Source organism: Micromonospora sp. NPDC049257 (assembly GCF_040678915.1).
Lineage (GTDB): Bacteria > Actinomycetota > Actinomycetes > Mycobacteriales > Micromonosporaceae > Micromonospora > Micromonospora antibiotica.
Map to the genome: position 1 here is coordinate 739,662 of NZ_JBFAQU010000001.1, position 113,412 is coordinate 853,073.

The window sequence follows — 113,412 nt, forward strand, 5'->3', positions numbered from 1 at the left end:
GACCCTGCGGCGGGCGAGCTGCGGGCGGTGCTCGCCGACCTGTCCCGCAGCCGGGCCCGGCAGAGCTTCACCGCCACCGAGACCGCGACCAGCATCTACGCCCTCAAGGACGTCCTGGTCGAGCTGGCCGAGACCGCCGGCGTGGAGTTGTCGCTGCGGGACGTCGTCGACTTCACCGGCCTGGTCGACCGGATGGGGCTGCTCACCTTCGAGACCTACGTGCAGACCCGCGAGGGGCTGATCGCCGACCAGGCCGAGCAGCTGCTCGAACTCTCCACCCCGGTGGTGAAGATCTGGGACGGTGTGGTCGCCGTGCCGCTGGTCGGCACCCTCGATTCGGCCCGCGCCCAGGTGGTGATGGAACGGCTGCTCCAGACCCTGGTCGACACCGGCTCGCCGTACGCCATCATCGACATCACCGGCGTGCCGGCGGTCGACACCCAGGTCGCCCAGCACATCCTCAAGACGGTGGTGGCCGCCCGGCTGATGGGCGCCGACTGCATCATCTCCGGCATCCGCCCGCAGATCGCGCAGACCATCGTCGCGCTCGGCATCGAGTTCGGCGACATCGCCACCAAGGCGAGCCTGGCCGACGCGCTGCGGCACGTGCTGCGGCTCACCGGGGTGGAGACGTCCCGCCGTCACCCGCGTCGGGAGGCGTGATGGAACGGGTGCCGATCCTCAAGATCGGCGACATCCTGCTGGTCTCCATCCAGATCGACATGTCCGACCAGACGGCGGTCACCCTCCAGGAGGACCTGGCCGAGCGGATCGTCGCGACCGGCTGCCACGGCGTCATCATCGACATCACCGCGCTGGACATCGTCGACTCCTTCGTCGGCCGGATGCTCTCCACCATCGCCTCGATCTCCAAGGTGCTCGACGCCGAGACGGTGGTCGTCGGGATGCGTCCCGCGGTCGCCATCACCCTGGTCGAGCTGGGCCTGTCGCTCAACGGCATCCGCACCGCGCTGAACGTGGAGCGGGGCATGGAGCTGATCGCGGCGACCCGCGACGACGACCTCGGGTACGACGACGACCCCGAGGACGTGGAGTCCGGGACGGCGGCGACATCGTCATGACCGCGGGAGTCGACCTGGGCCCGAAGACCCAGGCGATCGGCAGTGACGAGGACGTCGTCCGGGTCCGTCAGCTGGTGCGTACCGTGGCGGTGGCGGTCAAGCTCTCCCTCGTCGACCAGACGAAGCTGGTGACCGCCGCGAGTGAGCTGGCCCGCAACACCCTCATCTACGGCGGTGGCGGCACCGCCGAGGTGACGGTCGTCGAGGACGGCCGGCGGCGCGGCGTGCGGATCGTCTTCGCCGACTCCGGGCCGGGCATCGCCGACCTGGGTCTCGCCCTCACCGACGGCTACACCACCGGCGGTGGCCTGGGCCTCGGCCTCAGCGGCTCCCGTCGACTGGTCGACGACTTCGACATCCAGACCGCCCCCGGTGAGGGCACCCGGATCACCGTCACCAAGTGGTCCCGATGATCCACGACGTGGTGCCGGACGCGGGCCACTGGTACCGGGTGGAGAGCGGCAGCGCCGCCAGCACCGTGCGACGCGCGGCGGAGCGTCTCGGCGGGCAGCTCGGCCTCGGTGAGAACCGGGTCGCCGAACTGGCCATCGTCGCCGCCGAGCTGACCAGCAACCTGGTGAAACACGCCCAGGAGGGTGTCCTGCTGCTGCGCCCGGTGCGCACCGGCGACGCCGCCGGGGTGGAGCTGATCGCGGTCGACTCCGGCCCCGGGATGGCCGACCTGACCGTCTCCTCCCGCGACGGCCATTCCACCACCGGCACCCTGGGCATCGGCCTCGGTGCCATCACCCGCCAGGCCAGCTGGTACGACGCCTGGTCCCGGCCGGGTCGCGGCACCGTCTTCGCGGTGCAGGTGTGGGCGAAGGAGGTGCGGGCCACGCCGGCCTGGGCGGCGGGGCTGACCCGGCCGATCACCGGCGAGCAGGTCAGCGGCGACAGCCATGCGATGCGTACCGAACAGGGGCGGCACCAGGTGCTGGTCTGCGACGGGCTGGGCCACGGGCCGTTGGCCAACGTCGCCGCCGAGGCGGCCGTCTCCGCCTTCCGGGTCGCGCCGGCCGGTCCGCCCGCCACCGTGGTGACGCACCTGCACCGTGCGATGTCGCACACCCGGGGGGCCGCGTTGGCGGTGGCGGAGCTGGACCCGGCGGCGGGTCTGCTGCGCTACGCCGGGCTGGGCAACATCGCCGGGACGGTGCTGGCCCCGGACGGCACCCGCCGGGGGCTGGTGTCGCTGCCCGGCATCGCCGGCCACCAACGCCCGACGGTACGTGAGTACGACTACCCGTTCCCGGCCGGCGCGACCCTGGTGATGCAGAGCGACGGGGTGGTGGACCGGTGGCGGTCCGAGGACTATCCGGGGCTGACCGGGCGGGCGTCGGTGGTCGTCGCGGCGACCCTGCTGCGCGACGCCGGAATCCGCCGGGACGACGCCTGCGTGCTGGTCGCGAGAACTCCGTCGTGACCGCCCGCGAGCCACTCCTGCGGATGGCGTTGCGGGTGGAACAGGACATCTTCGGGGTACGCCAGCGGGGCCGGGAGGTTGCGGCGGCGATCGGGCTGGAGCACCAGGACCAGGTGCGGTTCGCCACCGCGCTCAGCGAGGTGGCCCGGGACCTGCTGCGTACCGTGGACGGCGCGGACGTCAGCTTCGCCCTCGTCACGGAGTCGGACGGGCGGCGGTTCCTCAGCGTCGACCTCGCCCCGTTGCGTCCGCTGCCGGGCAACCGGTACGAGCCGCAGTCCGGCGCGGTGGCGCGATTGGTGGACACCCTGGGGCTGGCGGAGGCGGCGGGATATACCGTCGTGAGGATGTCCCGACGTGTCCCGGCCGCCGCTGCTGCGCTGACCCCGCCGCGCCTGGCAGAGCTGCGCGCCGAGCTGGGCACCAGCGCCCCGGCCAGCGCCCTGGACGAGTTGGCCACCCAGAACGGGCAGCTCATCGCCGCTCTCGACGAGGTACGCAGCCAGCGCGACGAGCTGGCCGTGCTGAACGCCGAGCTGGAGGAGACCAACCGGGGGGTGATGGCGCTCTACGGTCAGCTCTCCGAGGAGTTGGAGGAGACCAACCGGGGGGTGGTGGCCCTCTACGCGGAGCTGGACGAGAAGTCGGCACAGTTGCGTGCGGCGAGCGAGTCGAAGAGCCGTTTCCTGGCCAACGTCAGCCACGAGCTGCGGGCCCCGGTGACCGCGATCATCGGGCTGGGGCGGCTGCTGACCGACTCCGCGTCGGACCCGCTCACCGCCGAGCAGGCCCAGCAGGTCGAGCTGATCCGGTCCTCGGCAGCCGACCTGCTCTCCCTGGTCAACGACCTGCTTGACCTGGCCAAGGCGGAGGCTGGCCGGATCGAGCCGGAGTGGGTGCAGGTCGACCTGCGGGCGGTCTTCGGGCAGCTGCGGGGGACACTGCGGGCGCTCACCCTGCGTTCCGAGGTGGAGCTGGTGGTGGAGGAGCCGCCCCCGGGCACCGAGCTCCGCTCGGACGAGGTGCTGCTGGCCCAGGTGCTGCGCAACCTGCTGCACAATGCGGTGAAGTTCACCGACCGGGGTGAGGTGCGGATGTGCGCCGAGCGGGTCGACGACCGGGTGCGGATCCGCGTCTCGGACACCGGGCCGGGCATCCCCGCCGAGCTGCACGAACGGATCTTCGAGGAGTTCTACCAGGTGCCGGGGACCAGCCGGCGCAGCGGCACCGGTCTCGGTCTGCCGTACGCGCGGCGGCTGGTGACGCTGCTTGGCGGCACCCTGGCGCTGACCAGCGAGCCGGGTCGGGGCAGCAGCTTCACGGTGGACCTGCCCGTGGCGGGGGTGTGAGGTGGCCGGCGTCCCGGCGACGATCCTGGTGGTCGACGACAGCCCCACCAAGCGCTACCTGCTGGTGAGCTGGCTGACCCGGGCCGGTTTCACGGTCTGGGAGGCGGAGAACGGCACCGAGGCGCTGGCCCGGGTCGGGGTGGACCCGATCGACCTGGTGGTGCTCGACGTCCGGCTGCCGGACCTGAGCGGCTTCGAGGTCTGCGAACGGATCAAGGCGGACCACCCGGCCATTCCGGTGATCCACGTGTCCGCGCACGCCGTCGACGTGGTGGACCGTACCCAGGGACTGACCCGGGGTGCGGACGCCTACCTGGCCGAGCCGATCGAGCCGGAGGAGTTGGTGGCCACCGCGCACGCGGTGCTGCGCTACTACCAGGCGCGGACGCGGGCCGAGCTGCTCGCCGAGCGGCTCACCGGGTTGGCCGACACCACCGTGGCGGTGCACGCCGCGTCCACCTTCACCCGCCTGTTGCAGGAGGCGGCGGCCGGTGCGGCGCAGATCTTCCGCAGCCCGGCGGCGGTGGTCGCGGAGACCTTCGACGGGGACTGCCTGGCCGGGGTCGCCGCCGGTCCGGGCGCGACGGCGGAGGTCGTACCGTGGGTGGTCGACGACACCGGCGTGCCGACCGGGGCGACCGTCCGGGTGGACGCCCCCGACGGGTGGGGGTTGGTGCGCTGGCCGGCGGGCGACACGGTGACCGTGGCCGCCGCCAAGCTGCGGGAGGACCGCGCCCCGCTCTACGTGGTGGTGCCCACCGCCACCCAGACCGCCCGGACGCCGGTGCTGGTGCAGCTCGCCCAGGCGGTCGCCTCGGCGGTGGAGGCGCAGCGCTCCTTTGACGAGGAGCACCGGATCGCGGTGACCCTCCAGCGGAGCCTGCTGCCCCGACGGCTGCCCGACGTGGCCGGCCTCGACCTGGCGGTGCGTTACGAGCCGGCCAGCGCGCAGACCGAGGTGGGCGGGGACTTCTACGAGCTGGTGATGCTCGACGGGCACCTGTTGGTGGCGATCGGCGACGTCGCCGGCCACTCGCTGCACGCGGCGACGGTGATGGCCGAGCTGCGGCACGCGATGCGGGCGTACGCGGTGGAGGGGCACCAGCCCGGGGTGATCCTGGAACGGCTCAACGTGCTGATGCGTACGCTGCTGCGCAACGAACTGGCGACCCTGTGCATCCTGCTGCTGCACCCGTCGACGGGCCGGATCAGACTGGCCAGCGCCGGGCACCTGCCGGCACTGGTGACGGTGGACGGCCGGGTGGAGTTCGTGCAGCAGTCGGCCCCGCTGCTGGGGGTGCGCGCGGACCGGCCGGAGGATCTGGAGTTCACCCTGCCGGCGGGCGCGACGCTGGTGCTCTACACCGACGGGCTGATCGAACGGCGGGACACCACCATCGACGACGGTCTGGCCGCGTTGGCCGCCTGCGCGACGGTGGTCGACGACGACCTGGACGGCTTCTGCCAGCGGCTGCTGGTCGAGCTGGCCCCGCCGGAGATCCACGACGACGTCGCGGTGGTGGCGGTCCGCCGCCGCTGAGTGGTTCCGACTGCTTTCCCCGACTCCCGATCCGGCCCCCGGGCGGTCGTCCGCCGGCTCGACCGAGCCACCGAGGTCCCCCCAATCCCAACCGCTGTCGTGGTTACTGAGGGTGCTCGGCAGCGGGCCGACTCCTGACGTCACTCACCGTAGCTAAGGGCCAACCTCGAATTACTCCCCTCTCCATCCTTTGCTCTGCTGCCTTATCCGCGACAGCGCGCTGAGCTGCAACTTTGAAAATCGCCATAGGTGGGTCGCTCTTCCAGCCTGAAACGGTGAGTAGCTGTCGCCTCGATGGCAGCAGAGCAAAGGATGCGGAGTGGGGAGATGGGGGGGTGGCGGCTGATGTTACTCATCGTTATCGCCAGGGGGTGGGGCTGCTTGGTGCTGGGATCGCCAAAAGTGGGGACCAGGATCGTGGAGAGTTCCTGCGGCCATGGCGACGAGAACGCTTCACACGGTGAGCTGACCACCGGTGTGGTCCCGGACTGGTCCGGGCGGTGGGGTCGTCGGTCGACCACCGGGCGGGCTGAGCGACCCGGCGGGCGGGCTGAGCGACCCACCGGGCGGGCTGAGCGACCCGGCGGCCGGGCCGGCGGCGAAGCGGTCGCCTGCTCTCCGCGCCCGTCGGGCCGACGCCGTCCGGTGCGGGTCGCTGGCTCGGACGTGGGTGGGGATCAGTGCAGGGAGCGGGCGTAGCCGGTGGGGGTGTGACCGGTGACCGCGGCGAAGTCGCGGGCCAGGTGGGCCTGGTCGCTGTAGCCGAGGTCGGCGGCGAGGGCGGCCCAGTCGGGCAGCCCGGTGACGACCTGTTCGATCGCCTCCAGCAGGCGGTAGCGACGGATCACCCACTTGGGGCCGACGCCGACGTGGTCCAGGAAGAGCCGCTGTAACCGCCGGACGGAGAGATCGTGCCGGCGGGCCAGGTCGTCCACCCGCAGCACGCTCCGGTCGGTGCGGATCGACTCGGCGAGGGCGATCGCCTCGGCCGCCGCCGGGTCGGGCTGTGGCGCCCAGGCGAGCAGGAAGGCGTCCAACGCCCGCCGGCGCTCGTCGTCCGTACCCCCGCAGCGGGGTGACGCGACGGCGGACCCGGCGGCGCGGGGCGTGGTCGGGCCAGCGGGGTGGGTGGCGGCGGCACCGGGGGTGGTCGACCCGGCGGCGCGGGCGGCGATCGGGTCGGTGCGGAGCGGGACGTCCCGGTCGGTGAGTTCGGCGACCGGGCGACGCCAGAACGGGCGGAAGCCGCCGGGGCGGAACTGGATGCCGCTGACCGTTCCGGTGCCGGTCAGGGTGACCGTGAACAGCCGCCGACCGACCCCGGCCACCTCGGCGGTCTCCGGGCCGCCGGCATCCTGCCGGAAGACGACGTTGACCGCCGGGTGCGGCACCACCTGCTGGGTGAACGGCGCGGTCAGCGCCCAGTCGGCCAGCCAGTAGTGCTCCACCCACGGTCGCAGCGCGGGGGCCGGCAGGTGCCGCCGGAACCGCAGCTCCCGGCGCAGCCGGGCCGGATCGAGGATGCCCCGGTCATCCGCGCGTGGCTGTCGCATTCGTTCAAGACCACCTTCATACGCTGGCCGTATGCCAACGAAGACTAGTGAGCTGCTGGCCGCCGCCGCCCCGGGGACCGTGGAGTTGGTCCGGGCGATCGGCGACGACCAACTCGACCTGCCGACCCCGTGCGCGGAGTACGACGTCCGCGGACTGATCAACCACGTGTACGACGTGGCGGTCAACTTCCAACGCCTCGCCGCCGGGCAGGAGACGGACTGGTCGGTCAAGACCGATCACGTGGCCGAGCCGGGCTGGCGGGACCGGTTCGCCACTGAGGTGAAGCAGCTCGTCGTGGCCTGGGACGACCCGGCCAGCGAGGAGGGCGTCGCGCCGGCGATGGGGCTGCCCCGGTCGACGATCGGCCTGATGGGGGTGGTGGACCTGGTGGTGCACGGCTGGGACCTGGCGCGGGCCACCGGCCAGCCGTACCAGCCGGCGCGGGAGAGCATCGCGGCGCTGCACGGCTTCATGGACGAGATGGGCCCGATGGGCCGGCAGATGGGCGCCTTCGGCGCGGAGGTGCCGGTCGGGGCGGACGGGACCGAACTGGACCGGCTGCTCGGCCGTACCGGTCGCGATCCGGCCTGGAGGGCTGCTTGACATCGACTATTCACTGGATGAATAGTTGGCCGGGTGTCCACGTCGCACGTGCTGCTCGGGTTGCTGGCCGCCGGCAACCGGCACGGCTACGAGCTGAAGCGCGCCCACGACACCCGGCTGCCCCGGGCCAAGCCGCTCGCCTTCGGCCAGGTCTACGCCACCCTGGGGCGCCTGCAACGGGACGGCCTGGTGGTCACCGCCGGTCAGGAACGCGAGGCCGGCCCCGACCGGACCGCCTACGCGCTCACCGACCAGGGCCGGGCCGCGCTCGCCGGCTGGCTCGCCGCCGTCGAGCCACCCATGCCGTACGTGACCAGCGCGCTGTTCACCAAGGTCGCGGTGGCGTTGCTGGTCGCCGACCTCAACGCGGCCCGGTCATACCTGATCGCCCAGGCGCGGGCGCACACCGACCGGCTGCGCGAACTCACCGCCGTCAAGACGGCACCCTCGACCACCCTCGATGACGTCGTCGCCGTCGACTACGCCGTCGCTCACCTCGACGCCGACCTGAGGTGGCTGCGCACCACCCTGGCCCGCGTCGCCGACTGGCACCGGGAGGTACACCCGTGAGCCGACTCCAGGCCCGCGACGTGGTCCGGTCGTACGGCCCGACACCGGCCCTGCGCGGCGTCAGCCTCGACGTCGCCGACGGCGAGATCGTCGCCGTGACCGGACCCAGCGGCTGCGGCAAGTCCACCCTGCTGCACTGCCTCGCCGGCATCCTGCGCCCCGACGAGGGGGCGGTGCGCTGGAACGGCGAGCGGATCGACACCTGGCCCGAGGCGGCGCGGTCCCGGCTGCGCCGTACCGAGTTCGGGGTGTTGTTCCAGTTCGGTCAGCTCGTCCCCGAGTTGACCGCGGCGGAGAACGTCGCCCTGCCCCTGCTCCTCGCCGGCACGGGGCGGCGAGAAGCAGGGCGGGCGGCGGGCGAATGGCTGGACCGCTTCGGCGTCGGGCACCTCGCCGACGTGCGCCCCGGCGCGATGTCCGGCGGGCAGCAGCAGCGCTGCGCCACCGCCCGCGCCCTGGTCACCGGGCCCCGGGTGATCTTCGCCGACGAGCCGACCGGTGCCCTCGACACGCTCAGCGGCGAGGAGGTCCTCACCCAGCTCGTCCAGCTCGCCCGGGAGCAGGGCACCACCATCGTCCTGGTCACCCACGAACCCCGGATCGCCGCGTACGCCGACCGCGAGGTGATGCTCCGCGACGGCGTGGTCGACCCGACGGGCCTCGGCCTGGACGAAACCCTCGTCCCGCTCCCGGCGGCCGGCCCCGGCGCGGACCCCCGGTGAGGCCGGGCGTCGCGCTGCGGCTCGCCCTGGCCGGCAACCGCACCGACACCGCCCGGGTCGTGCTCACCGCGCTCAGCGCCGCCCTGGCCAGCCTCGCCGGGCTGGCCGCCCTCACCGTGCTGGCCATCCCGACCCCACCCGGCGGACGGGGCAGCAACAACTCCGAGCAGTACACCAACGCGCTGCTGCGCGAGCCGGGCCTGCGCGGCGGGACGGCGGTCGCGTTGCTGCTGCTCGCCGTGCCGGTGCTCGCCCTGGCCGGGCAGTGCGTGCGGCTCGGCGCCCCGGCCCGGGACCGGCGACTCGCCGCGTTCCGGCTGGCCGGGGCCACCCCCGGGCAGGTGACCGGGCTGGTCGCGGTGGAGGCCGGGCTGGCCAGCCTGCTCGGCACCCTGGTCGGGCTGGGGACGTACCTGGTGGGCCGGGTGCTGCTGCACCGGCCCGACGCCCGGGGGCTGCTGCCGCTGCCCACCGACGTGCTGCCGTCGCCGCCGGTGATCGCGGCGGTGGTGCTCGGCCTGCCGGTGCTGGCCGGGCTGGTCGGTGTCGTCCTGCTGCGCCGGGTCACCGCGACCCCGCTCGGCGTGGTCCGGCGGACCCGCCGGGAACGTGCCCCGAGGCCGTGGGCCGGGCTGCTGATCGTGGCCGGGCCGGCCACGTTCGGCCTGCTCGCCCCGATCAACAGGTGGTACGCCGACCGTGCTCAGGACCCACCGGCGCTGCTGGAGCCGGCGCTGATGGCCGGCGGTGCGCTGGCCGCGCTGGTCGGGGTGGTGGTCGGCACCGGCTGGCTGTCGTACACGGCCGGGCGGCTGCTGCACCGGTGGGGTCGCGGGGCGGCCGTGCTGCTGGCCGCCCGTCGGTTGACCGCCGACCCGTGGGCCGGCAGCCGGACCCTGGCCGCCCTGCTGGCGGCGGTGATCGTGGGGGCGGGTGCGGCCGGGCTCCGGGCCTCGATGATCGCCGACATGGCGGCGAACCGGGCCACCGGCCAGGGCCTGGCCGGCAGTGACGACTTCTACCTGAACACGATGGACCTGGTCGACCGGGCCGCCCAGCTGGCCGTGGCGCTGGCCGCCGGTGGCCTGGTCGTCGCCCTGGTCGAGGGGATCGTCGCCCGCCGCCGGACGTACGCGGCGCTGGTCGCCTCCGGGGTCCCCCGCAGCGTCATCGGCCGGTCCGTCGGGTGGCAGGCGCTGGCCCCGGCGGTGCCGGCCATCGTAGTGGCGCTCGCCGGCGGCCTGCTGCTCATCTGGGGCGTCGCGGGCCGCCCACGCACCTACGGGGCGCACTCCTTCCAGGTGTGCACGGGCGACGCCGTGCGGTGCGCCGACCCGTCGGCCCTGCGCACCGTGTGGGTGCCCGAGGTCGTGGTGACACCCGAGCTGCCGTGGGCGCAACTCGCCTGGGTCGGCGCGGGTGCCCTGGTCGCCGTGCTGGTCACGGTCGGTGTCGGTCTGCTCTTCCTGCGGATGAGCACCGCCGTCGAGGAACTCCGCACCGGCTGACCGCGATCAGCCGGTGCGCAGCGGCAACCGCCCGCCGGTCCCGGGCCGACCCGCCGAGCGTTGCCGGCCCGCCGGTCCCGGCCGGCCCGGGGACCCGCCCCGGCCCGGCGGGGACCGGTGGCGGCGGTCAGGCGCGGCCCAGCCGGTCGAGGATCCAGGCGTTGATGAACGCCTCCTCGCGCCAGGCGTCGTACCGGCCGCTGGGGCCGCCGTGGCCGGCACCCATCTCCGTCTTGAGCAGGTAGTCGCCCTGCGGGGCCACCGCCCGCAGCCGGGCGATCCACTTGGCCGGCTCGTGGTAGAGCACCCGGGTGTCGTTGAGGCTGGTCACCGCCAGGATCGCCGGGTAGTCGGCGGCGGTGACGTTCTCGTACGGTGTGTACGACTTCATGTACGCGTACACCTCCGGGTCGGCGAGCGGGTTGCCCCACTCCTCCCACTCGGTGACGGTCAACGGCAGCGACGGGTCGAGGATCGAGGTGAGCGCGTCCACGAAGGGCACCTGCGCCACGATCCCGGTGAACGCGTCCGGGGCGATGTTGGCGACCGCGCCCATCAGCAGGCCACCGGCCGAGGCGCCCCGGGCGACCAGCCGGTCGGCCGCCGTCCAGCCGGCCTTGACCAGGTGCCGGGCGCAGGCCACGAAGTCGGTGAAGGTGTTCTTCTTGGCCAGCATTTTGCCCTCGTCGTACCACCGGCGGCCCAGTTCACCGCCGCCCCGGATGTGCGCCACGGCGAAGACGACGCCCCGGTCGAGCAGGCTGAGCCGGGCGACCGAGAACCACGGGTCCATGCTGGCCTCGTACGAGCCGTACCCGTAGATCACGGCGGGGGCGGAGCCGTCGCGTGGGGTGTCCCGGTGGCAGACCAGCGAGATGGGCACCCGGGTGCCGTCGTCGGCGAGCGCCCACTCGCGGTGCTGCTCGTAGTCGGCCGGGTCGTACGCGCGCCCGTCCGGCCCGGGGAGCACCGGCTTGCGGCGACGCAGCGTCAGTTCCCGGGTGACCAGGTCGTAGTCGTAGACCGAGTCGGGGGTGACCAGCGAGGTGTAGCGGAACCGCAGCTGCCGGGTGCGGTATTCCGGGTTGGCGTCCAGCCCGACGCTGTGGATCGGCTCGGGGAACTCGATGTCGTGGCCGTCGCCGCCGCCGACGGGGAGCACCCGCAGTCCGGTCAGCCCGTTGCTGCGCAGCGAGACGACCAGGTGGTCGGCGAACGCGTCGACCGACTCCAGCCGGGTGCCGGGGCTGTGCGGGATCAGCGGCACCCAGTCGCCGGGGGCGTCCGCCGAGGTGTACGCGAGCGCGAAGTCCTCCGCGCCGTCGTTGTGCAGGATCAGGAACCGGTGGCCGTGGTGCTCGACGCTGTATTCGACGCCCTGCCGGCGCGGGGCGATCACCGCTGGCTCGCCGGTCGGGTTGTCGGCCGGGATGACCCGCACCTCGCTGGTGACCTTGCTGGTGCTGTCGATCAGCACGAACCGCTCGGATCGGGTCAGCTCGACGCCCACCCAGAACCGCTCGTCCTCCTCCAGATGCACCACCACGTCCTCGCCCGACGGGGTGCCGACGGTGTGCCGCCACACCCGGTTGGGTCGCCACGCCTCGTCGACGGTGATGTAGAACAGCACGGTCGCGTCGGCCGACCAGGCGGTGCCGTAGAAGGTGTCGGGCACCTCGTCGCCGAGCAGTTCGCCGGTGCTCAGGTCCTTGATCCGCAGGGTGAAGCGTTCGTCGCCGGAGAAGTCCGTCGAGTAGGCCAGCCACCGCCCGTCGGGGCTGACGTCGAACGCGCCGAGGGAGAAGAAGTCGTGCCCTTCGGCGAGCTGGTTGCCGTCGAGCAGTACCTCTTCGCCGTCGAGCGGGGCGCCGTCCGCGCTGACCGGCGGGTCGGTCTCGTCGTCGCGGACCGCGCGGCGGCAGTGCACGCCGTACTGCTGGCCCTCGATCGTGCGGGTGTAGTACCAGTGGCCGCCCTTGCGGGTGGGCACCGACAGGTCGGTCTCCTGGGTGCGCTGCTTCGTCTCGGCGAACAGCGTGCCGCGTAACGCTTCCAGGTGCGCGGTGCGCTGCTCGGTGTAGGCGTTCTCGGCGGTCAGGTGGGCGATGGTCGCCGGGTCGTCCTTGGCGGCCAGCCAGGCGTACTCGTCGACGACGGTGTCGCCGTGGTGGGTGCGCTCCGCGCGGACCTGTCGGGCGACGGGCGGGGTGGTCTCGGTGGTCACGCCGCCACGTTACCGGCCCGTCGCGCTGCGCGGCGCGGTCGAACCACCACCCACCTCTTTAGAACATGTGTACGATGGCTGTCATGTCGACGCCAGCGGGTTCGAGCGGTGCAGCGGAGATCACCCGCCGGTTGGCCGGGATCTGCGGTCCGTCCTTCGCCCGGTTCGCGGGCGCGGCCGACGAGGTCGCCGGCCGGCTCGCCCGGTGGGTGGCCGTCCCGGGTGGGCCCCGGGCGGCGGCCGAGGTGCTGCGGCTCGCCGCCCGGCACGACCTTTCGGTGGTGCCCCGGGGCGCGGGCACGAAGATCGACTGGGGTGCCGCGCCGGCCCGGGTCGACATCATGCTCGACACCGGCCGGCTCGCCGGGGTCGGCCACCAGCCGGCGGCCTCCCCGGTGGTCGAGGTGGGTGCCGGCACCCCGCTGCGGGCGGTGCAGGCCACCCTGGAACGTGCCGGCCGTCGGCTGGCCCTCGACCCGCCGTCCCCCGGTGCCACCCTCGGTGGGGTGCTCGCCGCCGACGAGTCCGGTCCGCTGCGGCACCGGCACGGCACCCCCTGCGCGCAGCTCGTCGGCCTGCGGTGGTTGGACGCCGACGGTGAGCTGGTCAGTGCCGGCCGCAGCGCTGCGGAGCTGTCCGGGGTGAGCGCACCCGTCGGTCTCGACCTGGGCCGGTTGCTCTGTGGTTCGCAGGGCGGGCTGGGCGTGCTCGTCTCGGCGACGCTGCACGCGCAGGCGCTGCCGGCGAGCCAGGTCTGGGTGTCCCGACCGGTGTGGAGCCCGCTGGAGGTGCACGACCTGGTGCGGGCGGTGTTCGCCGCCGACCTCGACCCGGCGGCCGTCGAGCTGGACCTGCCGGCCACCGGGTCCCCGCCGCGTCGGGCGGTCGCCCCGGCGTCGGGCGCGACGTCGGGGCCGCCCGGTCGACCGATGTCCGCCGCCGAGGCGGCGGCCCGGGCCAACCATCCCGCGATGTCCGGCCGGCGGGCCGATCCGCCGCCCGCCCGGGGTAGCGCCGGTGAGCTGGCGATCCTGCTGGAGGGTGACCGGTCCGAGGTGGCCGAGCGGGCCGACCGCCTGTTGGCCGTGCTCGGTGGCGCGGCGAGCGTCGCCCCGTTCGCCCCGGCCTGGTGGGGGCGCTACCCGTTCGGCCCGGGCGACACCGCGTTGCGGGTCGAGGCCCCGGCCAAGGATCTGCACGCCGCCGTCTACGCGTTGCGCGACGCCGCCGGCACACCCCTGTCGGTACGCGGCTGCGCCGGTGCGGGTGTGGTGCACGCCGCGCTGCCCGGATCGTTCCCCGTCGACCGGGTGGCCGGCATCCTGGCCGCCGTCCGGGGGGTGTTGCTCGCCCGCCGGGGCCGGTGCGTGGTGGTCGCCGCTCCCGCTGCGGTCCGCCGTGAGGTCGACGTGTGGGGTGAGGCGGCGGTGATCCCCCGGCTGCGGGAGGCGAAGGAGCACCTCGACCCGCACCGCCGGCTCGCCCCCGGCCGCCTCCCCGGCGGCCTCTGACCAGCCCCGGCGGCCTCCCCCGGTGGCCTCTGACCAACCCCGGCGGCCCCTGACCAACTCCGGCGGCCCCTGACCAACCCCGGTGGCCCCTGACCAACCCCGGTGGCCTCTGGGTGTCGAGGTGATCGGGAGTGGATCAGGAGAGGGCGTCGTTGCGCAGCACCAGGATGGCGATGTCGTCGCGGGGTGACTCGACCGAAAAGTTGATCGCGGTGGCCCGCAGTCGCGCCGCGACCACGTCGGCGGAGTAGCCGGCCAGCGGCGCGGCGGCCTCCCGCAGCCGCTCGGTGCCGAAGAGTTCCCGGCCGCGTCGCCGCTCGGTCACGCCGTCGGTATAGAAGATCAGCGCATCGCCCGGCGCGAGCAGGATCTCTTCCGCCGGTGAGGTGATCAAGTCGAGCAGGCCGAGCGCGGTTCCACCGGTCCCGACGAAGTTCGCCCCGCCGGGACCGTGCAACAGCACCGGTCGGTCGTGCCCGGCCAGGTGCAGCGAGACGTCGAGCCCGTCGCCGTCGTCCGGCCCGACCGCCGCCAGGGCCAGCGTGCAGTAGCGTCCCCCGCCGCGCTCGACAAGCGTGTCGTTGAGCCGGGCCAGCACCTCGGGCAGCGGCTTGCCGTCCCCGACGAGCACCCGGATCACGTCCCGGACCAGCCCGGTCACCGCCGCCGCCTGCACCCCCTTGCCGGACACGTCGCCGACCACCACCAGCCAGCGCCCGTCCGGCAGCGGCACCACGTCGTAGAAGTCGCCGCCGACCTCGGCCTCGTCCCCGGTCGGGACGTACTCGGCGGCGAAGCCGACGCCCTCGACGACCGGGAGCACCGGCGGCAGCAGCGACTGTTGGAGGGTCTGCGCCACCCGACGCCGTTCGGCGTGGATCCGGGCGTTCTCGATGGCGAGGCCGGCCCGCCGGGCCACGTCCTCCAGCACCGCCACCTCGTCGGCGTCGTGCCGGTGGCGCTGGTGCCGGCCCACGGCCAGGGTGCCGAGCTTCTGGCTGCGGACGACCAGCGGCACGGCGAAGCCCTCCATCGGCCCGCCGAGCGGCACCTGGGACCCGGTGCGCGACGCCTCGCGCAGCCGGGCCTGGACCGAGTCCGGCCCGGACTCCTCCAGCACCTTGTGCAGTTGGGGCAGGACCGACTCGTCGGCGTGGCTGCACGCGGCCAGCTTGAGCCGGCCCCACTCGTCGGTGGTGTGCACCGCGCACCACTGGCCGAGCCGGGGCACCACCAGTTGCGGGATCAGCGCCATGGTCAGGTCCACGTCGAGCGACTGGGCGAGCAGTTCGCTGGCCTCGGCCAGGAAGGTCAGCCAGGCCGAGCGGCGGACGTCGGCGCGGCGCAGCCGGTCGTTCTCCAGATGCAGCGAGAGCCGTTCGGCGGCGAGTACGGCCAACGGCCGGGCGTACGCCGACGGTGCCGCGTCCAGCTCCAACTCCCCACCGTACGGTCGGTGCACCGCCAGCGGGACCCGGAGCAGCTCGTTGCCGGCGCGCGGCTGGCGGCCGTACCGGGCCAGCACCTGCGGGCCCTCTCCCTCGCCCCGGTCGAGCCGGATCACCCCGCCGGCCGCGCCCACCATCTCGGCGACGCGGGTGAGCAGGTCGGTGGCGAACTCGGGCAGCGGTTCGTCGGCGTACGGGTCGGGCCTGGTCTGGGTCAGTTCGCTCATCGCTGCGGCGCTCGGTGCGGTGGTCGCCAGGTCGCTCTCGGCCTGCCCGGGTGGCGGGTACGGGGACAGCGGCCCGCCGCCGTGGTCGCCGTGGCGGTCCAGCCGGAACCACACCCCCTTGCCGGTGGGCAGGTAGGTGGTGCCCCAGCGGCTGGCGAAGTGGTCGACGAGCAGCAGCCCGCGCCCCCGGGCGGAGACCTCGCCGATCTCGTCGGTGTCGTTGCGGCTGCCGACGATCAGCTCGTCGACCGGCCCTGCGGCGAAGTCGGAGACGGTGACGGTCAGGCCGATCCGGTCGGCGACGACCTCGATGTCCAGTTCGGTGCGGGCGTGCTCGACGGCGTTGGTGGACAGTTCGGTGGTGAGCAGCAGTGCCTCGTTGAGCAGCTCGTCGAGGTCCGCCTCGGCGAGCACGGAGCGGACGACGGCGCGGGCGGCGGCCGGGGTGCGCCGGTCGGCGGGCAGTCGGACGCGCCGGACGTGCTCGTCCCGTCCCGCGTCTGTCCCGGCCCCCGGCTCCGTTGACACCCCCGTATCCTCTACCGCGACCGCCCGGGTGCCAAGCCGCACCACGCACCGTCACACCCGTCGCACCGATCGGCAGGTCGACGTCACCCCCGTCGTCGGGTGCGGGTCGGCGACCAACGGCTACGTGTCGACCTGGGGTGGTGGGGTCGGGCCGGGTGCCGGGACCGCGTCCCGCCTGCGGTGTCGCTGTCGGGGCGGTGGTGGCACCGGCAGGGACATGTCGGGCACGTCGTGTCCGCTGCCCGGGTCCGGACGCGGGCACAATGAGGGAAAGTCGGCGTGTCGGCACGCCGGGGACCCTCCGAGCTGAGCGAGGAAAGATGACCGCGAAACAGTCGGTGACGGCGGACGTGTCCGCTTCCGAGCATGACGCGCTCCTCGGTGAGCTGTCGGAGGCGCTGCGGCGGGTCGGCCGGGGTGACTTCAAGGTACGGCTGCCCCGGCGCGCGGGTGCGGCTGGTGAGGTGGCGGACGCCTTCAACGAGGTGGTGTCGCTCCAGGAACGGCAGCACCTGGACCTGCGCCGGATCAGTCGGGTGGTGGGCCGGGACGGCCGGCTGACCGAGCGCCTCGACGAGGAGGGCCTGGACGGCTCCTGGGCGGAGGGCCAGCGGGCGGTCAACTCGCTGATCGACGACCTGGGTCGACCGACCACCGAGATCGCCCGGGTGATCATGGCGGTGGCCGACGGTGACCTCTCCCAGCACATGGAGTTGGAGATCGACGGTCGCCCGCTGCGCGGTGAGTACCTGCGGATCGGCCGGACGGTCAACACGATGGTCGGGCAGCTCTCGTCGTTCTCCAACGAGGTGACCCGGGTGGCCCGGGAGGTGGGCACCGAGGGCAAGTTGGGTGGTCAGGCGGACGTACGGGGTGTCGCCGGCACCTGGAAGGACCTCACCGACTCGGTGAACACCATGGCGTCGAACCTGACCGGCCAGGTGCGGTCGATCTCGCAGGTGGCGACGGCGGTGGCCCGGGGTGACCTGTCGCAGAAGATCACGGTCGGGGCGCGCGGCGAGGTCGCCGAGCTGGCCGACACGATGAACTCGCTGACCGACACGCTGCGCCTGTTCGCCGAGCAGGTGACCCGGGTGGCGCGGGAGGTGGGCACCGAGGGCAAGCTCGGTGGGCAGGCCGACGTGCCGAACGTCGCGGGCACCTGGAAGGACCTCACCGACAGCGTCAACTCGATGGCGTCGAACCTGACCTCTCAGGTGCGTAACATCGCGCAGGTCTCGACGGCGGTGGCCCGGGGTGACCTGAGCCAGAAGATCACCGTGGCGGCGCAGGGCGAGATCCTGGAGCTGAAGGACACCGTGAACACGATGGTGGACCAGCTCAGCTCGTTTGCCGACGAGGTGACCCGGGTGGCCCGGGAGGTGGGCATCGAGGGCAAGCTCGGCGGTCAGGCCCAGGTACGCGGGGTCTCCGGCACCTGGCGGGACCTGACGGAGAACGTCAACCAGCTCGCCGGCAACCTGACCAGCCAGGTCCGCAACATCTCCCAGGTCTCCACGGCGGTGGCGAAGGGTGACCTGTCGCAGAAGATCACGGTGGACGCGCAGGGCGAGATCCTGGAGCTGAAGAACACCGTCAACACGATGGTCGACCAGTTGTCGTCGTTCGCCGACGAGGTGACCCGGGTGGCCCGCGAGGTGGGCACCGAGGGCAAGCTGGGCGGTCAGGCGCAGGTGAAGGGTGTCTCGGGCACCTGGCGGGATCTCACCGACAACGTGAACTCGATGGCGTCCAACCTGACGTCCCAGGTGCGCAACATCGCCTCGGTGACGACGGCGGTGGCCAAGGGCGACCTGTCGCAGAAGATCACCGTGGATGCCCGGGGTGAGATCCTGGAGCTGAAGTCCACGGTCAACACGATGGTGGATCAGCTGTCGTCGTTCGCCGACGAGGTGACCCGGGTGGCCCGGGAGGTGGGCACCGAGGGCAAGCTCGGCGGTCAGGCCCAGGTACGCGGGGTCGCCGGCACCTGGCGGGATCTCACCGACAACGTGAACTCGATGGCGTCGAACCTGACCAGTCAGGTGCGTAACATCGCGCAGGTCTCCACGGCGGTGGCGAAGGGTGACCTGTCGCAGAAGATCACGGTGGACGCGCAGGGCGAGATCCTGGAGCTGAAGAACACGGTCAACACGATGGTGGACCAGCTCAGCTCGTTTGCCGACGAGGTGACCCGGGTGGCCCGGGAGGTCGGCACCGAGGGCAAGCTGGGCGGTCAGGCGCAGGTGAAGGGTGTCTCGGGCACCTGGCGCGATCTCACCGACAACGTGAACTCGATGGCGTCCAACCTGACGTCCCAGGTGCGCAACATCGCCTCGGTGACCACGGCGGTGGCCAAGGGCGACCTCGGTCAGAAGATCACGGTGGACGCGCAGGGCGAGATCCTGGAGCTGAAGAACACGGTCAACACGATGGTGGACCAGCTCAGCTCGTTCGCCGACGAGGTGACCCGGGTGGGTCGCGAGGTCGGCATCGAGGGCAAGCTCGGCGGTCAGGCCCAGGTCAAGGGCGTGAGCGGCACCTGGCGGGACCTCACCGAGAACGTGAACCAGCTCGCCTCGACCCTGACCACCCAGCTCCGGGCGATCTCCCAGGTCTCCACCTCGGTGACCCGGGGCGACCTCACCCAGCGGATCGCGGTCAAGGCGCAGGGCGAGGTCGCCGAGCTGAAGGACAACATCAACCAGATGATCGTCACCCTGCGGGAGACGACCAAGAAGAACGCCGAGCAGGGCTGGCTCGACTCCAACCTGGCCCGCATCGGTGGCCTGCTCCAGGGCCAGCGGGACCTGGGCGAGGTCTGCCGCATGATCATGATGGAGGTGACCCCGCTGGTCGACGCGCAGCTCGGCGCGTTCTTCCTGGCGGACACCTCCGACGGGGTGATGCGGCTGCGGCTGACCGCGTCGTACGGGTATGTGGCGCGGGGGCACGACGTCACGTTCGGGCCCGGTGAGGGGCTGGTCGGTCAGGCGGCGCTCTCCCGCCGGACGATCCGGCTCAACGCGCTGCCCGACGGGCGGATCACCCTGCGGTCGGGGCTGGCCGAGACGCTCCCGTCCGACCTGGTGGTGCTGCCGATCCTGTTCGAGGGGGAGCTGCTCGGGGTGATCGAGTTCGCCAGCGTGGCCCGCTTCTCGGAGCTGCACCTGGCGTTCCTGGAGCGGCTGGTGCTCACCATCGGTGTCGCGGTCAACACCATCCAGGCCAACCGGCGTACGGAGGAGTTGCTGGCCCAGTCGCAGCGGCTGGCGTTGGAGTTGCAGGACCAGTCGGCGGAGTTGCAGCGCACCAACGCCGAGTTGGAGGACAAGGCGAAGCTGCTCAGTGAGCAGAAGGGCAACATCGAGACCAAGAACCGGGAGATCGAACTGGCCCGGCTCGGCCTGGAGGAGAAGGCGCAGCAGCTCACCCGGGCGTCGGCGTACAAGTCGGAGTTCCTGGCGAACATGAGCCACGAGCTGCGTACCCCGCTGAACTCGCTGCTGCTGCTGGCCCGGTTGCTGGTGGAGAACTCGGAGCGCAACCTCACCCCGAAGCAGATCGAGTTCGCCCGGACGATCCACGGCTCGGGCTCGGACCTGCTGCGCCTGATCGACGACATCCTGGACCTGTCCAAGATCGAGGCGGGTCGGATGGACGTCGAGCCGACGGAGATCCGGTTCGCCGAGATCCGCAACTACGTGGAGCAGGCGTTCGCCCCGCAGGCGGAGGACAAGAACCTCGACTTCCAGGTGCGGGTGGCCAAGGAACTGCCGCCGGCCCTGGTGACCGACGCCCAACGGTTGCAGCAGATCCTGCGCAACATGCTCTCCAACGCGGTGAAGTTCACCGACAACGGCGCGGTCACCCTGCGGATCGCCCCGGCGGCGGAGAACGCGGTCTTCGACGTGCCGGCGTTGACCAACGCCCGCCAGGTGATCGCCTTCACCGTGATCGACACCGGCATCGGCATCTCCGACGACAAGCTGAGCATCATCTTCGAGGCGTTCCAGCAGGCCGACGGCACCACCAGCCGGCGGTACGGCGGCACCGGGCTGGGCCTGTCGATCAGTCGGGACCTGGCTCGGCTGATCGGCGGCACGATCACCGTGACCTCCGCGCCGGGGCAGGGTTCGACGTTCACCCTCTTCGTACCGGATGTGCTGGCGCCGGACGCGGTGGTGGCGCCGCAGTCACCGTCGCCGGAGCGCGCGGGCCTGCCGGCGTCGCTGCTGATGCCGCCGGTGGAGTTGCTGGCCGCGCCGGAGGCCCCGGCCACCCGGCAGTTGGACGGCGCCACGGTACTGATCGTCGACGACGACGTACGCAACGTGTTCGCGTTGACCAGCGCGTTGGAACTGCACGGGATGACCGTGCTGTACTCGGACAACGGCGCGGACGGGGTTCGCGTGCTGGCCGAGCATCCGGAGGTGGACATCGTGCTGATGGACGCCATGATGCCCGACCAGGACGGTTACGAGACGACCCGGCAGATCCGCCGGAACCACCGCTTCGCGGACCTGCCGATCGTCTTCCTCACCGCGAAGGCGATGCCCGGTGACCGGGAGTCGGCGCTGGCGGCCGGGGGTAGCGACTACATCACCAAGCCGGTGGACCTGGACGGGCTGATCGAGCGGATGGCGTCCTGGATCAGTGGCAGCCGAGACAAGGAGAATTCGTGACCCAGACTGCCAAGGCGCTGCTGGTCGACGACCGTCGGGAGAACCTGATGGCCCTGGAGGCGATCCTCCAGGGGCTCCCGGTGCAGTCGGTGGCCGTGGAGAGCGGTGAGGCGGCGCTGAAGCAACTGCTGGTGGACGACTTCGCGGTCATCCTGCTGGACGCCCAGATGCCCGACATGGACGGCTTCGAGACGGCCAGTCACATCAAGCGCCGGGAGCGGACCCGGCACGTGCCGATCATCTTCCTCACCGCCGCTGACAAGGACGCCCAGTTGGCGCTGCGCGGCTATGCGGTCGGGGCGGTGGACTACCTGACCAAGCCGTTCGACCCGTGGGTGTTGCGGGCGAAGGTGTCGGTGTTCGTGGAGCTGTGGGTGAAGACCCGGCAGTTGGCGGCGCAGTCCGACGTGGTGCGTGAGCGTGACGCCCAGTGGCGGGTGCTCACCGACGCGGTGGACGCGGCGGCCACCCTGCTGCGGGTCGAGGACGACCCGGAGGCCCGGCAGCGTGCCCTGGACATTCTGGAGCAGGCCCGCTGGGGCAACACCGCCTGACCGGCGGCGTGCACCGGGCGTGACCAGGCGGGTGCCGGCCCGGCCGGGGGGCGGGCGTGCGGTCGGGTGGCGGCGTGCTCAGTGGGCGGGTGTGCCGCTGGCGGCGCGGCGGGCCCGCCAGCGCTCGCCGAGCGAGTCGAGTTCCTCCTGGATGAAATAGAAGAAGTCCCGCATCTCGGCCACCCGTTCGCCGCCCGGGGTGGCGGTGCCGCCCAGTGCGGTGACGCCCGCGTCGGCGATGTCGATGAAGTTCTTGTAGAGGCCGGTCTTGGTGATGGTGCCCTCGTACCAGGGGTTGTCGGGCAGCCGGTAGTGGTCCCGGCGCGAGCGCGGGACCGGTTCGCGGACCAGCATGCTGACCTGGGTCAGGTGGCGTACCGCGCCGGATACGGCTGCCGCGCTGACGCCGAGCCGCTCGCCGATCTGGGCGGCGGTCAGCGGGCCGTCGGCGCTCATCACGGCGAACAGGACCCGGGCGGACATCCGGGGGAAGCCGACGTCCGCGAAGGCCATCGCCATCCGTTCGACGAAGAGGTGGACCTCGTCGTCGTGGCCGGGTTGACGGTCGTCAGGCATCGGACGCTGCTCCTCGGGCTCGGGACGGTTCAGGCGATGGTGCCGCACCGGACAGAAACTTCACAACTTTGTGAAACGAGTGTAGCTTCTGAATTATGGAAACCCCGATAGCGGTGACCGGCCTGGTGAAGACCTTCGGCCGCACCCGGGCCCTCGACGGGCTCGACCTGAACGTCCGGGCCGGTGAGGTGCACGGCTTCCTCGGCCCGAACGGCGCCGGCAAGTCGACCGCCATCCGGGTCCTGCTCGGGCTGCTGCGGGCGGACGCGGGGGCCGTCCGACTGCTCGACGGTGACCCGTGGCGCGACGCCGTCACGCTGCACCGCCGCCTGGCGTACGTGCCGGGCGACGTCACCCTCTGGCCCCAGCTCTCCGGCGGCGAGGTGATCGACCTGCTCGGGCGGATGCGCGGCGGGCTCGACCCGAAGCGCCGCGCCGAGCTGCTCGCGTCGTTCGAGCTGGACCCCCGCAAGAAGGGGCGCACCTACTCCAAGGGCAACCGGCAGAAGGTCGGCCTGGTCGCCGCGCTCGCCTCCGACGTCGAACTGCTCATCCTCGACGAGCCCACCTCCGGGCTGGACCCGCTGATGGAGGAGGTGTTCCAGCACTGGATCGACCGGGCCCGCCGCGACGGCCGCACCGTGCTGCTGTCCAGCCACATCCTGGCCGAGGTGGAGGCGCTCTGCGACCGGGTGACGATCATCCGCAACGGCCGCCACGTCGAGACCGGCACCCTGACCGAGCTGCGTCACCTGCACCGCACCGCGATCGACGCCGAACTGGCCGGCCCGGTGGACGGCCTGGCCGACCTGCCCGGCGTGCACGACCTGCGGGTAGACGGCGACCGGGTCCGCTTCGCCGTCGACACCGTCGCGCTGGACACCGCGCTGCGCCGGCTCACCGAGATCGGCGTACGCAGCCTGGTCAGCCAGCCGCCGACGCTGGAGGAGCTGTTCCTGCGCCACTACGAGACCCCGGCCCCCGACACCCCGGTCTCGACCGCGTCGGGCAGCACCGCGCCCGACAGCACCGCGCCCGACAGCACCGCGCCGGGCAGCACCGCGCCGGGCAACACCGCGCCCGACAGCACCGCGCCGGGCAGCGACCAGCCGACGGGGGTACGGCGATGAGCACCCTCACCGGCACCGGTCACCTGGCCCGGCTGATCCTGCGCCGGGACCGGATCGTCCTGCCGCTCTGGGTGCTGCTGCTGACCGTCCTGCCGGTGTCCTACGCGGGCAGCTTCTTCGCGCTGTTCCCCACCGCCGCCGAGCGGGCCGCGTACGTCACCGGCACCGCCCGCAACCCGTCGGTGGTGGCCCTGCTCGGCCCGGTCTACGGCGACAGCGTCGGCGCGTTGACCGCCCAGCGCGGTGGCTTCCTCCAGGTGATCGTCGGGCTGGCCGCCCTGCTCACCGTCATCCGGCACACCCGCACCGAGGAGGAGGCCGGTCGACGGGAACTACTCGGCGCGACCGTCCTCGGCCGGTACGCCGGGCTCACCGCCGCACTGCTGGTGACGTACGCGGCCAGCCTGCTGCTCGGCCTGCTCACCGCCGCCGGGCTGGCCGCCACCGGGCTGCCGGCGACCGGCTCGCTGGCGTACGGGCTGTCGGCGGCGCTGGTGGGGGTGGTCTTCGCCACGGTGGGCGGGTTGGCCGCCCAGCTCACCCAGACCGCCGGTGGGGCGCGCGGGATCGCCGTCGGGGTGCTCGGGGTGGCGTTCACGCTCCGGCTGGTCGGGGACACCTCCGAGCACGGGTGGCCGAGTTGGCTGTCCCCGCTGGGTTGGGCCGCACGCATCCGCGCCTACGCGGGGGAGCGCTGGTGGGTGCTGGCCCTGCCGGTCGCGCTGACCGTGCTGCTGGCCGTGGTGGCGTACCCGGTATCGGTGCGGCGGGACCTCGGGGCCGGCGTGCTGCCGTCGCGGCCGGGTCCGGTGCGGGCCGGGCGGGTGCTGTCCGGGCCGTTCGGGTTGGCTTGGCGGCTGCACCGGGGGCCACTGCTGGGCTGGTCGGTGGGCTTCCTCCTGCTCGGGTCGGTCGTCGGTGGCGCGGCCGAGGCGGCCGGCCGCTCGGTCGCCGGCAACGCCGCGTTGGAGCAGGTGATGGCCCGGCTGGGTGGCGCGTCGGGGCTGGCCGAGGCGTACCTGGGGGTGTCGTTGGGGGTGGCCGGGCTGGCCGCCGCCGGCTACGGCGTCCAGGCGGCGTTGCGGATGCGGTCGGAGGAGGCCGCCGGGCGGGCCGAGCCGGTGCTGGCCACCGGGGTGCACCGGTCGACCTGGCTCGCCTCACACCTGGTGTTCGTCCTGCTGGGGCCGGTGGTGGTGCTGGCGTTGGTCGGGCTGGCGGCCGGCCTGACCTACGGGCTCAGCATCGGTGACGTGCCGGGGCAGCTGCCCCGGATGCTCGGTGCCGGCCTGGCGCAGGTGCCGGCGGCCTGGGTGCTCGCCGGCCTGGCGGTGCTGCTGTATGGCCTGTTGCCCCGCCTCTCCCCGGCGGCCTGGGCGGTGCTCGCGGTGGTGGTGCTGCTCGGTCAGCTCGGCGCGGTGCTGGAGCTGAGCCAGTGGCTGCTGGACCTGTCGCCGTTCACCCACACCCCACAGGTGTTGCGCGCCGGCTGGAGCGTCATTCCGCTGCTGGCCCTGACCGTGCTGGCCGGGGTGTTCTGCGCGGTCGGCTTCGCGTCCTTCCGCCGCCGCGACATCCCGGTCGGCTGACGGCACGACATCTCCCGGCTGGCCGGCCGCGCCACGACGCGTCGGCCGGCGGGCCCTTGCCGGGGCGGGCCCGACCGGTCAGCCGGAGGGGGTCTCGTTACGGATCATCAGGGCGGAACGCAGGCCGGTGATGTCGAGGACGCGCAGCAGGAAGTCGCCCACGTTGCTCAGGATCAACAGGCACTGGGAGTGGCTGGCCTTGCGACTGAGCACGACCAGCGTGCCGAGCCCCTGCGAGTCGCAGAAGGTCACCCCGGCCAGGTCGAGCACGATGCGCGGCGGAGGCTCGGCGAGCACCTCGTTCACGACGGTCGACAGTTGGGCGGCGGTGAGCATGTCGATCTCACCGGCCAGGCGCAACACCACTTCGTCGCCAGTCCGGTGTACCGTGATGGACAGCTCGGCACGATCCACGCCGTCAGCCTATCGCGATCCCACCAACCTGGCCCGGCGAGACGATCCGCCGTGCCGATCACCGGGCGAGCGGCAGATCCGCCCCACCGGCTCCGGTGGGGTGAGCCGGGTAACCCGGCCCCGGGGTGGCTGCGGATTCCCCGCCCGGCGCTGACACAATGGGCCGCATCGTGACCGATACCTTTTCCGCCGGGACCGGCCGCTACCCGGCCGACGCACCGGCCTCCGAGGCCCTGTTCGACCGCGCCCAGGCCATCGTGCCCGGCGGGGTCAACTCCCCTGTGCGCGCGTTCCGTGCCGTCGGTGGCACCCCGCGCTTCATGGTCCGGGGGGAGGGTCCCTGGCTGTACGACGCCGACGGGCGACGCTACGTCGACCTGGTCTGCTCGTGGGGGCCGCTGATCCTGGGCCACGCCCACCCCGAGGTGGTCGAGGCGGTGCGGGAGGCCGCCACCCTCGGCACCAGCTTCGGCACCCCCACCCCGGGTGAGGTGGAGTTGGCCGCCGAGATCGTCGAGCGCACCCCGGTCGAGCAGGTCCGGCTGGTCAACTCGGGCACCGAGGCGACCATGTCGGCGATCCGGCTGGCCCGGGGGTTCACCGGCCGATCCAAGATCATCAAGTTCGCCGGCTGCTACCACGGCCACTCCGACGGGCTGCTCGCCGCCGCCGGCTCCGGTGTCGCCACCCTCGGCCTACCCGACTCTCCCGGGGTCACCGGCGCGGCGGCCGGCGACACCATCGTGCTGCCCTACAACGACATCACCGCCGTCGAGGCGGCGTTCGCCGCGCAGGGTCCGCACATCGCGGCGGTCATCACCGAGGCCGCCGCCGGCAACATGGGCGTGGTCGCCCCCCGCGACGGCTTCAACTCCCGGCTCGCCGCGATCGCCCACGCCCACGGCGCGCTGCTCATCGTCGACGAGGTGATGACCGGGTTCCGGGTCTCCCGCGCCGGCTGGCACGGCCTCGACCCGTCCGACGCCGACCTGTGGACGTACGGCAAGGTGATGGGGGGCGGGCTGCCCGCCGCGGCCTTCGGCGGGCGCACGGAGATCATGTCCCGGCTCGCCCCGGCCGGCCCGGTCTACCAGGCCGGCACCCTCTCCGGTAACCCGCTGGCCTGCGCCGCCGGCCTGGCCACCCTGCGGCTGGCCGACGACGCCCTCTACCGCCGGCTCGACGACACGGCCGCCGTCGTGGGCAAGCTCGCCGCCGACGCGCTGGCCGCCGCCGGGGTCCCGCACCGCCTGTCGTACGCGGGCAGCATGTTCTCGATCTTCTTCACCGACGCCGACGTGGTCGACTACGACAGCGCCCGCACCCAGCAGGTGCCCGCGTTCAAGGCGTTCTTCCACGCGATGCTCGCCGCGGGTGTCTACCTGCCGCCGAGCGCGTTCGAGTCGTGGTTCGTGTCGGCGGCGCTCGACGACGCCGCCCTGGAGCACATCGCCGCCGCCCTGCCCGGCGCGGCGACAGCAGCGGCAGCGGCAGGCCACGGGGGGTAAAACCAGTGAGCGCGAGGAGTGAGCCGGGTTTGCGAGCCCCGCAGTCGCGAACGAGGGGGATGCAATGAGTAAGACCGTCGTCCACGTGCTGCGGCACGGCGAGGTGCACAACCCGGACCGGATCCTCTACGGCCGGCTGCCCGGCTTCCGGCTGTCGGAGCTGGGCGTGCAGATGGCCAAGGCCGCCGCCCAGGCGGTCGCCGAGCGGGAGGTCGTGCACGTGGTGGCCAGCCCGCTGGAACGCGCCCAGCAGACCGCAGAGCCGATCGCCGGGCAGTTCGGGCTCCCGGTCGGGGTGGACGAGCGGCTGATCGAGAGCGCCAACTGGTTCGAGGGCAAGAAGGTCTCGCCCGGGGACGGCTCGTTCCGCGACCCGCGCAACTGGTGGGTGCTGCGCGACCCGGTCACCCCGAGCTGGGGCGAGGCCTACCGGGCCATCGCCGAGCGGATGTTCGCCGGGCTGCACGCCGCCCGGGTGGCCGCCGAGGGGCGCGAGGCGGTCATCGTCTCCCACCAGCTTCCCATCTGGACGCTGCGCCGCTACGTCGAGCGCAAACGGCTCTGGCACGATCCGCGCCGCCGGCAGTGCGGGCTGGCCAGCCTCACCTCCTTCCATTTCGACGGGGCGAAGGTGGTCGGGATCGGCTACTCCGAGCCGGCCGCCCACCTGATCGCCATGTCCGCGACAGCCCGGACGGCCAAGGGGGCCTGAGATGCGTTCCCGGAGGCCGTTGGCCGTCCTGCTCGCCGCCGTCACCGCCGGGGCGGCGCTGGTCGGCTGCTCCTCCGGCACCGACGAGAGCCGGTGCGCCAACAACGGCGGCATCGTCGAGTGCGCCCCCGACCAACGCTCCGCCGCCCCGAAGATCGCCGGTGACCTGCTCACCGGCGGTGGGTACGACACCTCCCAGGCCCGGGGCCAGGTGGTGGTGGTCAACTTCTGGGGTTCCTGGTGCGCGCCCTGTCGCGCCGAGGCCGATGACCTGGAGGCCACCTACCAGGCCACCAAGGCATCCGGGGTGACCTTCCTCGGCATCAACGTGCAGGACAGCCGGGACAAGGCGATCGCCTTCGAGGAGGGCCGGGTCACCTACCCGAGCCTGTTCGACCCGGCCAGCCGGCTGGCGCTGGCGCTGGACATCCCGCCGAACACCATCCCGGCCACCGTCGTGCTGGACCGGCAGGGCCGGATCGCCACCGTGATCCGGGCCGCCGTCACCACCGACGGGCTGCGCCCGATCGTCGAGCGGATCGCCGCCGAAGAGCCGGCGTCGACCGGTTCCCGCTGATGGGCGAGACGTTCCGCGAACTCGCCCAGTCCGGCCCGTTGCTGCTGGCCATCGGTGCGGCGGCGCTCGCCGGGCTGGTCAGCTTCCTGTCCCCGTGCGTGCTGCCGCTGATGCCCGGCTACCTGTCGTACGTGACGGGGCTGGCCGGCACCGACCTGGAGGGCCGCGCCCGGCCGACCACCCCGACCGGCGCGGACCCCGCCCCGGGCGGCGGCTCGGCACCCGGCGAGGGCCCGGCCTCCGACGGTGGTTCGGCTCCCGACGGCGGTCCCGGCGGCACGGTGGCGGTGGCGACGCGGGCGGCGGCCCGGCCGGTGGCGGCGGTCAAGGGCCGGGTGCTGGCCGGGACGCTGCTGTTCATCGCCGGCTTCACCGTCGTCTTCACCGCCACGGCGATCCTCTTCGCCGGGTTCGGTCGGATCTTCTTCGACTACGAGCGCACCTTCCAGGTCGTCATCGGCGCGCTGATCGTCCTGCTCGGGCTCAGCTACCTGGGGGTGCTCCCGGGGATGCAGCGGGAACTGCGGATCCGACGGTTGCCCGCCGCCGGGCTGCTCGGTGCGCCGGTCCTCGGCGCGGTGTTCGCGTTGAGCTGGATGCCGTGCACCGGCCCGACGCTGGGTGCGGTGCTGGGGATGGCCGCCACCGGTGGGCAGACCGACCGGGCCGTGGTGCTGGCGGTGGCGTACTGCCTGGGGTTGGGGTTGCCGTTCGTGGTCTTCGGGTTGGGCTTCCACCGGCTGCTCGGGGTGTTCCGCGCGGTCCGGCGCAACAGCCGGTGGGTGACCCGGATCGGCGGGGTGCTGCTGATCCTGATCGGCCTGGCGCTGGTCACCGGCGGCTGGCAGAGCTTCGTGATCTGGTTGCAGACGACAGTGGGCCCCGGCGAGGTGAGCATCTGATGACGACCGTCGACGACCGGCCGGCCAGCCCACCCGCCGAGGCCCCCCGCCGCCGGCCGAACCCGGTGCTGGCCCTGCTGCGCAACTCGTGGCGGCAGCTCACCAGCATGCGTACCGCGTTGATCCTGTTGTTCCTGCTCGCGGTCGCGGCGATTCCCGGCTCGGTGCTGCCACAGCGGGGGGTCAACCCGGAGAACGTCGACAGGTACTTCGTCGAGCACCCCGACCTGGCCCCGCAGCTCGACCGGATCGGCGCATTCGAGGTGTTCGGCTCGGTCTGGTTCTCCGCCATCTACCTGCTGCTGTTCACCTCGCTGGTGGGCTGCATCCTGCCCCGGATGCGCGACCACGTGCGGGCGTTGCGGGCCCGGCCGCCGGCCGCGCCCAAGCGGATGGACCGGCTGCCGCAGCACACCGTGCTGGAGGCGCCGGGGGCCGCCGATCCGCAGGCCATCGCCGCCGTGCTGCGCCGCCGCCGCTGGCGGGTGCAGGTGCGCGGCAACGAGGTCTCCGCCGAGAAGGGCTACCTCAAGGAGACCGGCAACCTGCTGTTCCACACCTCGCTGGTCGCCGTGCTGGTCGGCGTCGCGCTCGGCTCGTGGTACGGCTGGCACGGCAACCGCCTGCTGGTCACGGGCGCGGACAACGCCTTCTGCAACACCCGCCAGCAGTACGCCGAGGCGAAGCTCGGCCCCCGCGTGGACAGCGCCGACCTGCCGTCGTTCTGCCTGACCCTCGACAGGTTCGACGCCCGGTTCCTGCCGACCGGTCTGCCGGAGAGCTACCGCGCGACGGTGACCGTGGACCGGCCGGACGGCTCGGACCGGCGGACCGCCGATTTCTCGGTCAACTCGCCGCTGCGGCTCGGCTCGGCCAACGTCTACCTGCTGGGTCACGGCTACGCCCCGATCCTGAAGTACACCGACCGGTACGGCCGCAGCCAGACCAGCACGGTGCCGTTCCTGACCAGCGGCGACGCCAACCTCACCAGCGAGGGGGTGGCCGCCTTCCCGGACGCCAACGTCGACCCGGCGACCGGCCGGCGGGACGCCAACCAGCAGGTCGCCTTCGAGGGGTTGTACCTGCCGACCGCCCCGGACACCGCGCCGTTCGCGTCGTCGCGGTTCCCGGAGGAGCGCAACCCGGCCGTGGTGCTGGCCGCCTACCGGGGCAACCTGGGGCTGGACGCCGGCATCCCCGGCTCGGTCTACCAGCTCGACCAGCGGCAGGTGACCAACGGCAAGCTCAAGCAGGTCGGCAACAAGAAGCTCACCCCCGGTGAGACGTGGACCCTGGACGACGGCAGCAAGCTGGAGTTCCTCGGCACCAAGCGGTACGTCACCCTGTCCGTCCGGCACGACCCGGGCGAGAAGCTGATGCTGGGCGCCTGCGTGGTGCTGCTGGTCGGGCTGATGGGATCGCTGTTCGGCCGCCGTCGGCGGGTCTGGTTCCGGGTGACGCCCCCCGACAGTGGATCTCCGACGGGCGGTAGTAGTTTGGTGTCGGCCGGTGGGCTGCCGCGCACCGATCATCCAGGGTTCGCCGAGGAGTTCGCGTCTCTCGTCGCCGCGGTACGCGACGACGGGCGGCCCGACCGGCGGGCGCGAGAGGGAGTCGAGTGATGTCCGCAGTCTCCGACCAGCTGGTGACGTTCGCGATCCTGGTGTACCTGGTTGCGATGATCAGCCACGCCGTCGAGTACGCCCTGGGCAACGTCCGCGCGGTGTCGGCCCGGGTCGCACCGGCCCGGGAGTTGGTCGGCGCGGGTGTCGGCGGGGCCGGCGACGCGGTTGCCGGTGGGGCCGACGCGCCGGTGAAGGGCGACGCCGTCGGGACCACGCCGCCGTCGACCCGGCCGAGCCGTTCGGCGGGACGGGCCAGGCTGGCCGGGCGGATCGCCGCCGGGCTGACCGTGCTCGCCGCCGCGCTGCACCTCGGCGCGCTGGTCACCCGGGGCATCGCGGCCGACCGGATGCCCTGGGGCAACATGTACGAGTTCGTGCTGACGGTCACCTGGATCGGGACCGCCGCCTGGCTCGTGGTGCTCTGGAAGCGGCCGTCGCTGCGCCGGCTCGGGCTGTTCCTCACCCTGGTCATGGTGCTGCTGCTGGCCTTCGCCGAGCTGAAGCTCTACGTCCCGGTGGTGCCGCTGATGCCGGCGCTCCAGTCGTACTGGTTCATCATCCACGTGTCGACGATCGTCTTCTCCTCCGGCATCTTCCTGCTGGGCGTGGTGCCGGCGGTGTCGTTCCTGCTGCGCAACGGCTACGAGCAGGGGCGGCGCAGCTTCCCCTACACGCTGGCCCGGCGGCTGCCCGGGGCGGCCGACCTGGAGCGGCTGACCTTCGCCCTGCACGCCTTCTCGTTCCCGATCTTCACGTTCGCGGTGATCGCGGGCGCGATCTGGGCCGAGGCGGCCTGGGGCCGGGCCTGGGGTTGGGACCCGAAGGAGACCTGGGCGTTCATCTCCTGGGTGGTCTACGCCGGCTACCTGCACGCCCGCGCCACGCCCAGCGTCCGGCGCAACGTGGCGACCTGGATCGCGGTGCTGGGCTTCCTGACCGTGCTGATGAACCTGTTCGGGGTGAACTTCTTCTTCACCGGCCTGCACTCGTACGCCGGGGTGGAGTGAGTCGGCCGGTGAGCACCCGGTCGACGCCCAGGGTCACCTGGTAGGCGACCTCCGGCACGTCGGCCAGGTCGATGCGCTCGGCCCGCAGGGCGAGCTGGGCGTGCAGTTCCCGGGCCACCGCGTCGCGGATCTCCTTCAGCAGCGGGGAGAAGCCGTCCGGATCACCCACGGTGTACGCGTCGTCCATGCGTCCCATCCTCTACCGGAGGACCAGGTGTGTCGATGCCCCTGGCCTGCAGAACGTCTATCTCTCCCGAAGTCGGTCAGCGGTACCGACCGCCAGCGGTCGTTGGTGGTCGTGATGCCTTCCCATTGGCTGACACCTTGACGCCCCATAAGGCTGATGACATCATCGCCGAACGATGTTTGCGTAAACAATTTAGGGCTTAAATCGGACATCAGCTTCGACTGTGGCATCCGGATGGGGGCGCGCTGCTTGTCGATGTTTACGTAAACATCGACAAGGGTGACGTGGTCGACGTTGACGGCCGGCGGGGGAGACGCCCTGACCCCTGGCCCACCCGTCTGCGAGGAGAGACTCTCCATGAGGAAGTTGGACAAGCGCACCGCCTCGGTGCTCGTGCCCCCTTGATGGCGATGCACCCTACGAGGACAACGACCAGCCGCTGGACACCGACTCGCCCGGCTGACAGTTCCCTGAACTCCGCCGTACCGCCACCTGGTCACTCCCGACGCGGCGGACCCGGACGAGAACCTCGTTCCCCCGCTATTGGAGCCGCACATGTTCCCGAAGCAGACAGGCGTCAGATCCGGCGCCGCCCCGCTTTCCCGTCCCTTGCCCCTCCTTGTCCTGCTACTGCTGCTCGCCCTGGTCGCGGCGGTCGGCACGGTCCTCCTCCCCACGGTGAGCGAGGCCATCACCCGCTCCTCGCAGACCATGTACACCCCGCCGCCCGGCACCCCCGCCCCCGGCACGCTCTACCCCAGGGGGATACGGCTGGAGCACAGTGGGTCGGCCAACGGCACCATGCTCGCCACCTTCGAGCAGTACACCACCGGCAAGCCCGTCTTCCCGATCTACCGCAGCACCGACACCGGCAACACCTGGACCAAGATCTCGGAAGTCGCCGACACGCAGAACGGCTGGGGCATGCGCTGGCAGCCACAGCTGTTCGAACTGCCCATCGCGATCGGCAACTTCCCCGCCGGGACCATCCTGGCCGCCGGCGACTCCGTCCCCAGTAACCGCTCCGGGTTCAAGATCGACATGTACGCCAGCACGAACCAAGGGCAGACCTGGACCTTCGTCAAGAACATCGCCAACGGCGCGGGCAGACCGGTCTGGGAACCCTTCTTCCTGGTCAACGGCAACAAACTCATCGTCTACTACTCCGACGAGCGAGACAGCAGCCACAGCCAGAAGCTGGTGCACCAGGTCAGCACGGACGGCATCAACTGGGGCCCCGTCGTCGACGACGTGGCGACCTCCACGCAGAGCGACCGGCCCGGCATGTCGACAGTTGCGAAGCTGCCGAACGGCAACTACGTGATGACGTACGAGTACGGGGGCTCGCCGGCGGGAAACCTCGCGGTCTACTACAAGATCTCCTCCAACCCCGAGGCGTTCGGCTCGGTCACCAGCCAGGTCCTGAGGTCGACCGACGGCCAGACCGCCTTCTGGAACCCGTACATCACCTGGCTTCCCACCGGCGGCTCCAACGGCACCCTCGTCGTCAGTGCGCAAAGCACAACCGACGTGTTCGTCAACACCCAGGGTGGTGCCGCGAACGCCTGGACCCGTGTCGATTCCAAGGTCGCCGGCGGCTACAGCCGCGGCATGGTTCCGCTGGCCGACGGCCACAGCCTGGTGGTGCTCAGTGGCGGCTACAACGGCAGCACCGTCAACTCCGTCACCTACAGCACCATCGACCTGGGCGGCGTCGTGCCGACGACACCGGTCCCGTCCACGGGGACGACGACGGCGAGGCTGATCGGCGCCCAGTCGGGTCGTTGCCTCGACGTGCCGAACAGCAACTCCGCAAACGGGACCAGGCCGGCGCTCTGGGACTGCCACACCGGGGCCAACCAGCAGTGGACGTACAACGCCTCCACCCGCCAGTTGCAGTCGCTCGGCAAGTGCCTGGGCGTCTCCGGTCAGAGCACGACGCCGGGCGCCACGGTGGTCCTCGGGGACTGCGGCAGCGGTGCCAACCAGCAGTGGACCCTCACCAACAACACAGTGGTGGGAGTCCAGTCCGGGCTGTGCCTGGACGTCGCCAACAACGCGACCGCGAACGGATCAGCGGTGAACATGTGGACCTGCAACGGAGGCGCCAACCAGCGGTGGACCCGCGGCTGACACCAACCTGACGTCGGAGGGATCCGGAACGAGGCGTTCCGGATCCCTCCACCGTCTTTCTCGGATGGCGTCACGAACCGATAGCTGTTTATCGTGTCGTTCAACAGCCCGCCGGGCTGCGAAAGGAGCACCGCAGCGATGATCCCAGCATCGCCGGACGGTGTGCCGCGGGCCCTCGCCGGATCGTCAGGCATCACCCGGCGCCACCGGCGCGTGTCGATGGCGGACGTGGCCCGAGCGGCCGGGGTCTCCGCGCAGACGGTATCCCGCGTCTCCACCGGCCATCCCGGGGTTGTCGCGTCCACCCGCCAACAGGTTCTCGCGGCGATGCAGCAGTTGGGCTACCGGCCCAACAGCGCGGCCCGGGCGCTGAAGAACGGCGAGTTCCGCACCATCGGCGTCATCATCTTCACGCTGTCCACCACGGGAAACAGTCGGCTGCTCGAAGCGATCGCCACCCACGCCAGCCGTGCCGGTTACGTGATCACGCTCATGCCCGTGGCGACACCCACCCAGCACGGCGTGCTGGGCGCGTTCACCCGACTGGGCGAGCTGGCGGTGGACGCCGTCATCGTGGTGATGGAGGTGCATCTGCTCGACGCCGCGATGTTCGTCCTCCCGCCAGGGGTGCATGTCGTGGTCGTCGACTCCGATGCCGGCGACCGTTACAGCGTGGTGGACACCGATCAGGCCGACGGTGCGCGGCAGGCCGTCCAACACCTGCTCGACCTCGGCCACCACACCGTTTGGCACGTCGCCGGGCCGCCGGAGTCCTTCGCCGCCGGGCGTCGGTCGACGGCGTGGCGCTGCGTGCTCGAAGGGGCGGGTCGGCCCGTACCGGCGATGTATCGCGGCGACTGGTCGGCCGAATCCGGCTACCGCGCCGGCCTCCTGCTGGCAGACGAGGCGTCGTGCACCGCGGTATTCGCCGGCAACGACCAGATGGCCCTCGGCGTGCTGCGGGCGTTGCACGAGAAGCACCGGGTCGTTCCCCGCGACATCAGCGTGATCGGCTTCGACGACATCCCGGACAGCGCCTCGTTCATCCCACCGCTGACCACGATCCATCAGGACTTCGCCGAAGTAGGCCGCAGATGCGTCGAGACCGCGCTGCGACAGATCCGCAACCAGCCCGTCGAGCCCGGTACCAGCCTGGTGCCGAACCGGCTGGTGACACGGGCCAGCACGGCAGCACCGCGAACCGTCTGACCCGAACCGGGCTGCTCCGGCCGGTGCTTCCGCCCGCATCGTCGGTGCAGGAGTTGAAGCGTGCCGTGTCCCGCGCTCGGATCGTCGTTGCCTGGCTCTGGAGTGGTCAGGTGCCGAACCAGCCGGGGACGTCGAGGCGGAAGGAATCCGGTGGGGTGACCGCGCGCAGGTCGTCCTCCAGGGCGGCGACCCGCTCCGCGCCGAGCCGGGCCACCCAGCGTTCCCGCAGTGCGTCGAAGAGCACCGCCGAGCGGCGCAGCCCGTCGACGCCCTTCTCCGTCATCCGGACCAGTTTGCGGCGGGCGTCGGTCGGGTCGTCGGCGCGTTCCAGGTAGCCGAGGGCGACCAGCCGGTCGACGGTCTTGCCGGCGGCCTGCTTCGAGACGCCGAGGCGGTGGCCCAGGTCGGACGCGGTGGTGCCGTGCACGCCGACGGCCTGGAGCACGAAGCCGTGTGCCGGCCGCAGCTCGGGGTGGCCCTGCCGGGCCAACTCGGCGTGCAGGTCGTCGACGAGGCTGCGGAAGCCGGCGAGCAGCAGTAGGGGCAGCACGAAGCCGGGCCGCTCGGGGTCACCCATCGACATGTTCGACAACCTGGTTTACTGTTTCGACAACCACGTTGACTATCGTACGTGAGGGGTACCGCCATGTCCCGACCCGGCTTCACCACCCACACCCTCGACACGGCGCCCGACGCCGCCCGCGCGACCATGGCCGGCGTACACCGAAGGCTCGGCCACCTGCCCGGCGCGGTCGGGCTGATGGCCGAATCCCCCGAACTGCTCAAGGGGTTCCTGACCGCCTCCGCCACCTTCGAAGCCACCGACCTCGCGCCTGTCGAGCGGGAGGTGGTGGTGCTGACGGTCGCCACCCGCAACCGGTGCCACCTCTGCGTGGCGATGCACACCGCCACCCTGCACCGGCTGGGTGCCGCCGCTGAACTGATCGCCGCGCTGCGCGACGGCACCGACCTGCCCGAGCCCCGGCTGGCGGCGCTGCGCCGGTTCACCCTCGCCGTCCTCGACCACGCCGGTGACGTCCCGGACGACGAGCTGACCGCCTTCCTCGACGCCGGCTACCGGCCCCGACACGCCCTGGACGTGGTGCTCGGGGTCGGGACGTACACCATCTCGACCCTCGCCAACCGACTCACCCGTGCCCCACTCGACCCGCCCCTGACTGCGTACGCCTGGGAGCCGGCGGCCTGATCGCAGCTCCACGTCGGGCGTATTACAACGTGTTACGCTTGAGGAGTGTCGGATCGTGAGTATGTCTGGACCGACGAGGGTCTGGACAACGCCAGCCGCAACGGTGTCGGCGTGGACGAGACGACCCAGGCGCTGTACGCCCCGTCGGGCCTACGCCATGAGCGTGCTCTCGGGGATCTGCTGCTCATCATCATGGGGATGGCCGACAGCGGTCGGGTGATCGCCGCACTGTGTGACCGCATCGGTGGGACGAGCACATACAAGATCATCGGGGCTCGGGCCCTGCGCGGCGCAGACCTCGACGAATGGAGGAGGCGAGTCCTATGACCGAGCCGGACTTTGAGTGGATGACCAAAGACGAGGTCGTGGCATGGTTCCAGCACACCGACAGCCTGGCGCCGGTCATCAGGTCCATGACGGCGACGCCAGCCTCCGGCACCGCTCCCGAGACACCGATGGCGCTGGTCAGCACCCGACTGCCGGTGGCGCTGGTGAAGCAGCTTGACCGCCTCGCCGAGCAAACCGCAGTCCGTCGCTCCGACATCATCCGCGACGCTCTGACCAGGTACGTCACCACCCGCTCCGAGCCGGTGAGCCACGACGAGGCCGAACACGCCCTCGACGTGCTGCGCCGTGTCGTCGCCGCCCGAACCACCGAAGGTCGGGCGGACGCGGCATAACCCTTTGGCGAGATGCCTTGCCGCATGACGCCGGGACGGCACGCGTCACCGACGCCGGGCCGGGGCGGGGCATCGAGGAAGATGATGCCCCCGAGGGTCGACATTCCGACATCCCGGGCCGACCCGATCTCGCCGGACCGGGGCTGTCAGTCGTGCAGGAAGGGGAGCAGCAGGGCGGTCAGCTCGGCCGGGCGCTCCTCGAACAGCCAGTGGCCGCTGTCGGTGACCACCCGGCCGTCGACCGTCCGGGCGTAGCGGCGCACCTGGTCGGCGACCTGGCCGCCGAGGCTGGCCGCCGCGCCGACGGCCAGCACCGGCATCGGCAGCGGATTCTCCCGGTACGCCGCGTTGTCCTTGACGTCCTGCGCGAAGGCCCGGAAATAGTTGAAGCTGGCCCGCAGGTGGGCCGGGTCGGTCAGGTGCCGGGCGTACTCCTCGATGTCGTCCGCACCGATGCTGCCTTTGTTCACCATGATCGAGTCGGTGAAGCGGTCCACCCAGCGCGCCTCCCGGCCGGCGACCAGCTCCTCCGGCAGGCCGTTGGTGAGGCTGAAGAAGCCGAAGTTCCACACCGCCGGCCCGGCCTCGGTCAACGCGGGAAACGTGTAGATGCTCTCGTCCGGGATCGGTGCCTCGGTCAGCACCAGCCGGGACACCGAGTCGGGGTGCGCGGCGGCATAGGCGTACGCGACCATGGTGCCCACGTCGTGACCGACCAGCCGGATGTCGTCGGCCAGGCCCAGGCCGGTCAGCAGCCCGTGCAGGTCGGCGGCGACTGTCTTCTTGTCGTACCCGTCGGGTGGGGCGTCGCTGCCGCCGAAACCGCGCAGGTCGGGCGCGACCACCTGGTACGTCGCGGCCAGTTCCGGCAGCAGCGCCCGCCACATCCGCCAGCACTGCGGATAGCCGTGCAGCAGCACCAGGGTCGGTCCCCGGCCGCCCCGGACGTAGTTGATCGCCACGTCACCGACCTGCGCCCGCTGCTCGGTGAACCCCGCCGGAACCCGTCCGTCGCCCATCCCGACCCCCGCCCCCATCCCGACCCCCGCCCCCGTCCCGACGTCGCCGGCTGGCACCCGCCCCACCGTCACCCGTGCAACGAGCAACTGTCGGCCGGAGAGACGCGCCTGCCCGGGTGGGGAGGCGTGCCGGCCCGGGTGGGGAGACGCACACCGCCCGGCCCCACCCGGCGTGGGCGGTGCCGGCAGCGGTGCGGGAGACTGGCCGTATGGCGGCTCGTGGCTTCCCGTACACCGATCTCAAGGACTTTCTCGCGGCGCTGGAGCGCGCGGGCGAGCTGCGGCGGGTGACCGTCCCGGTGGACCCCACGCTGGAGATCAGCGAGGTGGTCACCCGGACGGTCCGGGCCGGCGGGCCGGCGCTGCTGTTCGAGCGGCCCACCCGGGGTGAGATGCCGGTGGCGATCAACCTGTTCGGCACCGAGAAGCGGATGGCGATGGCGCTCGGCGTCGAATCGCTCGACGAGATCGGCGACCGGATCGGCGCGCTGATCAAGCCGGAGCTGCCGGTCGGCTGGTCCGGCATCCGCGAGGGCCTGGGCAAGGTCATGCAGCTCAAGTCGGTGCCGCCGCGCAAGGTCAAGACCGCCCCCTGCCAGGAGGTGGTCTACTCCGGTGACGACGTCGACCTGAACCGGCTGCCCGGCCTCCAGGTCTGGCCGGGTGACGGCGGGATCTTCCACAACTACGGGCTGACCCACACCAAGCACCCCGAGACCGGCAAGCGCAACCTCGGCCTCTACCGCCTCCAGCAGCACTCCCGCAACACGCTCGGCATGCACTGGCAGATCCACAAGGACTCCACCGCCCACCACGCGGTCGCCGAGCGGCTCGGCCAGCGGCTCCCGGTAGCCATCGCCATCGGCTGCGACCCGGTGGTCAGCTACGCCGCCTCCGCGCCGCTCCCCGGTGACATCGACGAATACCTGTTCGCCGGGTTCCTGCGCGGCGAACGGGTCGAGATGGTCGACTGCCTGACCGTGCCGTTGCAGGTGCCGGCGCACGCGCAGATCGTGCTGGAGGGCTACCTCGAACCCGGCGAACGCCTGCCCGAGGGCCCGTTCGGCGACCACACCGGCTTCTACACCCCGGTCGAGCCGTTCCCGGTGCTGCACATCGAGACGATGACCATGCAGCGCAACCCCGTCTACCACTCGATCGTCACGTCCAAGCCGCCGCAGGAGGACCACGGCCTCGGCAAGGCCACCGAGCGGATCTTCCAGCCGCTGCTCAAGCTGATGATCCCGGACATCGTCGACTACGACCTGCCGGCCGCCGGGGTGTTCCACAACTGCGCGATCGTGTCGATCCGCAAGCGCTACCCCAAGCACGCGCAGAAGGTGATGAACGCCATCTGGGGCGCGCACCTGATGTCGCTGACCAAGCTGATCGTGATCGTCGACTCCGACTGCGACGTGCACGACTACCACGAGGTCGCGTTCCGGGCCTTCGGCAACGTCGACTACGCCCGCGACCTGCTGCTCACCGAGGGCCCGGTGGACCACCTCGACCACTCGTCATACCAGCAGTTCTGGGGTGGCAAGGTGGGCGTCGACGCGACCCGCAAGCTGCCCACCGAGGGCTACACCCGGGGCTGGCCGGAGGAGATGACCATGTCGCCGGAGGTCGCCTCCCTGGTCGACAAGCGCTGGAAGGAGTACGGCATCTGATGGCCACCGCCGTCGCGCCCGCCCCCCGCCCCGGCCGGGTCAAGTCCTTCCTCAAGCTCGTCGCGATCGAGCACTCCGTCTTCGCGCTGCCGTTCGCCTACCTGTCGGCGCTGACCGCGATGCAGGTCAACGGCGGTCGGGTCCGTTGGCTCGACCTGTTGCTGATCACCGTGGCGATGGTCGGGGCGCGGACGTTCGCCATGGCCGCCAACCGGATCCTCGACCGGCGGATCGACGCCCGGAACCCGCGTACCGCCGGGCGGGAACTGGTCACCGGGGCGGTGAGCGTGCGGACGGCCTGGACCGGCGCGGCCGTCGCGCTGGTGGTCTTCCTCGCCGCCGCCGCCCTGCTCAACCCGCTCTGCCTGCTGCTCGCCCCGCTCGCCGTGATCCCGCTGGTCGTCTACCCGTACGGCAAGCGGTTCACCGACTGGCCGCACGCCATCCTGGCCATCGCGCAGGCGGTCGGCCCGGTCGGCGCGTGGCTGGCGGTCACCGGCACCTTCGCCGGCTCGTGGCCGGCCTGGCTGCTCGGCGCGGCCGTCGGCCTGTGGATCGGCGGCTTCGACCTGATCTACGCCTGCCAGGACGACGAGGTCGACCGGGTGATCGGGGTACGCAGCGTTCCCGCCCGCTACGGCCGCCGCTTCGCGCTGCACGCCTCCACCGTGGCGCACGTGGTGACGTTCGCGCTGTTCATCTGGTTCGGTGCGTTGGTCGGCTACGGCTGGCCCTGGTGGATCGGGCTGGCGCTCACCGCGGTCGCCTTCGGCTACCAGCACGTGGTGGTCACCCCCACCGACCTCAGCAAGGTCAACCGGGCCTTCTTCACCGCCAACGGTTTCGTCGGCATCGCCCTGTTCGCCTTCGCCCTACTCGACCTGGTACTCCGTCTCAACCTCCGCGCCTGACCCCGCCCCCTCCCCTCGCCCCTGCCCCCTGCCCTTCCCCCTTCCCCCTCGCCCCCCGTGATCAAGAGGTTTGCGTCAGGTGATCAAGAGGTTTGCGTCACCTTTGATCTTCAAGTTGACGCAAACCTCTTGATCACCGGGGCGGAGCGGGGCGGAGCGGGCCGGGCCGGGGCGGGCCGGGGCGGGCCGGGCGGCGCAGGGTGGGTGGGGGTTAGGGGTGGGTGGGGTAGCGGGCGCTTTCCAGGGTCCAGTCGATGGTGCCGCGGACCGCGTTCGCTATGCCGTCGAGGTGGGCGGTGACGGATTCGTCCAGCGCGGGGCCGAACGACGGGACCGCGGCGCGTTGCGCCTGGAAGCGGGCCATCGTGTCTCGCCACCGCTCGGCGACCAGCTCCACCGCCTCCGCCACCGGCACGTTCCGCTCGGCGGCCAGCGCCAGCACCAGGTTGTGCCCACCCGAGGTGACCCGGTCCCGTTCCATCGAGGCGAGGTCGTTGTACCAGGAGAGCAGGTCGTTGCCGAGGGTGCCGATCCGGCGCAGCAGTGGATGGTGGTACACCGCGTCGGGCAGCACCCGGCCCCCGACGAACTCGATCAGCGGATACGACACGTACGCCGCCGAGGTGGCCCGGCGCAGCGCGATGTACTCGGCCACCCCGGGCACCCGCCCGTTCTCCTTCGCCACCGCCTCCCGCCAGTTGCCGTCCAGGTGGTCGCCGACCGCGTCGGCGAACCGCAGCCGCCAGCGCGCCGGCATCCGGCGGCGGGGGGACCGCCACGCCTCCACCAGCAGCCGGCGCAGCGGACCACCGAAGTTCGGGTGTCGCCGTCGGGGGCCGTCGTGCAGCAGGGTCAGCGTCCCTCGCCGCAGGGCCCGGATCTGCTCCGAGGGCAGCCGGTCCGGCCCGTCGCAGGCGTCGTCGACCAGGAAGAACCAGGTGAACAGGGCGGCCACGGTACGCAGGTCCGGTTCGCTCGCGTCCGGATAGAGGCGGCCGGCGTACCGGGCGAAGCCCGCCCGGTCGAGCCGGTGCAACGCCTCGGTGCCCAACGGCAGGCCCAGTCGGGGCAAGCGGTCCAACAACCAGTCCTGCACCCCCTCGGCGTACGGGGAGAGCCGGGGAGGGATCGGGCACGCCGACCGTAACGACCAGAGGATCTCGTCGACCATTACCGATGTCTCCCCCGTACGATGTGGATCATCCGATCGCAGCATCGCAGGTCCGCCGCTGACGCGCCGTCCGGGCTGGTCGACGAACGCCTGGTCCGCAGGCATGACGACGGTGAGTGGATCAACCGGTCCCGCCCCGTGATGCGGTCGTCGGGTCGGGACGCGCGGAGAGTGTGACCGCCGGAGCGGACGGGCGATTGCGGGGGTGGGCGGCGGCTGCCGGCGTACACCAGGCAGGCTGGGCGTATGCGCGAACCATGGGTGGTGGGGGTTTCGGGGGCGTCCGGCACCCCGTACGCGGCGGCCGTCGTCCGGGGGTTGCTCGACGCCGGGCAGCCGGTGGATCTGATCGTGTCCCGGGCCGCCCGGTTGACCGTTCTCGACGAGACCGGCCGGCCGTTCCGGGACGGCCACTGGGCCGAGGACCTCGCCGGTTGGCTGGGCCGCGACCTGACGGGCGACGACGTACGACACTGGCCGGCCGGCGACATCGCGGCCGGCCCGAGCAGCGGCTCCTACCGGGTACGCGGGATGGCGGTGGTGCCGGCCAGCACGGCGGCCTGCGCCGGCATCGCCATCGGCCTGTCGAAGGATCTGCTGCAACGCGCCGCCGAGGTCAACCTCAAGGAGCGGCGGCCGGTGGTGCTGGTGCCCCGGGAGACCCCGGTGACCCGCAGCCACCTGGAACACCTGATCGCGCTGCACGACGCCGGTGCGGTGGTGCTGCCGGCCAGCCCCGGCTTCTACGGCGCGGGGGCGTCGGCCACCGCTCAGCAGTTGGTCGACTTCGTCGCCGGCAAGGTGCTGGACGCCCTGGGGGTGCCGCACACCCTGTTCCGGCGCTGGGCGGGCCAGTTGGCCGCCGGGCGCTGACCACCACGACCGCCGCCGTCGACCGGAACGTGTGCCCGGCCGCCGGAACGTGTGCCCGGCCGGTTCCGGGCGACCGGAACTGTGCCCGGCCGCCGGGAGATGTGCCTGGCTGCTGCCGTCTACCGAGCCGTGTGGCCGGTCGCCGTCGTCGACCGGGACGGGTGTCGGGGCGCAACGATCGGTCCCGGCCGGCCGCTACCCGGTCAAGCGGCGGCGGGCCGGACCTTTCGGCCGGCCCGCGCGTCCGTCTCGCACCATTCAGTACATCCCGGCATTGGCCGGACCCGGCCCGGTCGAGGCGGCTGGGCCCACATTGCGTGGTTTGCCCATGTCATCCGCCTCGTCCAACATGCCCTCCCCTTCCAGCAGGGCCCGCACCTCGGATTCCCGAAACCGGCGATGCCCGCCTGGAGTCCGGATGCTGCCTATCCGGCCGGCCGCCGCCCACCGCGTCACAGTCTTCGGGTCCACCCGAAACAGTGCGGCGACCTCACCCGGTGTCAGCAGGCGATCTCCAGTGTCCACAGCCCCCTCCTCGCGTCGACGAAGCCCTCGGCTGAACACACTGCCCCCGGCCGGTGCGAGCCCAGAGCCGTCATGAGGGACGTATGGCAATTACAGCACCAGCGAACTGGCCTGTCCGCCAAACGCGAAAAACGCACGGAGTGGGAAGTTAGTAAATGGTACCGGCGCGGGACTCCCTTGACCGTCGGTCTGCGAACTGTCACCTGCTGTCAGATCCAACGGATGCCGGTCGCCGGACGTTACGCCCCAACGGATAGGCTCACCCTCCGTGGACGCGATCGACCGGAGCCTCGTCGAACTACTGCGCGGTAACGCCCGCCTGTCGTACGCCGAGCTGGCCCGGCAGGTCGGCCTCTCCGCGCCGGCCGTGCACGAACGGGTCGGCAAGCTGGAGTCCAGCGGCGTCATCCGGGCCTACCGGGCCGAGGTCGAGCCGGAAGCCATCGGCCTCGGGGTGACCGCGTTGATCGGCATCGTCGAGGACTCCGGCGGGGACACCGACGACGTGCTGGAGACGTTCCGGCAGATGCCCGAGATCGAATCCTGCTATTTCATGGCCGGCGTCGAGTCTTTCCTGCTCAAGGCTCGGGTAGGCACCATCGCCGAGCTGGAGCAGCTGATCGTGCGGCTGAGCCGTACCCCCGGGGTGGCCTCCACCCGCACGGGCATCGCGCTGTCGACCAAGTGGGAGAACCGGCCCCAGCCGATCGACCCGCCGGCCTCCTGACCGGCCGGCACGCCACCCACCGGTCCCCCTCCCGTCGGCCGTACGCGCAGCGTGGCCGTCCCCGCCGTCGGCGGCGGATGCCGGGTCGACCCGAACGCGAGCCGACCTCGCTTGTACCGTTGCCGTCGTGACTCATCTGGAGCGGTGCGACGAGGCCAGCCGGGTCTGGGTGACCGAGGCGATCGCCGCGGTGGAGGCCGACGCCAACCGGTCGGCCGACACCCACCTGCTGCCGTTCCCGCTGCCCCGGCAGTGGGGGATCGACCTCTATCTCAAGGACGAGTCGGTGCACCCCACCGGCTCGCTCAAGCACCGGTTGGCCCGATCGCTGTTCCTCTACGGGCTCTGCAACGGCTGGATCGGGCCGGCGACCACGGTGATCGAGGCGTCCTCCGGCTCGACGGCGGTCTCCGAGGCGTACTTCGCCCGGATGCTCGGGCTACCGTTCGTCGCCGTGATGCCCGCCTCCACCTCACCCGAGAAGATCGCCCAGATCGAATTCCACGGCGGGCGTTGCCACCTGGTCGACGACCCGGCCAAGGTGGTGGTCGAGGCGCGCTGGCTCGCCGAGGACAGCGGCGGGCACTTCATGGACCAGTTCACCTACGCCGAACGGGCCACCGACTGGCGGGGCAACAACAACATCGCCGAGTCGATCTATGCCCAGCTCTCCCTGGAACGGCACCCGGTGCCCGCCTGGATCGTGGTCGGTGCGGGCACCGGCGGCACCAGTGCCACCATCGGCCGGTACGCCCGCTTCCAGCGGCTGCCCACCAAGCTCTGCGTGGTCGACCCGGAGAACTCGGCGTTCTACCCGGCGTGGCAGGCCGCCGACTGGTCGGTACGCACCGGGCGGGGTTCCCGGATCGAAGGGATCGGTCGACCCACCGTCGAGGCGTCCTTCCTCCCCTCGGTGGTGGACCGGATGACCCAGGTGCCGGACGCCGCCTCACTGGCCGCCATGCGGGCCGGCTCGGCGGTGCTCGGCCGGCGGGTCGGCGGCTCGACCGGCACCAACCTGTGGGGGGCGTTCGGGTTGATCGCCGAGCTGCTCGCGCAGGGTCGGACGGGCTCGGTGGTCACCCTGATCTGCGACGCCGGGGAGCGGTACACCGACACCTACTACGACGACGGGTGGGTGGCCGCACAGGGCCTCGACCTGACCCCGCACCTGGCCACCATCGACCGGTTCCTCACCACCGGCGACTGGCCGACCTGACGGCGTCGCGGTGGCTGGCCGGCAGTGCCACCGCGGTCGACACCGTGGACGTGCCGCGCCGCCGGGTAGCGGCCGTAACCCGGCGGGCTCCAGCCGCCGTGCGGTCGGCTGCCGACCATGCTGCTCCTCGGACAGGCCGAGCCCACCCCAGCCGTCCGCCGGCTCCCCGGCGAGGGCGCGGATCAGCCCAGGTCCGCCCGGTCGGCGAGGCCGGGGTAGTGCCGGACCAACCCCTCGCCGTCCACCTCCAACTCGGTGCGGAAGGTGTCGCTGGTGAAACCCACCCGACCCGGCCCGAGCGCGGTGTAGACCTGCTCGCCGGCCACCACCTCCAGGCTCGGCGTCAGCACCCAGGCCACGGTGATCCGGTGTTCGGTGCTGGACGTCGCCCCGGCCAACCCCAGTCTGCGGATCGGCAGGCTGTTGAACAGCGCCGAGCCGGCCAGGTCGACGTCGACGGCGTCGTGCAGCCGGTCGGTGTCCTCGATGCCGGGTAGGCCGGCCGGTGGCTGCCCGGCCGCCCGCAGCACCGCGTCCAGGTCGCCCTGCTCGCCGGTCGTCACCCGCCAGCCGTCCGTCCCGCGTTCCAGGCGTACGGTCCGCGACCAACCGGCCCCCTCGGCCTCCACGGCGAGCGAGTCTGTGCCCCCGTCCGCGCCGGTCACCAGCCGGTAGCGGCAGGTGTGGGGGACCGGGTCGACGGCCAGTTGGGTGCCGTGCGCGGCGAACCGGGGGCCGTCGTCGAGGACGGCGTACTCGGCCCCGGCAGTGTCCGTCCGGCTCCAGAACAGTGATCGTGCCATGGTCCGGACGTTACGCCAGCCGGACGCAGCCGGCAGCGCATGCGCGAACGCCGCCCCGGAGCGCGGGCTCCGGGGCGGCGTCGGACAGCACGGATCAGTGGGTACGCGCCGGGGGCCGACCGCCGAAGCCCTGCCGGTCGTCACGCGGCCGGTCGTCGCGGACCCGGCCCTCGGTGCGGAACCCGCCCCGACGGTCGGTGGCACGCGGCTCACCGGCACCGAACCGGCGTTCCCCGGAACGCTGCTCGCCCCGGGTGTCCCGGTCACCGAAACGCTGCTCGCCCCGGTCACCGAAACGCCTGTCGCTGCGGTCGCCGTAACCCCGGTCGGCCGGTGCGCGATCCCCGTAACTCCGGTCGCCGCTGGGCCGGTCGCCGTAGCCGCGCTCGCCGGTGGGTCGGGCGCTGTAGCTCCGGTCGCCGGTGGGCCGGTCGCCGCCGTAGCCGCGCTCGCCGGTGGGTCGGGCGCTGTAGCTCCGGTCGCCGGTGGGTCGGGTGCCGTAACCCCGGTCGCCGCCGTAGCCGCGCTCGCCGCTGGGTCGGGCGCTGTAACCCCGGTCGCCGGTGGGCCGGTCGCCGTAGCTCCGCTCGCCGGCCGGCCGGGCGCCGTAGCCCTGGTCGCCGCCGTGACCCCGGCTGTCGCGACTGCCGGAGTAGCCCCGGCTGTCACGGTTGCCGCCGTAGCTGCGGGAGTCCCGGTCGCCGAAGCGGCGCGGGCGGTCACCGTGCCGGCGGGGCTCGGGCTCCTCGCGGACCACGACGGGGACGCCGCTCGGCTCACGGGCCCCGGTCAGCTCGGTCAGCACCGCGTCACCGACCCGGACCCGGGTCTCCGCCGGGGACACGCCGGCCTTCTCCATCATCGCCAGCGTGGTCCGCCGCTGCTTGGGCAGCACCAGCGTGGCCACCGCGCCCGACTCGCCGGCCCGAGCGGTACGACCCGCCCGGTGCAGGTAGTCCTTCGGGTCCTTCGGCGGGTCGATGTGCAGCACCAGGGAGACCCCGTCGACGTGGATGCCCCGGGCCGCCACGTCGGTGGCGACCAGCACGTCCATCCGCCCCTCCTTGAACTCGGCGAGGGTCTTGGTACGCATCCGCTGGGTCTTGCCGCCGTGCAACCCACCGGCCCGTACGCCGACCGCGCCGAGCTGCTCCACCAGCCGGTCGACCCCGAGCTGGGTACGGGCGAAGAGCATGGTCCGGCCGGGGCGGGCCGCGATCGACGCCGCCACGGCGAACTTGTCGTGCGGCGGGATCAACAGCAGGTGGTGGTCCATGGTGGACACCGACGCGGTCGACGGGGCGGTGGAGTGCGTCACCGGGTCGGTCATGAACCGCCTGACCAGGGTGTCGACGTCACCGTCCAGGGTGGCCGAGAAGAGCAGCCGCTGGGCGTTCGCCGGGGTCTTGGCGAGCAACTCGGTGACCTCGGGGAGGAAGCCCATGTCGGCCATCTGGTCGGCCTCGTCCAGCACGGTCACCTCGACGTCGTCCAGGACGCAGACGCCCCGGTTGATCAGGTCGCCGAGCCGGCCGGGGGTGGCCACCACGATCTCGACACCCCGGCGCAGCGCGTCGACCTGCCGGTCGTACGGGACGCCGCCGACGGCGGTCTTGAGGAAGATCCCGACGGCCTTGCCGAGCGGCAGCAGCGCGTCGTTGACCTGCATCGCCAGCTCGCGGGTGGGGACCAGGACCAGGGCGCGCGGGTGCAGCGGCCGGGCCCGGTTGCGTTCGGCCAGCCGGGCGATGATCGGCAGGCCGAAGGCGAGGGTCTTGCCGGAGCCGGTCTGGCCCCGACCGAGCACGTCGCGGCCGGCGAGGGCGTCGGGCAGGGTGGCCCGCTGGATCTCGAACGGGGTGGTGATGCCCTGCCGGGCGAGGGTGTCGACCAGCTGCCGGGGCAGTCCCAGGTCGGCGAAGCCCACGACGGGGGCGGCCGGAGCGGGTTCGTTGCCGGTGGCGTCACCGGTCGGCAGGTCGTGGGCGGACGGAATGGTGCCGGAGTCAACAGAGGTGGTCAAGAAAGGCCTTTCGAGCGGGGCGCATCTTCGCGATGGCCCGCCGCAGCATGAGGTACGCCGCCGAATCGCCCGCAAGATCGCCCAGGGGCACGCCACGCGCGCCAGGTCAGTGATCCCGACCAGTGTACGGCGATCCGGCGGTGCCGCCAGTGAACCCCGAGCCGGTAGTGGGCGGACTCACCCCGATCCGGTGGGCCTCGTCCGCCCGACGGATACGCCCACCAGCACCTGCGTGCCGCCCCCGTCGGCCCGGCCTCACTCGGACAGCATGTTGCCGACCAGCCCGTCCATCACGTCGTTGGCGAGTAGGACGACCAGCACGCTGATCGCGACCAGCAGCCCGAGTGAAGCGGCGAGCACGATCACCACCCGGGTGGTTCGGGATCGCGGGGCCGGCGTGTCGGACCACCCCTGGGCCAGGATGTGCCCGGTCAGCGAGCCGGAGTTCTCTACCGGGTTGGCTGCCGGGAACGCGATCGTGGAGTGCCCCGGGCCGTCGGTGCCGCCGTAGCCGATGCTCGCCAGGTCCGGACCGCCCCGGTACGAGGTGCCGGTGGCGGGGCGGGCCACGCCGTCGGTCGTCCCGACCGGGGCGGGGGCGAAGCGGGGTGGTTCGGGCGGTGCGGGTGCCGGCACCACCGGCAGCGCCGACGTCGCCCCGTCAGCGGACGGGTCGGGCACGACCGGGGCCCGGAACGTCGGGGTGGTCGCGCCGACGGCACCCGACCCGGTGCTCGCCACCGGTGCCGGGGGCGCGGACGCCGGTGGGGTGAAGGTGGGTGGGGGCGGGGATGCGGGTGGGGTGACGGCAGCGGCCGGCGGGAGCGGGGGCGCGGACACGGACGGCGGCGCCGAGGTGGGCGCGGTGAAGGCGACGGGTGCCGGGGCTGACGGTGTCGCGGCGGGCGGGCTGGTGGTGCCGGCGGCGGGCGGGCCGACGGTGCCGGCGGGGGGCGGATTGGCGGTGCCGGCGGCGGTGCGGACGACCGCGGAGGCGCTGGCCCGGACGGTCGGGGTCGCGCGGCCGGGCATGGCCGGTGGCGGCGGGAACGGGGGCGCCGGCATCGGGCCGGGCGGTGCCGGCGACGGCGGCACCACCGGACCCGGGGGCGGCACCGGCGGCCCCGGCACGGGTGGGACCGGACCGGGCGGGACCGGGGTGGGACCCGGCGGAGGGCCGGGCAGCGGCGGGACCGGCGCGGGGAACGGGCCGGGCGCGGGCGGCTCGGGGGTGAACGGCGTGGGACTCGGGGCCGGCTCGGGAACGGGCGACGGCCGCGGGGCCGGCGACGGCTCGGGGGCGGGCTCCGGGTCCGGGGTGGGCGGCTGGACCGGGGCCGGTGGGGTGGAGGGCTGCCCCGGGGTCGGCGGGGTGGGTGGCTGGGCCGGGGTCGGGGGCTGCGCCGGCTCGGGCGGCTCCGGGCTGACCGGTGCCGACCGGTACACCCCGGGGGCCGCGTCACCGGGCCGGGTCCCCGCGCCCGCTGCCGCGCCTTCGGCCTCGGCGGCGGAGATGCGACTCAGCCCGGGGACCGAAACGCTGGCCCGGGCCGTCCCGCCGTCCGATCCGCCGCGTTGTTCGGGAACACCGCCCGGGGTGGCCGGGCGGACCGGGCCCGAACCGCCGGGAGCCGGGTCACCCGGTTCGGGTGTTCGCGAGGCGGGGACGGTGGACGGGCCGGCGGCGGTGGGGCTGCCCGCCCGGTAGGTGGTCGCGGTGGCCACCCCGGAGGGCAGTTCGTCGCCCTCGGGCGGCACGGTCATGGTGTGCACGCTGGCCGTGGCGCGGGCCGACCCGTCGGCGGTCGGGCCAGGCCGGGCCGACCCGTCGGCGGCCGGACCTGGCCGGGCCGGGGTGTCGGCGGTTCCGGTGGGCCGGCCGGGGGCCTCGGTGGGTCGGCCCGGGGGGTCGGAGGTCGCGGCACCGGACCGGTCGGGGGCGTCGGCGGACACGACGGGTCGGTCCGGGCTGCCGGTGGCCGGGTCGGGCACGGATCCCTGGTCGACGTGTCGCACCGGAACCTCTTGCTCAGCCATGATCGCCCTCCGCGCACCCTCGCACCCGTGCCCTGTGAACGGCGACCGGATGTGCCTCGTGTCACCGTGCCACATCTCGCCCCGTCGGCACAGTCGGAGTGCCGAGGGTGGTCGCAACGGTGGCGGTCGGTCAGCTCCCGGTGCTCGCCGAGGCGGAGGTGGACGCCGACCGGCTGCTCTCCGGGGCGCCGGTGCTGCCGCCCGTGGTCGGGTTGGTGCTGCTGTCCGGTGTGCCGGTGCCGGTGCCGGAGACGCTCGGTGTCGGGTCGGGGCTCTTGCTCGGCGTGGGCGTGGGCTTCGGCGTCGGTGGCTTCGTCGGTGCGGTGGTCGACGTCGGCCGGGGCGTGGGCGGCTTCGGCGACGCGGTGGTGGGCTTCGGGGAGGGCGTGGTGGGCTTCGGCGACGCGGTGGTGGGCTTCGGCGTCGGGGACGGCGTCGGGACCTGGGTGATCGGGGAACCGGGGGTGTTCACCGCGCCGACGACCCGGGTGGCGGCGTAGAGACCGGACCACCGGACCTGGGAGATCTTGACCACGTCCCCGCTGCGTGGCGCCTGCACCATCCGCCCCCCGCCGATGTACATGGCGACGTGGTGGATGGTCGTCCAGCTGCTGCCCGAGGCGAAGAAGAGCAGGTCGCCGGGGAGTAGGGCCGCCTGGGAGACCGTCCGGCTCCGCGTGGCGTAGTACTGGTCGCGGGCGACCCGGGGCAGGTCGTAATAGCCGGCGGACCGGTAGGCGGCCCACATCAGCCCCGAGCAGTCGAAGCGGTCCGGGCCTTCGGCCGCCCACAGGTAGGGGTCGCCGAGCTGCGCGAGCGCGTACCGCACGGCGGCGAGCGCCTGCGGGCTGGCGTTCAGCCCGGTGCTGCTCTGCCCCTCGACGTACGCCGCACCCAGCTTCTGCTCGGCGGCCTCCTGCTGCTTTTCCAGCGCGATGAGCTGGGCCTGGTTGTCCGCGCGCAGCTTGGCGATCTTGGCGTCGTTGTCGCGCAGCGCCTTCTGCACCGCGGCGAACTGTTCCTCCGCCCGCCGGACCCGGTCGGTGGCGGCGGTGACCGCCTGGGCGGCGACCTGCTCGGCCGTCCGGGCCCGGGACAGTTCGCCGGCCGCCGCGGTGGTCTCGTCGTCGGCCTGCTGCCCCCGGGAGACCCGCTGCAGGACGCTCAGCCCGTGCAGGTCGCGGGCCAGTTCACCGGGCGGCAGGGCGGCGGCGGCCTTGAAGGCGTTCGCGGCGACGGCGTTGGCCTGCTGCTCCGCCACGGTCAGCGCGCCCCGGGCCCGGGTCAGCTCACCCTGGACGCCGGTGAGCTGGACCCGTGCGTCGTCGCGTTGCTTCTGCAACTGCAGGAGTTGGTCGGCGAGCTGACCGTTCTGCGCGGTCAGGGTGTCGATCTGGGACAGCAGCGGGCTGGTCGGTAGCCCGCCGACCGGCAGGGTCGGGTAGCTGGGCTGGCCCGGGAGCGGGTAGCCGGGCGTCGCCGCGCCGGGCAGCTGCAACCCGCCGGTGACCACCGGCCGGGAACCGGTGTCCGGGACGGTGTTGGGCAGCGGCGGCTCGGCATAGGCCGGGGTGGCCAGGACCATCGCGGCGACCGCGCCGAGCAGCGCCGACCAGAGCGCCGGCCGCAGCACCGGGGAGATCACCGGGACCCTGCGTCGTCGCTGTCGTCGCCCGTGCCCGCTGTCGACCATTCCGCTCCCTGTGCCGCGTGATGGTGCCGCCGCCTTAGGTGGGGCGCGACGACCCGGGACGCCGCCGGTGTGCGCCGCGTCCCATCCTGTCTTACCGCACCGGGACAACGATGTCGATGCGTGAGCAGCTTGGAGAACCCTGGGAGTACGGGTGAGGTAGGTCGCTGGCGGTGCCCGTCCTGCCGACCTGTCGCTCGTCCGACGTAGGCTCGATCCGACCGCAGGTGGAAGGGACGTGGCTTTTCGATGGACGCCGGACTCAAGCGTGAGCTCGAAGCGAAGGTGTACGCGGGGGAGCGACTGACCCGCTCGGACGGGATCGCCCTCTATGAGAGCGACGACCTGACCTGGTTGGGCCGGCTGGCCCACCACCGGCGTACGGAGTTGAACGGCGAACGGGTGATGTTCAACGTCAACCGGCACCTCAACCTGACGAACGTCTGTTCCGCCTCGTGTGCGTACTGCTCGTTCCAGCGCAAGCCGGGCGAGAAGGACGCGTACACGATGCGTATCGAGGAGGCGGTCCGCAAGGCCAAGGAGATGGAGGACGAGCAGCTCACCGAGTTGCACATCGTCAACGGCCTGCACCCCACGTTGCCCTGGCGCTACTACCCGAAGGTGCTGCGGGAGCTGAAGGCGGCGCTGCCCAACGTCAAGCTCAAGTGTTTCACCGCGACCGAGGTGCAGTGGTTCGAGAAGATCAGTGGCCTGTCGGCCGACGAGATCCTCGACGAGCTGATGGACGCCGGCCTGGAGTCGTTGACCGGCGGCGGCGCGGAGATCTTCGACTGGGAGGTCCGCCAGCACATCGTCGACCACGCCTGCCACTGGGAGGACTGGTCCCGGATCCACGCGTTGGCCCACGCCAAGGGCATGAAGACCCCGGCGACGATGCTCTACGGCCACATCGAGGAGCCCCGGCACCGGGTCGACCACGTGCTGCGGTTGCGTGAGTTGCAGGACGAGACCGGCGGGTTCGCGGTCTTCATCCCGCTGCGCTACCAGCACGACTTCGTCGACTCGGCGGACGGCAAGATCCGTAACCGGATCCAGGCGCGCACCACGATGGCCTCGCCGGCCGAGTCGCTCAAGACGTTCGCGGTGTCCCGGTTGTTGTTCGACAACGTCCCGCACGTGAAGAACTTCTGGGTGATGCACGGCCTGTCGGTGGCCCAGCTCTCGCTCAACTTCGGCGTGGACGACCTGGACGGCTCGGTCGTCGAATACAAGATCACCCACGACGCCGACTCGTACGGCACCCCGAACACCATGCACCGCGACGACCTACTGCACCTGATCTGGGACGCCGGCTTCCAGCCGGTCGAGCGGGACACCCGCTACAACGTGGTCCGCGAGTACGACCGGGCACCCGCGTTGGCGTCCCGGCGTGCCGAGCCGCAGCAGGTCTGGGCCTGACCCGGCCGTATGCTCGTCACACCATGACCGGACAGCAGCCGACCGCGCAGCAGCGCAGCGGGTTTCCCCGCCGCGACACCGAGGGACGCATCCTCACCCTGGGTGACCTGCTCGGGGTGAGCCTGGCCGGTTGGGTGATCGGCGTGCTGGCGCTGGTGCTCTTCGACTGGGCGTTCGCCGTGGCCGGCGCGGGCGACTTCGGCCGTACCAACGGCTGGCTCGCGGTGATCCTGCCGGTCTGGCTGTTCTGGGACGAATTCCGGGCCTGGGACTTCGGCGCGGCCCGGGTGGTGGCGGCCCTGTTCGCCGCGGTGGTCGCGGTGGTCGCCGGGCTGCTGGTGGCGGGCCTGGCCGCCGGGCTCGCGCCGCTGTTCACCGGTGGGTTGGCCGCGCTCGCGTTCACCGTCGGGTACGCGGTGCTCTGGTTCCAGGGCGTGCACTGGCTGGCCCGACGGACGGGCTGAACCACCCGGCTGCGGGCCTCCCGACGCAGCAGCCGGGCGTTCCGACGCAGAATCAAGGAGTGGGCAACGTGGGCGCGAGCAGCGAGCGGGGTGTGCGAGCCCTGCGGTCGCGGATGAGGATGGTCCGGTGAGCGCGGCGGTGAAGTACACGCTGGCCCGGATCGGGCTGTTCCTGGTGGTCGTGGCGGCGTTGTGGCCGGTCGGGATGAACCTCTTCCTGAAGCTGATGGTGGCGTTGATCTTTTCCGCCGCCGCGTCGTTCTTCCTGCTCCGGGGCTGGCGGGACCAGATGGCCGAGGAGGTGGCCGCCGCCGCCGAGCGGCGACGCGCGGAGAAGGAGCGGCTCCGCTCCGCCCTGGCCGGCGACGACCACCCCGGCGGGGACGCCCCGCGCCCCTGATCCCCGCCCGCCCCGCGGACACGCCCCGCCCCCCGCGGACACGCCCCGCGCCCTCTCCGGCCCCCGCCCTGGTGATCAAGAGGTTTGCGCCAACTTCGATCTTCAACCTGACGCAAACCTCTTGATCGCCAGGCACCAGCGACGCATCGCGTCCTACCGGGCGTGATCCACTCCAGGTTGACTCAAGAGCGGTATCGCTGCCTGGCGATACCGCTACTTCGGCTCCCGAGAGTGGATCTTGAGCCGGGTCACCAGTTGGTCGAGCCCGGGACCACCGGCCATGGGCGGTCGATCGGCTTGATCAGGTAGGCGATGCCGCCCGACCCACCGGCCACCGTGCCGTTCGCCCGGTAGCGCTTGGTGCGTAGCCAGATCTGCTCGAACTGGTCGCGTCGGTAGACGTTGCGGACCTCGGCGTTGGACGCCGACGCCGGGTCGTTGACGATCACGTCGCCGTCGGCGGTGAAGCCGACGATCACGAAGAGGTGCCCGGAGGTGCCGTAGTTCGACCCGTCCAGCTCGGTGTCGAGGAAGGACTGCGAGGTGACCACGGGGATGCCGGCCCGGATGAACCGTTCCGCCTCGTCGAGGGAGTGCAGTCGGGTGACCCGGGCCTCGATGCCGGGGAAGCTGGCCGCGTACGCGGTGTTGAACGGCCAGTTGCCCGCGCCTTCGTACTCGTTGTCCCAGGTCATCCGGGCGGCGTGGACGACCTGCGGGTCGGGGTGGTCGGGGTCGATCCAGGACAGGTCGGCCGCCGACGGCAGCTTGCCGTAGTGCTCCAGCACCATCGTGGTGGACGTCGGGCTGCACCAGACCTGACCGCCGCCGCCCCACTCGGGGTAGCTGCCCCGGTGGATCATCTGGGAGCGGGCCGGCACGGGCAGTTCGGTGCCCCAGGCGATGTGGCCCCGGCTCGGGGTGACGGTGAACCGGTCCGGCACGTGCGAACTCATCGCGCCGAGCATCCGGACCCGGGGCGCGGCGGCCTGACCGGGTGCGCGGTAGAGGGTGAGCCGCAGTTGGTACGACCGCAGCAGCACCCCGGCGGCGGCGTCGTCGATGGCGAAGGTGTCGGTCCACACGCTGGACCAGGGGTCGCCCTGACCGTCCAGGGTGGCGCGGGCGATGTCGCGGTCACCGGAGGCCCAGCGGGCCATGACGTACCACGGGGTGTGGTCGCCGGTGGTGTAGGTGCCCTGGAGTTCGACCTGAAGCCAGGTGCCGGTGGGGGTGTCGGCGTTCCAGGAGGCGACCAGTTCGGTGGCGTCGAAGCCGATCGTGGTGGGTGGCGAGGTCCAGGTGGCGTACTCCCAGGTGCGGGTGGTGCCGGTGTGCGGGTCGGTGAACTCGGTGGTGCCGGCCGGGCGGCCGATGGTGAGACCGGCGCGGTGCCCGGGTGCGGCGTACGTGCCCCGGTGGGTGCCGGCCCGCCAGTCGGGGTGCCGGGACCACTCCTGGAAGGTGATCTGCTCGTCGTGTCCGCCCGGGGGCGGGCGGTCCCCGGCGGGTGGGGGCGTCCCGGTGGGTGACGGGCCGGCGGCGTGGACGGGTGCGGTGCTGGCGAGCAGGGTGAGGGTGGCGACGCCGACCAGGGCGACCGCGCGCAGGGCTCTGCTGGACATGGCAACTCCGCGGGGTGGGGAATCGTTGTCGTTCACTGTCCCGCCCGGCAGGAAGTTTCGCCAGGGCTTGCAGACGAGAAAGTCATTGCCGATGTGACGATCCGGTCGGGATGGTTGGAGACAGTCACGGATATTGATATGACCATGTGACTCCTGGTGAAGTGGGCACACAACGGGATCTCCCGTACCCCGAGGAGGATGTTCATGGCCTTCCGCACCTCCCCCTTCCGGCGTCGCCTGGCGCTCGCCGTCGTCGCCGGCCTCGGCCTGACCGCCGTCGCCACCGGGCCGGTCTCCGCGCGCCCGGCCCCGGAGCCCGAGCCCGCCGCCGCCGAATACCGGGTGCTCGGCCCGCGTACCCTCGCCGACCGCAACGCCGTCGCCCGCACCGGCGCGGCGATCGACTCCGCTGAACACGGCGTGCTGTACGTCTCGGCGACCCGGTCCGAGGCAGCCGCGATCACCCGGCTCGGTTTCCGGCTGGAGCGGGAGACCGCGCCGGCTCCCGCCGAGGGGGCCAGTGCCCTCGCCTTCCCCCCGGCCGACTCGAACTACCACGACTACGCCGAGCTGACCACAGTGGTCAACCAGGTGGTCGCCGACCACCCGGCCATCGCCCGCAAGATCAGCATCGGTCGGTCGTACGAGGGCCGCGACCTGATGGCGGTGAAGATCTCCGACAACGTCGGCACCGACGAGGCCGAACCGGAGATCCTGTTCAACTCCCAGCAGCACGCCCGCGAGCACCTGACCGTCGAGATGGCGATCTACCTGCTGAACCTGTTCACCGACAGCTACGGCACCGACTCGCGGATCACCAGCATCGTCAACTCCCGGGAGATCTGGATCGTCCCCACGGTCAACCCGGACGGCAGCGAGTACGACATCGCCACCGGCTCCTACCGGTCCTGGCGCAAGAACCGGCAGCCCAACAGCGGCGCGGCGGCGGTCGGCACCGACCTGAACCGCAACTGGGGCTACAACTGGGGCTGCTGCGGCGGCTCGTCCGGTGCGCCGTCGTCGAGCACCTACCGGGGGCCGTCCGCCTTCTCCGCGCCGGAGACCAAGGCGCTGCGGGACTTCGTCAACAGCCGGGTCGTCGGCGGGGTGCAGCAGATCAAGGCCAACATCGACTGGCACACCTACTCGCAGCTGGTGCTCTGGCCGTTCGGCTACACCACGGCCAACACCCCCAGTGGGATGACCGCCGACCAGTACAACACCTTCGCCACCCTCGGGCAGCGGATGGCGGCCACCAACGGCTACACCCCCGAGCAGTCCAGCGACCTCTACATCACCGACGGCGACAGCCTCGACTGGATGTGGGCGACCCACAAGATCTGGGCGTACACCTTCGAGATGTACCCCGGGTCGTCCGGGGCCGGTGGCGGCTTCTACCCGCCCGACGAGGTGATCCCCGCCCAGACCTCCCGCAACAAGGAGGCGGTGCTGCTCCTGTCGGAGTACGCCGACTGCCCCTACCGGGTCATCAACAAGCAGAGCACCTACTGCTGACCCACCGGACGTGACTCCGGGTGGGGTCCCGTAAGCCCCCGACGGGACCCCACCCACCCCCACCGACCAGACGATCTTCGCTGGTCGTGCGCTACCGTGGCACCCGATCGACCCGCAGCGAAGCCGGTGCGAAACCGGCGCTGTCCCGCAACTGAGATGCCCCACCGTGGTTCCCGGCCCCGCCGGTGACCCGCCCCGGCGCCCGGCCCGAGTGGCCGGCGTCGTCGTGTGTGGGGACGAGCCAGGTCGCCTGCGGTCGGTCGCGACACGCGCTCTCGAGGAAGGGCGCCTCGCGGACGGGCACGCCAGCGGCCCTGTCGGCGAAGCACCACGCTCCTCGACCGACAGGAGGACCGATGTCCCGACGTACCCCCCGGTTGTTCGCCGCGACCCTCGCGGTGGCTGCCCTCGCCCTCGGCGCATGCGCCGAGAAGACCTCCGACGACACCCCCGCCGCCGGCAGCAGCTCCGCCGCCGCCTTCCCGGCCACCGTCGGCAACCTCACGCTGGACAAGCGGCCTGAGAAGATCGTCTCGCTGTCGCCCACCGCGACCGAGATGCTGTTCGCCATCGGGGCCGGCAAGCAGGTCACCGCCGTCGACGACCAGTCGAACCACCCGGCCGACGCGCCCAAGAGCGAGCTGTCCGGCTTCCAGCCCAACGCCGAGGCGATCGCCGGCAAGAACCCCGACCTGGTGGTGCTCGCCAACGACACCAACAAGATCGTCGCCCAGCTCACCGCGCTGAAGGTCCCGGTGCTGCTCACCCCGGCGGCGGCCACCCTCGACGACACCTACCGGCAGCTAACCGACCTGGGCACGCTCACCGGCCACCCGACCGAGGCGGCCGACGTGACCACCCGGATGAAGGACGAGATCGGCAAGCTCACCAAGGACCTGCCGCAGCGGTCCACCAAGCTGACCTACTACCACGAGCTGGGGCCGGAGCTGTACAGCGCGACCAGCAAGACCTTCATCGGCTCGATCTACGCGCTGGCCGGGCTGCAGAACATCGCCGACGCCTCCGACGCCGACGGCAAGAACGGCGGCTACCCGCAGCTCTCCCAGGAGGTCATCGTCAAGGCGAACCCCGACTTCGTCTTCCTGGCCGACGTGAAGTGCTGCCAGCAGAGCGCCGACACGGTCAAGGCGCGCAGCGGCTGGGCCGGCATCACCGCCGTCAAGAACAACCAGGTCGTCGCGCTCGACGACGACGTCGCCTCCCGCTGGGGACCGCGCGTGGTCGACCTGCTCCGGTCGATCGTCGACGCCACCGCCAAGGTGCCCGCGTGACGGTCCACCCCCGGTGACCGTGCGCCCCACCGGCCCCGGACCGGCCGGGACGCCCGACGCGTCCCGGCCGTCCGGCCTGCCCGAACCCGGCCCGGCCGCCGCCGCAATCTCCCCGGCCGGGTCCGCCGGGGCCGATGTGCCGACCGGTGGGCGCGGTCGGGACGGTGGCCGCGAGTCCCGCTCGGTCGGGTCCGCGTCCGCGCCGGGTGGACGGCCCGGCGTCGGGTGGGTCCGCACCCCGAAGGTCGCCGCCGGTACGCCCCGACCGGCCGGGCTGCGTAAGCGTTGGCTCGCCGCCGGGGTGCTCGCCGTGCTGGTGGCCCTGGTCGCCGGGGTGTCCCTCGGCCCGGTGGGCCTGCCCCCCGGCAGCGTCGCCGCCGAACTGCTCAACCTGCTGCCCGGGGTACGCCTCGACAGCGGGCTGACCGAACGCGAGATCGCCATCGTCACCGAGCTGCGGCTGCCCCGGGTGGTGCTCGGCCTGCTCGTCGGTGCTCTGCTCGCCCTGGCCGGCGGCTGCTACCAGGGCGTGTTCCGCAACCCGCTGGCCGACCCGTACCTGCTGGGGGTGGCGGCCGGCGCGGGGCTCGCGGTGACCGCCGTGATCACGCTGGGCGGTGTCGGGGCGGGCGGGGCGCTGACCGGGATGCCCGTCACGATCCCGCTCGCCGCGTTCGTCGGCTCGCTCGGGGCGGTCGCCCTGACGTACCTGCTCGGGGCGGCCGGCGGGCGGGACCGGTCACCGGCCACCCTGATCCTGGCCGGGGTGGCGGTGTCGGCGTTCCTCTCCGCCGGGCAGACGTACCTGCTGCAACGGCACTCCGACAGCATCCAGATGGTCTACTCCTGGCTGCTCGGGCGGCTGGGCACCGCCGGTTGGGGCGACGTCCGGCTGATCCTGCCGTACTTCGTGCTGACCGCCGTGGTGGTGCTGCTGCACCGGCGGGAACTCGACGTGCTTTCCGTCGGCGACGACGAGGCGGCCAGCCTCGGCCTGCACCCGCAGCGGTCCCGCTACCTGCTGATCGCCGCCGCCTCGCTCGGCACCGCCGCCGCGGTCTCCGCGTCCGGCCTGATCGGCTTCGTGGGGATCATCGTGCCGCACACCGTACGGCTGCTGGCCGGGTCGAGCTACCGGGTGATCCTGCCGCTGTCGATGCTCTTCGGCGGGGCGTTCCTGGCGCTGACCGACGTGGTCGCCCGGACCGCCGCCGCCCCCGCCGAGATCCCCATCGGCGTGGTGACCGCCCTGCTCGGCGGCCCGTTCTTCGTCCTGGTCCTGCGCACCGCCCGCCGGGTCTTCCCGTGAGCGCGAGGAGTGAGCCGGTGTTGCGAGCCCCGCAGTCGCGAACGAAAGGCGGTCCCGTGAGCGCGAGGAGTGAGCCGGTGTTGCGAGCCCCGCAGTCGCGAACGAAAGGCGGTCCCGTGAGCGGTCCGGCGGTCGAGGTGCGGGGGCTGCACGTGCGGCTCGGTGGGGAGGTGATCCTGGCCGGCGTCGACCTGACGGTCGCCGCGGGTGAGTGGGTCACCGTGATCGGACCGAACGGTGCCGGCAAGTCGACCCTGCTGCGGGCCGTCGGCGGCCTGCTGCCCGCCCCGGGCGCGGTCTCGCTGTTCGGTACGCCGTCCGGCGCGTTGCGTCGCCGGGACCGGGCCCGGGTGGTGGCGACGGTGGCGCAGTCCCCGGTGGTGCCGGCGGGCATGTCGGTGTTCGACTACGTACTGCTGGGGCGGACCCCGTACATCGCGCCGTTGGGGCGGGAGTCGGCGGCGGACCTGGCCGCCGTGCACGACGTGTTGGACCGGTTGGATCTGACCGGGTTCCAGCGGCGGGAGCTGGCGACCCTCTCCGGCGGGGAGCGGCAGCGGGTCTTCCTGGCCCGGGCGCTCGCCCAGGGCGCCACCCTGCTGTTGCTGGACGAGCCGACCAGCGCGTTGGACATCGGCCACCAGCAGGAGGTGTTTGAGTTGGTCGACCAGTTGCGCCGGGCGCACGGCCTGACCGTGCTGGCCACCATGCACGACCTCTCCGTCGCCGGTGAGTACGCCGACCGGATGGTGCTGCTCGCCGACGGCCGGGTCGTCGCGGCGGGCCCACCCGAGCAGGTGCTCACCGAGGAGTTGCTGTCCCACCACTACCGGGCCCGGGTCCGGGTCATCCCCGGCGACCACGGCCCGCTGGTGGTCCCCACCCGCCCCGAGCCACGGCGAACCTGAGGGTCGACGGTGCCGGGCCGCGCGGTCGACGGTGCCGGCGGGCGTCCGGATGCCGTCGGGCGGCTGGTCAGGGGGTGTCGGCGGCGGGGCGAAGCAGGGAGAAGTAGGCGCCCTGGGGGTCGCGGAGGGCGGCACGGCGGCCCAGCAGGGTGTCCCGGGGTGGGGTGACGATGGTGCCGCCGAGGGTGGTGGCGCGGGCGGCGGTCGCGTCCACGTCGGCCACCGCGAAGAACACCGACCAGTACGCCGGCCGCGCGCCACCGTCGTCTGTCGTCGGCAGCATCCCGGCCACGATCCGCGCCCCGCACCGCCAGCCGGTGTAGCCGGGCCCACCGGCGGGTTGCTCCTCGGGGTGCCAGCCGAAGACCAGTTCGTAGAAGACCTTCGCGCCTTCGGGGTCGGGGCTGACCAGTTCGTTCCAGCACATCGCCCCGGGGGCGTCGAGCAACTCCGCGCCGGGCATCCGCATCGGCTGCCAGACGCTGAACACCGCGCCGGCCGGGTCGGCGAAGACCGCCATCCGCCCCGCGTCGAGGACGTCGAACGGGGCGACCAGCACCTGCCCGCCGGCCGCCTCGACCCGGGTGGTGACCAGGTCGGTGTCGTCGGTCGCCACGTACGTCGACCAGACCGGCAGTTGGTCCGGGTCGGCCGGTGGGCCGGCGCCCGCCACCGCCCGGCCGTCGCGGTGGAAGGTGGTGTAGCCGGCCGGCCCGGGTTCCGGTGTGATCCGGCCGGTCCAGCCGAACAGTTCCGGGTAGAACCGCCGGGCGGCGTCCAGGTCGGGGGTCGCCAGGTCGGTCCAGCAGGGCGTGCCCGCGGCGACGGTGCGCACGTCGGCCCCTCTCGGCTGCGGGGGCGTGCCGGCGCGACGCCCTGCCGGCATCGTGGCACCGGTCGCCGGTCACCGGGCCGAACCGGCGAAAGGTCAACTGAACCGGCGACCCTCGTCGCGCCGGTACGCCCAGCCGGAGAGGGCGGCGAGCAGCACGATCCAGACCCCGAGCATGGCCAGGGCGAGCGGGTCGGGCCGCCAGTCGCCGACCGCCGCCCACATCAGTTCGACCGCCCCCCGGGTGGGCAGGAACGGCGCGACCACCTGGATGAAGCCGGGCGCGTCGCCCGGGGCGGAGAGCAGGCCGCCGCCGAAGGCCAGCGGGAAGAAGATGACCTGCGCGACGACGATCGCCGCCTTGCTCGGCAGCGAGTAGCCGATGGCGAGACCGAGCAGGGTGAACGGCACCGACACGACCGCGACGGTGACCGCGCCGAGCAGCAGCCCGACCGGGGTGACCCGGGCGGCCGTGGCGACCGCCGCGATGATCACGACGGGCAGCATCGACAGGTAGGTCAGCACCAGCCCGGCCAGGATCCGCCCGGCCAGGCGGGGTCCGGGCCCCGCCGGCAGGGTCCGGGTGTACGGGTTCCACGGCTGGTCGCGGTCCTCGGCGACGCCGATGCCGTACTGGAAGATGTTGGCGCTCATCACCGCGAAGGTGACCATCGCGGCGGTGGCGTAGGTGGCGCCGGTCGGGTCGTCCCCGGCGAACGGGACGACGAAGAAGAGCATCGCGGCGGCGGGGAAGAAGGCGCTGCCTACCACGGCGACGGGGACGCGGATGATCTCAAGGAGCTGGTAGCGGGCGTGAACCAGGGTGAGCGGCACGGCGTCGACTCCTCAGGCGGTGGGTCGGCCGCCGACGGCGGCGCTGGTGGCGGTGCCGGTCCCGGTCGGGTCGGCGGTGGTCCGGGTCGGGTCGGCGGTGGTCCCGGCGGCGGTGATGGTGAGGAACGCCTCCTCCAACGAGGTGGGGCGGACCTCCAGGTCACGGAACGCCACCCCGGCGGTGACCAGGTCGCGGACCAGTTGGTCGGCGTCGGTGGTGAGCAGGTGGGTACGTCCGTCGGTGTGCTCGGTGGCGACCACGCCGGGCAGCGCGGGCAGGTCGTCGGCGGCCAGGCTGACCCGGCGGACGCCGACGATGTCGCGGATCGCGCCGACGGTGTCGTCGGCGAGCACCCGGCCCTGCCCGAGCACCACGACCCGCTGCGCCAACGCCTCCACCTCTTCGAGGTAGTGGCTGCTCAGCAGCACCGTCCCGCCGTCGGCGTGGAACGACCGGATGGCCTCCCACAGGGTGTGCCGGGCCTCGACGTCGAGCCCGGTGGTGGGTTCGTCGAGGACGACCAGCCGGGGCCGGCCGACGAAGGCCAGTGCGACGGCGAGCCGTCGCCGTTGCCCCCCGGAGAGCCCGCCGGTCTGTCGTTTCGCCTGGTCGGTGAGGCCGAACCGGTCGAGCAGTTCGCCCCGGGGCACCGGGTCGGGGAAGTGCGCGGCGACGAAGTCGACCACCTCGCCGACCCGGAGGGTGCCGGGCAGGCCGGTCTCCTGCGGGGTGACGCCGAGTTGCCGCCGGGCGGCCGGCTGGCGGGGGTCGCCGCCGAAGAGTTCGACCCGGCCGGCGCTGGGCCGGCGCAGCCCGACCAGCATGTTGATCAGGGTGCTCTTGCCGGCGCCGTTCGGCCCGAGCAGGCCGACGAGTTCTCCGGCGGAGACGGTCAGGTCGACCCGGTCGAGGGCGAGGACGTCGCCGTACCGGCGGGTGGCCTGGTCGGCGTGGGCGAGGATCATCGGGTCTCCCTGGGGTCGGGCGGGTCGAGCAGGGCGCGGATGTTCTCGGTGTATTCCTCGAAGGCCCGCCGCCCGCGCCGGCTGAGCCGGACCAGGGTGGTCGGGGTGCGTCCGCGGTGGGTCTTGTCGATCTCGACGTAGCCGGCGTCCTCCAGCTTGCGCAGGTGGACGGAGAGGTTGCCGGCGGTCATCGCGAGTAGTTCCTGGAGGCGGGGGAAGGTGATCCGGTCGCCGTCGGCCAGGGTGGCGAGGGTGACCACCACCCGCAGGCGGGCCTGGGCGTGGATGACCGGGTCGAGTTCGGTCATCCGTGCCGCCGCCGGGCGAGCGCGCCGGCCACCAGCAGTCCACCGCCACCGGCCACCGAGACCACCAGCGCGTGCCAGCCGGGGCCGGCGATGACGCCGACGATGTTGACGGCGGTGAGCCAGACGCCGAGGCGGAACAGGGTGCGGTCGAGCCAGATCGCCCCGCCGGCCATGTGCAGGGCGCCGGTCAGCCCCACCGACAGCGCCGACCAGAGCAGCCCGGCGAGATCGGGCGGCAGGCTGTCGGTGACCCGGCCGATCACCACGGACAGGCTGAAGAACCCGAGGCCCCAGGCCGTGCCGTACCACCTGCCGCGCTGCGCGGACTCGCCCGCGACGTGCCGGTAGGCGCGGGCGCTGCCCACTCCGAAGACCACCGCGGCGGCGGCGAGCAGCACGAACAGCAGGGTCAGCGGCAGCCAGGCCGGCATGTCGACGAGGGTGCGCCCGTCGGGGGAGAACCGCAGGAAGTAGACCCCGAAGCCGATCAGCCAGGCGAATCCCCAGGGCCAGTAGTGCACCCGGGGGTCGGGTTCGAGCCGTTGGACCGTGCTGGCCTGCTGCTCGCGGATCAGCCGCATCGCCTCGGCGGCGTCGAGCGGGGCGGCTTCGTCATCGGGGGTCATGCAAACTACTTTAAAACACAAAGTCGAGGGGTGGTGGGCCGGGTCGCCCACCGGACAGCGGCTGTTCCACCCGGTGCGGTGGCAGCGCCACCGGCGGCACGGCGGAGGATGCCCGGCCGGGCGGCCCTCACCCTCGCCGCCGGTCGGGGTCGGCTACCGGCCGTGGTCGGCTCCGCCGGTCGGGGTCAGGGCGTCGGTGGTTCGGCGAGCGGGCCGGGCAGCGGAGCGGTGTGCAGCACCGACAGCCCGGACACGGCCCGGGTCAGCGCCACATAGAGGCGGTGCAGGCCGCGCGGCTCGGCGGCCACGATCGCGGCCGGCTCCACGACCACCACGTGGTCGTACTCCAGGCCCTTGACCAGGGTCGCGGGGACCACGGTGACCCGCGCCGAGGCCGTCGGGTCGTCGGCGGTCGCGGTCGGCACCCCGGCGGCGGCGAGGGCCGCACGCAGCCCGTCCACCGTGTCGTCGGCGGCGATCACCCCGACCGAGCCGTCGTGCCCGAGCGCCGCGCGCACCTCGGTCACCGTCGCCGCCGCCAGATCGGCCACGGTACGCACGTCGAGCGCCCCGTCACGCCGCAACGACACCGCCGGGGGTACGTCGACCGCCAACTCCGGCAGCAGCCGGTTGGCGAACGCGACCACCACGGCGGGCACCCGGAAACCCACGGTCAGCGGCACCACCACCGCGTCCGGCTTGCCCAGGTGGGCCAGGGACTCGCGCCAGTCGGTGGCGGCCCACGGCGCGGTGCCCTGGGCCAGGTCGCCGAGCAGGGTGATCGAGCCGTGCTCACTACGCCGGGCGATGGCCCGGCACTGCATCGGGGAGAGGTCCTGCGCCTCGTCGACCACCACGTGCCCGAACCCGGCGGCCCGTTCGATCAGTCCGGCCGCCTCGTCGATCAGCACCGTGTCGGCGGCGGTCCACCGGGTCGCCTTCGGCGTCCGGCCGAGCTTCGTGCCGTGCAACAGGGCCTGCTCGGCGGTGGTGAGCAGGCCGTCGGCGGCGGCGGCCAGCAGGTCCGGACCGGCGAGCAGGGAGTGCACCAGCCCCTCCGGGGTCAGCGCCGGCCACACCGCGTCGAGGAAGGCGGTCACCGGTCGGGACTTCCCCATCCGGCGCAGCCAGGCGTCCCCCGGCGACTCGGCCCGGCGGGCCTCGGCCTGGCGTTGCAGCAACCCCACCACCCGGGCCCGGACCCGCTCCCGCCCGGTGTCGTACGGCAGGCCCTCCCGGCGGGTCTCCTCGATCACCCGGTGCAGCGGGTCCAGTCCGATCCGCCAGCGGAACGACCCGTCCGACACCATGATCGGTTCGGTGGGGGCGGTGATCCTGGCGGCTGCGGCGCGGCGGAGCACCTCGGCCATCCGGGGGTCGTGCTTGAGGGCGGCGACCGCCGGGTCGTCGACCGCCCGGACGGGCACCCGGGCGACCAGGTCCTCCACGGTGGCCTGGGCCACCTCGACCTCGCCGAGGGCGGGCAGCACCGCCGCGATGTACGACAGGAACGCCCGGTTCGGGCCGACGATCAGCACCCCGGCGCGGCGCAGCCGCTCCCGGTGCAGATAGAGCAGGTACGCCGCCCGGTGCAGCCCGACCGCCGTCTTGCCGGTGCCCGGGGCGCCCTGCACGCAGATCGAGTCGGCCAGGTCCGCCCGGACCAGCTCGTCCTGCTCGGGCTGGATGGTGGCGACGATGTCACGCATCGGCCCGACCCGGGGGCGTTCGATCTCGGCGGTGAGGATGCGGCTGGTGGTGCCCAGCTCCTCGCCCCGGTCCAGGTGCTCGTCCTCGAAGCTGGTCAGCGCCCCGGCACTGAACCCGAACCGCCGTCGTACCGCGACGCCCTGCGGGTCGCGGGCGCTGGCCCGGTAGAACGAGCGGGACACCGGGGCCCGCCAGTCCAGCACCAGCGGCTCGCCCCGCTCGTCGGTGACGTGCCGCCGGCCGACGTGGTAGCCCCGGCCGGCGTGCTCGGGGTCGGTGGGGCCGAAGTCCAGCCGGCCGAAGAACAACGCGGTGGTCGGGTCGTCGGCCAGTTCGGCGACCCGCCGGGCCAGGTGCCGGCCGAGCTGCTCGGCGGTGTACGCGTCCCCGGCGACCTTGTCACCGGTGGCGAAGAGCGACTGGGCGCGTTCCCGCATCCGGCGGAGGGCCTGTCGGGAGGTCTCCAGGTGGGCCTGCTCGGCGCTGAGTTCCGTTTCGAGGCGGGTGGGTTCGGGGTGGGTCCTGCCGCGTTCGTCGGTTGCGGGCACGGTGATCCTCTTTGGCGGTCTCGATCGGCTCGCCCGCGTATCCAGGACAGGTCCTTGGCGCGTGGGGACGTCCGCTGCGGTGCTACCTCACCACGGCCGTCGAGCGGTCAACCAGCCTACGCGCCGTCCAGCTTCCATCTCCACCCAATTCCCCGCCCCCGCGTGGCGGCCGGTTGCTGGCCGGGGTCCCGGACAGGCGGGATCATGGGGTCATGACCGAGCCGCACCCCGAGCCGCGCCGGATGACGATCAGCGACCCGCAGGTGATGCGGGCGCTGGCCCACCCGGCCCGGATCGCGATCATGGAGCATCTGAGCACGCGTGCGGGGGGCGGGACGGCCACCGAATTGGCCGAGATCGCCGGGTTGTCGCCGAGTGCGACCAGCTACCACCTGCGGGCGTTGGCGAAGTTCGGCCTGGTCGAGCAGGCACCCAGCCGGGGTGACGCGCGGGAACGGGTGTGGCGCGCGTTCAGCCAGAGCTGGCTGGTCGAGGCCGGGCAGGGGGCCGGCCCGGAGGCGCGGGCCGCCGAACAGGCCCTGGTCGAGGCGCACTCGGCCCGGGACGCCGAGCGGATGCGGACGTGGCTGCGGCACGCTGCCGACGAGCCCGCGGAGTGGTATCGCGGTGCCCTGTTCAGTGACTCGTTGCTGCTGCTCACCGCCGAGGAACTGGCCGGGCTGAACGACGCGGTGATGGCGTTGTTCGAGCCGTACCGGCAGCGGAACCGGTTGGCCGACCCGCCGTCCGACGCCCGCGTCGTCGCGGCCCAGTACCGCACGATCCCCCTCTAGAGGGGCCCGCCCCGCCCCCGGCCCGCCCGCCTCGCCCCTGCTCCGGCCTGGCATGGTCGCCATGTCGCTGATGGTGCGGTATCAGGGCCGTCGAATACCGCTATATCGATGACAAGGAGTTGATCAGCCACGGGTAGGGGTTGCTCCGACCAGTTGTGAAGGATTATTTTCGAAGTATGTCCTTCACGACTGACGCGTCGCGCTGGTCCGACGTCTGGATCGCCGCCACCGCCCGCGGCACCACCATCTGCGGGGACTTCCTCGCCGCCACCGCGCTGGCGCTGGCTCTCCAGTCCGCCGGGGCGAGCGGCCTGGCCGTCTCCGGGCTGCTGCTGGCGGCCACCCTGCCGCTGGTGCTCTGCGCGCCGCTGGCCGGCCGGCTCGCCGACCGGGTCGACAGTCGTACGCTGCTGGTCAGCGTCGGGTCGATCCAGGCGGTGATCTGCGTCCTGCTCGCCTTCGCCACGCAACCGGTGGTCGTCATCGGCCTGGTCGCCCTGCTCGCCTGCGGGCTCGCCGTCACCCAGCCCTGCCTGGCGGCGCTGCTGCCGGCGATGGTCCGCCCCGGCGACCTGCCCCGGGCCAGCGCCGTCAGCCAGACCGCCGGCTCGCTCGGCGCACTCGCCGGGCCGGTGCTCGCCGGGCTGCTGGTCGGGGAGTTCGGCACCCGCGTACCGCTGCTGTTGGATGCCGTCAGCTACCTGGCGCTGGTCGGCGCGGGCCTGGCGTTGCGCACCCGGCGGGGCGGCCGGGAGGCGGTGACCGCGACCGTCGGCACCGGTCCCGCCCCGGCCTGGCGGCTGCGCGCGGACCCGTTGATGCTCGCCCTGGTGGTCAGCACGGCGGCGGTGATCACCGCGATCGGCGGCATCAACGTGATCGAGGTGTTCTTCATCCGGGAGACGCTTGACTCCTCGGCCACCGTCTACGGCCTGGTCGGGGCGGCCTGGATGGCCGGCATGCTGCCCGGCAGCTGGCTGGCCGCCCGGGTGGCCCGCCGGCTCACCGACGACGGCGCGCTGGTCCACGGGGTGCTCGCCACGCTCGCCGGGTGCAGCCTGGTCGTGGTGCTCGCGGCGACCGTCCCGACGGCGGCGCTGCTGGTGCCGCTCTGGCTGATCGGCGGCGCGGCCAACGGCGGTGACAACGTCTTCGCCAATGTGCTGACCGCCCGGCGGGTGCCCGAGCCGCTGCGCGCCCGCGCGTACGCCGTCATCGGCGCGGCGGTCCAGGGCGGCTCCATGGCCGGCTACCTGATCGGCGGCGCGCTGCTGGCGGTGCTCCCCCCGCGCCCGCTGATCGCCGCCGCCGGGATCGCCGGCCTGCTGGTGGTGCTGGCGTTCGTGCCGGTGGTCACCCGGGCGGTGCGTCACTCCCGCTCCGGCCCGGGCACACCGACGTGGAGCGGGGACGGGCCGCCGCTGTCGGAGGCCGCCGGACCGCCCCCGGTCGGGGCAGGCCCTCCGACGAGGGGAGACGGTGCGGGGTTGACCACTCCCCGGGCCTCCCGATGAGCTGCCCCGGACCGGCGGGGATACGGTCGGGTCATGGCTGAGCGCGTGGCACGTCCCCGGGTCGGGCACATCCAGTTCCTCAACTGCCTGCCGATCTACTGGGGGCTGATGCGCTCCGGCGCGCTGCTCGACGTCGACCTGCACAAGGACTCGCCGGACCGGCTCAGCGCCGCACTGGTCGCCGGTGACCTGGACATCGGCCCGATCTCCCAGGTGGAATACCTGCGGCACGCCGACGAGCTGTTGCTCCTGCCGGACCTCGCGGTGGGCAGCGACGGGCCGGTGCTCTCGGTCAACGTGGTCTCCACCAGGCCGCTGGCCGAGCTGGACGGCGGGCGGGTCGCCCTCGGCTCGACCTCGCGTACCGGGGTGCTGCTGGCCCAGCTCCTGCTCGCCGACCGGTACGGCGTCCACCCGGAGTACTTCCGCTGCCCGCCGGACCTGACCCAGATGCTGCTGGAGGCCGACGCCGGGGTGCTCATCGGTGACGTGGCGCTACGCGCCCTCTACGAGGCGCCCCGTCGGGGGTTGGCGGTGACCGACCTCGGGCAGGCGTGGCGGGAGTGGACCGGGCTGCCGATGGTCTTCGCCGTCTGGGCGGTCCGCCGGGACTTCGCCGCCGCCCACCCGGGCCTGGTCAAGGAGGTGCACGAGGCGTTCCTGCGGTCCCGTGACCTGTGCCTGGCCGAGCTGGACCAGGTGGCCGAGGCGGCGGCCCGGTGGGAACCGTTCGACGCGGCGACGCTGGCCACGTACTTCCGTGCCCTCGACTTCTCGTTGGGCGCGCGGCAGGTCGCCGGCCTGCGCGAGTTCGCCCGTCGGGCGGCGGCGACCGGCGAGGCCCCCGCCCTGCCCGACGGCGGCCCGGAGTTCTTCGCCGGCTGAGCGCACCGGCCCCGGACCGCCCCCGGTCAGGTGGCGGGTTGGAGCAGCGCCTCGGTGATCTTCTGGCAGTTCTTCATGCCGTATTCGTAGCCCAGGTTGATCGGGTAGCGGACCATCACGCCCATCGTCCAGGTGTCGCCGATGGCCAGGCAGTTGATGTGCATCTCCTGCTCGCGGGTCCGGTCGATCCAGCCGTTCTTGATGGCGATCTTCTTCTGCTCGGCCGCCGGGAACGCCTTACGGATGCCGAAGTCGCCCGAGCCCCGGACCAGCTTCATCTCGTTGAGCAGCCACTTGGTCCACGTGGGGCCGGCGGCGCGGCCGTCGGCGATGCAGTTGCCGAGGCGGGCGGTGTCGCGGGGGGAGAGGTTGGTCCGGCTCCAGCCGCCGTCGGCGGACACGCTGCTGTCGGTGAGCTTGCAGATCGAGATCAGCCGCTTGATCGAGGCCGACCGGCCGACACCGTTGTAGAACTGCTCGGCCCGGGTGTTGTCGCTGTCCCGGATGATCCGGGTGGCGTCGGCGAGCTTGGCGTCGCTCGGGGTCTGCCCGGCGTCGGCGGCCCGACGTAGGTAGTCGGCGACGATCCACGACTTGATCAGCGAGGCGGTGGTGCTGGTCTCGCCCATGTTGTCCGAGCCGATGATCTTGCCGGTGCGGCGGTCCAGCACGCTCCAGGCGTACCAGCCCCGGAGGTTGAGGTCGAGGTCCCGGTCGGCGAAGGGCAGCGGCGTCAGCGAACGGGTCGAGGACGGTGCCGGGGTGGGCAGTTCGGGGCGGTTGTGCCGGTCGGCTGCCCCGTCGGAGCGCGGTGCGGCGGACGAGTCACCCCAGTGCGAGGCGGCGGTGGATTCCAGCGGCGAGCCGGGCAGCAGCCGCAGCGAGACCAGCACCAGGCCGACCAGGATCGCGGCCACAGCGATCAGCTTCACCGGCTGGCTGTCGTGCCGACCACGGCGGTTGCTCCGCCGGCTGCCCGCCATCAGAGCTTCCCGACCGGCTGCGGCACCTTGAGTGCGGCACCGGGCTGCGGGGTGACCAGTTGGGTGGTGACGCTGGCGCACACCTTCGCGCCGTAACTCAACGGCTGTTTGATCGAGTAGCGCATCATCACGGCGAGGCTCCACTTGTCGGTGACGGCGAGGCAGCTGACGTGCCAGTTGGCGTCGTAGCTGAGGGCGGTCCAGCCGTTCTTCATGGCGACCGGGCCCTGCGACTTGATCGCGGCGGGCAGCCCGTCGATGATGCCCCACCGGCCACCGCCGGAGCGGGCTTGCTGCTTGGTGACGCTGCCCTGGACGTGAGCCATCTCGTTGAGCACCCACTTGGTCCAGATGGGTCCGGCGGCCCGGCCGTCGGCGATGCAGTCACCGAGCCGGGTGGCGTCGCGGGGGGACATCCGGGTGAAACTCCACCAACCCTCGTAGCCGGGGACGTTGCCGCGCTTGGTGTCGGTGAGGCCGCAGATGCTGATGGCCCGCTTGAGCACCGGGCTGGGCTGGCCGTTGCCCAGCGCCCGGTACGACCCACCGGCCGCCGCGTAGAGCCGGTTGGCCGCGTCGTCGTTGCTGTCCCGGATGGCCAGGCTGGCGTTCTTCTTCATCGCCGCCGATGGCGTCCGCTTGTCGAGCTGGCGCAGGTAGTCGGAGACGATCCAGACCTTGAACATCGACTCGGTGGAGCTGGTCGAGGTCATGTTCTTGGAACCGGAGATCTGGTCGGTCTCGCGCTCCATCAGGGCCCAGCTGAAGAACGACCCCTGGAAGTCCACCGCCACCGGGCCGGCGGCGAGGGTGAGGGCCGGTGGCGGGGTGGGCGCGGGGGCGGGCACCTTCTCCGCCGCGCCGCCGCCGATGCCGCCTGCCACGTCGTCGCCGGAGAGTTCGGCGTAGGCGGCCGGGACCAGTAGGCCGGCGCCGAGCAGCACCGCCATGACGGCGAGCACCATGATCACGCGAGATCGCATGAGTTGGGTGAACTCCAGATGTCAGGGCCGGGGGGCCGGCTGTTTCCGAGGGTGTCGGCTCGATCGCCAGGCCGGGGGACGGTGGCCTATGTCGTGGTGGCGATCGTCGGCAGCCGATCGGTGGTGACCGGGGAAGTCTACGTCCGGACAGCCGACGCGCCAGAATCCGACGCACGGCAAACTGCCGGTAAGTCGAGATAAAGGCACGATATGCGGCAGTTAGGGGCATTCATCTTTGATCAGTGACCTAACTCATAGTCACAGGGGTGCCCTGGTGTCGACCGGGAGCATCCGCCTGGTGACGGAGGGGCTTACTCAAATCCTGTTACACCCTCTGGTGTCATGGGCGGCGAGCTGTAACACTTGGCGAATGTATGGCAACGACTTCGTCCCGCAGGAGGACGCGCCCGGCGGTGGCCTGCTCGGTCAGGTCGAGGCCGCCGAGGTGGCGCTGCGTGAGGCGGCGGCCCGCAGTCGGGAGGGTGCCGCCGCGCCCGGCGAGGATCCGGCGGCGTACTTCGCCGACGTGATCGACGCCGACCAGAAGATCGAACCGCGTGACTGGATGCCCGACGCCTACCGTCGGACCCTGGTCCGGCAGATCGCCCAGCACGCCCACTCGGAGATCATCGGCATGCAGCCGGAGGGGAACTGGATCAGCCGGGCCCCCTCCCTCAAACGCAAGGCCATCCTGCTGGCCAAGGTGCAGGACGAGGCCGGTCACGGCCTCTACCTCTACGCCGCCGCCGAGACCCTGGGCGTCAGCCGGGACGAGCTGGTGGAGCTGCTGCTCGACGGCCGGCAGAAGTACAGCTCGATCTTCAACTACCCCACCCTCACCTGGGCCGACGTGGGCGCGATCGGCTGGCTGGTGGACGGCGCGGCGATCGTCAACCAGGTCCCGCTGTGCCGCTGCTCCTACGGGCCGTACGCGCGGGCGATGATCCGGGTCTGCAAGGAGGAGTCCTTCCACCAGCGGCAGGGCTTCGAGATCCTGCACACCCTGTCGCACGGCACCCCGGCACAGCGGGCGATGGCGCAGGACGCGCTCGACCGCTGGTGGTATCCGTCACTGGCGATGTTCGGCCCGCCGGACGGTGACTCCACCCACTCCGCCCAGTCCATGGCCTGGAAGATCAAGCGGTTCTCCAACGACGAGCTGCGGCAACGCTTCGTCGACATGTGCGTGCAGCAGGCGGAGATCCTCGGCCTCACCATCCCCGACCCCGACCTGCGTTGGAACGAGACGCGGCAGGCGTACGACTTCACCCAGCCGGACTACGACGAGCTGATGCGGGTGATCAAGGGGGAGGGCCCGTGCAACCGGCAGCGGATGGAACACCGCCGCCGCGCGCACGCCGACGGCGCGTGGGTCCGTGAGGCGGCCACGGCGTACGCGGCGAAGCAGCGGGCCGAGTCGCAGCGGGAGAAGGTGGCCGCGTGAGCGCGCCCGGTGAACCGCCCCGGACCCCGGTGACCTCGCCGCTGTGGGAGGTCTTCGTCCGGGCCCGCCGTGGGTTGTCGCACACCCACGTCGGCAGCCTGCACGCCCCCGACGCCGAGCTGGCCCTGCGCAACGCCCGGGACCTCTACACCCGCCGGCAGGAGGGCGTCTCCATCTGGGTGGTGCCGGCCGGCGCGATCACCGCGTCCAGCCCCGACGAGAAGGACGCCTTCTTCGACCCGGCCGCCGACAAGGTCTACCGCCACCCCACCTTCTACGAGGTGCCGGACGGGGTGGACCACCTGTGAAGGGTCCTCTCGACTTCACCCTCGCCCTCGGCGACGACGCGCTGGTGGCCGCCCAGCGGCTCGGCGAGTGGGCCACCCGCGCCCCCGAGATGGAGGAGGACATCGCGCTGGCCAACATCGCCCTCGACCAGCTCGGCGCGGCCCGCCTCCTGCTGTCGTACGCGGGTGAGCTGGAGGGCGCCGGCCGGGACGAGGACGCGTTGGCGTTCCTGCGCGACGACCGGGAGTTCCGCAACTGCCTGCTGGTCGAGCTGCCCAACGGCGACTTCGCGGTGACCATGGTGAAGCTGCTGCTGCTTGCGGCCTACCAGCTGCCGCTCTACACCGCGCTGGCCGGATGCGCCGACGAGCGGCTCGCCGCGATCGGGGCCAAGGCCCGCAAGGAGTCCGCCTACCATCTGGACCACTCCGCGTTGTGGGTGAAGCGGCTCGGCGACGGCACCGACGAGTCGCACCGTCGGGCCCAGGCTGCGGTGGACCAGCTCTGGCCGTACCACCACGAGCTGTTCACGGCGGACCCGGCGGCCCCGGTCGACCCGGCCACCCTGCGGGGCGACTTCGACGCCGTGGTCTCCCCGGTGCTGGCCGAGGCCACCCTGACCCGGCCGGCGACCGGCTGGACGCCGGGCGGTGGCCGCGACGGCGTGCACACCGAGCACCTGTCCTTCCTGTTGGCCGAGATGCAGGTGCTGCACCGCGCGCACCCCGGGGCGCAGTGGTGAGCCGTTCGGGCCGGGGGCGGCACCGGTGACCGATCCCAGGGCGGCCGTGGCGGCGGTGGTGGACCCGGAGATCCGGGTGATCACCATCGACGAGCTGGGCATCCTGCGGGCGGTCGACGAGGATCCGACGACCGGCCGGGTGCTCGTCACGATCACCCCCACCTACACCGGCTGCCCGGCGATGGACGTGATCCGGGCCGACATCCGGCGGGCCCTCGCGGTCGCCGGGCATCCCGACGCCGAGGTCCGGACGGTCTTCAGCCCGGCCTGGAGCACGGACTGGATCTCCGCCGAGGGCCGGGCGAAGCTCGCCGCCGCCGGCATCGCCCCACCTCCGATGGTCGGCCCGGTCGGCGGCGGCCCTGCCCCGGTCGGCTCGGTCGGCGGCAGGCCCGCCCCGGGCCGACCGCCCGGGGTGGTGCCGCTGACCCTGACCGTCCGCTGCCCGCGCTGCGGATCACCGGAGACGGAGCAGGTCAGCCGGTTCGGCTCCACCGCGTGCAAGGCGCTCTGGCGCTGCCGTTCCTGCTCCGAACCCTTCGACCACCTGAAGGCGCTGTGACTGTCACCATCACCCGCCCGGTCCGTCGCCGGCCGGCTTTCCATCCGCTCGCGGTCAGCGCCGTCGACCGGCTCACCGACGACGCCGTGGCGATCACCTTCGCGGTGCCCGAGGAGCTGCGGGCGACGTTCGCGTTCGCCGCCGGCCAGCACCTGACCGTCCGCCTGCCCGCCGGTGCGGACGTGCGGCGGTCGTACTCGATCTGCTCCACACCCGACGACCTGGCCCGGCACGGGCGGTTGCGGATCGGGGTGCGGGAGATCCCCGGCGGCGCGTTCTCCAGCTACGCCTGCGGCGCGCTGCGGCACGGCGACACCGTCGACGTGCTGCCCCCGCTGGGACACTTCACCACCGCGTTCGCGCCGGACCGGGTGCGGCACTACGGCGCGGTGGTCGCCGGCTCCGGCATCACCCCGGTGCTCGCGCTGGTCGCGACCGCCCTGGCCGTCGAGCCGGCCAGCACCTTCACCCTGGTGTACGGCAACCGCACGGCCAACACGGTGATGTTCGCCGAGGAGTTGGCCGACCTGAAGGACCGCTACCCGACCCGGCTGCACCTGGTGCACGTGCTCTCCCGGGAGCAGGGCGAGTCGCCGCTGCTGTCCGGCCGGATCGACGCCGACCGGCTGGGCCGGCTGCTGGACACCATCGTGCCCGGCGACGTGATCTCCGAGTGGTTCCTCTGTGGCCCCTACCAGCTGGTGCTGGACGCGAAGGCGGTGCTGACCGGTCCGGGCCGGCCGGAGTCGACGGTGCACACCGAGCTGTTCCACGTCGACGCCCCACCGGAGCCGGTCCGCCGGGCCGACCCGTCGGCGGGTGGCGCGGAGGTGACGATCGTGCTGGACGGCCGGTCGTCGCGGTTCACCATGGGCCCGGACGAGCGGGTGCTGGACGCGGCGCTCAAGGTACGCGGCGAGCTGCCGTACGCCTGCAAGGGCGGGGTCTGTTCGACCTGCCGGGCGAAGGTGGTGTCCGGTGCGGTGACGATGGCCCGCAACTACGCCCTGGAGCCGGACGAGGTGGCCGCCGGGTACGTGCTGACCTGCCAGTCCACCCCGACCACCGACACGCTGACTGTCGACTACGACGGATAGCGCTGTGGGCCGCTCGCCTCCGGGCGGAGGGTCTGATGTCTGTTGCGGGTCCTGTCGAGCTGATGACGTTAGCGACTCACCCGGGATCGACCGATTCCTGCCGTTTTCGCCACCTCGTCGACCTGTCAGTCGGCGCGGAGGTGGGCGGTCCAGTAGGTGAGGTCGGAGTGGTGCTCGGTGAGGGCGACCCGCTCGCCACAGGCTTCCTCGATCAGCTTGACCGCCTCGTCCAGGTGCGGCGGATTGCCGTCCCAGTCCTCGTCACGGAACAGTTGCAGCCCGACCTCGCCCCGGTCGTCGCCGAGGGCCTGCGCCGCGTCGGGTGACACCAGCACCACCGTGTAGCGGGCGGCCTCCCGCTCGGCCTCGCTGGGCGGCTCCCTGGTGGCGAGGCAGAGCGCGCCGACCGTGGTGGGCCGTGGGTTGGGTGGCGAGTTACGGCAGGTGCGGCGGGCCAGACGCCTGACCGGCTCGGGGGTGGCGACCCAGCTCGGCTGGCAGCCGTCGAAGCTCTCCCGGATCGAGACCGGCCAGCAGGGCATCCGGCTGGAAGAGATCGCCGCGCTGCTGGCCATCTACGGTGTCGTGGGCGAGGAACGCAAACGGTTGCTCGACATGGCCAGGCGGGGCCGGGAGCCGGGCTGGTGGGAGACGCACTCGGCCGGCCTGACCCCGTGGTCGCGTACCTTCATCCGGTTCGAGGCCGAGGCGACCCGGATAGTGGGCTGGCAGCCGTTGCTGGTGCCGGGCCTGCTCCAGTTGCCGGAGTACACCAGCGCCCTGATGAAGGCGTGCGGGGTGGCCCCGGCGGACGCCCAGGCGCGGGTCGCGGCCCGGCTGGGCCGGCAGGCGATCCTGGCCCGGGACGAGCCGCCGGAGCTGAGTCTGGTCATCGACGAGATGGTGCTACGTCGGCCACTCGGCGGTCGTCGGCTGATGGTCCGGCAACTCCACCATCTGATCGAGATGATGGATCGGCCCAACGTGACGCTTCGGGTGCTGCCGCTGGCGTGTGCCGGACACTCCGGGTTGGACGGAGCGTTCGTCCTGTTCGACTTCGACCGGCTCCCGCCGGTGGTGCACCTGGAGCACAAGATCTCCAGCATCTTCCTCGAGAAACCCGATCAGGTGGACGTGTTCCGTCGGGAGGCGGATACCCTGGCGGGGTCGGCGTTGAGCCAAGCCGAATCGATGAAGTTGATAGCCCGGGTCGCAGTGGAGCACGAGCGGGAGTGAGCCGCAGATGGTGATCGCAGAGTTGTCGGAGGCCACCTGGCGCAAGTCGACCCGCAGCGGCTCCGACACAGACTGTGTCGAGGTGGCTGCGGTGGCGCATGCGGTGGGGGTCCGGGATTCCAAGGATCGGTCCGGGCCGGTGCTGGCCTTCGACCGGTCGGCCTGGTCCGCCTTCGTCGCTGACCTGTCGACGCGTCCGTCATCGTGGTGACCTGACGACCATGCCTGATTCTTCCGGTGTGGCCTGGCGTAAGTCGACCCGCAGCGGTTCCAACGCCAACTGTGTCGAGGTGGCTCGGGTGGTGGGCGTACGCGATTCGAAGGATCCGGCGGGGCCGGTGCTGGCTTTCGAGCGCCGGTCGTGGGCCGCGTTCGTCGCTCATCCGCCGGTGCGTTCCGGGTTCTGACGCCGGGTATGGGCGGTTGAGGTGTGGTGACGAATCGTTCGCGTTCTTCGACTTCTGTGCACCCGGTTGGTGGTCATCCTCGACGGGGTGGTGGGCAGGTGGCCGCCGGCTACGTGCTGACCTGCCAGGCCAGCCCGGTGACCGACGCGCTGACGGTCGACTACGACGGGTGACGGTGGGCAGGTCGGTGTCGGGTCCCGGTGGGCGGTCTGTCCCGCCGCCCAACGCAGTGGTGACCGGGCTCGGATCCTGGGATTGCCGGAGCCACCCGGGTGTCGGTTTGGAGACAACCCATGCGTCTGGTGGGTCGGCCGGGCCATGGATGTGGCAGCCGGGGTGTACGACTGAGAGACGGCCGTCACGCCCATTGCCGCTGATCGAGAATGGTCTGCCGGCGTAACGGGCCGGGACGGTAGAGCCGGCGTGTCCGGTCTCCGGCGGCGAAAATCAGATCGGCGTACACATGTCAACAGTGGTGAAGAACCATGCCCGTTCGGTCATTCCTGCCCCGTACCCTCGCACGATGTTTTTCATTGACGCGTCTCGCTAGGGTTCTCCGGCAATCAAACGCTGTGTCCCAAGGCGCACACTCTGGGCGATGTGATCGGAGAGCGCGTGACGCTGAGTGAGAAGACGGCCCGTGGCAACGAGCCGTTGTCGGCGCTTGAACCTCAGCGTGAGACCGCAGGCCCGACTCGTGGCCGGCTGCGGAGCCTCGGACGGCGGATAGCCGATCTGGGTCCCTTCGCGCTCATCTTCGCGACGTACAGCCTTCTGGTCGATCACCTGCCCAATCAGTGGTTCAGCCAGGACTGGGTACGTTATGCCTTTGCCGTGCTGGCCGCCCTCTGTATGGGGATCGCCCTCAAATGGCTCGTCCAGCGACCGGGGCTACAGAGATTCGTGGGCCCCTCGTTGGCTGCCGGCACGATGCTGCCCGGGGCCCGGGAACCGCGGCCGAGGTCGTTCGTCTCCGCACGGCAGATCATGGAGGGCACCCGGAGCCGGCTGATGGCCGATCTGCGTACCGCCAGCGGGACCCGGGGTGAGGTCTTCGGGTGGTCGCAGTTCATGGGGGAGCAGGTCCCGCCGAGCGCCATCGGGACGTCGTACGGCCTTCGTATCGCCCTCGCACTGGACCTCAGGGAGGCGCGGCTCGACCGCCGGCGGTTGGTGGACAACGTGGTGGCGCTGCAACGGCCGGCAGGGGGTTGGGTCGCCCGCTCCCAACAGGACGTCGCCCGACCGGAAGTCACGGCATGGGTGCTCACCGCACTCGTACGAACCGGCCTGGATCCCGCCATCCGCTCCGAGTTGGTGGGACAACTCGAACGCATGATGACGCCGGAGGTCGACGGTGTCGGCTGGCAGCGCGTGACGGTTCTCAGCTCGGCGATCTCGGCGCTCGCCGAGGTTGCGCCCGCCTCGGCCAAGCTCGATGAGTTGACGACCCACCTGGTGGAGGGCGCCGTCCGGCAGCAGGCGGAGGGGGAGCCGGCCTGCATGGCCTGGGGCATGACGGTGAACCACGGGAGTGCGCCATCCGTACCGCACACCGCGAGAGCCGTGGTGGCTCTCCGCAAGGCGGCTCAGGCGGTTCGCGGTGACCGACGGGAGAAGCTCGACGAGTGTGTGGACGCGGGCATCGAATGGCTGATCCGAAACTCCCACTACGACGTCACTGACGAGCAGCTACGGCGGTTGACCAGTGCGGGCGACGCGATGGACACCATCATCGTCGGCCACTTCACGCCGGCCTGGGTGGCGCGGGCGCTCATGTGTCGCGCGGTCGATGAGCGGCGCCTGCCGCACCTGCAGCAGGCGGTCAGGGCAGTGCTCGACCTTCAAGAGAATGGGGTGTGGAAGTGGAAAGAGGAGCGAAAGGAGCCCACGTGGATGACCTATCAGGGGGTGCTGGTCGTACGGGACTACTCGATGCTGAATCTGCCCTGGCCACCTTGACCGATCGGATCCGGGTCGCGACCTGGAACGTCCGGGAGGGATTGCCCGCCGCCAGTGACGACGTGACCCGTCGGCCGGAGGCGCTGGCCGAGATGGTCGATCTCGTCGACGAGTTCGACATCGACGTGCTTGCCCTGCAGGAGGTGGACTTCACGACCGAGGGCGAGTCGGAGGTCCTGTCGGCGCTGCTCACCAGAACGGCGTTGCAGTATGCGGCCACCCTGCCGCTCTCCGAGTCGTCGTTCGAGCAGGGCAAGCGGGCGGGTGTCGCCATCGCCAGCCGCTACCCGGTCAGCCGGATCGGTGGAGTCGTGCTGCCCAACCCGCAGCTCTCCGCCACCAGGGGCCGCACCGTCATGGCGCTGCACGACAAGGGAATGGTGTCCTGCACGCTCGATTTCGGGTTTACCGAGGTGACCGTCGCCTCGCTGCATTCATTCCCCTTCCACCGGTTTGGTCGGGACGCTCGCGAGCCGGCGTTCTCCGGAATATGGAAGTCGGTGTCGGCAGCCCTGCCCCGGTCCGTCAGCGGGCAGGTGGTCATCTGTGGTGACTTCAACACGGAGGATCGCGACCTGGTGCTGGGCTCGATGGCGAGCCCGATGGTGCGGGCGTTCGGCGAGATGGCGACGCACAACGGGATGGCGATCGACGACATTCTCTTCTCGGCCGACCTGTCGCGAGGTGCCGAGCCAAAGCTGGTGAGCAATTTCTCGGATCACGAACTATGTGTGGTGGATCTCGTGTCGAGGTGGTGACATGTCGTCGCTCGTGCTGGACACAAACTCGATGTCGGCTGTTGAGCGGCAGATCATGGCGGCACTCGCCGGCAGTGCGGGGCAGCCGTCCGGGCCCGCCATCAGCATCCTGCGAGGGCTGGGCCGGCCGGAACGGTTGAGTGCCCTGCTCACCGAGTTGCTGGACGACGACTCCCGCGCGGACGCGGTGGCCGCTCGTTCGCATCCGCATGCTCTCGGCTTCGACAAGTTCATTCTGGCTACCTTCGGTGAATTCGGCCAGTTGCGCATGCACGTCTGGTGGCCTGGGCGGCCCAGGATGCGCGAGCATGTCCACGATCACCGCTTCGACTTTTCCTCGGTGGTGGTCGCCGGTCGACTCGACTGCCGCTACTACCACCCGGCCAGGAGCGGAGCGGTCCTCACCCGCTACCGGGAGTCGAGCCGGGATGGCGAGTCCGCCTGGCGTTTCGACCTCGTGGACGTGGTGTCCGTACGGGAGACCCTGGCAGTCCAACTCACACCGGGCTCGTCCTACTCGATGCCGTACGACCTGCTGCACCGGGTGGAGGCGGCGTCGACCACCACCGTCACCCTCATGCTCCAGGGACGGCTGTCGCGTGACTGGTCGTCGGTCCTGGTGGACACCACCGAGACAGTGCCGGCGCGGGTGGGTCGGCGCACCTTCGACACCGAGGAGATGCGTGGCAGGTTGATGGCGCTGAGAAGTCATCTCGCCGCCTGAAGGCGTGCGGAGCCACGGGCGGGTCACCCGGACGGGCCCGACGGCCAGCGCCGGGCGAGGTGGGTGGGCCTCCCGGCGCGTACCGGGTGCCGGTGGGGTGCTGGTCACCCGTCGCCGGTGCTGTGCGGAACCGGAGGGCTGCCCGGCGTACGCTCGGGATGTGACGGCGAACCGGGAGATCGACGACATCCTGCAACGTGGCGCGGACGGCGGGCGGATCACGCCCGAGGAGGCGCTGCTGCTCTACACCGAGGCGCCCTTCCACGCGTTGGGCGAAGCGGCGGACGCGGTACGCCGGCGGCGCTACCCGGACAACATCGTCACCTACCTGATCGACCGCAACATCAACTACACCAACGTCTGCGTGACGGCGTGCAAGTTCTGCGCCTTCTACCGGGCCCCCAAGCACGCCGAGGGGTGGACCCACCCGACCGAGGAGATCCTGCGCCGCTGCGGCGAGGCGGTCGAGCTGGGCGCCACCCAGGTCATGCTCCAGGGCGGCCACCACCCGGACTACGGGGTGGAGTACTACGAGGAGCTGTTCTCCTCGGTCAAGAAGGCGTACCCGCAGCTCGCGATCCACTCGATCGGGCCGAGCGAGATCCTGCACATGGCCAAGGTCTCCCAGGTGAGCCTGGACGAGGCCATCGCCCGGATCAAGGCCGCCGGGCTGGACTCGATCGCCGGCGCCGGTGCCGAGATGCTGCCGGACCGGCCGCGCAAGGCGATCGCCCCGCTGAAGGAGTCCGGCGCGCGCTGGCTGGAGGTCATGGAGCTGGCCCACCGGCAGGGCCTGGAGTCCACCGCGACGATGATGATGGGCACCGGCGAGACCAACGCCGAGCGGATCGAGCACCTGCGGATGATCCGCGACGTGCAGGACCGCACCCGGGGGTTCCGGGCGTTCATCCCGTGGACCTACCAGCCGGAGAACAACCACCTCAAGGGCCGCACCCAGGCCACCACCCTGGAATACCTGCGCCTGGTGGCGGTGGCCCGGCTCTTCTTCGAGACCGTGCCGCACCTGCAGGCGTCCTGGCTGACCACCGGCAAGGACGTCGGCCAGCTCGCCCTGCACATGGGGGTCGACGACCTCGGCTCGATCATGCTGGAGGAGAACGTCATCTCCTCGGCGGGCGCCCGGCACCGGTCCAACCTGCACGAGCTGATCGGCATGATCCGCTCGGCCGACCGGATCCCGGCCCAGCGGGACACCCTCTACCGGCGGCTGGCGGTGCACCACACCCCCGCCGACGATCCGACCGACGACCGGGTGGTCTCGCACTTCTCCTCGATCGCCATGCCCGGTGGCGGGGCCGGCCGTTCCCTGCCGCTCGTCGAGGCCCGCTGACCCCGATCGTCACGCAGGGTCACTGATCGGGCTTTCCGGGTGACTGGCTGATCGGGTTCGGGTGGTCGGCCCGGGGGATATTCGTGGTCGCCGTTCGGGCGAGGTGGCAGGGGACCAGCCACCACAAGACGCAGCAATTCCGGCAGGACGCGGCGCGTTGGGCGGATGCCTGCCACGCGGCACTCCGGCGCGGGGGTTGGCGCGGCCCGACAGCGCCCGCTAACGTGCGCCCGACGTACCTTGGTTTCCCCGTCGGGAAGCCCGTACGAGCGTCGTACGTCCTCCATCGGCCCGGGAGGGCCGTTCATATAAAACGGGGGCGGGACGGGTGACCGTCCCGCCCCCGCTCCTCCTCCGTTCGGCCCCGTCTGGGACAAAATCGCACGTCACGGCTGGCGCACCGGCGTCGATCTCGGATAACGTCCGCTCGGTTCGCCACATCAGCCACACCTTTCCCAGCAGTCCCTAGCCCCCCGGGGGATCGATGACTCTGTTCCACCGCTCGGCCCTGGCCCGTGTCGGCGCCGTGGCCCTGCTCGCCGTGGGTGGCCTGGCCACCGTCGCCGCCCCGGCCACCGCCGCCGACCAGGCGCAGCTCGACCTCGTTCCGCTCAGCTCCCAGCTGGCCCTGGGCGTCAAGGAGGCCAAGGCCAAGCCGTTCAAGTTCTCCGTCCAGAACTTCCGGGGTTCGGTCGACGCCAAGGACGTGAAGGTCACCGTCGAGACGGCGGGCCTGAAGGCGAACAAGGTCGGGGTGCTCAAGCCGGACGCCTGCGCCGCCAGCGGCACCGCCTTCACCTGCTCGCTGTCCGACCTGGGCGGCACCACCGACGACATCGCCGCCGGCACCACCGAGGAGTTCGGCATCCCGCTGTTCGGCACCGACACGCGCGGCAAGGGGGGCGTGCTGAAGGTGACCGTGAGCGGGTCCAACACCACCTCGGACTCGGTCGACCACGAGATCATGGTGGTCAAGCCCGGCTACGACCTGACCACCTGGGTGCAGGACGTCTACGCCGACGTGGTGGTCGACGGCGACGAGGCCGGCGAGAGCGGGCTGACCGGCGTCAAGCCCGGCGGCACCGCTCCGCTGGACTGGGCGCTCTACAACGGCGGCAGCCGCCGGGCCACCGGCATCTTCTACGGCATCGCGCTGCCCGACGGCGCCAGCTTCGTCGACCTGCCGGAGAGCTGCGTCATGCAGGACCTGGGCGGCGTGGTGGCGTACTGCGAGGACTCCGGCGCGGTGCTGCGGCCGGGCGAGTTCTACACCGCCGACGTACGGGTGAAGGTCGGCGCGGGCGTCACCGAGAAGGTGCTCACCCCGGGCGTGCTGTTCGCCGCCGGGCTGACCGAGGCCGAGGGTACGCCGGAGGAGGAGCCGCAGGTCGCCAGCAAGGCGCAGCGGAAGATCTTCATCGAGACCGACGACGGTGACAACACCTCGCTGTTCGACGTCTTCGTCGACCTGACCACCGGTCCGAGCCCGTCGCCGAGCCCGAGCCCGAGCACCAGCCCGACCGGTCAGCCGAGTCCGAGCGCCAGCGCCAGCCCGACCACCGGTGGTGGCACGGGTGGCGGCGACGGCGGTCTGCCGGTGACCGGCGCACAGGCCACCCTGATCGGGGGGATCGGTGCCGCCGTGCTGCTCGCGGGCGGGGTGCTGCTGATGCTCGCCCGTCGGCGTCGGCTCGTGCTGGTGACCCCGGGCGACGAGAAGCCGCGGAGCTGAGCGACGGCGGGTCGTCGCGCCACCGGGCGGTGGTACGTGGAGCGGGCGGGGTGGTCATCCACCCCGCCCGTCCTGCGTCCTGGTCGCCCCGGCCCGGGGTGACGGGCCGGGCGGGTGGCGACCCAGCGCCGGGTGGGTGGGCGGGGGCTGGCAGAGTGGAGGGGTGAGTCGTACCCCGCAGGGCCAGCGCGCCGGCCTGGACAAGTCCCCGCACGAGGTCGCCGCGATGTTCGACGGGGTGGCCGCCCGTTACGACCTGACGAACACGGTGCTGTCCTTCGGGCAGGACCGGTCGTGGCGGCGGGCCACCCGGGCGGCGCTCGGGCTGCTCCCCGGGGAGCGGGTGCTGGACGTGGGCGCCGGCACCGGGGTGTCGACCCAGGAGCTGGCCCGTTCCGGGGCGTACGCGGTGGGTGCGGATCTGTCGCAGGGGATGTTGCAGGCCGGGCGGCGGGTCCGGCCGGAGGTGCCGCTGCTGGCCGGGGACGCGTTGCGGCTGCCCTTCGCCGACGCCTCCTTCGACGCGGTGACGATCTCCTTCGCCCTGCGCAACGTCAACGACACCGATGCGGTGCTGCGGGAACTGGCCCGGGTGACCCGGCCGGGCGGGCGGCTGGTGGTCTGCGAGTTCAGCACTCCGGTGCAGCCGGCCTTCCGTACCGTCTATCTGTCGTACCTGATGCGGTCGTTGCCGGTGGTGGCCCGGACGGTGTCCAGCAACCCCGACGCGTACGTCTACCTGGCGGAGTCGATCCGGGCCTGGCCGGATCAGGCGGCGTTGGCGGCGCGGATCGGCGCGGCCGGTTGGGGCCGGGTGGCGTGGCGCAACCTGACCGGCGGGGTGGTGGCCCTGCACCGGGCCGTCCGTGGGTGACCGTGGGTGAACGGCGACTTTCCCTGATATCCGCTTTTGGTGCACTTTGCGACGTATGCTCCCGTGCATGACGGGAGTAGCACCCGGCGGCCCACCGGCCCCCACCGACGACGCCGCCGCCGAGCTTGCCGCCCAGCTCAGGGAGCTGGTCGGCGCGGACCCCGTCGAAGTTCGCCAGGTGGTGGCCGAGGTGCTCGGCGCGCTCGACCGGGCGGCGGGCGGAGCGCTGCGTGACCAACTTCCGGCGGCGATCCGGGCCGAAACCGGCCTGGACGGCGTCCGGAACTGACGGGCGGACCCACCCCGACCCGCATGTTTCCAGGAAGTTAGGTACCCCTCACCCGGCAGCGGAGTAACCACGGTCATAGACTCCAACCCGATCGGGCTTGTGAAGCATTTCACGAGCGTGCGGGAGGAGGCGCAGATGACTTCGGTGGAGAACGACGCCGACGTGATCGTGGTGGGCGCTGGTCCCGGCGGATCGGCTACGGCGTACCACCTGGCGCGGCACGGCGTACGCGTGCTGCTGCTGGAGAAGACCGAGTTCCCCCGCGAGAAGGTGTGCGGGGACGGGCTCACCCCCCGGGCGACCCGGCAGCTCATCCGGATGGGCGTGGACACCTCGCCCGAGGCCGGCTGGCTGCACAACAAGGGCCTGCGGGTGATCGGCGGCGGGGTACGCCTCGAACTGGACTGGCCCGACCTGGCCAGCTTCCCCAACTACGGCCTGGTCCGCACCCGGCTGGACTTCGACGACCTGCTCGCCCAGCGGGCGGTCTCCGCCGGTGCCGAGCTGCGCACCGGCGTCAACGTCATCGGCCCGGTGCTCGACGCCGACGACCGGGTGGTCGGGGTGACCGCCGAGGTCGGCCCCGACCGGGAGCCGGCCACCTTCCACGCCCCGCTGGTGGTCGCCGCCGACGGCGTCTCCGGCCGGTTCCCGCTCGCCCTCGGCCTGGCCAAGCGGGAGGACCGGCCGATCGGGGTGGCCGTGCGGCGTTACTACCGCTCGCCGGCCAAGCACGACGACGACTACCTGGAGTCCTGGCTGGAGCTGCGCAGCAAGGACAACGACGCGCTGCTGCCCGGCTACGGCTGGATCTTCGGCCTCGGCGACGGCCGGGTCAACGTCGGCCTCGGCGTGCTCAACTCCTCCTCCGCGTTCGGCAAGACCAACTACCGGCGGCTGCTCACCGACTGGCTGGCCAACACCCCGGCGGACTGGGGGATGACCGACGAGGCGAACGCCGACGGCCCGATCCTCGGCGCGGCGCTGCCGATGGGCTTCAACCGGGTGCCGCACTACACCCGGGGGGTCCTGCTGGTCGGCGACTCCGGCGGCATGGTCAACCCGTTCAACGGCGAGGGCATCGCGTACGCGATGGAGTCCGGCGAGCTGGCCGCCGAAGTCATCGTGCAGGCGCTGGCCCGGCCGGCCGGCCCGGAGCGGGAGCGGGCGTTGACCGCGTACCCGCAGGAGCTGAAGGCCCGGTTCGGCGGCTACTACCGGCTCGGCGGGATCTTCGTCAAGCTGATCGGCCGGCCCGAGGTGATGCGGATGGCGACCAAACACGGCATGCCGCACCCGATGCTGATGCGCTTCGTCCTCAAACTGCTGGCCAACCTGACCGACCCGCGCGGCGGGGACGCGATGGACCGGGTCATCAACGCGATGACGAAGGCGGCCCCGGCCGTCTAGACCGACCCGCCCGAGGCCAACGACGGTCCCGGGCGGGACAAGAGATCGACCCCCGCTGACGGACGTCACGGTGGACGTGAATAGTGTGAATTTTGTCAAGCACCTGGGGCAGGGGAAGGACGAGCAGGAGAAAAGATGTCGCTCTCGCCTTACGCACCGATCATCGGGCTGTTCGCCCTCGCCGCGGCGTTCTCGCTGTTCTCCGTGGCCGCCGCCCGCTTCGCCGGTCCCCGGCGCTACAACAAGGCCAAGCTCGAGGCGTACGAGTGTGGGATCGAGCCCAGCCCGCAGCCCGTGGGCGGCGGCCGGTTCCCGATCAAGTTCTACCTGACGGCGATGCTCTTCATCGTCTTCGACATCGAGATCATCTTCCTCTACCCCTGGGCGGTCTCCTTCGACGCCCTGCCGATCTTCGGCTTCGTGGAGATGGTCCTGTTCATCGTCGCGGTCTTCGTCGCGTACGCCTATGTGTGGCGGCGCGGCGGCCTGGACTGGGACTGAGGGAGGAACGTCAGATGGGCATCGAGGAGAAACTCCCCGCCGGCGTCCTGCTCACCTCCGTGGAGAAGCTGGTCAACTGGTCGCGGAAGTCGTCCGTCTGGGGCGCCACCTTCGGCCTGGCCTGCTGCGCCATCGAGATGATGGCGGCCGGCGGCCCGCACTACGACATGGGCCGCTGGGGCATGGAGGTCTTCCGGGCCTCGCCACGCCAGGCCGACCTGATGATCGTGGCCGGCCGGGTGAGCCAGAAGATGGCCCCGGTCCTGCGCCAGATCTACGACCAGATGGCCGAGCCCCGCTGGGTGTTGTCCATGGGCGTCTGCGCCAGCAGCGGCGGCATGTTCAACAACTACGCGATCGTGCAGGGTGTCGACCACGTCGTCCCGGTCGACATGTACCTGCCGGGCTGCCCGCCCCGCCCCGAGATGCTCATCGACGCGATCCTCAAGCTCCGCGAGAAGATCATGTACGAGCCGCTCGGCCCGAACGGCCGCAAGATGCAGGCGGCCCGCCTGGAGCGCGGCGACGTGCCCGTGGTGCCGTACGGCTCGATGCCGTCGTCGTACCGCAACGACAAGGCCCGCCGTGCCGAGTGGACGAAGGCGGTCCGCGAGGGGCGCGAGGAGCAGTTGCGGATCGAGAACTGGATGAACGCCCAGAACCACCTCCAGACCCAGGCTGGTCCCAAGTGAACGCGGCGCAGCGCAGCCCCGCAGTGGTGAACGGAGGGCAGGCAGGGTGAGCGCGAGGAGTGCAGCGCAGCGGAGCCCCGCAGTCGCGAACGGAGGGCAGGCACGGTGACCGCGCCGAACGACAGGAAGAACGACGGCGGGGTGCCGGTGCCGGTCACCCCGGCCGGTGCGACCAGCGGCGCTCCCGCCGAGCTGCCGCCGTCCAGCCCCGCCGGGCGCGGCATGTTCGGCATGCAGGGCACCGGCGACGTCTCCGGCTACGGCGGCCTGGTCCGCCATCGCACCCCGATCGAGGAGGCCCCCCGGCCGTACGGGGGCTACTTCGACGAGGTGCGCGACGCGCTGGAGGAGGCGTACCCGCACTTCGCCGACGCGATCGAGAAGGTCGTCGTCGACCGGGGCGAGCTGACCCTGCACGTGCGTCCGGAGCGGATCGCCGAGGTCTGCCAGGTGATGCGGGACGACCTGGCGCTGCGTTTCGAGCTGTGCTCCTCGGTGTCCGGTGTGGACTATCTCGGTGCCGACGAGCGCCGGCTGCACGTCGTCTACCTGCTGACCTCGATGACCTACCGGCGTCGGGTCCGGCTGGAGGCGGCGGTGTCCGCCGAGAGCCCGCACCTGCCCAGCGTCACCGCCGTCTACCCGACGGCCGACTGGCAGGAGCGCGAGGCGTACGACATGTTCGGGGTCATCTTCGACGGCCACCCCAACCTGACCCGGATCCTGATGCCGGACGACTGGGAGGGCCACCCGCAGCGCAAGGACTACCCGCTCGGCGGGGTGCCCGTCGAGTACAAGGGCGCGGAGATCCCGCCGCCGGACCGTAGGAGGTCATACCAGTGACCACGTCCAACTACGCGACCGAACGGGAGACCACCGAGGGGCGGGTCTTCACCGTCACCGGTGGGGACTGGGACCAGGTCGTCTCCGGCACCGACCCGATCAACGACGAGCGGATCGTCGTGAACATGGGTCCGCAGCACCCGTCGACGCACGGTGTGCTCCGGCTGATCCTGGAGCTGGAGGGTGAGACGGTCCGCGAGGCCCGCTCGGTCGTCGGCTACCTGCACACCGGCATCGAGAAGAACCTCGAGTACCGCAACTGGGTGCAGGGTTCGACCTTCGTGACCCGGATGGACTACCTCGCTCCGATCTTCAACGAGACTGCGTACAGCCTCGCGGTGGAGAAGCTGCTCGGCATCACCGACGACATCACCGAGCGGGCCACCACGATCCGCGTGCTGATGATGGAGCTGAACCGGATCTCCTCGCACCTGGTGTGGCTGGCCACCACCGGCATGGAGCTGGGCGCGATCTCCATCATGCTGTACGGCTTCCGCGAGCGGGAGTACATCCTCGACATCTTCGAGACCATCACCGGCCTGCGGATGAACCACGCTTACGTCCGGCCGGGCGGGGTGGCGCAGGACGTGCCGGACGCCGCGATCGTCAAGATCCGCGAGTTCCTCACGATGATGCCGAAGAAGCTCAAGGAGTACGAGGACCTGCTCTCCGGCCAGCCGATCTGGACCGAGCGCACCCAGGGTGTCGCGGTGCTCGACGCGACCGCCTGCCTCGCGCTCGGCGTGACCGGCCCGGTGCTGCGCTCCGCCGGACTCGGCTGGGACCTGCGCAAGACCATGCCGTACTGCGGTTACGACAGCTACGAGTTCGACGTGCCGACCCACCCGGACGGCGACGTCTGGGGCCGCTACCTGGTCCGGCTCGCCGAGATCCGGGAGTCGCTCAAGCTGGTCGAGCAGGCGCTGGACCGGTTGCGGCCGGGCCCGGTGATGGTGGCCGACCGCAAGATCGCCTGGCCGGCGCAGCTCGCCATCGGCGTGGACGGCATGGGCAACTCGCTGGAGCACGTCGCCAAGATCATGGGTCAGTCGATGGAGTCGCTGATCCACCACTTCAAGCTGGTCACCGAGGGCTTCCGGGTCCCGCCGGGCCAGGTGTACGTCGGCATCGAGTCCCCCCGGGGCGAGCTGGGCGTGCACGCGGTCTCCGACGGTGGCACCCGACCGTACCGGGTGCACTACCGGGAGCCGAGCTTCGTCAACCTCCAGGCCCTCCCGGCGATGGCCGAGGGCGGCCTGATCGCCGACGTGATCGCCGGTGGCGCCTCGCTGGACCCCGTGATGGGTGGATGTGACCGATGAGTGTTTTCACTGAAGAGACCCGGGCCCGGGCGCGGGAGATCATCGCCCGGTACCCGGCCGACCGGTCCCGCTCGGCGCTGCTGCCGCTGCTGCACCTCGTGCAGTCCGAGGAGGGTTACGTCTCCCCGGCCGGGGTGACGTTCTGCGCCGAGGTGCTGGGCCTGAACAAGGCCCAGGTCGGCGCGGTGGCCACCTTCTACACCATGTACAAGCGCCGGCCCACCGGTGACTACCTGGTGAGCGTCTGCACCAACACGATGTGCAACGTGCTCGGCGGCCAGGAGGTCTACGACACCCTGGTCGAGCACCTGGGCGTCGGGCACGACGAGACGACCGCCGACGGGAAGATCACCCTGGAGCACGCCGAGTGCCTGGCGGCGTGCGACTACGGCCCGGTGATGACGGTCAACTACGACTTCTTCGACGGCGTCGACCCGCAGGGCGCGGTCGGCGTGGTGGACGAGCTGCGTGCCGGGGGCCGGCCGATGCCGACCCGGGGTGCCCGGCTGTGCACGCTGAAGGAGATGGCCGTGCAGCTCGCCGGGTTCGCCGACGAGCGCGACGGTGCGGTCGCCGACGGTGGGCCGGGTGCGGCCACCCTGCGTGGCCTGCGGCTGGCCGAGCAGCACGGCATCTCGGCACCGGGCTACGACCCGAAGACCCCGATCCGCAGCAAGGCCGAGGCCGACCGGGCCGCCGCCGAGGCGAAGGCGAAGGCCGAGGCCGCCAAGGCTCCCGCGCCGGCCGCACCGGCGGCGAAGCCGGAGCAGATCACCGGCAGCACCGCGCCGGACGTCAAGGCGCCGGACGACAAGTCGCCGCAGGTGCGTACCGCCGAGACCCGGCAGCCCGACGCGGCGACCGCCGCGCCGGACGCCCCCGGCACCAAGGTCCCGACGGACGGCCCGCCACCGGCGTCCCGCGACGCGCAGGCGGCGCAGGCAGCCGGGGTGGCCGCGAACACCCCCGCCGGTGACGGCAAACCCGCCGGCGACGAGGCCGGTGCGCAGGAGCGCAACCTCAAGGAAGCCGAGGCGGAAACGGGCGCTGCCGGCGCGGGCTCCGCCGTCGCGAGCGAGACGGGGGCCCAGAAGTGACCACTCCCCGGCCGGAGACCCTGGCCAAGCTGACCCCGGTGCTGACCCGGCGCTGGATCTCCCCGGACGCCTGGCGGATCGGCACCTACGAGAATCTCGACGGCTACGCCGCGCTGCGCAAGGCCCTCAAGGCCCACCCGGACGACCTGATCCAGCTGATCAAGGACTCCGGGCTGCGTGGGCGGGGTGGCGCGGGCTTCCCCACCGGCCTGAAGTGGGGCTTCATCCCGCAGGGCGACGGCAAGCCGCACTACCTGGTGGTCAACGCCGACGAGGGCGAGCCGGGCACCTGCAAGGACCTGCCGCTGATGACCCACGACCCGCACTCGCTGGTCGAGGGGGTCATCATCGCCTCGTACGCGATCCGGGCCAACCGGGCCTACATCTACATCCGGGGCGAGGCGGTGCACGCCGCCCGCCGGCTGCGCAACGCGGTGGCCGAGGCGCAGGCCAAGGGCTACCTCGGGCGCAACATCCTCGGCACCGGGTTCGACCTGGAGCTGGTGGTGCACTCCGGTGCCGGGGCGTACATCTGCGGCGAGGAGACGGCGCTGCTGGACTCGCTGGAGGGGTTCCGGGGCCAGCCCCGGCTCCGCCCGCCGTTCCCCGCCACCCACGGCCTGTACGCCAGCCCGACGGTGGTCAACAACGTCGGCACCATCGCCAGCGTCCCGTACATCGTGCTGGGCGGTGCGGACTGGTGGAAGTCCATGGGCACCGAGAAGTCCTCCGGGCCGATGATCTACTCGCTGTCCGGCCGGATCGCCAACCCCGGCCAGTTCGAGTGCGGTCTGGGCGTCACCCTGCGCGAGCTGATCGAGCTGGCCGGCGGGATGCAGCCCGGTCACCAGCTGAGGTTCTGGACGCCGGGGGGGTCGTCGACCCCGCTGCTCACCGCCGAGCACCTCGACGTGCCGCTGGACTTCGAGGGGGTGGCGGCGGCCGGCTCGATCCTGGGCACCACGGCCACCCAGATCTTCTCCGACCAGGACTGCCCGGTCTACGCGACCTACCGGTGGCTGGAGTTCTACCACCACGAGTCGTGCGGCAAGTGCACCCCGTGCCGGGAGGGCAACTACTGGATGGTCCGGGTCTACCGGCGCATCCTCGCCGGCCAGGGCACCCACGAGGACCTGGACACCCTGCTCGACACCTGCGACAACATCCTCGGCCGCTCGTTCTGCGGTCTGGGCGACGGCGCGACCAGCTCGGTGACCTCGTCGCTGCAGTACTTCAAGCAGGACTACCTCGACTACATCGAGGGGCGTACCGCGCCGAAGCTCTCCGACAAGTCTCTGGTTGGAGCCCACTGATGAGCGCGAGGAACGAGCTTGCGAGTCCCGCAGTCGCGAATGGAAGGCGACTCTAATGACTGACGTGGCGAAGGCCGCCGAGACCGTAACGCTCACCATCGACGGCGTCGAGGTCACCGCCCCCAAGGGGGCGCTGCTGATCCGGGTCGCCGAGCAGTTGGGCACCGAGATCCCCCGCTTCTGCGACCACCCGCTGCTGGCCCCGGCCGGTGCCTGCCGGCAGTGCCTGGTGGAGGTGGAGGGGCAGCGCAAGCCGGTCGCCTCCTGCACCCAGACCGTCGCCGAGGGCATGGTGGTCCGCACCCAGCTCAGCTCCCCGGTCGCCAAGAAGGCGCAGGAGGGGGTGATGGAGCTGCTGCTGCTCAACCACCCGCTGGACTGCCCGATGTGTGACAAGGGTGGTGAGTGCCCGCTCCAGAACCAGGCGATGTCCACCGGCCGCACCGACTCCCGCTTCCACGAGCACAAGCGGGAGTACGTCAAGCCGATGGAGATCAGCACCCAGGTGCTGCTCGACCGGGAGCGCTGCGTGCTCTGCCAGCGCTGCACCCGGTTCTCCGAGGAGATCGCCGGCGACAAGTTCATCGACCTGATGGGCCGGTCGTCCGCCGAGGAGATCAACATCTACCGGGACGACGCGTACGGCGCGGAGGGCGACTCCGGCGACGTCCCGTTCAACTCGTACTTCTCCGGCAACACCGTGCAGATCTGCCCGGTCGGCGCGCTCACCGGGGCGCAGTACCGGTTCCGGGCCCGCCCGTTCGACCTGGTCTCCAGCCCGAGCGTCTGCGAGCACTGCTCGGCCGGCTGCGCCCAGCGCACCGACTGGCGGCGGGGCAAGGTGCTGCGCCGTCTCGCCGGGGACGACCCGCAGGTCAACGAGGAGTGGAACTGCGACAAGGGGCGGTGGGGCTTCCAGTACACCCGCGCCTTCGACCGGCTCACCACCCCGTTGGTCCGCGACGAGAAGTCCGGCGAGCTGCGGGAGGCATCCTGGAGCGAGGCGCTGACCCGGGCCGCCGACGGGCTGCGGGCCGCCCGCGACGAGGGACGCGGCACGGCGGTGCTGACCGGCGGCCGGCTGACCGTCGAGGACGCCTACGCGTACGCGAAGTTCGCCCGGGTCGCCCTGAACACCAACGACATCGACTTCCGGGCCCGGCCGGTCTCCCGCGAGGAGTCCGACTTCCTGGCCAGCAGCGTCGCCGGGGTCACCGACGTGACCTACGCCGACGTGGAGAAGGCGTCCTCGGTGGTGCTGGTCGGGCTGGAGCCGGAGGAGGAGTGCCCGATCCTCTTCCTGCGGCTGCGCAAGGCGTACCTGAAGAAGAAGCTGACGGTCTACGCGATCGCCCCGTTCGCCACCCGGGGCCTAGAGAAGCTCGGGGCCAAGCTGGCCCGGGTGGTGCCGGGCGAGGAGGCGAGCGTGCTCGCCGAGCACGACACGGTGGCCGAGGCGTTGAGCGCCGAGGGTGCGATCCTGTTCGTCGGCGAGCGGCTGGCCGGGGTGCCCGGTGGCCTCTCCGCCGCCGCGGACGTCGCCCGGCGTACCGGTGCGAAGTTGGCCTGGGTGCCGCGGCGCGCGGGTGACCGGGGTGCGGTCGACGCAGGCTGCCTGCCCAACCTGCTGCCCGGCGGGCGTCCGGTGACCGAGCCGTCGGCCCGCGCCGAGCTGGGCGAGGCGTGGGACATCCCGGCCGGGGTGATCCCCAGCCAGGCCGGTCGGGACACCGACCAGATCCTGGCCGCCGCCGCGAACGGCCAGCTCGGCGCCCTGGTGGTGGCCGGGGTGGACCCGGCCGACCTGGCCGACCCGAGGCTGGCCGAGCAGGCGCTCGACGCGGTGCCGTTCCTGGTCAGCCTGGAGCTGCGCAACTCGGCGGTGGCCCGTCGGGCGGACGTGGTCCTGCCGGTCGCCCCGGTGGCCGAGAAGGCCGGCAGCTTCCTGGACTGGGAGGGTCGGCTGCGTACGTTCGAGGCGGTGTTGCACACCGCCGCGATGACCGACGCGCGGGTGCTGGACGCGATCGCCGCGCAGCTCGACGTCCGGCTCGGCACCGGCGACGTGTCGGGCATCCGCCGGGAGTTGGGCGCACTGCCGCCGACCCGGGCCGACCGGCCGGTCACCCCCTCGGTCTCCCCGGGGGCCGTGCCCCAACCGGGTGCGGGCGAGGCGGTGCTGGCCACCTGGCACCAGCTGATCGACCTGGGCAGCCTCACCGACGGCGACGAGCACCTCGCCGGCACCGCCCGCCCGCCGGTGGTCCGGCTGGGCAAGGGCACCGCCGAGACGCTCGGCGTTGCCGACGGCGACCCGGTCACGGTGGGCACCGACCGGGGTGCGGTCACCCTGCCGGCGGCCATCACCGAGATGCCCGACGGCGTCGTCTGGCTGCCGACCAACTCTCCCGGTTCGACCGTCCGGCGCAGCCTCGGCACCGCGTCCGGCACGGTGGTACGGATCTCCGGAGGTGCACAGTGAACACCCTCCTCCTGGCGCAGGACCCGACGCTCGCCGACTTCGGCCGGGACCCGTGGTGGCTGGTCCTTATCAAGATCGTCTTCGCGTTCGTCTTCGGTCTGCTCGCCACCCTGCTCGGCGTCTGGTTCGAGCGGCGGGTCGTCGGCTACATGCAGGTCCGGCCCGGCCCCAACCAGGTCGGCCCGTTCGGCCTGCTCCAGACCCTCGCCGACGGCCTCAAGATGGCCTTCAAGGAGGACATCCTCCCGAAGGCCGCCGACAAGGTGGTCTACTTCTTCGCGCCGGTCATCTCGGTGGTCTGCGCGGTCACCGCACTGTCGGTGATCCCGTTCGGCCCGATGGTGAGCATCTTCGGCCACCGGACCCCGTTGCAGGTCACCGACGTACCGGTGGCGGTGCTGGTGCTGCTGGCCTGCTCGTCGCTGGCCGTCTACGGCATCGTGCTCGGCGGCTGGGCCTCCGGCTCGACGTACCCGCTGCTCGGCGGCCTGCGCTCCAGCGCCCAGATGATCTCCTACGAGGTCGCCATGGGGTTGAGCATCGTCGCGGTGTTCATGACCGCCGGCACCATGTCCACCAGCGGGATCGTCGCCGCCCAGGGGGACGCCACCCGGCTCACCATCGCCGGCGTCGAGATCCCCGCCCCCGGCTGGTACGCGATCCTGCTGCTGCCCAGCTTCATCATCTTCTTCATCGCCACGGTCGGCGAGACCAACCGGGCGCCGTTCGACCTGCCCGAGGCGGAGTCGGAGCTGGTCGCCGGCTTCATGACCGAGTACAGCTCGCTGAAGTTCGCGCTCTTCATGCTCTCCGAGTACGTCGCCATGGTGACCATGTCCGCGGTGACCACGACGCTGTTCCTCGGCGGCTGGCGGGCACCCTGGCCGATCACCCTGTGGGCGGACGCCAACACCGGTTGGTGGCCGATGCTCTGGTTCTTCGGCAAGGTGCTGCTGCTGGTCTTCGTCTTCGTGTGGCTCCGGGGCACCCTGCCCCGGCTGCGCTACGACCAGTTCATGCGCTTCGGCTGGAAGGTGCTGCTCCCGATCAACCTGGTCTGGATCCTGGTCCTGGCCGGGCTGCGCTCCATCGAGGACTGGCAGTCGCGGGACCGGCTGCTCGCCACCGCCGTCGGCGCGGGCGTACTGCTGCTGGCGACGCTGCTGTGGCCGAGCCGCAAGCCGGCCCCGAAGCCGACCCCGCAGGAACAGGCCGACAACCGGCCGTACGGCAGCTTCCCGTTGCCCCCGCTGGATCTACAGGTACCGCCGAGCCCGCGCACGAAGCGTGTGGTCGCCGAGCGGGAGCCGGCCAACATCGCCACCGGCTCCGACTCTCAGGAGGTGTGACGTGGGCGCGATCACCGGAACGTTCAAGGGCTTCGGTGTCACCTTCTCGCACATGTTCAGGAAGGTCGTCACCACCGACTACCCGTTCAAGCCGCCGGTCTCGGCGCCGCGCTACCACGGGCGGCACATCCTCAACCGGCACCCGGACGGCCTGGAGAAGTGCATCGGCTGCGAGCTGTGCGCCTGGGCCTGCCCGGCGGACGCGATCTTCGTCGAGGGTGGCGACAACACCGACGAGCAGCGCTTCTCGCCGGGCGAGCGGTACGCCAGCGTCTACCAGATCAACTACGCCCGGTGCATCTTCTGCGGGCTCTGCATCGAGGCCTGCCCGACCCGTTCGCTGACCATGAGCAACGAGTACGAGCTGGCCCGGGACAACCGGCAGGACCTCATCTTCACCAAGGAGCAGTTGCTCGCTCCGCTGCTCGAAGGCATGGAGCAGCCGCCGCACCCGATGCGGCTCGGTGACAGCGAGAAGGACTACTACGTCGGCGCGCTGACCAACCCGGGCACCTCGGCCGGTGCCGAGCAGTCCCCGATGGGGCCCGGCCGCTACCAGGTCGAGGAGCATCCCGGGGTGACCTTCCCGGGTGCCGAGCAGGCGGCCCAGCGGGCGGCGGGCAAGGGAGCCGGAGCATGAACACGTCCACGGTGCTCGCCGCGGCGGGCCAGGTGTCCGGGGGTGAGGAGGTCACCTTCTGGATCCTCGCCCCGTTGGCGCTGATCGGCGCGATCGGCATGGTCTGGGCGCGCAACGCCGTGCACTCGGCGCTGTTCCTGGTGCTCACCATGCTCTGCCTGGGCGTGTTCTACGTGCTCCAGGCCGGGCCGTTCATCGGCATGGTGCAGATCATCGTCTACACCGGCGCGATCATGATGCTGTTCCTGTTCGTGCTGATGCTGGTCGGCCGGGACGCCTCCGACTCGCTGATCGAGACGCTGCGCGGCCAGCGGGTCGCCGCGGTGGTGCTCGGGCTCGGCTTCGCCGGGCTGGTCGGTACCGGCCTCTACCGGGCGCTGAACGGGGTCACCGCCGTCGGCCTGGACCAGGCCAACGCGGAGGGCAACGTGCAGGGCATCGCCCGGCTGCTGTTCACCAAGTACGTCCTGGCCTTCGAGCTGACCTCCGCGCTGCTGATCACGGCGGCGATCGGCGCGATGGTGCTGGCGCACATCGAGCGGCGCAAGGAAGACAAGATGGACCAGGTCGCCACGATGAAGGCCCGGTTCCGCCCCGGCAACTACCCCGGCCCGAAGCCCGGTCCGGGCGTCTTCGCCACCTCCTCCTCGGTGGCCACCCCGGCCCGGCTGCCCGACGGCCGGCTGACCGACCGCAGCACCCCGGCGATCCTGCCGCAGCGGGAGCTGACCGCCGAGGAAACCACCCTGAAGGGGACGGAACGGTGAGCGCGAGGAGTGCAGCGAAGCGGAGCCCCGCAGTCGCGAACAGCGGCGTGGCTTCGGTGAGCGCGAGGAGTGCAGCGAAGCGGAGCCCCGCAGTCGCGAACGAAAGGCCGGTCCGGTGAGCCCTGACTACTACCTGATCCTGGCGGCGGTGCTGTTCACCATCGGCGCGGTCGGCGTGCTGGTGCGGCGCAACGCGATCGTGCTGTTCATGTGCGTGGAGCTGATGCTCAACGCGGCCAACCTGACGCTGGTCACCTTCAGCCGGATCAACGGTGACCTCAACGGACAGATCATGGCGTTCTTCGTGATGGTGGTGGCGGCGGCCGAGGTCGTGGTCGGGCTCGCGATCATCATGTCGATCTTCCGGACCCGGCGCTCCGCGAGCGTCGACGACGCCAACCTGCTGAAGTACTAAAGGGGCCCTGCGGTGGATGAGATTCTGACGTACGCCCAGGCGGCAGAGCCAGCGGGTGCCGTCACCTACGCGGCGGCTGACGGCCTGCTGAGCAGCGTCTGGCTGTTGGTGGCGATCCCGCTGGCCAGCGCGGCGATCCTGCTGCTGCTCGGCCGGCGGGCCGACCGCTGGGGGCACTGGCTGGGCGTGGCCGCGATCGGTGCCGCGTTCGTGCTGGGGCTCACCTCGTTCTTCCAGCTGCGCGGGCTGGAGAACAAGTCCGTCGAGCTGAGCCTCTGGGACTTCATCACGGTCGGCAACCTGCGGGTCGACTTCGGTCTGCTCTTCGACCCGCTCGCCGCCGTCTTCGTCCTGCTGATCACCGGGGTGGGTTTCCTGATCCACCTCTACGCGGTCGAGTACATGGCGCACGACGAGGGCCGGCGACGGTTCTTCGCGTACTTCAACCTGTTCGTCGCCGCGATGCTGCTGCTGGTGCTCGGCAACAACTACGTGATGCTCTACTTCGGCTGGGAGGGCGTCGGCCTGGCGTCGTACCTGCTGATCTCCTTCTGGTACGGCCGGCCGAGCGCGGCCACCGCCGGCAAGAAGGCGTTCCTGATGAACCGGGTCGGCGACGCCGGCCTGGCGATCGGCATCTTCATCCTGTTCGCCACCCTCGGCACCACCCAGTACGACGAGGTCTTCTCCTCCGTCGGCGGGCTGGCCGGCGGCACGGTGCTGGTGCTGGGCCTGCTGCTGCTGCTCGGCGCGGCCGGCAAGTCCGGTCAGTTCCCGCTCCAGGCGTGGCTGCCGGACGCGATGGAGGGCCCGACCCCGGTGTCGGCGCTCATCCACGCGGCCACCATGGTCACCGCAGGTGTCTACCTGATCGCCCGGTCCAACCCGATCTTCTCGGCCAACGAGACGCTGCAACTCGTGGTGGTCAGCGTCGGCGCGCTGACCCTGCTGATGGGCTGCATCATCGGCGCGGCCAAGGACGACATCAAGCGGGTGCTGGCCTGGTCGACCGTCAGCCAGATCGGTTACATGTTCCTCGGTGTCGGTCTCGGCGGTGCGGCGTACGCGCTGGCCATCGTGCACCTGCTCGCGCACGGCTTCTTCAAGGCGAACATGTTCCTCGGTGCCGGCTCGGTCATGCACGGCATGAACGACCAGGTGGACATCCGCCGCTTCGGCGGGCTGTCGAAGTACATGAAGATCACCTGGATCACCTTCATGATGGGCTGGCTCGCCATCATCGGCATGTTCCCGTTCTCGGGCTTCTTCTCCAAGGAGCCGATCATCGTGGCGGCGTTCGAGCGGGAGGGCTGGACGGCCTGGCTGTTCGGCGGGGCGGCGCTGCTCGGCGCGGGGCTGACCGCCTTCTACATGACCCGGTTGTTCGTCCTCACCTTCCACGGCCCGAAGCGGTGGACCGAGGACATCGAGCACCCGCACGAGTCGCCGAAGCTGATGACCATCCCGCTGATCCTGCTGGCGGTCGGTTCGGTCGGTGCCGGTTTCCTGCTCGCCACCTCGGTGCCGGACTGGCTGACCGCCACCGCCGGGCTGGGCGGCGAGCACGCCGAGCACGCGGCGGTGCTGCCGCACTGGCTGCTGACCGCGCTGTCGCTGGTGGTGACGGTGCTCGGTGCCGGGCTGGCCTGGGCGCTGTTCCGCAACGGCACGGCCACCGCGCCGCAGCCGGCCGGGGTGCTGGTCACCGCCGCCCGGCGCAACCTCTACACGGACGCCTTCAACGAGGTGGTCTTCGAGAAGCCGGGCATCTTCCTCACCCGGGCGCTGGTCTTCCTCGACAACCGGGGCATCGACGGGCTGGTCAACGGCCTCGCCGCCGGGGTCGGGGGCGGTTCGGGTCGGCTCCGGCGCTGGCAGACCGGCTTCGTCCGGTCGTACGCCACCTCGATCCTGACCGGCGCGCTGCTCGTGGTGGCGGCGTTCCTGGCGGTGCAGGCGGGGTGGCTGGCGTGATCGACCTCAATGCGACAGCCCCCGCCGGCGGGCCCCGCATCCACGACGGAGGTAAGGCCGCATAATGTCCAACTTCCCGTTCCTCTCGGTGCTGACCGTGGCACCGCTGGTCGGCGCCCTGGTCGTGGCCTTCCTGCCGCGTCGCCGGCCCGACCTGGCCAAGCAGGTCGCGTTCGGCTGGTCGCTGCTGGTGCTGGCGCTGTCGGTGGTGATGTGGGTTTCGTTCCAGGCCGACGGTGACCGGCTCCAGTTCCGCGAGTCGTACCCGTGGATCCCCACCTGGGACGTCAACTTCACCTTCGCCGTCGACGGCATCGCACTGGTCATGCTGATGCTGATCGCGGTGCTGGTGCCGCTGGTGATCCTGGCGTCCTGGCACGACGCCGACGCGTCGAAGCGGTCGGTGCCGGCCTACTTCGCCCTGCTGCTCGTCCTCGAATCCACGATGATCGGCGTCTTCGCCGCCGCCGACGTCTTCCTGTTCTACGTGTTCTTCGAGGTCATGCTGGTGCCGATGTACTTCCTGATCGGCAGCTACGGCGGCCACCAGCGGCAGTACGCGGCGGTGAAGTTCTTCCTCTACTCGCTGGTCGGCGGGCTGTTCATGCTGGCCGCGGTGATCGGCCTGTGGGTGGTCGGCGGCAAGACCTTCGACTGGCAGACGCTGACCCAGGTGGACATCTCCACCGGCACGGAGCGCTGGCTGTTCCTCGGCTTCTTCCTCGCCTTCGCGATCAAGGCGCCGTTCTTCCCGTTCCACACCTGGCTGCCGGACGCCGGTCGGGCCGCCCCGGCGGGTGCCGCCGCGCTGCTGGTCGGCGTGCTGGACAAGGTCGGTACGTTCGGCATCCTGCGGTACTGCCTGCCGTTGTTCCCGGAGGCGTCGAAGTGGTTCGCCCCGTGGGCGCTGGCGCTGGGGCTGATCGGCATCCTCTACGCCGCGCTGCTCGCCGTCGGCCAGTCCGACCTGAAGCGGCTGGTGTCGTACACCTCGATCGCGCACTTCGGGTTCATCGGGGTCGGCATCTTCGCCTTCACCACGCAGGCGGGCACCGGCGCGGTGCTCTACATGCTCAACCACGGGCTCGCCACCGGCCTGCTGTTCCTGGTCGTCGGGATGCTCATCGCCCGCCGGGGCTCGTCGCTGATCTCCGACTTCGGTGGGGCGGGCAAGCTGGTGCCGCTGCTGGCCGGGGTGCTCTTCTTCGCCGGTCTGGCGTCGCTGGCACTGCCCGGCACCGCGCCGTTCGTCTCCGAGTTCCTGGTGCTGATCGGCACCTTCACGGTGAACAAGCCGGTCGCGGTGATCGCCACCCTGGGCATCATCCTGGCGGCGGCGTACGTGCTGTGGATGGTGCAGCGCACCACCCAGGGCACGCTCAACCCGGAGCTGACCGAGGTCAAGGCGATGCACCGCGACCTCACCCTGCGCGAGAAGGCAGTGGTCGCCCCGCTGATCGCCCTGATCCTGCTGCTCGGCTTCTATCCCAAGCCGGTCACCGATGTGATCAACCCCGCCGTCCAGGCGACCATGCAGGACGTCGGCAAGACCGATCCCGCCCCTGAGGTCGGCAGCGTCCAGGAGGCTGCGCAGTGAGCGCGAGGAGCGAACGAGCGCAGCGAGTGAGCCCCGCAGTCGCGATCGAAAGGCGGCATCCGCAGTGACCGAACTCAAGTTGCCGTCGATCGACTATCCGTCGATCGCCCCGATCCTGATCATGCTGGGGGTGGCCCTGCTGGGTGTCCTGGTGGAGGCGTTCGTACCGCGTCCCCGCCGGCACCTGGTGCAGCTGACGCTGTCCCTGGTGGCGGTGCTCGCCGCGCTGGTGATGGTGGTGCTCAACGCCGACGCCCGGCTGGTCACGGCGGGTGGGGCGCTGGCCGTGGACGGTCCCGCCCTGTTCCTGCAGGGCACCATCCTGGTGCTCGCCGCGATGTCGCTGCTGCTGATCGGCGAGCGGTCGGTGGAGCGCGGTGGCGCGTTCGTCGCCCAGGCGGCGGTGACCGCCGAGTCGGCCGACGACCGGAAGCAGGCCGAGGGGCGCAACGGGGCCACCGAGGTGTACCCGCTGACCAGCTTCGCGATCGGCGGCATGCTGATCTTCGTGGCGGCGAACGACCTGCTGACCATGTTCATCGCGCTGGAGGTCTTCTCCCTGCCGCTCTACCTGCTCTGCGCGCTGGCCCGTCGCCGGCGGCTGCTGAGCCAGGAAGCGGCGATGAAGTACTTCCTGCTCGGCGCGTACGCCTCGGCGTTCTTCCTGTTCGGGGTGGCCCTGGTGTACGGCTTCACCGCCGGCATCCCGGGCCGCTCGGCCGGCGTCGACTTCGCCACCGTGCACGCCGCGGTGAACGAGTCCCCGGCCAGCGAGGTGCTGCTCTTCGCCGGGATGGCGCTGATCGCCATCGGCCTGCTGTTCAAGGCTGCCGCCGCCCCGTTCCACGTCTGGACCCCGGACGTCTACCAGGGTGCGCCGACCCCGGTCACCGGCTTCATGGCGGCCTGCACGAAGGTGGCCGCGTTCGGGGCCCTGCTGCGGGTATTCCACGTGGCGTTCGATCAGACCGCCTGGGACTTCACCCCCGTCCTCGGGGTGGTGGCGGTGCTCACCATGCTGGTCGGCGCGGTGCTGGCGGTCACCCAGACCGACATCAAGCGGCTGCTGGCGTACTCGTCGATCGCCAACGCCGGTTACCTGCTGGTCGGGGTCCTCGCCCCGACCGGGGCGGGCGTCTCCGGCACGATGTTCTACCTGGCCGCGTACGGCTTCTCGGTGCTCGCCGCGTTCGCCGTGGTGACCCTGGTCCGGGACGCCGACGGGGAGGCCACCCACCTGTCCCGCTGGGCCGGGCTGGGCCGCCGCTCGCCGTTCTATGCCGGGGTCTTCACCTTCATCCTGCTGGCCTTCGCCGGTATCCCGTTGACCAGCGGCTTCATGAGCAAGTTCGCGGTCTTCGGCCCGGCTCTGGAGAGCGGGCACGCCTGGCTGGTGGTGGCCGGTGTGCTGACCAGCATGGTGCTGGCCTTCCCGTACCTGCGGGTGGTGGTGATGATGTGGCTGTCGGAGCCGGGCGAGAGCACCCCGACCGTTGCGGTGCCGGGCGGGCTGACCGCCACCGCGCTGATGATCGGGGTGGCTGCCACGCTGATCCTCGGCGTGCTGCCGGCACCCCTGCTCGACCTGGCGACGGACGCCGCAGCATTCGTCAGGTGACCTGTTCCCCGTGGCCGTGGGGCCGGTGCGCTCAGGCGTGCCGGCCCCACGGCCGTATCCCCCGTCCGGAGCAGGTCGAACGGGTGTGGCATGGTTGATGGTGTGGTGATTCCGGCGGGGGAGCGTTCAGGCGGCGTCGGCTCCGGCGGTCGTCGGGGACGGGCGGGCACGGGTCAGGTCGGCGCGCTCGGCGTGCACCTCGCCGATCCACGGGTCGAGGCGTCCGTGCTGGGCCTGCTCGACGACGTCGAGGTCGAGCTGCGGGCCAGCGTGGCCAGCGCCGATCCACTCGTCACCGAGGCGGCCCGGCACCTGGTCGAGGCGGGCGGCAAGCGGTTCCGTCCGTTGCTGGTGGCCCTGGGTGCGCAGTTCGGTGACCCGGCGGGCCCGCAGGTGGTGCCGGCGGCCGTGGTGATGGAGCTCACCCACCTGGCCACCCTCTACCACGACGACGTGATGGACGAGGCCGCCGTGCGGCGGGGTGCCCCGAGCGCCAACTCCCGCTGGACCAACTCGGTGGCCATCCTGGTCGGCGACTACCTCTTCGCGCGGGCCGCGGACATCGCCGCCGACCTGGGTCCGACGGCGGTCCGCCTCCAGGCCCGCACCTTCGCCCGGCTGGTGCACGGCCAGATCGCCGAGACCGTCGGTCCCCGCACGCAGGACCCGGTCGACCACTACCTGCGGGTGATCGCCGACAAGACAGGGTCGCTGATCGCCACCTCGGCCCGGTTCGGCGGGATGTTCGGCGGGGCGTCCGAGGAGCACACCGAGGCCCTCGCCGGCTACGGGGAGACCATCGGGGTGGCCTTCCAGCTCTCCGACGACCTGCTCGACATCGCCTCCGAGTCGACCCAGTCGGGTAAGACACCCGGCACCGACCTGCGCGAGGGGGTGCCGACCCTGCCGGTGCTCTACGCGCTGGCCGGCGACGACTCCGACGCGGCCTCGGTGCGGCTGCGGGAGATCCTGTCCACCGGCCCGCTCGTCGACGACGCGCTGCACGCCGAGGCGCTCGGCCTGCTGCGGGAGTCCCCCGCGCTCAAGCGGGCCCGGGAGACCGTCCGCAGCTACGCCGAGGACGCCCGTGCGCAGTTGGCCCCGCTGCCGCAGATCCCGGCCCGGCGGGCGCTCGAATCCCTCTGCGACTACATCGCCGACCGCACCAGCTGACCTGCGCCGCTCGACGACCGGCGGCCCGACCGGGTGCCGTCAGCCGTCCCCGTTCGTCACCAGCTGACCTGCGCCGCTCGATGACCGGCCGGCCCGACCGGGTGCCGTCAGCCGTCCCCGTTCGTCAGCCGGCGGCGGAGCGCCGCAGCAGCCGGCTGCCGGTGAGCATGAGCACGGCGGCGAGGAGCATGGCGATCGCGGCGGCCAGCCACATCACCGGGTAGCCGCGGGTGCCGGCGAGCGCCCCGAGCCCGAGCGGGCCGAGGCAGCCGCCGGCGTACACGCCGGTCTGGGTGATCGAGGTGGCGGCGGCCGGGGCCTGCGGGTGCAGCCGGACCACCGCGAAGTTCATCAGGCCGGGCCAGGCCCAGCCCAGCCCGAAGCCGAGGACCACCCCGGCGGTGAGTGGCACCGGACCGGCCACGGCCAGCAGCCCCAACCCGACCGCCCCGACCACCAGCATCGCGGCGATCAGCGCGACGTGACCGGTGTCCCGCCGGTCGGCCAGCCAGCCGACGCCGATCCGGGCGGCCACGCAGACCGCGCCCCCGAGGGTGAGCACCAGCCCGGCCGGGCCGGGGGCGAGCCCCCGGTGCACCGACGAGTCCACCACGAAGGTGCCCAGCGCGCCCGCCGCGCCCGCCGCGAGGGTCGCCGCCACCCCGACCACCACCAGCGCCGTGGTGGCCCCGCCGCCGCGTTCCGCCGCACGCTCCCGCGCCGGTCCGGCCACCTGCGGGGGTACGGCCGGCAGTGCGGCCAGCGCGGTTGCGGCGGCGGCCACGAACGCCCAGCGCCAGCCGGCGGTGAGGGCGATCGCCGGCACCGCCGCCCCGGCCAGCAGCGTGGAGGCGGGAACGGCGGCCTGCTTCACCCCGAACGACAGGCCCTGCCGCCGGGCGGGTACGTGCCGGGCCAGCGCCGCGTTGCTGGCCAGCTGGCCCAACGCGTTGGCGGTGGCGCTCAGCGCGAGCAGCCCCACCAGCACCGGGTACGACCGGGCCAGCCCGGCGATGGCGAGCAGGCAACCGGCGGCGAGACCGATGGCGACCCGGGCCACCACGGCGGGGCCGACCCGTTCCACCAGCCGGCCGGAGGGCATCGAGGCGAGCGCGCTGACGCCGAAGTAGATCGACACGGCCAGTCCCAGCCCGGCGGGGGAGAAGCCGAGGTCGTCCCCCATCTGCACGGCGAGCCCGCCGACCAGGAAGACCGGCAGGACGCTGGCGACGGTGGTCGCGACCGCTGCGACGCCGGCCCGTACGGGGCGTACGGTGGGCCGGCTCGGCGGGGGGCTGAGCGCGGTGTCGGTCATCGTGGGCTCAACCTACGCGAGTCGAGTTCCTGACAACCGTCGGCGTGTCGCCGGGTGACCCGCCGTATACCGCCTGATCTGGCATCCACCACCCGAACGGGCGTTCCGTCTCGGCCCGGTATTTCATATGGTGTAAGTCCCCGGCTGCGGAGGTGGTTGTGCGTGACCCCCTGGCGGAACCTTCGGACCTGATCCGGAGCGTTTCCCGCGCGCTACGCGTGCTCGAGTCGGTCGGTCGTGCCCCGAAAGGGCTGACCGTCAAGCAGATCGCCCGGCGGTGCGAGCTGACCGTCGCCACCACCTACCACCTGGTCCGCACCCTGGCCTACGAGGGTTACGTGATCCGTCGGGAGGACGGCACCTACATCGTCGGCCTGGAGATCGCCGACCGGTACCGCGAGCTGGTCACCGCGTTCCGGGGGCCGGCCGCCGTCGGGGAGTCGCTGCGGCGGGCCGCCATCGACACCGGGTGGAGCCACTACCTGGGCCGGTTCGTCGGCGGTCAGGTGGCGGTCACCGCCGTCGCCGAGGGAGCCCGCTCGCCCTACCTGGAGGACATGGTCCCCGGCTTCGACGAGGGTGCACACGCCACCGCCCTGGGCAAGGCGCTGCTGGCCACCCTCACCACCGAACAGCGCCTGCGCTACCTGCGCGAGTACGGCATGCGGCCGTTCACCACCGCCACCCTGACCACCCCGGAGGCGTTCGAGGCGGACCTGGCCGCCGGCGACCGGCGCGGGATGCAGTTGGAGCTGGGGCAGTTCCGGCAGGGGGTGGCCTGTGCCGCCGTGCTGGTCACCCCGGACAAGGACATGGAACGGCGGGTGGTGCTGGCCTGCGCGCTGCCGGCCAGCGAGATGATGACCTCGGCCCGGGTGGTACGGGCCAAGCTGCTCACCGCCGCCCGCGCCGTCGCCGACGGCATCGCCGCCGACGCCTGACCCGTCACGGGCGAGGGCCCCCTCCCGGACCGAAGCGGGAGAGGGCCCTCGTGGCCGGTCCGGCGGTGGACCGACCCGGGGAGCGCGTCAGCTGCCGATCGGGCCGCCGTCGAGCCGCCAGGTGACCACCACGCCCGGCTTGGCGTAGTCGCCGTCCGGCCAGGTCGACGCCGGCTTCTCCACCGACGCGCCGGTGATCTCGCCGGGGTGCTGCACGGCCACGAACACCGACCGGTTGTCGCCGGTGATGAACGGCCCGCAGGTCTCCGCGCCCAGCGGCACGGTCAGGAACTGCTTCAGGTGCCCCCGCTCCGGCCCCTCGACGGCGGTGGCGAAGAGGCCGTCGTTGCTGCCCAACGCGTTGCCGTCGGTCGAGATCCACAGGTTGCCGGTGGCGTCGAAGGCGACGTTGTCCGGGCAGGAGATCGGCGACACCTTGGTCTTGTCGTACCCGGCGAAGTAGGTCGACGGGTCGGTCGGGTCACCGGCGACGATCGGCAGCGACCAGGCGAAGGACTCCGCCGTGTTGTCGCCCCGGTCCTCGACCAGCTCCAGGATCTGCCCGTGCTTGTTGAGGTTGCGCGGGTTGATCTCGTCGGCCGCCGGCTTACCGGCCTTGCCCCGGTCGGTGTTGTTGGTCAGCGCCACGTACACCTTGCCGGTGAGCAGACTCGGCTCGACGTCCTCCGGGCGGTCCATCTTGGTCGCGCCGACCTTGTCCCCGGCGAGCCGGGTGAAGGTGAGCACGTCGGCGGCGGTCATCCCGTCGACGAAACTGCGGTTGCCGCTGACCAGCTTGATCCACCGTCCGGTGCCGTTGAACGCGCCGTCGGCGGGCAGCTTGCCCGTGCCGTCGATCTCGGCGGCGCTGGTCTGGGCGAACTGCGCCACGTAGAGGGTGCCCGACTCGAGCAGGGTCAGGTTGTTCTTGCGGGCCACCCAGGAGTCACCAGGCATGAACTTCTTGTCGGAGACGAACTTGTAGAGGTAGTCGAAGCGCTCGTCGTCGCCCATGTACGCGACCACCCGCTTGTCGCGGGCCACGATCACGTTGGCGCCCTCGTGCTTGAACCGGCCCAGCGCGGTGTGCTTGCGCGGACGGCTCTCCGGGTCGAACGGGTCGATCTCGACGATCCACCCGAACCGGTGCGCCTCGTTGGGGTGCTTGGCCAGGTCGAACCGTTCGTCGGCCCGCTCCCACTTGCGGCTGCCGCTGGGGTAACGGGCGGCGGTGGTGATGCCGTACCTGTCGAACCTGGGCTTCAACTCGGCCGGCGCGGCGTCGGCGCCGACGAAGTACTGGTTGAAGTTCTCCTCGCCGGACAGCACCGTCCCCCACGGGGTGACCCCACCGGCGCAGTTGTTCAGCGTGCCGACCACCGTGCGGCCCTTCGGGTCGGCGGCGGTGCGCAGCCAGGCCGAACCGGCGGCCGGGCCGGTCAGCTCGAACTTCGTGGCCAGCGCGGTGACCCGCCGGTTGTACGGCCGGCGGCCCTGGCCCACCGGCCGCCACTGCCCGGTGCCGTCCACCCGCTCCAGTTCCACCACGGACATGCCGTGCGCGGCCATCGCGGTGCGCAGCTGCTCGACGGTGAGGTTGTCCAGGCCGGTGAAGCCGGGGAACATCAGATCCTCGTTGGTGTACTCGTGGTTGACCACGAGCAGCGCCCGCTTGCCCCGCCGGTCCAGCGGCAGCACCCCGACGAAGTCGTTGTTGTAGCCGAACTGCTTGGCCTGGGCGGCGGCGGTCTGCCCGTGCAGGTCGAACCGGGGCGCACCGGGCAGCACCGGGTCACCCCAGCGGATGACCACGTGGTGGTCGTACCCGTTGGGGACGACCAGGGTGTCGAGCTGGTTCGGCGGGATCGGCTTGAAGGTCAGCGCCCCGCTGCCGACACCTCGCTGCGGGGCGGTCGGGTCGCCGACCTCCGGCACCACCGGGGTGGCCGGCGCGGCGGCGGCGGGGACGGCCCCGGCCAGCGCGCCGGTGGCGGCACCGCCGAAGCCGAGCACCAGCGCGCCCACCGCACCCGCCCGGACGACGCCCCGACGGGACACCTCGCCCTCGACGAGGTCGCCGAAGTAGGTGTTGTCGGACGTGTTGGGCACCGGGTGGTCGCAGGCGTTGCCGCAGCGGTACAGACAGGTCATCGCATCGCGGCTGCCGTGCCGGGTGGCACCGAGCAGCGGGAGCAGCCGGGGACGGTCGCTCATGGGAAGGAGCCTCCTGGAGACAGGTCGGTGGCACGCCGTTTTCACCTGCTCGACGTGCGTACCGGGCGGACGCTGCCAGGACGGGGTGAGCGGCCACCGGACGCGGTGTGAACCGGATGTGAACAGCAGTGGCCGGTGAACCGATCAGCGTCACGGCGCGTAGTAACGGGCGGACACATTCGCCGGACTCGTCGCGCGGGAAGCGAGGGATCACCATCAGCGACCACGACGCCCAACTGCTGCGCGCGCTGCACGACGAGCACGCCGAGGCGCTCTACGCGCACGCGTTGCGGTTGGTCAACGGGGACCGCACCCGGGCCGAGGACCTGGTGCAGGAGACCCTGCTGCGCGCCTGGCGTCACCCGGAGTCACTGGACCCGCGACGCGGCTCGGTCCGGGCCTGGCTCTTCACGACCGCCCGGAACCTGGCGATCGACGCCTGGCGGCGGCGGTCGACCCGGGTCGGCGAGGTGTTCACCGACGACCTGCCCGAGCAGCCGGAGACGATTGACGAAGCGGAACGCGCGGTGGAGGCCTGGACCATCGCCGAGGCGCTGAGCCGACTGAGCCCCACCCACCGGGAGGTGCTGGTCGAGTGCTTCTACCAGGGCCGCTCAGTGTCCGAGGCGGCGGCCCGGCTGGGGGTGCCACCGGGGACGGTCAAGTCCCGCACCCACTACGCGCTGCGTTCACTGCGGCTGGCCCTGGCCGAGATGGGGGTGACCGGATGACCCGCTGCGAGTTCGCACACGACGACGGCGCGTACGTGCTGGGTGCCCTCGCCCCCGCCGACCGGGCCGCCTACGAGCGGCACCTGTCCGGCTGTGCGGCGTGCCGGGAGGCGGTGGCCGAGGTCGCGGTGCTGCCGGGCCTGCTGGGCCGGCTCGACCCGACCACGCTGGAGGAGTTCCTCCCCCCGCCGCCGGAGATCAGCCGGGTGCCCGACCTGATCGCTGTGGCCCGGGACCGCCGCCGCCGCGAGCGGACCCGCAACCGCCGACGGTACGCGCTGACCGCGCTCGTCGCCGCCGCGTTCGCCCTGGTGCTGGGCTTCGGCGGGGCCGCCGCCCTGCGCCCGGCCGGCCCGCCCGCGCCGACCACCCAGGCGGTGCGGATGGTGTCCATGGCACCGGTGTCGCCGAAGACCCCGGCGTTGCACGCGGAGATCGGGCTGAGCGGCACCAAGTGGGGCACCGAGGTCATCATGCACTGCGGGTACGACGCGACGGCCGGCTACGGCAAGGCGAACACGTTCCGACTGGTGGCGCGCGGCCCCGACGACGCGACGGAACAGATCGCCTCCTGGCTGGCCGCCCCCGGCGACGACGTGAACCTGCGTGGCGCGACCCGGTTCACCGACGCCGACCTGGTCCGTCTCGAACTCCTGCGCGCCGACGGGACCCTCGTCCTCAGCTACGACGTCCGCTGACCCCCGGGGAGCGTCGGGTCGGGTGGCTCAGTGGGCGGCGGCCGGGAGCGGCGCGGCGGCGCGGGCGGCGGCCCGGTTGCGCCGGCCGTGCCGCACCGCGTCCAGGGTGAAGATCAGCAGGGCCAGCCAGACCAGGGCGAAGCCGGCCAGCCGGGCCGGGGGCATCGGCTCGTGGAAGATCAGCACGCCGCAGCCGAGCTGGAGGATCGGGGCCACGTACTGGAGCATGCCGAGCGCGGTCAGCGGCAACCGGTTGGCCGCGCCCGCGAAGAGCAGCAGCGGGATGGCGGTCGCCGCCCCGGCCGCCACCAGCAGCGCGGTGTGCCCGGCCGAGACCTGCCCGAACGTCGAGCCGCCCCGGCTCGCCAGCCAACCCAGGTAGCCCAGGGCGGGCAGCGCCAGCACCGCCGACTCGACGAACAGCCCCTCCGCCGCCGGCAGCCCGAGCCGCTTCTTGGCCAACCCGTACCCGGCGAAGCTGACCGCCAGGGTCAGCGCCAGGTAGGGCAGCCGACCGTAGTCGACGGTGAGCACCGCGACGGCCGCCGCCCCCACCCCGAGCGCCACCCACTGCGCCGGGCGCAGCCGCTCCCGCAGCACGAACACCCCGAGCAGCACCGACACCAGCGGGTTGATGAAGTAGCCGAGCGCGGTCTCCACCACCCGGTCGGAGTTCACCCCGTAGATGTAGGTGCCCCAGTTCACCGCGATCAGGGCCGCCGCGACGACGATCCCGGCCAGCGTCCGGGGGCGGCGGGCCAGCGAGCGCAGGAAACCGATGTTGCGCAGGGCGGCGAGCAGCAGCGCGACGAACAGCACCGACCAGATGATCCGGTGGGCGAGGATCTCCACCGGCCCGGCCGGGCGCAAAAGCTTGAGGTAGATCGGGAAGAAACCCCAGATCAGGTACGCGCCAAAGCCGTAGAGATAGCCGAGCCGCAACGGAGTCACGGTCCCACCGTAAGGGGTGGGACCGGCTCGGGTTCGTTGCCGGTGAGCGGGGTCACCGCCCGTTCACCCACGCCATCCACTGCTGCGGTGGCGCGGGCGTGAAGCCCACCTTCGCGTACACCCCGTGGGCGTCGAGGGTCGTCAGGGCGATCCGGCGTACGCCGAACCCGGCGAGGTGGTCGCGGACCGCGCCGGCCAGCCAGGTGCCCAACCCGCGACCCCGCGCCTCGGGGGCGACGTAGACGTCGCAGAGCCAACCGAAGGTCGCCCGGTCGGTGACCACCCGCCCGACAGCCACCTGCGCGCCGTCCTCCGGGCGGTAGACGCCGTACGGGATCGACCCGGCGAAGGCCCGTTCCGTCGTTTCCCGACTACGGCCGAGCGCCCAGTAGGCGTCGGTGGAGAGCCAGTGGTGCACCCGGTCCCGGTCGATCCGCTCCGGGTCGGTGCTGAGCTGGTAGCCGTCAGGGCGGGTCAGCGAGAACACGTCGTCACGCTAACCCCATCCGGGGCCCGTCCCGCCAGCCAATTTCCGTCAGGTGGCCGCAGCTGGCCGGCCCGGCCACCGCCGTGCCGGCTGGCATCCTGCCGGCCACCGCCGTGCCGGCTGGCATCGGGCGCGGTGGCCGGCAGGCGGGTCAGTCGCGGTCGAGGATGGCGCCCAGGATCCAGGTCACGATGCCGACGAGCAGCGCGCCCAGCACCGCCTCCGGCCAGAACCCGTCCACGTGGAAGGGTAGGTTCGCCTGGTCGGCGATCCAGCTGGTGAGCAGGAACAGCAGACCGTTGACGACCAGTGCGATCAGGCCGAGGGTGAGCAGGTAGAAACCACAGCCGACGGTCTTGATGATCGGCTGGAGCACCGCGTTGACCACGCCGAAGATCACCGAGACGAGCACCAGGGTGACGATCGCCTCGCCGGCCGAACCGGTGTCGAGCGTGATGCCCGGGATGAACAACGTCGCCAGCCAGAAGGCCACCACCGTGGAGCCCAGCCGGATCAGAAGGCCCTTCAGAAAATCCATGGCCGGGATCGTGCCACGCCTGGTCCACCTGGGGAAACCGCCGTGGCTTTCCGGTCAGCGCCGGCCGGGGCGACCGACCAGCTGCGACTCGATCGCGGTGGGCGAAAGCAGTGCCCACCGCAACGCCCGCCGGTTGACCACCGCCACCATGTCGTCCCGGATCCGGGTCAGCCACTCCGCCGAGCCGCCCAACCCCAGCGCGGTGCCCGCCAGGGCGGCCTCCGCCGGGTCGAGGGGTTGCAGCACCGCCAGGTCGGCCCGACCCAGGGTGTCGACGTCCAGCGGGGTCAGCTCGTCCCGGACCACCAGGGTGGACACCCAGGCCGCCCCGGGTGGCGGCTCGGCCATGGTGCCCGCGTCGACCACCACCAGCAGCGGTCGCAGTGGCGAACCGGTGGCACCCGGTGGCCGCCCGGTCGGGACCACCACGACCCCGCCCTGCTGCCCGCCGACCCCCCGCACGAACGGCTCCCAGGAGCGCGGCCGGCCGGTCTGCACCAGCACCCCCGCGCCCAGCGCCAACGACCGCAGCACCAGCAGTTGGGCTGCGGCCAGCCCACCGACCAGCACCAGCCGGGTGCCCTCGGCGCGGAACAGCCGGACGGTCACCGCACCACCGTGCCGGTTGGCCCCCACCATCAGCCCGGCCCCACCCAGGGTCAGTTCCGGTGGCTCCACCTGCGGTGCGGTCCCCTTCGCCAGCACCGGCACCGCCAACGGCAGTGTGGCGGCCAGGCCGGGGAGCTGCCCGCCGTCGAGCCGGCGCAGCTCACCACCGGCGTCGGCGGCGAGCCGGCACAACCCTTCGGCGGCGAGCGCCAACCCGGCCGGCGTCGGGGCGGCCAGTCGTACCGTCAACTCGGCCGGTGGGGGTGCGGTGTCGCCGCCGGACTGCGGACCGGCACAGAGCGACACGCTGGTGGCGGTCGCCGGCAGCGCCAGCAGCCGGGCCACCAACCGGCGACCCGGATCGACCCGGGCGTCCGGCCAGCGGTCCCACCGGAAGGTGGCCTGGTGCAGGCCGCCGGTGCGCACCGTCGACCAGGTCTCCCGCACGGGCTGACCGGCTTCGTGGTGGGCGAGTTCACCCAGCACCCGCAGCGCCGCGTGCTCACCGAGCGGTCGGGCCGGCACCGGCCCGACCCGGCGGCCGATCCGGCGTACCGTACCGGCCAGCGCCCGGCGCAGGTCGCTGTCGGACCAGCCGGGCGCACGCAGCACCCGGACCGCGAGCAGGGCATGTTCCTGCCCCGGCAGCCGCCCCTCGGTCAGCTGCCGGTAGGACGTGCCCGCCGCGCCACCGGCCAC

Annotated in this window: 104 protein-coding genes and 3 pseudogenes (2 of these 107 running past the window's edge); 76 read left to right on the forward strand and 31 right to left on the reverse strand. The window is 72.0% G+C overall.

Features of this window, described 5'->3' with window-relative positions:
- The 6 genes in view from AB0K25_RS03345 to AB0K25_RS03370 are tightly spaced (at most 23 nt apart) and all read left to right on the forward strand, a layout consistent with a single transcriptional unit that may run on beyond the window.
- Window positions 1-663: the 3' portion of an STAS domain-containing protein gene (locus AB0K25_RS03345; RefSeq protein WP_219465735.1), read on the forward strand. The gene continues 198 nt to the left of window position 1, outside the view; 663 of the gene's 861 nt are visible here — the last part of the coding sequence; the start codon falls outside the window, past its left edge; the stop codon is at window positions 661-663.
- The gene (locus tag AB0K25_RS03350) at window positions 663-1,082 is read left to right on the forward strand and encodes an STAS domain-containing protein (protein ID WP_219465738.1); all 420 of its coding nucleotides are present in this window, start codon (window positions 663-665) and stop codon (window positions 1,080-1,082) included. Before AB0K25_RS03345 ends, AB0K25_RS03350 begins: the two co-directional genes overlap by 1 nt.
- Entirely contained in the window at window positions 1,079-1,495 is a 417-nt protein-coding gene (locus tag AB0K25_RS03355; RefSeq protein WP_219465741.1) for an anti-sigma regulatory factor, read from the forward strand. The genes AB0K25_RS03350 and AB0K25_RS03355 overlap by 4 nt, the downstream gene beginning before the upstream one ends.
- Window positions 1,492-2,508: a SpoIIE family protein phosphatase gene (locus tag AB0K25_RS03360; protein WP_219465743.1), complete on the forward strand. Its 1,017-nt coding sequence runs from the start codon at window positions 1,492-1,494 to the stop codon at window positions 2,506-2,508. Before AB0K25_RS03355 ends, AB0K25_RS03360 begins: the two co-directional genes overlap by 4 nt.
- Before the next feature lie 23 nt (window positions 2,509-2,531).
- Window positions 2,532-3,857, forward strand: a complete 1,326-nt coding sequence (locus tag AB0K25_RS03365; protein WP_363818296.1) for an ATP-binding protein — start codon at window positions 2,532-2,534, stop codon at window positions 3,855-3,857.
- A gap of 1 nt (window position 3,858) precedes the next feature.
- Window positions 3,859-5,397 carry a SpoIIE family protein phosphatase gene (locus AB0K25_RS03370; RefSeq protein WP_219465747.1) on the forward strand — a complete coding sequence of 513 codons (1,539 nt, stop codon included), beginning with the start codon at window positions 3,859-3,861 and terminating at the stop codon, window positions 5,395-5,397.
- Between the two features lie 677 nt (window positions 5,398-6,074).
- On the opposite strand, the gene AB0K25_RS03375 is transcribed toward AB0K25_RS03370, so the two are convergent.
- Window positions 6,075-6,950, reverse strand: a complete 876-nt coding sequence (locus AB0K25_RS03375; protein ID WP_208565444.1) for a helix-turn-helix domain-containing protein — start codon at window positions 6,948-6,950, stop codon at window positions 6,075-6,077.
- A gap of 31 nt (window positions 6,951-6,981) precedes the next feature.
- Between AB0K25_RS03375 and AB0K25_RS03380 the strand changes: the two genes are divergently transcribed.
- From AB0K25_RS03380 to AB0K25_RS03395, 4 genes are read left to right on the forward strand one after another with little or no spacing between them, the layout of a single operon-like run.
- A complete protein-coding gene (locus AB0K25_RS03380) occupies window positions 6,982-7,554 on the forward strand; it encodes a TIGR03086 family metal-binding protein (RefSeq protein ID WP_219465756.1) in 573 nt (190 codons plus the stop codon).
- Window positions 7,555-7,587: 33 nt separating this feature from the next.
- Window positions 7,588-8,124: a PadR family transcriptional regulator gene (locus AB0K25_RS03385; protein ID WP_204958604.1), complete on the forward strand. Its 537-nt coding sequence runs from the start codon at window positions 7,588-7,590 to the stop codon at window positions 8,122-8,124.
- Window positions 8,121-8,846, forward strand: coding sequence for an ABC transporter ATP-binding protein (locus tag AB0K25_RS03390; protein ID WP_357532932.1), 726 nt, complete (start codon window positions 8,121-8,123; stop codon window positions 8,844-8,846). The genes AB0K25_RS03385 and AB0K25_RS03390 overlap by 4 nt, the downstream gene beginning before the upstream one ends.
- Entirely contained in the window at window positions 8,843-10,354 is a 1,512-nt protein-coding gene (locus AB0K25_RS03395; RefSeq protein WP_363818114.1) for an ABC transporter permease, read from the forward strand. The genes AB0K25_RS03390 and AB0K25_RS03395 overlap by 4 nt, the downstream gene beginning before the upstream one ends.
- A gap of 127 nt (window positions 10,355-10,481) precedes the next feature.
- Here the strand turns inward: AB0K25_RS03395 and AB0K25_RS03400 are convergent, their stop codons facing one another.
- On the reverse strand, window positions 10,482-12,578 hold the full coding sequence (locus AB0K25_RS03400) for a S9 family peptidase (RefSeq protein ID WP_208565446.1): 2,097 nt from the start codon (window positions 12,576-12,578) through the stop codon (window positions 10,482-10,484).
- A gap of 83 nt (window positions 12,579-12,661) precedes the next feature.
- Between AB0K25_RS03400 and AB0K25_RS03405 the strand changes: the two genes are divergently transcribed.
- On the forward strand, window positions 12,662-14,089 hold the full coding sequence (locus AB0K25_RS03405) for an FAD-binding oxidoreductase (protein WP_357532938.1): 1,428 nt from the start codon (window positions 12,662-12,664) through the stop codon (window positions 14,087-14,089).
- Window positions 14,090-14,225: 136 nt separating this feature from the next.
- Here AB0K25_RS03405 and AB0K25_RS03410 read toward each other — a convergent pair whose 3' ends face one another.
- Window positions 14,226-16,292 carry a SpoIIE family protein phosphatase gene (locus AB0K25_RS03410; RefSeq protein ID WP_363818118.1) on the reverse strand — a complete coding sequence of 689 codons (2,067 nt, stop codon included), beginning with the start codon at window positions 16,290-16,292 and terminating at the stop codon, window positions 14,226-14,228.
- Window positions 16,293-16,612: 320 nt separating this feature from the next.
- Here AB0K25_RS03410 and AB0K25_RS03415 point away from each other — a divergent pair, with 320 nt between their 5' ends.
- Together AB0K25_RS03415 and AB0K25_RS03420 are read left to right on the forward strand one after the other, a co-directional pair.
- A complete protein-coding gene (locus tag AB0K25_RS03415) occupies window positions 16,613-20,977 on the forward strand; it encodes a HAMP domain-containing protein (RefSeq protein ID WP_219465767.1) in 4,365 nt (1,454 codons plus the stop codon).
- Window positions 20,974-21,531, forward strand: coding sequence for a response regulator (locus tag AB0K25_RS03420; protein WP_208565450.1), 558 nt, complete (start codon window positions 20,974-20,976; stop codon window positions 21,529-21,531). Before AB0K25_RS03415 ends, AB0K25_RS03420 begins: the two co-directional genes overlap by 4 nt.
- Before the next feature lie 78 nt (window positions 21,532-21,609).
- Here the strand turns inward: AB0K25_RS03420 and AB0K25_RS03425 are convergent, their stop codons facing one another.
- The gene (locus AB0K25_RS03425; RefSeq protein ID WP_219465770.1) at window positions 21,610-22,107 is read right to left on the reverse strand and encodes a helix-turn-helix domain-containing protein; all 498 of its coding nucleotides are present in this window, start codon (window positions 22,105-22,107) and stop codon (window positions 21,610-21,612) included.
- Window positions 22,108-22,202: 95 nt separating this feature from the next.
- Between AB0K25_RS03425 and AB0K25_RS03430 the strand changes: the two genes are divergently transcribed.
- Complete coding sequence (locus tag AB0K25_RS03430) at window positions 22,203-23,237, forward strand: ATP-binding cassette domain-containing protein (protein ID WP_363818123.1); 1,035 nt, start codon at window positions 22,203-22,205, stop codon at window positions 23,235-23,237.
- Here the strand turns inward: AB0K25_RS03430 and AB0K25_RS03435 are convergent.
- Window positions 23,156-23,536 (reverse strand): annotated as a pseudogene (locus AB0K25_RS03435) (hypothetical protein); the annotation flags it as partial. The gene AB0K25_RS03430 and the pseudogene AB0K25_RS03435 sit on opposite strands and share 82 nt — an antisense overlap.
- On the opposite strand from AB0K25_RS03435, the gene AB0K25_RS03440 reads away from it, so the two are divergent.
- Window positions 23,465-24,826: an ABC transporter permease gene (locus AB0K25_RS03440; RefSeq protein ID WP_363818126.1), complete on the forward strand. Its 1,362-nt coding sequence runs from the start codon at window positions 23,465-23,467 to the stop codon at window positions 24,824-24,826. The pseudogene AB0K25_RS03435 and the gene AB0K25_RS03440 sit on opposite strands and share 72 nt — an antisense overlap.
- 78 nt (window positions 24,827-24,904) lie before the next feature.
- Here AB0K25_RS03440 and AB0K25_RS03445 read toward each other — a convergent pair whose 3' ends face one another.
- A complete protein-coding gene (locus tag AB0K25_RS03445; RefSeq protein WP_208565454.1) occupies window positions 24,905-25,240 on the reverse strand; it encodes an STAS domain-containing protein in 336 nt (111 codons plus the stop codon).
- A 170-nt stretch (window positions 25,241-25,410) separates the two neighbouring features.
- Between AB0K25_RS03445 and hemL the strand changes: the two genes are divergently transcribed.
- The 6 genes from hemL to ccsB all read left to right on the forward strand — a co-directional run bounded on the left by hemL (window position 25,411) and on the right by ccsB (window position 31,571).
- Window positions 25,411-26,748 carry a glutamate-1-semialdehyde 2,1-aminomutase gene (gene hemL / locus AB0K25_RS03450; protein WP_363818129.1) on the forward strand — a complete coding sequence of 446 codons (1,338 nt, stop codon included), beginning with the start codon at window positions 25,411-25,413 and terminating at the stop codon, window positions 26,746-26,748.
- Window positions 26,749-26,812: 64 nt separating this feature from the next.
- Window positions 26,813-27,460, forward strand: coding sequence for a histidine phosphatase family protein (locus AB0K25_RS03455; RefSeq protein WP_208565456.1), 648 nt, complete (start codon window positions 26,813-26,815; stop codon window positions 27,458-27,460).
- Between the two features lies 1 nt (window position 27,461).
- Window positions 27,462-28,037: a TlpA disulfide reductase family protein gene (locus AB0K25_RS03460; protein WP_357532946.1), complete on the forward strand. Its 576-nt coding sequence runs from the start codon at window positions 27,462-27,464 to the stop codon at window positions 28,035-28,037.
- Complete coding sequence (locus tag AB0K25_RS03465) at window positions 28,037-28,939, forward strand: cytochrome c biogenesis protein CcdA (protein WP_363818133.1); 903 nt, start codon at window positions 28,037-28,039, stop codon at window positions 28,937-28,939. The genes AB0K25_RS03460 and AB0K25_RS03465 overlap by 1 nt, the downstream gene beginning before the upstream one ends.
- Window positions 28,939-30,561, forward strand: a complete 1,623-nt coding sequence (locus tag AB0K25_RS03470) for a cytochrome c biogenesis protein ResB (protein ID WP_363818136.1) — start codon at window positions 28,939-28,941, stop codon at window positions 30,559-30,561. The genes AB0K25_RS03465 and AB0K25_RS03470 overlap by 1 nt, the downstream gene beginning before the upstream one ends.
- On the forward strand, window positions 30,561-31,571 hold the full coding sequence (gene ccsB, locus AB0K25_RS03475; protein WP_219465791.1) for a c-type cytochrome biogenesis protein CcsB: 1,011 nt from the start codon (window positions 30,561-30,563) through the stop codon (window positions 31,569-31,571). Before AB0K25_RS03470 ends, ccsB begins: the two co-directional genes overlap by 1 nt.
- Here ccsB and AB0K25_RS03480 read toward each other — a convergent pair.
- Window positions 31,537-31,758: a hypothetical protein gene (locus tag AB0K25_RS03480; protein WP_219470581.1), complete on the reverse strand. Its 222-nt coding sequence runs from the start codon at window positions 31,756-31,758 to the stop codon at window positions 31,537-31,539. The two genes, ccsB and AB0K25_RS03480, sit on opposite strands and share 35 nt — an antisense overlap.
- 609 nt (window positions 31,759-32,367) lie before the next feature.
- Here AB0K25_RS03480 and AB0K25_RS03485 point away from each other — a divergent pair.
- The gene (locus AB0K25_RS03485; protein WP_363818140.1) at window positions 32,368-33,891 is read left to right on the forward strand and encodes a ricin-type beta-trefoil lectin domain protein; all 1,524 of its coding nucleotides are present in this window, start codon (window positions 32,368-32,370) and stop codon (window positions 33,889-33,891) included.
- Window positions 33,892-33,984: 93 nt separating this feature from the next.
- On the forward strand, window positions 33,985-35,100 hold the full coding sequence (locus AB0K25_RS03490) for a LacI family DNA-binding transcriptional regulator (RefSeq protein ID WP_357532955.1): 1,116 nt from the start codon (window positions 33,985-33,987) through the stop codon (window positions 35,098-35,100).
- 106 nt (window positions 35,101-35,206) lie between these two features.
- On the opposite strand, the gene AB0K25_RS03495 is transcribed toward AB0K25_RS03490, so the two are convergent.
- Window positions 35,207-35,683 carry a MarR family winged helix-turn-helix transcriptional regulator gene (locus AB0K25_RS03495; RefSeq protein WP_363818143.1) on the reverse strand — a complete coding sequence of 159 codons (477 nt, stop codon included), beginning with the start codon at window positions 35,681-35,683 and terminating at the stop codon, window positions 35,207-35,209.
- 48 nt (window positions 35,684-35,731) lie between these two features.
- On the opposite strand from AB0K25_RS03495, the gene AB0K25_RS03500 reads away from it, so the two are divergent.
- Genes AB0K25_RS03500 through AB0K25_RS03510 form a run of 3 tightly spaced genes read left to right on the forward strand, consistent with a single transcriptional unit; the run spans window position 35,732 to window position 36,987 of the window.
- Window positions 35,732-36,307 carry a carboxymuconolactone decarboxylase family protein gene (locus tag AB0K25_RS03500; RefSeq protein ID WP_308290977.1) on the forward strand — a complete coding sequence of 192 codons (576 nt, stop codon included), beginning with the start codon at window positions 35,732-35,734 and terminating at the stop codon, window positions 36,305-36,307.
- 45 nt (window positions 36,308-36,352) lie between these two features.
- On the forward strand, window positions 36,353-36,634 hold the full coding sequence (locus tag AB0K25_RS03505; protein WP_204925727.1) for a hypothetical protein: 282 nt from the start codon (window positions 36,353-36,355) through the stop codon (window positions 36,632-36,634).
- A complete protein-coding gene (locus tag AB0K25_RS03510) occupies window positions 36,631-36,987 on the forward strand; it encodes a ribbon-helix-helix protein, CopG family (RefSeq protein ID WP_363818148.1) in 357 nt (118 codons plus the stop codon). The genes AB0K25_RS03505 and AB0K25_RS03510 overlap by 4 nt, the downstream gene beginning before the upstream one ends.
- 146 nt (window positions 36,988-37,133) lie before the next feature.
- Here the strand turns inward: AB0K25_RS03510 and AB0K25_RS03515 are convergent, their stop codons facing one another.
- Window positions 37,134-38,006, reverse strand: coding sequence for an alpha/beta hydrolase (locus AB0K25_RS03515; protein WP_219465799.1), 873 nt, complete (start codon window positions 38,004-38,006; stop codon window positions 37,134-37,136).
- Window positions 38,007-38,215: 209 nt separating this feature from the next.
- On the opposite strand from AB0K25_RS03515, the gene AB0K25_RS03520 reads away from it, so the two are divergent.
- Entirely contained in the window at window positions 38,216-39,676 is a 1,461-nt protein-coding gene (locus AB0K25_RS03520) for a menaquinone biosynthesis decarboxylase (RefSeq protein ID WP_357532959.1), read from the forward strand.
- Window positions 39,676-40,587 (forward strand): menaquinone biosynthesis prenyltransferase MqnP, encoded by a 912-nt coding sequence (mqnP, locus tag AB0K25_RS03525; RefSeq protein WP_219465809.1) that lies wholly within the window; start codon window positions 39,676-39,678, stop codon window positions 40,585-40,587. Before AB0K25_RS03520 ends, mqnP begins: the two co-directional genes overlap by 1 nt.
- Window positions 40,588-40,798: 211 nt before the next feature.
- Here mqnP and AB0K25_RS03530 read toward each other — a convergent pair whose 3' ends face one another.
- Window positions 40,799-41,758: a terpene synthase gene (locus AB0K25_RS03530; RefSeq protein WP_357532963.1), complete on the reverse strand. Its 960-nt coding sequence runs from the start codon at window positions 41,756-41,758 to the stop codon at window positions 40,799-40,801.
- 246 nt (window positions 41,759-42,004) lie between these two features.
- Here AB0K25_RS03530 and AB0K25_RS03535 point away from each other — a divergent pair, with 246 nt between their 5' ends.
- Entirely contained in the window at window positions 42,005-42,631 is a 627-nt protein-coding gene (locus AB0K25_RS03535) for a UbiX family flavin prenyltransferase (RefSeq protein ID WP_208565475.1), read from the forward strand.
- A 258-nt stretch (window positions 42,632-42,889) separates the two neighbouring features.
- Here AB0K25_RS03535 and AB0K25_RS03540 read toward each other — a convergent pair whose 3' ends face one another.
- The gene (locus AB0K25_RS03540; RefSeq protein ID WP_084261470.1) at window positions 42,890-43,156 is read right to left on the reverse strand and encodes a BldC family transcriptional regulator; all 267 of its coding nucleotides are present in this window, start codon (window positions 43,154-43,156) and stop codon (window positions 42,890-42,892) included.
- Window positions 43,157-43,424: 268 nt separating this feature from the next.
- Between AB0K25_RS03540 and AB0K25_RS03545 the strand changes: the two genes are divergently transcribed.
- Together AB0K25_RS03545 and AB0K25_RS03550 are read left to right on the forward strand one after the other, a co-directional pair.
- Window positions 43,425-43,883, forward strand: coding sequence for an Lrp/AsnC family transcriptional regulator (locus AB0K25_RS03545; RefSeq protein WP_208565476.1), 459 nt, complete (start codon window positions 43,425-43,427; stop codon window positions 43,881-43,883).
- Between the two features lie 127 nt (window positions 43,884-44,010).
- Complete coding sequence (locus AB0K25_RS03550; protein WP_219465810.1) at window positions 44,011-45,102, forward strand: PLP-dependent cysteine synthase family protein; 1,092 nt, start codon at window positions 44,011-44,013, stop codon at window positions 45,100-45,102.
- Window positions 45,103-45,284: 182 nt separating this feature from the next.
- Here AB0K25_RS03550 and AB0K25_RS03555 read toward each other — a convergent pair whose 3' ends face one another.
- From AB0K25_RS03555 to AB0K25_RS03570, 4 genes are all read right to left on the reverse strand, one after another.
- Window positions 45,285-45,905: a putative glycolipid-binding domain-containing protein gene (locus AB0K25_RS03555; protein WP_219465812.1), complete on the reverse strand. Its 621-nt coding sequence runs from the start codon at window positions 45,903-45,905 to the stop codon at window positions 45,285-45,287.
- Window positions 45,906-45,999: 94 nt separating this feature from the next.
- Window positions 46,000-47,883 carry a DEAD/DEAH box helicase gene (locus AB0K25_RS03560; RefSeq protein WP_363818299.1) on the reverse strand — a complete coding sequence of 628 codons (1,884 nt, stop codon included), beginning with the start codon at window positions 47,881-47,883 and terminating at the stop codon, window positions 46,000-46,002.
- Between the two features lie 300 nt (window positions 47,884-48,183).
- The gene (locus AB0K25_RS03565; protein ID WP_363818155.1) at window positions 48,184-49,965 is read right to left on the reverse strand and encodes a hypothetical protein; all 1,782 of its coding nucleotides are present in this window, start codon (window positions 49,963-49,965) and stop codon (window positions 48,184-48,186) included.
- A gap of 130 nt (window positions 49,966-50,095) precedes the next feature.
- Entirely contained in the window at window positions 50,096-51,658 is a 1,563-nt protein-coding gene (locus AB0K25_RS03570; RefSeq protein WP_363818158.1) for a C40 family peptidase, read from the reverse strand.
- Between the two features lie 246 nt (window positions 51,659-51,904).
- On the opposite strand from AB0K25_RS03570, the gene mqnE reads away from it, so the two are divergent.
- From mqnE to AB0K25_RS03585, 3 genes are all read left to right on the forward strand, one after another.
- Window positions 51,905-53,074: an aminofutalosine synthase MqnE gene (gene mqnE / locus AB0K25_RS03575; RefSeq protein ID WP_219465818.1), complete on the forward strand. Its 1,170-nt coding sequence runs from the start codon at window positions 51,905-51,907 to the stop codon at window positions 53,072-53,074.
- Window positions 53,075-53,097: 23 nt separating this feature from the next.
- Window positions 53,098-53,538, forward strand: coding sequence for a hypothetical protein (locus tag AB0K25_RS03580; RefSeq protein ID WP_219465820.1), 441 nt, complete (start codon window positions 53,098-53,100; stop codon window positions 53,536-53,538).
- Window positions 53,539-53,665: 127 nt separating this feature from the next.
- On the forward strand, window positions 53,666-53,938 hold the full coding sequence (locus AB0K25_RS03585; RefSeq protein ID WP_204958639.1) for a DUF4229 domain-containing protein: 273 nt from the start codon (window positions 53,666-53,668) through the stop codon (window positions 53,936-53,938).
- Between the two features lie 248 nt (window positions 53,939-54,186).
- On the opposite strand, the gene AB0K25_RS03590 is transcribed toward AB0K25_RS03585, so the two are convergent.
- A complete protein-coding gene (locus AB0K25_RS03590) occupies window positions 54,187-55,563 on the reverse strand; it encodes a C39 family peptidase (RefSeq protein WP_363818162.1) in 1,377 nt (458 codons plus the stop codon).
- Window positions 55,564-55,767: 204 nt separating this feature from the next.
- Here AB0K25_RS03590 and AB0K25_RS03595 point away from each other — a divergent pair.
- From AB0K25_RS03595 to AB0K25_RS03610, 4 genes and pseudogenes are all read left to right on the forward strand, one after another.
- A pseudogene (locus tag AB0K25_RS03595) lies at window positions 55,768-57,063 on the forward strand (M14 family metallopeptidase); the annotation flags it as partial.
- 371 nt (window positions 57,064-57,434) lie between these two features.
- On the forward strand, window positions 57,435-58,370 hold the full coding sequence (locus AB0K25_RS03600; RefSeq protein ID WP_219465823.1) for an ABC transporter substrate-binding protein: 936 nt from the start codon (window positions 57,435-57,437) through the stop codon (window positions 58,368-58,370).
- A gap of 274 nt (window positions 58,371-58,644) precedes the next feature.
- A complete protein-coding gene (locus tag AB0K25_RS03605; RefSeq protein ID WP_219470593.1) occupies window positions 58,645-59,679 on the forward strand; it encodes an iron ABC transporter permease in 1,035 nt (344 codons plus the stop codon).
- Window positions 59,680-59,795: 116 nt separating this feature from the next.
- Window positions 59,796-60,587, forward strand: a complete 792-nt coding sequence (locus AB0K25_RS03610; RefSeq protein ID WP_363818165.1) for an ABC transporter ATP-binding protein — start codon at window positions 59,796-59,798, stop codon at window positions 60,585-60,587.
- A gap of 67 nt (window positions 60,588-60,654) precedes the next feature.
- On the opposite strand, the gene AB0K25_RS03615 is transcribed toward AB0K25_RS03610, so the two are convergent.
- The 6 genes from AB0K25_RS03615 to AB0K25_RS03640 all read right to left on the reverse strand — a co-directional run bounded on the left by AB0K25_RS03615 (window position 60,655) and on the right by AB0K25_RS03640 (window position 66,300).
- The gene (locus AB0K25_RS03615) at window positions 60,655-61,422 is read right to left on the reverse strand and encodes a VOC family protein (protein ID WP_357532976.1); all 768 of its coding nucleotides are present in this window, start codon (window positions 61,420-61,422) and stop codon (window positions 60,655-60,657) included.
- A 93-nt stretch (window positions 61,423-61,515) separates the two neighbouring features.
- A complete protein-coding gene (locus tag AB0K25_RS03620; RefSeq protein ID WP_219465826.1) occupies window positions 61,516-62,253 on the reverse strand; it encodes an ABC transporter permease in 738 nt (245 codons plus the stop codon).
- A gap of 12 nt (window positions 62,254-62,265) precedes the next feature.
- A complete protein-coding gene (locus AB0K25_RS03625; RefSeq protein WP_363818168.1) occupies window positions 62,266-63,219 on the reverse strand; it encodes an ABC transporter ATP-binding protein in 954 nt (317 codons plus the stop codon).
- Window positions 63,216-63,527 (reverse strand): transcriptional regulator, encoded by a 312-nt coding sequence (locus AB0K25_RS03630; RefSeq protein WP_219465831.1) that lies wholly within the window; start codon window positions 63,525-63,527, stop codon window positions 63,216-63,218. Before AB0K25_RS03630 ends, AB0K25_RS03625 begins: the two co-directional genes overlap by 4 nt.
- Window positions 63,524-64,153, reverse strand: a complete 630-nt coding sequence (locus tag AB0K25_RS03635) for a transporter (RefSeq protein WP_208565493.1) — start codon at window positions 64,151-64,153, stop codon at window positions 63,524-63,526. The genes AB0K25_RS03630 and AB0K25_RS03635 overlap by 4 nt, the downstream gene beginning before the upstream one ends.
- A 185-nt stretch (window positions 64,154-64,338) precedes the next feature.
- Complete coding sequence (locus AB0K25_RS03640; protein ID WP_357533345.1) at window positions 64,339-66,300, reverse strand: AAA family ATPase; 1,962 nt, start codon at window positions 66,298-66,300, stop codon at window positions 64,339-64,341.
- Between the two features lie 323 nt (window positions 66,301-66,623).
- On the opposite strand from AB0K25_RS03640, the gene AB0K25_RS03645 reads away from it, so the two are divergent.
- The 3 genes from AB0K25_RS03645 to AB0K25_RS03655 all read left to right on the forward strand — a co-directional run bounded on the left by AB0K25_RS03645 (window position 66,624) and on the right by AB0K25_RS03655 (window position 69,604).
- Window positions 66,624-67,205: a metalloregulator ArsR/SmtB family transcription factor gene (locus AB0K25_RS03645; protein ID WP_219465835.1), complete on the forward strand. Its 582-nt coding sequence runs from the start codon at window positions 66,624-66,626 to the stop codon at window positions 67,203-67,205.
- A gap of 176 nt (window positions 67,206-67,381) precedes the next feature.
- Window positions 67,382-68,719 (forward strand): MFS transporter, encoded by a 1,338-nt coding sequence (locus tag AB0K25_RS03650; RefSeq protein WP_363818172.1) that lies wholly within the window; start codon window positions 67,382-67,384, stop codon window positions 68,717-68,719.
- A gap of 33 nt (window positions 68,720-68,752) precedes the next feature.
- A complete protein-coding gene (locus AB0K25_RS03655; protein ID WP_219465839.1) occupies window positions 68,753-69,604 on the forward strand; it encodes a menaquinone biosynthesis protein in 852 nt (283 codons plus the stop codon).
- Between the two features lie 26 nt (window positions 69,605-69,630).
- On the opposite strand, the gene AB0K25_RS03660 is transcribed toward AB0K25_RS03655, so the two are convergent.
- Window positions 69,631-70,587 (reverse strand): hypothetical protein, encoded by a 957-nt coding sequence (locus AB0K25_RS03660; RefSeq protein WP_357532981.1) that lies wholly within the window; start codon window positions 70,585-70,587, stop codon window positions 69,631-69,633.
- On the reverse strand, window positions 70,587-71,570 hold the full coding sequence (locus tag AB0K25_RS03665) for a hypothetical protein (RefSeq protein WP_219465841.1): 984 nt from the start codon (window positions 71,568-71,570) through the stop codon (window positions 70,587-70,589). The genes AB0K25_RS03660 and AB0K25_RS03665 overlap by 1 nt, the downstream gene beginning before the upstream one ends.
- Before the next feature lie 370 nt (window positions 71,571-71,940).
- Between AB0K25_RS03665 and paaA the strand changes: the two genes are divergently transcribed.
- From paaA to paaE, 5 genes are read left to right on the forward strand one after another with little or no spacing between them, the layout of a single operon-like run.
- Entirely contained in the window at window positions 71,941-73,014 is a 1,074-nt protein-coding gene (gene paaA / locus AB0K25_RS03670; protein WP_219465842.1) for a 1,2-phenylacetyl-CoA epoxidase subunit PaaA, read from the forward strand.
- Window positions 73,011-73,322 carry a 1,2-phenylacetyl-CoA epoxidase subunit PaaB gene (gene paaB / locus AB0K25_RS03675; protein ID WP_219465848.1) on the forward strand — a complete coding sequence of 104 codons (312 nt, stop codon included), beginning with the start codon at window positions 73,011-73,013 and terminating at the stop codon, window positions 73,320-73,322. The genes paaA and paaB overlap by 4 nt, the downstream gene beginning before the upstream one ends.
- The gene (paaC, locus tag AB0K25_RS03680; protein ID WP_219465849.1) at window positions 73,319-74,044 is read left to right on the forward strand and encodes a 1,2-phenylacetyl-CoA epoxidase subunit PaaC; all 726 of its coding nucleotides are present in this window, start codon (window positions 73,319-73,321) and stop codon (window positions 74,042-74,044) included. Before paaB ends, paaC begins: the two co-directional genes overlap by 4 nt.
- Window positions 74,045-74,069: 25 nt before the next feature.
- Complete coding sequence (gene paaD / locus AB0K25_RS03685; protein ID WP_363818178.1) at window positions 74,070-74,606, forward strand: 1,2-phenylacetyl-CoA epoxidase subunit PaaD; 537 nt, start codon at window positions 74,070-74,072, stop codon at window positions 74,604-74,606.
- A complete protein-coding gene (gene paaE, locus AB0K25_RS03690; RefSeq protein WP_219465850.1) occupies window positions 74,603-75,703 on the forward strand; it encodes a 1,2-phenylacetyl-CoA epoxidase subunit PaaE in 1,101 nt (366 codons plus the stop codon). The genes paaD and paaE overlap by 4 nt, the downstream gene beginning before the upstream one ends.
- Before the next feature lie 125 nt (window positions 75,704-75,828).
- On the opposite strand, the gene AB0K25_RS03695 is transcribed toward paaE, so the two are convergent.
- On the reverse strand, window positions 75,829-76,245 hold the full coding sequence (locus AB0K25_RS03695) for a hypothetical protein (RefSeq protein ID WP_363818181.1): 417 nt from the start codon (window positions 76,243-76,245) through the stop codon (window positions 75,829-75,831).
- Between AB0K25_RS03695 and AB0K25_RS03700 the strand changes: the two genes are divergently transcribed.
- The 27 genes from AB0K25_RS03700 (at window position 76,181) to AB0K25_RS03830 (ending at window position 104,229) form a co-directional block, all read left to right on the forward strand.
- On the forward strand, window positions 76,181-76,939 hold the full coding sequence (locus AB0K25_RS03700) for a helix-turn-helix transcriptional regulator (protein ID WP_363818184.1): 759 nt from the start codon (window positions 76,181-76,183) through the stop codon (window positions 76,937-76,939). The genes AB0K25_RS03695 and AB0K25_RS03700 overlap by 65 nt on opposite strands.
- 7 nt (window positions 76,940-76,946) lie before the next feature.
- Window positions 76,947-77,150 (forward strand): DUF397 domain-containing protein, encoded by a 204-nt coding sequence (locus tag AB0K25_RS03705; RefSeq protein ID WP_219465853.1) that lies wholly within the window; start codon window positions 76,947-76,949, stop codon window positions 77,148-77,150.
- 10 nt (window positions 77,151-77,160) lie between these two features.
- Entirely contained in the window at window positions 77,161-77,346 is a 186-nt protein-coding gene (locus AB0K25_RS03710; RefSeq protein WP_363818187.1) for a DUF397 domain-containing protein, read from the forward strand.
- A gap of 26 nt (window positions 77,347-77,372) precedes the next feature.
- A complete protein-coding gene (locus AB0K25_RS03715; RefSeq protein WP_219465855.1) occupies window positions 77,373-77,519 on the forward strand; it encodes a hypothetical protein in 147 nt (48 codons plus the stop codon).
- 442 nt (window positions 77,520-77,961) lie between these two features.
- Entirely contained in the window at window positions 77,962-79,308 is a 1,347-nt protein-coding gene (locus AB0K25_RS03720) for a hypothetical protein (RefSeq protein WP_219465858.1), read from the forward strand.
- Window positions 79,305-80,066, forward strand: coding sequence for an endonuclease/exonuclease/phosphatase family protein (locus tag AB0K25_RS03725; protein WP_357021680.1), 762 nt, complete (start codon window positions 79,305-79,307; stop codon window positions 80,064-80,066). Before AB0K25_RS03720 ends, AB0K25_RS03725 begins: the two co-directional genes overlap by 4 nt.
- Window position 80,067: 1 nt before the next feature.
- Entirely contained in the window at window positions 80,068-80,790 is a 723-nt protein-coding gene (locus AB0K25_RS03730; RefSeq protein WP_363818191.1) for a hypothetical protein, read from the forward strand.
- Between the two features lie 160 nt (window positions 80,791-80,950).
- Window positions 80,951-82,141 carry a cyclic dehypoxanthinyl futalosine synthase gene (gene mqnC, locus AB0K25_RS03735; RefSeq protein ID WP_208565508.1) on the forward strand — a complete coding sequence of 397 codons (1,191 nt, stop codon included), beginning with the start codon at window positions 80,951-80,953 and terminating at the stop codon, window positions 82,139-82,141.
- Window positions 82,142-82,625: 484 nt separating this feature from the next.
- The gene (locus tag AB0K25_RS03740) at window positions 82,626-83,873 is read left to right on the forward strand and encodes a cell wall anchor protein (RefSeq protein ID WP_363818194.1); all 1,248 of its coding nucleotides are present in this window, start codon (window positions 82,626-82,628) and stop codon (window positions 83,871-83,873) included.
- A gap of 163 nt (window positions 83,874-84,036) precedes the next feature.
- Complete coding sequence (locus AB0K25_RS03745; RefSeq protein ID WP_357532995.1) at window positions 84,037-84,747, forward strand: demethylmenaquinone methyltransferase; 711 nt, start codon at window positions 84,037-84,039, stop codon at window positions 84,745-84,747.
- A 67-nt stretch (window positions 84,748-84,814) separates the two neighbouring features.
- Window positions 84,815-85,036, forward strand: coding sequence for a hypothetical protein (locus tag AB0K25_RS03750; protein WP_357532997.1), 222 nt, complete (start codon window positions 84,815-84,817; stop codon window positions 85,034-85,036).
- A gap of 135 nt (window positions 85,037-85,171) precedes the next feature.
- Complete coding sequence (locus AB0K25_RS03755; RefSeq protein WP_208565512.1) at window positions 85,172-86,446, forward strand: geranylgeranyl reductase family protein; 1,275 nt, start codon at window positions 85,172-85,174, stop codon at window positions 86,444-86,446.
- A gap of 135 nt (window positions 86,447-86,581) precedes the next feature.
- A complete protein-coding gene (locus tag AB0K25_RS03760; RefSeq protein WP_067300536.1) occupies window positions 86,582-86,947 on the forward strand; it encodes an NADH-quinone oxidoreductase subunit A in 366 nt (121 codons plus the stop codon).
- Window positions 86,948-86,961: 14 nt separating this feature from the next.
- Window positions 86,962-87,639: an NADH-quinone oxidoreductase subunit B gene (locus AB0K25_RS03765; RefSeq protein WP_067300532.1), complete on the forward strand. Its 678-nt coding sequence runs from the start codon at window positions 86,962-86,964 to the stop codon at window positions 87,637-87,639.
- A 105-nt stretch (window positions 87,640-87,744) separates the two neighbouring features.
- On the forward strand, window positions 87,745-88,482 hold the full coding sequence (locus AB0K25_RS03770; protein WP_363818199.1) for an NADH-quinone oxidoreductase subunit C: 738 nt from the start codon (window positions 87,745-87,747) through the stop codon (window positions 88,480-88,482).
- Window positions 88,479-89,804, forward strand: a complete 1,326-nt coding sequence (locus tag AB0K25_RS03775) for an NADH-quinone oxidoreductase subunit D (protein WP_208565514.1) — start codon at window positions 88,479-88,481, stop codon at window positions 89,802-89,804. The genes AB0K25_RS03770 and AB0K25_RS03775 overlap by 4 nt, the downstream gene beginning before the upstream one ends.
- The gene (gene nuoE, locus AB0K25_RS03780; protein WP_357533001.1) at window positions 89,801-90,901 is read left to right on the forward strand and encodes an NADH-quinone oxidoreductase subunit NuoE; all 1,101 of its coding nucleotides are present in this window, start codon (window positions 89,801-89,803) and stop codon (window positions 90,899-90,901) included. The genes AB0K25_RS03775 and nuoE overlap by 4 nt, the downstream gene beginning before the upstream one ends.
- A complete protein-coding gene (nuoF, locus tag AB0K25_RS03785) occupies window positions 90,898-92,214 on the forward strand; it encodes an NADH-quinone oxidoreductase subunit NuoF (protein ID WP_357533003.1) in 1,317 nt (438 codons plus the stop codon). Before nuoE ends, nuoF begins: the two co-directional genes overlap by 4 nt.
- A gap of 55 nt (window positions 92,215-92,269) precedes the next feature.
- On the forward strand, window positions 92,270-94,696 hold the full coding sequence (locus AB0K25_RS03790; protein ID WP_357533005.1) for an NADH-quinone oxidoreductase subunit G: 2,427 nt from the start codon (window positions 92,270-92,272) through the stop codon (window positions 94,694-94,696).
- Window positions 94,693-96,045: an NADH-quinone oxidoreductase subunit NuoH gene (gene nuoH / locus AB0K25_RS03795; protein ID WP_219465892.1), complete on the forward strand. Its 1,353-nt coding sequence runs from the start codon at window positions 94,693-94,695 to the stop codon at window positions 96,043-96,045. The genes AB0K25_RS03790 and nuoH overlap by 4 nt, the downstream gene beginning before the upstream one ends.
- Window position 96,046: 1 nt before the next feature.
- Complete coding sequence (gene nuoI, locus AB0K25_RS03800) at window positions 96,047-96,685, forward strand: NADH-quinone oxidoreductase subunit NuoI (RefSeq protein WP_208565519.1); 639 nt, start codon at window positions 96,047-96,049, stop codon at window positions 96,683-96,685.
- Window positions 96,682-97,452 carry an NADH-quinone oxidoreductase subunit J gene (locus AB0K25_RS03805; protein ID WP_088646150.1) on the forward strand — a complete coding sequence of 257 codons (771 nt, stop codon included), beginning with the start codon at window positions 96,682-96,684 and terminating at the stop codon, window positions 97,450-97,452. The genes nuoI and AB0K25_RS03805 overlap by 4 nt, the downstream gene beginning before the upstream one ends.
- A 115-nt stretch (window positions 97,453-97,567) precedes the next feature.
- Entirely contained in the window at window positions 97,568-97,867 is a 300-nt protein-coding gene (gene nuoK, locus AB0K25_RS03810) for an NADH-quinone oxidoreductase subunit NuoK (RefSeq protein WP_091244416.1), read from the forward strand.
- A 12-nt stretch (window positions 97,868-97,879) separates the two neighbouring features.
- Entirely contained in the window at window positions 97,880-99,841 is a 1,962-nt protein-coding gene (gene nuoL, locus AB0K25_RS03815; protein WP_357533007.1) for an NADH-quinone oxidoreductase subunit L, read from the forward strand.
- A 64-nt stretch (window positions 99,842-99,905) separates the two neighbouring features.
- Window positions 99,906-101,438, forward strand: coding sequence for an NADH-quinone oxidoreductase subunit M (locus tag AB0K25_RS03820; RefSeq protein ID WP_208565521.1), 1,533 nt, complete (start codon window positions 99,906-99,908; stop codon window positions 101,436-101,438).
- A 64-nt stretch (window positions 101,439-101,502) separates the two neighbouring features.
- Window positions 101,503-103,056 carry an NADH-quinone oxidoreductase subunit NuoN gene (gene nuoN, locus AB0K25_RS03825; RefSeq protein WP_208565522.1) on the forward strand — a complete coding sequence of 518 codons (1,554 nt, stop codon included), beginning with the start codon at window positions 101,503-101,505 and terminating at the stop codon, window positions 103,054-103,056.
- Between the two features lie 90 nt (window positions 103,057-103,146).
- Window positions 103,147-104,229 carry a polyprenyl synthetase family protein gene (locus tag AB0K25_RS03830; RefSeq protein WP_357533010.1) on the forward strand — a complete coding sequence of 361 codons (1,083 nt, stop codon included), beginning with the start codon at window positions 103,147-103,149 and terminating at the stop codon, window positions 104,227-104,229.
- Window positions 104,230-104,353: 124 nt separating this feature from the next.
- Here the strand turns inward: AB0K25_RS03830 and AB0K25_RS03835 are convergent, their stop codons facing one another.
- Window positions 104,354-105,544, reverse strand: coding sequence for an MFS transporter (locus AB0K25_RS03835; RefSeq protein WP_357533012.1), 1,191 nt, complete (start codon window positions 105,542-105,544; stop codon window positions 104,354-104,356).
- 158 nt (window positions 105,545-105,702) lie between these two features.
- On the opposite strand from AB0K25_RS03835, the gene AB0K25_RS03840 reads away from it, so the two are divergent.
- Entirely contained in the window at window positions 105,703-106,485 is a 783-nt protein-coding gene (locus AB0K25_RS03840) for an IclR family transcriptional regulator C-terminal domain-containing protein (protein WP_208565525.1), read from the forward strand.
- Window positions 106,486-106,572: 87 nt separating this feature from the next.
- Here the strand turns inward: AB0K25_RS03840 and AB0K25_RS03845 are convergent, their stop codons facing one another.
- Window positions 106,573-108,699 carry a PhoX family phosphatase gene (locus tag AB0K25_RS03845; protein WP_208565526.1) on the reverse strand — a complete coding sequence of 709 codons (2,127 nt, stop codon included), beginning with the start codon at window positions 108,697-108,699 and terminating at the stop codon, window positions 106,573-106,575.
- A 215-nt stretch (window positions 108,700-108,914) separates the two neighbouring features.
- On the opposite strand from AB0K25_RS03845, the gene AB0K25_RS03850 reads away from it, so the two are divergent.
- The gene (locus AB0K25_RS03850) at window positions 108,915-109,430 is read left to right on the forward strand and encodes a sigma-70 family RNA polymerase sigma factor (protein WP_208565835.1); all 516 of its coding nucleotides are present in this window, start codon (window positions 108,915-108,917) and stop codon (window positions 109,428-109,430) included.
- Entirely contained in the window at window positions 109,427-110,128 is a 702-nt protein-coding gene (locus AB0K25_RS03855; protein WP_357533014.1) for a zf-HC2 domain-containing protein, read from the forward strand. Before AB0K25_RS03850 ends, AB0K25_RS03855 begins: the two co-directional genes overlap by 4 nt.
- 27 nt (window positions 110,129-110,155) lie before the next feature.
- Here AB0K25_RS03855 and rarD read toward each other — a convergent pair whose 3' ends face one another.
- From rarD to eccE, 4 genes and pseudogenes are all read right to left on the reverse strand, one after another.
- Window positions 110,156-111,079 (reverse strand): EamA family transporter RarD, encoded by a 924-nt coding sequence (rarD, locus tag AB0K25_RS03860; protein ID WP_357533016.1) that lies wholly within the window; start codon window positions 111,077-111,079, stop codon window positions 110,156-110,158.
- A pseudogene (locus AB0K25_RS03865) lies at window positions 111,076-111,566 on the reverse strand (GNAT family N-acetyltransferase). The gene rarD and the pseudogene AB0K25_RS03865 overlap by 4 nt, the downstream one beginning before the upstream one ends.
- Window positions 111,567-111,717: 151 nt before the next feature.
- Window positions 111,718-112,104: a phage holin family protein gene (locus AB0K25_RS03870; RefSeq protein WP_208565530.1), complete on the reverse strand. Its 387-nt coding sequence runs from the start codon at window positions 112,102-112,104 to the stop codon at window positions 111,718-111,720.
- A gap of 54 nt (window positions 112,105-112,158) precedes the next feature.
- Window positions 112,159-113,412, reverse strand: partial view of a type VII secretion protein EccE gene (eccE, locus tag AB0K25_RS03875; RefSeq protein ID WP_357533018.1) — the 3' portion only. Its footprint extends 471 nt past the window's final position; 1,254 of the gene's 1,725 nt are visible here — the last part of the coding sequence; its start codon lies beyond the right edge, outside the window — the gene reads right to left on this strand; its stop codon occupies window positions 112,159-112,161.

What these genes read in the sequence shown, in the direction of transcription:
- AB0K25_RS03635 (WP_208565493.1), bottom strand. Translation starts at nt 64,153, where the DNA reads ATGACCCCCGATGACGAAGCCGCCCCGCTCGACGCCGCCGAGGCGATG.
- AB0K25_RS03750 (WP_357532997.1), top strand. Translation starts at nt 84,815, where the DNA reads ATGACGGGAGTAGCACCCGGCGGCCCACCGGCCCCCACCGACGACGCC.
- AB0K25_RS03650 (WP_363818172.1), top strand. Translation starts at nt 67,382, where the DNA reads ATGTCCTTCACGACTGACGCGTCGCGCTGGTCCGACGTCTGGATCGCC.
- AB0K25_RS03375 (WP_208565444.1), bottom strand. Translation starts at nt 6,950, where the DNA reads ATGCGACAGCCACGCGCGGATGACCGGGGCATCCTCGATCCGGCCCGG.
- AB0K25_RS03695 (WP_363818181.1), bottom strand. Translation starts at nt 76,245, where the DNA reads ATGCCCTGCTGGCCGGTCTCGATCCGGGAGAGCTTCGACGGCTGCCAG.
- AB0K25_RS03705 (WP_219465853.1), top strand. Translation starts at nt 76,947, where the DNA reads ATGGTGATCGCAGAGTTGTCGGAGGCCACCTGGCGCAAGTCGACCCGC.
- AB0K25_RS03870 (WP_208565530.1), bottom strand. Translation starts at nt 112,104, where the DNA reads ATGGATTTTCTGAAGGGCCTTCTGATCCGGCTGGGCTCCACGGTGGTG.
- AB0K25_RS03520 (WP_357532959.1), top strand. Translation starts at nt 38,216, where the DNA reads ATGGCGGCTCGTGGCTTCCCGTACACCGATCTCAAGGACTTTCTCGCG.
- AB0K25_RS03740 (WP_363818194.1), top strand. Translation starts at nt 82,626, where the DNA reads ATGACTCTGTTCCACCGCTCGGCCCTGGCCCGTGTCGGCGCCGTGGCC.
- AB0K25_RS03765 (WP_067300532.1), top strand. Translation starts at nt 86,962, where the DNA reads ATGGGCATCGAGGAGAAACTCCCCGCCGGCGTCCTGCTCACCTCCGTG.
- AB0K25_RS03510 (WP_363818148.1), top strand. Translation starts at nt 36,631, where the DNA reads ATGACCGAGCCGGACTTTGAGTGGATGACCAAAGACGAGGTCGTGGCA.
- AB0K25_RS03465 (WP_363818133.1), top strand. Translation starts at nt 28,037, where the DNA reads ATGGGCGAGACGTTCCGCGAACTCGCCCAGTCCGGCCCGTTGCTGCTG.
- AB0K25_RS03665 (WP_219465841.1), bottom strand. Translation starts at nt 71,570, where the DNA reads ATGCGATCTCGCGTGATCATGGTGCTCGCCGTCATGGCGGTGCTGCTC.
- AB0K25_RS03590 (WP_363818162.1), bottom strand. Translation starts at nt 55,563, where the DNA reads ATGTCCAGCAGAGCCCTGCGCGCGGTCGCCCTGGTCGGCGTCGCCACC.
- AB0K25_RS03570 (WP_363818158.1), bottom strand. Translation starts at nt 51,658, where the DNA reads ATGGTCGACAGCGGGCACGGGCGACGACAGCGACGACGCAGGGTCCCG.
- AB0K25_RS03630 (WP_219465831.1), bottom strand. Translation starts at nt 63,527, where the DNA reads ATGACCGAACTCGACCCGGTCATCCACGCCCAGGCCCGCCTGCGGGTG.
- AB0K25_RS03755 (WP_208565512.1), top strand. Translation starts at nt 85,172, where the DNA reads ATGACTTCGGTGGAGAACGACGCCGACGTGATCGTGGTGGGCGCTGGT.
- AB0K25_RS03555 (WP_219465812.1), bottom strand. Translation starts at nt 45,905, where the DNA reads ATGGCACGATCACTGTTCTGGAGCCGGACGGACACTGCCGGGGCCGAG.
- AB0K25_RS03380 (WP_219465756.1), top strand. Translation starts at nt 6,982, where the DNA reads ATGCCAACGAAGACTAGTGAGCTGCTGGCCGCCGCCGCCCCGGGGACC.
- AB0K25_RS03580 (WP_219465820.1), top strand. Translation starts at nt 53,098, where the DNA reads ATGACCGGACAGCAGCCGACCGCGCAGCAGCGCAGCGGGTTTCCCCGC.
- ccsB (WP_219465791.1), top strand. Translation starts at nt 30,561, where the DNA reads ATGTCCGCAGTCTCCGACCAGCTGGTGACGTTCGCGATCCTGGTGTAC.
- mqnP (WP_219465809.1), top strand. Translation starts at nt 39,676, where the DNA reads ATGGCCACCGCCGTCGCGCCCGCCCCCCGCCCCGGCCGGGTCAAGTCC.
- AB0K25_RS03655 (WP_219465839.1), top strand. Translation starts at nt 68,753, where the DNA reads ATGGCTGAGCGCGTGGCACGTCCCCGGGTCGGGCACATCCAGTTCCTC.
- AB0K25_RS03790 (WP_357533005.1), top strand. Translation starts at nt 92,270, where the DNA reads ATGACTGACGTGGCGAAGGCCGCCGAGACCGTAACGCTCACCATCGAC.
- AB0K25_RS03855 (WP_357533014.1), top strand. Translation starts at nt 109,427, where the DNA reads ATGACCCGCTGCGAGTTCGCACACGACGACGGCGCGTACGTGCTGGGT.
- AB0K25_RS03535 (WP_208565475.1), top strand. Translation starts at nt 42,005, where the DNA reads ATGCGCGAACCATGGGTGGTGGGGGTTTCGGGGGCGTCCGGCACCCCG.
- nuoE (WP_357533001.1), top strand. Translation starts at nt 89,801, where the DNA reads ATGAGTGTTTTCACTGAAGAGACCCGGGCCCGGGCGCGGGAGATCATC.
- AB0K25_RS03820 (WP_208565521.1), top strand. Translation starts at nt 99,906, where the DNA reads ATGTCCAACTTCCCGTTCCTCTCGGTGCTGACCGTGGCACCGCTGGTC.
- AB0K25_RS03430 (WP_363818123.1), top strand. Translation starts at nt 22,203, where the DNA reads ATGGAAACCCCGATAGCGGTGACCGGCCTGGTGAAGACCTTCGGCCGC.
- AB0K25_RS03515 (WP_219465799.1), bottom strand. Translation starts at nt 38,006, where the DNA reads ATGGGCGACGGACGGGTTCCGGCGGGGTTCACCGAGCAGCGGGCGCAG.
- AB0K25_RS03660 (WP_357532981.1), bottom strand. Translation starts at nt 70,587, where the DNA reads ATGGCGGGCAGCCGGCGGAGCAACCGCCGTGGTCGGCACGACAGCCAG.
- AB0K25_RS03730 (WP_363818191.1), top strand. Translation starts at nt 80,068, where the DNA reads ATGTCGTCGCTCGTGCTGGACACAAACTCGATGTCGGCTGTTGAGCGG.
- AB0K25_RS03495 (WP_363818143.1), bottom strand. Translation starts at nt 35,683, where the DNA reads ATGTCGATGGGTGACCCCGAGCGGCCCGGCTTCGTGCTGCCCCTACTG.
- paaA (WP_219465842.1), top strand. Translation starts at nt 71,941, where the DNA reads ATGTATGGCAACGACTTCGTCCCGCAGGAGGACGCGCCCGGCGGTGGC.
- AB0K25_RS03470 (WP_363818136.1), top strand. Translation starts at nt 28,939, where the DNA reads ATGACGACCGTCGACGACCGGCCGGCCAGCCCACCCGCCGAGGCCCCC.
- AB0K25_RS03625 (WP_363818168.1), bottom strand. Translation starts at nt 63,219, where the DNA reads ATGATCCTCGCCCACGCCGACCAGGCCACCCGCCGGTACGGCGACGTC.
- AB0K25_RS03350 (WP_219465738.1), top strand. Translation starts at nt 663, where the DNA reads ATGGAACGGGTGCCGATCCTCAAGATCGGCGACATCCTGCTGGTCTCC.
- AB0K25_RS03835 (WP_357533012.1), bottom strand. Translation starts at nt 105,544, where the DNA reads ATGACCGACACCGCGCTCAGCCCCCCGCCGAGCCGGCCCACCGTACGC.
- AB0K25_RS03455 (WP_208565456.1), top strand. Translation starts at nt 26,813, where the DNA reads ATGAGTAAGACCGTCGTCCACGTGCTGCGGCACGGCGAGGTGCACAAC.
- AB0K25_RS03845 (WP_208565526.1), bottom strand. Translation starts at nt 108,699, where the DNA reads ATGAGCGACCGTCCCCGGCTGCTCCCGCTGCTCGGTGCCACCCGGCAC.
- AB0K25_RS03460 (WP_357532946.1), top strand. Translation starts at nt 27,462, where the DNA reads ATGCGTTCCCGGAGGCCGTTGGCCGTCCTGCTCGCCGCCGTCACCGCC.
- AB0K25_RS03760 (WP_067300536.1), top strand. Translation starts at nt 86,582, where the DNA reads ATGTCGCTCTCGCCTTACGCACCGATCATCGGGCTGTTCGCCCTCGCC.
- AB0K25_RS03645 (WP_219465835.1), top strand. Translation starts at nt 66,624, where the DNA reads ATGACCGAGCCGCACCCCGAGCCGCGCCGGATGACGATCAGCGACCCG.
- AB0K25_RS03565 (WP_363818155.1), bottom strand. Translation starts at nt 49,965, where the DNA reads ATGGCTGAGCAAGAGGTTCCGGTGCGACACGTCGACCAGGGATCCGTG.
- AB0K25_RS03425 (WP_219465770.1), bottom strand. Translation starts at nt 22,107, where the DNA reads ATGCCTGACGACCGTCAACCCGGCCACGACGACGAGGTCCACCTCTTC.
- AB0K25_RS03405 (WP_357532938.1), top strand. Translation starts at nt 12,662, where the DNA reads ATGTCGACGCCAGCGGGTTCGAGCGGTGCAGCGGAGATCACCCGCCGG.
- AB0K25_RS03480 (WP_219470581.1), bottom strand. Translation starts at nt 31,758, where the DNA reads ATGGACGACGCGTACACCGTGGGTGATCCGGACGGCTTCTCCCCGCTG.
- AB0K25_RS03830 (WP_357533010.1), top strand. Translation starts at nt 103,147, where the DNA reads ATGGTTGATGGTGTGGTGATTCCGGCGGGGGAGCGTTCAGGCGGCGTC.
- AB0K25_RS03600 (WP_219465823.1), top strand. Translation starts at nt 57,435, where the DNA reads ATGTCCCGACGTACCCCCCGGTTGTTCGCCGCGACCCTCGCGGTGGCT.
- AB0K25_RS03640 (WP_357533345.1), bottom strand. Translation starts at nt 66,300, where the DNA reads ATGCGGGAACGCGCCCAGTCGCTCTTCGCCACCGGTGACAAGGTCGCC.
- AB0K25_RS03365 (WP_363818296.1), top strand. Translation starts at nt 2,532, where the DNA reads ATGGCGTTGCGGGTGGAACAGGACATCTTCGGGGTACGCCAGCGGGGC.
- AB0K25_RS03710 (WP_363818187.1), top strand. Translation starts at nt 77,161, where the DNA reads ATGCCTGATTCTTCCGGTGTGGCCTGGCGTAAGTCGACCCGCAGCGGT.
- AB0K25_RS03360 (WP_219465743.1), top strand. Translation starts at nt 1,492, where the DNA reads ATGATCCACGACGTGGTGCCGGACGCGGGCCACTGGTACCGGGTGGAG.
- AB0K25_RS03355 (WP_219465741.1), top strand. Translation starts at nt 1,079, where the DNA reads ATGACCGCGGGAGTCGACCTGGGCCCGAAGACCCAGGCGATCGGCAGT.
- mqnE (WP_219465818.1), top strand. Translation starts at nt 51,905, where the DNA reads ATGGACGCCGGACTCAAGCGTGAGCTCGAAGCGAAGGTGTACGCGGGG.
- AB0K25_RS03530 (WP_357532963.1), bottom strand. Translation starts at nt 41,758, where the DNA reads ATGGTCGACGAGATCCTCTGGTCGTTACGGTCGGCGTGCCCGATCCCT.
- AB0K25_RS03805 (WP_088646150.1), top strand. Translation starts at nt 96,682, where the DNA reads ATGAACACGTCCACGGTGCTCGCCGCGGCGGGCCAGGTGTCCGGGGGT.
- AB0K25_RS03415 (WP_219465767.1), top strand. Translation starts at nt 16,613, where the DNA reads ATGACCGCGAAACAGTCGGTGACGGCGGACGTGTCCGCTTCCGAGCAT.